The organism is Ancylobacter radicis (assembly GCF_018449475.1).
Lineage (GTDB): Bacteria > Pseudomonadota > Alphaproteobacteria > Rhizobiales > Xanthobacteraceae > Ancylobacter > Ancylobacter radicis.
In genome coordinates, this window is sequence record NZ_JAHCQH010000016.1 from 1 (window position 1) to 115,343 (window position 115,343).

At 66.5% G+C, this 115,343-nt stretch carries 82 protein-coding genes and 1 tRNA gene (1 of these 83 running past the window's edge); 44 read left to right on the plus strand and 39 right to left on the minus strand.

What is annotated here, in order from left to right:
• The first annotated feature begins 560 nt into the window (after positions 1 to 560).
• Positions 561 to 2,237: a methyl-accepting chemotaxis protein gene (locus KIP89_RS11100; RefSeq protein WP_213755513.1), complete on the plus strand. Its 1,677-nt coding sequence runs from the start codon at positions 561 to 563 to the stop codon at positions 2,235 to 2,237.
• An 85-nt stretch (positions 2,238 to 2,322) separates the two neighbouring features.
• Here KIP89_RS11100 and KIP89_RS11105 read toward each other — a convergent pair whose 3' ends face one another.
• From KIP89_RS11105 to ptsP, 3 genes are read right to left on the minus strand one after another with little or no spacing between them, the layout of a single operon-like run.
• Entirely contained in the window at positions 2,323 to 4,059 is a 1,737-nt protein-coding gene (locus tag KIP89_RS11105) for a fructose-specific PTS transporter subunit EIIC (RefSeq protein ID WP_213755514.1), read from the minus strand.
• A gap of 43 nt (positions 4,060 to 4,102) precedes the next feature.
• Complete coding sequence (pfkB, locus tag KIP89_RS11110) at positions 4,103 to 5,098, minus strand: 1-phosphofructokinase (RefSeq protein WP_213755515.1); 996 nt, start codon at positions 5,096 to 5,098, stop codon at positions 4,103 to 4,105.
• On the minus strand, positions 5,095 to 7,632 hold the full coding sequence (ptsP, locus tag KIP89_RS11115; RefSeq protein WP_250152410.1) for a phosphoenolpyruvate--protein phosphotransferase: 2,538 nt from the start codon (positions 7,630 to 7,632) through the stop codon (positions 5,095 to 5,097). The genes pfkB and ptsP overlap by 4 nt, the downstream gene beginning before the upstream one ends.
• Before the next feature lie 184 nt (positions 7,633 to 7,816).
• Here ptsP and KIP89_RS11120 point away from each other — a divergent pair, with 184 nt between their 5' ends.
• Positions 7,817 to 8,827, plus strand: coding sequence for a LacI family DNA-binding transcriptional regulator (locus KIP89_RS11120; protein WP_213755516.1), 1,011 nt, complete (start codon positions 7,817 to 7,819; stop codon positions 8,825 to 8,827).
• A gap of 31 nt (positions 8,828 to 8,858) precedes the next feature.
• Here the strand turns inward: KIP89_RS11120 and KIP89_RS11125 are convergent, their stop codons facing one another.
• The 14 genes from KIP89_RS11125 to KIP89_RS19990 form a co-directional block, all read right to left on the minus strand.
• Positions 8,859 to 9,665, minus strand: coding sequence for a DeoR/GlpR family DNA-binding transcription regulator (locus KIP89_RS11125; protein ID WP_213755517.1), 807 nt, complete (start codon positions 9,663 to 9,665; stop codon positions 8,859 to 8,861).
• A gap of 140 nt (positions 9,666 to 9,805) precedes the next feature.
• Complete coding sequence (locus KIP89_RS11130) at positions 9,806 to 13,123, minus strand: autotransporter domain-containing protein (protein ID WP_250152411.1); 3,318 nt, start codon at positions 13,121 to 13,123, stop codon at positions 9,806 to 9,808.
• A 668-nt stretch (positions 13,124 to 13,791) separates the two neighbouring features.
• Entirely contained in the window at positions 13,792 to 14,478 is a 687-nt protein-coding gene (locus KIP89_RS11135; RefSeq protein WP_213755518.1) for a DUF6064 family protein, read from the minus strand.
• Complete coding sequence (locus tag KIP89_RS11140; protein ID WP_369807118.1) at positions 14,478 to 15,395, minus strand: aldo/keto reductase; 918 nt, start codon at positions 15,393 to 15,395, stop codon at positions 14,478 to 14,480. The genes KIP89_RS11135 and KIP89_RS11140 overlap by 1 nt, the downstream gene beginning before the upstream one ends.
• Positions 15,396 to 15,683: 288 nt before the next feature.
• Entirely contained in the window at positions 15,684 to 16,412 is a 729-nt protein-coding gene (locus tag KIP89_RS11145) for a carbonic anhydrase (protein WP_250152412.1), read from the minus strand.
• A 293-nt stretch (positions 16,413 to 16,705) separates the two neighbouring features.
• Entirely contained in the window at positions 16,706 to 17,284 is a 579-nt protein-coding gene (locus tag KIP89_RS11150) for a gluconokinase (protein ID WP_213755641.1), read from the minus strand.
• A 5-nt stretch (positions 17,285 to 17,289) separates the two neighbouring features.
• Positions 17,290 to 18,333: an L-idonate 5-dehydrogenase gene (locus KIP89_RS11155; protein ID WP_213755520.1), complete on the minus strand. Its 1,044-nt coding sequence runs from the start codon at positions 18,331 to 18,333 to the stop codon at positions 17,290 to 17,292.
• A 47-nt stretch (positions 18,334 to 18,380) separates the two neighbouring features.
• The gene (locus KIP89_RS11160) at positions 18,381 to 19,661 is read right to left on the minus strand and encodes a TRAP transporter large permease (protein WP_213755521.1); all 1,281 of its coding nucleotides are present in this window, start codon (positions 19,659 to 19,661) and stop codon (positions 18,381 to 18,383) included.
• The gene (locus tag KIP89_RS11165) at positions 19,658 to 20,239 is read right to left on the minus strand and encodes a TRAP transporter small permease (protein ID WP_213755522.1); all 582 of its coding nucleotides are present in this window, start codon (positions 20,237 to 20,239) and stop codon (positions 19,658 to 19,660) included. Before KIP89_RS11165 ends, KIP89_RS11160 begins: the two co-directional genes overlap by 4 nt.
• 109 nt (positions 20,240 to 20,348) lie before the next feature.
• The gene (locus tag KIP89_RS11170) at positions 20,349 to 21,362 is read right to left on the minus strand and encodes a TRAP transporter substrate-binding protein (protein ID WP_213755523.1); all 1,014 of its coding nucleotides are present in this window, start codon (positions 21,360 to 21,362) and stop codon (positions 20,349 to 20,351) included.
• Positions 21,363 to 21,442: 80 nt separating this feature from the next.
• Complete coding sequence (locus KIP89_RS11175; protein WP_213755524.1) at positions 21,443 to 22,213, minus strand: SDR family oxidoreductase; 771 nt, start codon at positions 22,211 to 22,213, stop codon at positions 21,443 to 21,445.
• A gap of 13 nt (positions 22,214 to 22,226) precedes the next feature.
• On the minus strand, positions 22,227 to 23,426 hold the full coding sequence (locus tag KIP89_RS11180) for a mandelate racemase/muconate lactonizing enzyme family protein (RefSeq protein ID WP_213755525.1): 1,200 nt from the start codon (positions 23,424 to 23,426) through the stop codon (positions 22,227 to 22,229).
• Positions 23,427 to 23,584: 158 nt separating this feature from the next.
• The gene (locus KIP89_RS11185) at positions 23,585 to 24,406 is read right to left on the minus strand and encodes a FadR/GntR family transcriptional regulator (protein ID WP_213755526.1); all 822 of its coding nucleotides are present in this window, start codon (positions 24,404 to 24,406) and stop codon (positions 23,585 to 23,587) included.
• A gap of 157 nt (positions 24,407 to 24,563) precedes the next feature.
• Positions 24,564 to 34,700, minus strand: a complete 10,137-nt coding sequence (locus KIP89_RS19990; protein ID WP_213755654.1) for an autotransporter outer membrane beta-barrel domain-containing protein — start codon at positions 34,698 to 34,700, stop codon at positions 24,564 to 24,566.
• A 133-nt stretch (positions 34,701 to 34,833) separates the two neighbouring features.
• On the opposite strand from KIP89_RS19990, the gene KIP89_RS11195 reads away from it, so the two are divergent.
• The 3 genes from KIP89_RS11195 to KIP89_RS11205 all read left to right on the plus strand — a co-directional run bounded on the left by KIP89_RS11195 (position 34,834) and on the right by KIP89_RS11205 (position 40,631).
• The gene (locus tag KIP89_RS11195; protein ID WP_250152413.1) at positions 34,834 to 35,730 is read left to right on the plus strand and encodes a hypothetical protein; all 897 of its coding nucleotides are present in this window, start codon (positions 34,834 to 34,836) and stop codon (positions 35,728 to 35,730) included.
• Positions 35,731 to 35,987: 257 nt separating this feature from the next.
• Positions 35,988 to 38,129 carry a two-component system response regulator gene (locus tag KIP89_RS11200; protein ID WP_213755527.1) on the plus strand — a complete coding sequence of 714 codons (2,142 nt, stop codon included), beginning with the start codon at positions 35,988 to 35,990 and terminating at the stop codon, positions 38,127 to 38,129.
• 105 nt (positions 38,130 to 38,234) lie between these two features.
• Positions 38,235 to 40,631: a hybrid sensor histidine kinase/response regulator gene (locus tag KIP89_RS11205; RefSeq protein WP_213755528.1), complete on the plus strand. Its 2,397-nt coding sequence runs from the start codon at positions 38,235 to 38,237 to the stop codon at positions 40,629 to 40,631.
• A 42-nt stretch (positions 40,632 to 40,673) separates the two neighbouring features.
• On the opposite strand, the gene KIP89_RS11210 is transcribed toward KIP89_RS11205, so the two are convergent.
• Positions 40,674 to 41,597 (minus strand): crotonase/enoyl-CoA hydratase family protein, encoded by a 924-nt coding sequence (locus KIP89_RS11210; protein WP_369807128.1) that lies wholly within the window; start codon positions 41,595 to 41,597, stop codon positions 40,674 to 40,676.
• A 605-nt stretch (positions 41,598 to 42,202) separates the two neighbouring features.
• Between KIP89_RS11210 and KIP89_RS11215 the strand changes: the two genes are divergently transcribed.
• Positions 42,203 to 43,234 (plus strand): fatty acid desaturase, encoded by a 1,032-nt coding sequence (locus tag KIP89_RS11215; protein ID WP_213755530.1) that lies wholly within the window; start codon positions 42,203 to 42,205, stop codon positions 43,232 to 43,234.
• Between the two features lie 109 nt (positions 43,235 to 43,343).
• Complete coding sequence (locus KIP89_RS11220; protein ID WP_213755531.1) at positions 43,344 to 43,739, plus strand: helix-turn-helix domain-containing protein; 396 nt, start codon at positions 43,344 to 43,346, stop codon at positions 43,737 to 43,739.
• Between the two features lie 115 nt (positions 43,740 to 43,854).
• On the opposite strand, the gene KIP89_RS11225 is transcribed toward KIP89_RS11220, so the two are convergent.
• Positions 43,855 to 44,334: an Lrp/AsnC family transcriptional regulator gene (locus tag KIP89_RS11225; RefSeq protein ID WP_213755532.1), complete on the minus strand. Its 480-nt coding sequence runs from the start codon at positions 44,332 to 44,334 to the stop codon at positions 43,855 to 43,857.
• 148 nt (positions 44,335 to 44,482) lie between these two features.
• Between KIP89_RS11225 and alr the strand changes: the two genes are divergently transcribed.
• The 8 genes from alr (at position 44,483) to KIP89_RS11265 (ending at position 55,154) form a co-directional block, all read left to right on the plus strand.
• Complete coding sequence (gene alr, locus KIP89_RS11230) at positions 44,483 to 45,613, plus strand: alanine racemase (protein WP_213755533.1); 1,131 nt, start codon at positions 44,483 to 44,485, stop codon at positions 45,611 to 45,613.
• Positions 45,614 to 45,637: 24 nt separating this feature from the next.
• Positions 45,638 to 46,891, plus strand: coding sequence for a D-amino acid dehydrogenase (locus KIP89_RS11235; RefSeq protein ID WP_213755534.1), 1,254 nt, complete (start codon positions 45,638 to 45,640; stop codon positions 46,889 to 46,891).
• A gap of 116 nt (positions 46,892 to 47,007) precedes the next feature.
• The gene (locus tag KIP89_RS11240) at positions 47,008 to 47,889 is read left to right on the plus strand and encodes a class II glutamine amidotransferase (RefSeq protein ID WP_213755535.1); all 882 of its coding nucleotides are present in this window, start codon (positions 47,008 to 47,010) and stop codon (positions 47,887 to 47,889) included.
• The gene (locus tag KIP89_RS11245) at positions 47,886 to 48,620 is read left to right on the plus strand and encodes a protein glxC (protein ID WP_213755536.1); all 735 of its coding nucleotides are present in this window, start codon (positions 47,886 to 47,888) and stop codon (positions 48,618 to 48,620) included. Before KIP89_RS11240 ends, KIP89_RS11245 begins: the two co-directional genes overlap by 4 nt.
• Before the next feature lie 10 nt (positions 48,621 to 48,630).
• Positions 48,631 to 49,980 (plus strand): FMN-binding glutamate synthase family protein, encoded by a 1,350-nt coding sequence (locus tag KIP89_RS11250; RefSeq protein ID WP_213755537.1) that lies wholly within the window; start codon positions 48,631 to 48,633, stop codon positions 49,978 to 49,980.
• Between the two features lie 97 nt (positions 49,981 to 50,077).
• Positions 50,078 to 51,394 (plus strand): type III glutamate--ammonia ligase, encoded by a 1,317-nt coding sequence (glnT, locus tag KIP89_RS11255; protein ID WP_213755538.1) that lies wholly within the window; start codon positions 50,078 to 50,080, stop codon positions 51,392 to 51,394.
• A 152-nt stretch (positions 51,395 to 51,546) separates the two neighbouring features.
• Complete coding sequence (locus KIP89_RS11260) at positions 51,547 to 53,229, plus strand: methyl-accepting chemotaxis protein (protein ID WP_213755539.1); 1,683 nt, start codon at positions 51,547 to 51,549, stop codon at positions 53,227 to 53,229.
• Positions 53,230 to 53,453: 224 nt separating this feature from the next.
• Complete coding sequence (locus KIP89_RS11265) at positions 53,454 to 55,154, plus strand: methyl-accepting chemotaxis protein (protein ID WP_213755540.1); 1,701 nt, start codon at positions 53,454 to 53,456, stop codon at positions 55,152 to 55,154.
• A 119-nt stretch (positions 55,155 to 55,273) separates the two neighbouring features.
• Here the strand turns inward: KIP89_RS11265 and KIP89_RS11270 are convergent, their stop codons facing one another.
• The 4 genes from KIP89_RS11270 to KIP89_RS11285 all read right to left on the minus strand — a co-directional run bounded on the left by KIP89_RS11270 (position 55,274) and on the right by KIP89_RS11285 (position 63,658).
• On the minus strand, positions 55,274 to 58,882 hold the full coding sequence (locus tag KIP89_RS11270) for an autotransporter domain-containing protein (RefSeq protein WP_213755541.1): 3,609 nt from the start codon (positions 58,880 to 58,882) through the stop codon (positions 55,274 to 55,276).
• Positions 58,883 to 59,277: 395 nt separating this feature from the next.
• Positions 59,278 to 60,156 (minus strand): choline kinase family protein, encoded by an 879-nt coding sequence (locus tag KIP89_RS11275; protein ID WP_213755542.1) that lies wholly within the window; start codon positions 60,154 to 60,156, stop codon positions 59,278 to 59,280.
• A gap of 187 nt (positions 60,157 to 60,343) precedes the next feature.
• The gene (locus tag KIP89_RS11280) at positions 60,344 to 62,794 is read right to left on the minus strand and encodes a GcvT family protein (RefSeq protein ID WP_213755543.1); all 2,451 of its coding nucleotides are present in this window, start codon (positions 62,792 to 62,794) and stop codon (positions 60,344 to 60,346) included.
• 96 nt (positions 62,795 to 62,890) lie between these two features.
• Positions 62,891 to 63,658, minus strand: coding sequence for a DeoR/GlpR family DNA-binding transcription regulator (locus tag KIP89_RS11285; protein WP_213755544.1), 768 nt, complete (start codon positions 63,656 to 63,658; stop codon positions 62,891 to 62,893).
• 329 nt (positions 63,659 to 63,987) lie between these two features.
• Between KIP89_RS11285 and KIP89_RS11290 the strand changes: the two genes are divergently transcribed.
• The gene (locus tag KIP89_RS11290) at positions 63,988 to 65,115 is read left to right on the plus strand and encodes an aminomethyl transferase family protein (RefSeq protein ID WP_213755545.1); all 1,128 of its coding nucleotides are present in this window, start codon (positions 63,988 to 63,990) and stop codon (positions 65,113 to 65,115) included.
• A gap of 316 nt (positions 65,116 to 65,431) precedes the next feature.
• Here KIP89_RS11290 and KIP89_RS11295 read toward each other — a convergent pair whose 3' ends face one another.
• On the minus strand, positions 65,432 to 67,726 hold the full coding sequence (locus KIP89_RS11295) for a trimethylamine N-oxide demethylase (RefSeq protein ID WP_213755546.1): 2,295 nt from the start codon (positions 67,724 to 67,726) through the stop codon (positions 65,432 to 65,434).
• Between the two features lie 39 nt (positions 67,727 to 67,765).
• The gene (locus tag KIP89_RS11300; protein ID WP_213755547.1) at positions 67,766 to 69,124 is read right to left on the minus strand and encodes a trimethylamine monooxygenase; all 1,359 of its coding nucleotides are present in this window, start codon (positions 69,122 to 69,124) and stop codon (positions 67,766 to 67,768) included.
• A 322-nt stretch (positions 69,125 to 69,446) separates the two neighbouring features.
• Here KIP89_RS11300 and KIP89_RS11305 point away from each other — a divergent pair, with 322 nt between their 5' ends.
• The 7 genes from KIP89_RS11305 to KIP89_RS11335 all read left to right on the plus strand — a co-directional run bounded on the left by KIP89_RS11305 (position 69,447) and on the right by KIP89_RS11335 (position 77,045).
• Entirely contained in the window at positions 69,447 to 70,052 is a 606-nt protein-coding gene (locus tag KIP89_RS11305) for a dimethylamine monooxygenase subunit DmmA family protein (RefSeq protein WP_213755548.1), read from the plus strand.
• The gene (locus KIP89_RS11310; protein WP_213755549.1) at positions 70,049 to 70,999 is read left to right on the plus strand and encodes a PDR/VanB family oxidoreductase; all 951 of its coding nucleotides are present in this window, start codon (positions 70,049 to 70,051) and stop codon (positions 70,997 to 70,999) included. The genes KIP89_RS11305 and KIP89_RS11310 overlap by 4 nt, the downstream gene beginning before the upstream one ends.
• A 13-nt stretch (positions 71,000 to 71,012) precedes the next feature.
• Positions 71,013 to 72,080, plus strand: coding sequence for a heme-dependent oxidative N-demethylase family protein (locus KIP89_RS11315; protein ID WP_213755550.1), 1,068 nt, complete (start codon positions 71,013 to 71,015; stop codon positions 72,078 to 72,080).
• A 135-nt stretch (positions 72,081 to 72,215) separates the two neighbouring features.
• Positions 72,216 to 72,791 (plus strand): helix-turn-helix domain-containing protein, encoded by a 576-nt coding sequence (locus KIP89_RS11320; RefSeq protein WP_369807119.1) that lies wholly within the window; start codon positions 72,216 to 72,218, stop codon positions 72,789 to 72,791.
• A gap of 138 nt (positions 72,792 to 72,929) precedes the next feature.
• Complete coding sequence (locus KIP89_RS11325; protein WP_213755551.1) at positions 72,930 to 73,871, plus strand: ABC transporter substrate-binding protein; 942 nt, start codon at positions 72,930 to 72,932, stop codon at positions 73,869 to 73,871.
• 112 nt (positions 73,872 to 73,983) lie between these two features.
• Positions 73,984 to 75,060 carry a quaternary amine ABC transporter ATP-binding protein gene (locus KIP89_RS11330; RefSeq protein ID WP_213755644.1) on the plus strand — a complete coding sequence of 359 codons (1,077 nt, stop codon included), beginning with the start codon at positions 73,984 to 73,986 and terminating at the stop codon, positions 75,058 to 75,060.
• On the plus strand, positions 75,057 to 77,045 hold the full coding sequence (locus KIP89_RS11335; protein WP_213755552.1) for an ABC transporter permease: 1,989 nt from the start codon (positions 75,057 to 75,059) through the stop codon (positions 77,043 to 77,045). Before KIP89_RS11330 ends, KIP89_RS11335 begins: the two co-directional genes overlap by 4 nt.
• Before the next feature lie 43 nt (positions 77,046 to 77,088).
• Here the strand turns inward: KIP89_RS11335 and KIP89_RS11340 are convergent, their stop codons facing one another.
• The gene (locus KIP89_RS11340) at positions 77,089 to 77,805 is read right to left on the minus strand and encodes a LytR/AlgR family response regulator transcription factor (protein WP_213755553.1); all 717 of its coding nucleotides are present in this window, start codon (positions 77,803 to 77,805) and stop codon (positions 77,089 to 77,091) included.
• Positions 77,790 to 78,914, minus strand: a complete 1,125-nt coding sequence (locus KIP89_RS11345; protein ID WP_369807120.1) for a sensor histidine kinase — start codon at positions 78,912 to 78,914, stop codon at positions 77,790 to 77,792. The genes KIP89_RS11340 and KIP89_RS11345 overlap by 16 nt, the downstream gene beginning before the upstream one ends.
• 221 nt (positions 78,915 to 79,135) lie before the next feature.
• On the opposite strand from KIP89_RS11345, the gene KIP89_RS11350 reads away from it, so the two are divergent.
• The 3 genes from KIP89_RS11350 to KIP89_RS11360 all read left to right on the plus strand — a co-directional run bounded on the left by KIP89_RS11350 (position 79,136) and on the right by KIP89_RS11360 (position 87,419).
• Entirely contained in the window at positions 79,136 to 80,851 is a 1,716-nt protein-coding gene (locus tag KIP89_RS11350; RefSeq protein ID WP_213755554.1) for a type I secretion system permease/ATPase, read from the plus strand.
• Positions 80,848 to 82,164, plus strand: a complete 1,317-nt coding sequence (locus KIP89_RS11355; RefSeq protein ID WP_213755555.1) for an HlyD family type I secretion periplasmic adaptor subunit — start codon at positions 80,848 to 80,850, stop codon at positions 82,162 to 82,164. Before KIP89_RS11350 ends, KIP89_RS11355 begins: the two co-directional genes overlap by 4 nt.
• Before the next feature lie 140 nt (positions 82,165 to 82,304).
• On the plus strand, positions 82,305 to 87,419 hold the full coding sequence (locus tag KIP89_RS11360) for a Calx-beta domain-containing protein (protein ID WP_213755556.1): 5,115 nt from the start codon (positions 82,305 to 82,307) through the stop codon (positions 87,417 to 87,419).
• Positions 87,420 to 87,672: 253 nt separating this feature from the next.
• Here KIP89_RS11360 and KIP89_RS11365 read toward each other — a convergent pair whose 3' ends face one another.
• The 5 genes from KIP89_RS11365 to KIP89_RS11385 all read right to left on the minus strand — a co-directional run bounded on the left by KIP89_RS11365 (position 87,673) and on the right by KIP89_RS11385 (position 95,554).
• Positions 87,673 to 88,215, minus strand: coding sequence for a DUF4269 domain-containing protein (locus KIP89_RS11365; protein WP_213755557.1), 543 nt, complete (start codon positions 88,213 to 88,215; stop codon positions 87,673 to 87,675).
• Positions 88,216 to 88,511: 296 nt separating this feature from the next.
• A complete protein-coding gene (locus tag KIP89_RS11370) occupies positions 88,512 to 89,891 on the minus strand; it encodes an HlyD family type I secretion periplasmic adaptor subunit (RefSeq protein WP_213755558.1) in 1,380 nt (459 codons plus the stop codon).
• An 8-nt stretch (positions 89,892 to 89,899) separates the two neighbouring features.
• Positions 89,900 to 91,672, minus strand: a complete 1,773-nt coding sequence (locus tag KIP89_RS11375) for a type I secretion system permease/ATPase (protein ID WP_369807121.1) — start codon at positions 91,670 to 91,672, stop codon at positions 89,900 to 89,902.
• Between the two features lie 82 nt (positions 91,673 to 91,754).
• The gene (locus tag KIP89_RS11380; RefSeq protein WP_213755559.1) at positions 91,755 to 95,126 is read right to left on the minus strand and encodes a hypothetical protein; all 3,372 of its coding nucleotides are present in this window, start codon (positions 95,124 to 95,126) and stop codon (positions 91,755 to 91,757) included.
• Positions 95,127 to 95,477: 351 nt separating this feature from the next.
• A tRNA-Met gene (locus tag KIP89_RS11385) sits at positions 95,478 to 95,554 on the minus strand.
• Between the two features lie 372 nt (positions 95,555 to 95,926).
• On the opposite strand from KIP89_RS11385, the gene KIP89_RS20135 reads away from it, so the two are divergent.
• A complete protein-coding gene (locus KIP89_RS20135; RefSeq protein ID WP_369807122.1) occupies positions 95,927 to 96,985 on the plus strand; it encodes a tyrosine-type recombinase/integrase in 1,059 nt (352 codons plus the stop codon).
• On the plus strand, positions 96,880 to 97,104 hold the full coding sequence (locus KIP89_RS11390; protein WP_369807130.1) for a tyrosine-type recombinase/integrase: 225 nt from the start codon (positions 96,880 to 96,882) through the stop codon (positions 97,102 to 97,104). Before KIP89_RS20135 ends, KIP89_RS11390 begins: the two co-directional genes overlap by 106 nt.
• A 71-nt stretch (positions 97,105 to 97,175) precedes the next feature.
• Here the strand turns inward: KIP89_RS11390 and KIP89_RS11395 are convergent, their stop codons facing one another.
• The 5 genes from KIP89_RS11395 to KIP89_RS11415 all read right to left on the minus strand — a co-directional run bounded on the left by KIP89_RS11395 (position 97,176) and on the right by KIP89_RS11415 (position 101,047).
• Positions 97,176 to 98,021, minus strand: a complete 846-nt coding sequence (locus KIP89_RS11395; protein ID WP_213755560.1) for a T3SS effector HopA1 family protein — start codon at positions 98,019 to 98,021, stop codon at positions 97,176 to 97,178.
• 5 nt (positions 98,022 to 98,026) lie between these two features.
• A complete protein-coding gene (locus tag KIP89_RS11400; RefSeq protein ID WP_213755561.1) occupies positions 98,027 to 99,025 on the minus strand; it encodes a phosphotransferase family protein in 999 nt (332 codons plus the stop codon).
• A 319-nt stretch (positions 99,026 to 99,344) separates the two neighbouring features.
• Entirely contained in the window at positions 99,345 to 99,980 is a 636-nt protein-coding gene (locus KIP89_RS11405; protein WP_213755562.1) for a hypothetical protein, read from the minus strand.
• A gap of 30 nt (positions 99,981 to 100,010) precedes the next feature.
• Positions 100,011 to 100,301 carry a helix-turn-helix domain-containing protein gene (locus KIP89_RS11410; RefSeq protein ID WP_213755563.1) on the minus strand — a complete coding sequence of 97 codons (291 nt, stop codon included), beginning with the start codon at positions 100,299 to 100,301 and terminating at the stop codon, positions 100,011 to 100,013.
• Positions 100,301 to 101,047, minus strand: coding sequence for an ImmA/IrrE family metallo-endopeptidase (locus KIP89_RS11415; RefSeq protein WP_213755564.1), 747 nt, complete (start codon positions 101,045 to 101,047; stop codon positions 100,301 to 100,303). Before KIP89_RS11415 ends, KIP89_RS11410 begins: the two co-directional genes overlap by 1 nt.
• 322 nt (positions 101,048 to 101,369) lie before the next feature.
• On the opposite strand from KIP89_RS11415, the gene KIP89_RS11420 reads away from it, so the two are divergent.
• The 12 genes from KIP89_RS11420 to KIP89_RS11475 all read left to right on the plus strand — a co-directional run bounded on the left by KIP89_RS11420 (position 101,370) and on the right by KIP89_RS11475 (position 111,630).
• A complete protein-coding gene (locus KIP89_RS11420) occupies positions 101,370 to 101,627 on the plus strand; it encodes a helix-turn-helix transcriptional regulator (protein WP_213755565.1) in 258 nt (85 codons plus the stop codon).
• Positions 101,624 to 101,896, plus strand: coding sequence for a hypothetical protein (locus KIP89_RS11425; RefSeq protein WP_213755566.1), 273 nt, complete (start codon positions 101,624 to 101,626; stop codon positions 101,894 to 101,896). The genes KIP89_RS11420 and KIP89_RS11425 overlap by 4 nt, the downstream gene beginning before the upstream one ends.
• Positions 101,893 to 102,678, plus strand: a complete 786-nt coding sequence (locus KIP89_RS11430) for a PD-(D/E)XK nuclease family protein (RefSeq protein ID WP_213755567.1) — start codon at positions 101,893 to 101,895, stop codon at positions 102,676 to 102,678. The genes KIP89_RS11425 and KIP89_RS11430 overlap by 4 nt, the downstream gene beginning before the upstream one ends.
• A gap of 41 nt (positions 102,679 to 102,719) precedes the next feature.
• Complete coding sequence (locus KIP89_RS11435) at positions 102,720 to 103,355, plus strand: hypothetical protein (RefSeq protein WP_213755568.1); 636 nt, start codon at positions 102,720 to 102,722, stop codon at positions 103,353 to 103,355.
• Between the two features lie 79 nt (positions 103,356 to 103,434).
• Positions 103,435 to 105,666 (plus strand): helicase RepA family protein, encoded by a 2,232-nt coding sequence (locus tag KIP89_RS11440; RefSeq protein WP_213755569.1) that lies wholly within the window; start codon positions 103,435 to 103,437, stop codon positions 105,664 to 105,666.
• Between the two features lie 214 nt (positions 105,667 to 105,880).
• Complete coding sequence (locus KIP89_RS11445; RefSeq protein WP_213755570.1) at positions 105,881 to 106,588, plus strand: hypothetical protein; 708 nt, start codon at positions 105,881 to 105,883, stop codon at positions 106,586 to 106,588.
• A 14-nt stretch (positions 106,589 to 106,602) separates the two neighbouring features.
• The gene (locus KIP89_RS11450; protein WP_250152414.1) at positions 106,603 to 107,136 is read left to right on the plus strand and encodes a RuvC family protein; all 534 of its coding nucleotides are present in this window, start codon (positions 106,603 to 106,605) and stop codon (positions 107,134 to 107,136) included.
• Positions 107,133 to 107,561: a DUF6362 family protein gene (locus KIP89_RS11455; RefSeq protein WP_213755571.1), complete on the plus strand. Its 429-nt coding sequence runs from the start codon at positions 107,133 to 107,135 to the stop codon at positions 107,559 to 107,561. Before KIP89_RS11450 ends, KIP89_RS11455 begins: the two co-directional genes overlap by 4 nt.
• A 415-nt stretch (positions 107,562 to 107,976) precedes the next feature.
• On the plus strand, positions 107,977 to 108,720 hold the full coding sequence (locus KIP89_RS11460; RefSeq protein ID WP_213755572.1) for a ParB/Srx family N-terminal domain-containing protein: 744 nt from the start codon (positions 107,977 to 107,979) through the stop codon (positions 108,718 to 108,720).
• Positions 108,713 to 109,639, plus strand: a complete 927-nt coding sequence (locus KIP89_RS11465; protein ID WP_213755573.1) for a DNA methyltransferase — start codon at positions 108,713 to 108,715, stop codon at positions 109,637 to 109,639. The genes KIP89_RS11460 and KIP89_RS11465 overlap by 8 nt, the downstream gene beginning before the upstream one ends.
• Positions 109,636 to 110,340: a pyridoxal-phosphate dependent enzyme gene (locus tag KIP89_RS11470; RefSeq protein WP_213755574.1), complete on the plus strand. Its 705-nt coding sequence runs from the start codon at positions 109,636 to 109,638 to the stop codon at positions 110,338 to 110,340. The genes KIP89_RS11465 and KIP89_RS11470 overlap by 4 nt, the downstream gene beginning before the upstream one ends.
• An 81-nt stretch (positions 110,341 to 110,421) precedes the next feature.
• Positions 110,422 to 111,630: a DUF6236 family protein gene (locus tag KIP89_RS11475; RefSeq protein ID WP_213755575.1), complete on the plus strand. Its 1,209-nt coding sequence runs from the start codon at positions 110,422 to 110,424 to the stop codon at positions 111,628 to 111,630.
• A gap of 16 nt (positions 111,631 to 111,646) precedes the next feature.
• On the opposite strand, the gene KIP89_RS11480 is transcribed toward KIP89_RS11475, so the two are convergent.
• Both KIP89_RS11480 and KIP89_RS11485 read right to left on the minus strand, forming a co-directional pair.
• Complete coding sequence (locus KIP89_RS11480; RefSeq protein WP_213755576.1) at positions 111,647 to 112,099, minus strand: hypothetical protein; 453 nt, start codon at positions 112,097 to 112,099, stop codon at positions 111,647 to 111,649.
• 24 nt (positions 112,100 to 112,123) lie between these two features.
• Positions 112,124 to 112,375: a hypothetical protein gene (locus KIP89_RS11485; RefSeq protein ID WP_213755577.1), complete on the minus strand. Its 252-nt coding sequence runs from the start codon at positions 112,373 to 112,375 to the stop codon at positions 112,124 to 112,126.
• A 109-nt stretch (positions 112,376 to 112,484) separates the two neighbouring features.
• Between KIP89_RS11485 and KIP89_RS11490 the strand changes: the two genes are divergently transcribed.
• The 4 genes in view from KIP89_RS11490 to KIP89_RS11505 are tightly spaced (at most 18 nt apart) and all read left to right on the plus strand, a layout consistent with a single transcriptional unit that may run on beyond the window.
• Positions 112,485 to 113,057 carry an elements of external origin gene (locus KIP89_RS11490; RefSeq protein WP_213755578.1) on the plus strand — a complete coding sequence of 191 codons (573 nt, stop codon included), beginning with the start codon at positions 112,485 to 112,487 and terminating at the stop codon, positions 113,055 to 113,057.
• Entirely contained in the window at positions 113,005 to 114,996 is a 1,992-nt protein-coding gene (locus KIP89_RS11495; RefSeq protein WP_213755579.1) for a phage terminase large subunit family protein, read from the plus strand. Before KIP89_RS11490 ends, KIP89_RS11495 begins: the two co-directional genes overlap by 53 nt.
• An 18-nt stretch (positions 114,997 to 115,014) precedes the next feature.
• The gene (locus KIP89_RS11500; protein ID WP_213755580.1) at positions 115,015 to 115,224 is read left to right on the plus strand and encodes a phage head-tail joining protein; all 210 of its coding nucleotides are present in this window, start codon (positions 115,015 to 115,017) and stop codon (positions 115,222 to 115,224) included.
• On the plus strand, positions 115,224 to 115,343 hold the 5' end (the start) of the coding sequence (locus KIP89_RS11505; RefSeq protein WP_213755581.1) for a phage portal protein. 1,416 nt of this gene lie beyond the right edge of the window; the window shows 120 of its 1,536 coding nt (coding positions 1-120); it begins with the start codon at positions 115,224 to 115,226; the stop codon falls past the right edge of the window. The genes KIP89_RS11500 and KIP89_RS11505 overlap by 1 nt, the downstream gene beginning before the upstream one ends.

Sequence of the window (115,343 nt, forward strand, 5' to 3'; positions counted from 1 at the left end):
ATGGTACTATGTCTTAAGACCTGGGAGAGTAGGTCGCTGCCAGGCCTGCAAAACACAGCAAAAGCTTCTTCGCAAAACAAACAGAACGCCGCCCGCGCAGAAATGCCGGGCGGCGTTCTGCGTTGCAGGACGACAGCGCGCGGGCGCGGGGACGCCCGCAGCCGAGCCGAACCGCCGCCGCACAGAAGGCCCGCGCGCCCAAGCCGCCGGCCCATTCAATCCCCCAACAATCCCGACCAGCACACACAAGCCGGGCGCCGACATCGCGGCACAAGGCGGGTGTCAGAAGGCGTGTGTCAGAAGGCGCCGGGCGCAGGCGGTCCCCTCGGCCAGCTTCCGGTGACGCCGGTTTCTCTCCAAGACATGCAGCGCGAAGCCGGCAAAGGATTATGTGTCGGGTTCAAGCGAGGGTGACTCGGGCGGCGGGCGCGTGGTGACGGAGTGCCTGGCCTCCTTGCGAAAGGCCCGTGCAAGCCACGCCGGTCATCATTGGCGCCACATCAATGTCCCGAACGGTGCGGCGGGCGGGCTCGGCCCTTCCGGCCGGCATGGAGCCCGCAATGTCCCTGAAGAACCTGCCCATATTGGGCAAGATCCTGCTTATCGTTGCCGTCATGGGCCTGGCGGCGATCATTGTCGCCGGGGTGGGCTGGCGAACCATCTCTGGGCTGAGCGCGACCATGAGCACGGTCGCCACCTCCGAGCGCGCCTCCCGGGAGGCGATGGACCTGCGCATCGACATTATCGCGATCAGCCGCATGACCTATCAGGTCGCGCTGGACCCCGGTCTGGTGGCGGGCCTCACGGGCGAGTCGCAAAGCCGGCAAAAGGAAATGCTGGCCCGCCTGCCGGTGCTCGAAGCCGCGGCCGACGACACCGAGATCGCCCTCATCGGCGAGGTGCGAACGGCTCTGAAAGACTATTTCACCAGCATCGACACGCTTCTGGCGGTCGCCCAGGCCGGCACCGCCGATCCCATCAAGGCTAGCCTCGATAGCTGCCTTGCGGCGCAGAAGATCGTCACCACCAAGGTGAAGGCCTACACCACCTATTCCGCCACCCGCGCGGGACAGCTGCGCGAGGAGGCGGCCGCGACCGCCGGCGCGGCGGCGATGATCCAGGCCGGGGCGGCCGGCGCCGCGATCGTGATCGGCGTGCTTCTCAGCCTCGCCGTGGCGAATGGCGGCGTGGTGCGCCCGGTGCGGCGCCTCACCGATGCGATGGGCCGGATCGCCGCCGGCGACCTCGACGCGGTTCTGCCGGATGGCCAGCGCAAGGACGAGATCGGCCGCATGATCCATGCCGTCGCCGTGTTCCGGCAGGGGCTGGTCGAGCGCAACGCCTTTGAGACCGAGGCGGCCACGCGCGAGGCGGACGCCGCCGCCGAACGCAAGCGGATCATGCACGACATTGCCGCGTCGTTCGAGGCGAAGGTCGGCCAGTTCGTCGATGCGCAATCCTCGGCGGCCGTGCAGCTTGAGAGCACCGCCAACCGGATGTCCGGCACGGCGGCGCGCACCAGCGATGAAACGCGCATTCTGGCGGGCTCCGCCACCCAGACCGCCAGCAGCGTGGAAACCGTGGCCAGCGCGACGGAGGAGCTCGCCGCGAGCGCGAGCGAGATCGGCGCCCGCATCGGTCAGGCGTCGGACCTCGCTTCTGCCGCGGTCAATCAGGTCACCGCCGCGGATGCCGAGGTGCAGCGTCTGGCGGAGGATGCGCAGCGCATCGGCGACATCGTCAAACTCATTTCCGATATTGCCTCCCAGACCAACCTGCTGGCGTTGAACGCCACCATCGAGGCGGCGCGCGCCGGGGAGGCCGGCAAGGGCTTCGCGGTCGTGGCGACCGAAGTGAAGCAGCTCGCCAGCCAGACCGCCTCGGCCACCGGCGAGATTTCCACCCAGATCGCCCAGTTGCAGGGCGTGGCCGGCAGCGTGGTGGATAAGATCCAGACCATCGGCGATGCCATCAAGCGGATGCATGAGGCGGCGGCGGCGGTTGCGGCGGCGGCGGAGGAACAGCAGGCCGCGACCCAGGAGATCGCCCGCAATGTGCGCGATGCCGCTCAGGAAACCGAGCAGGTGTCGACCCGCATCGAGACCGTGGACCGCAACGCGGCGGAAACCGGCAGCGGCGCGGCGCAGGTTCTCACCGCCGTCCAGGGGCTGTCGCGGACCGCCAGCGCGCTGCAGGTCGAGGTGCGCAGCTTCGTGGAGAATGTGCGCGCCGCGTGATCCGTGGCGCGACCCGCTAATCGGAAAGACAGGGGGCGGGGAGACAGGGGGACCGCATCATGCGGCCGCCCCTGCGTGAACGGCCTCAGACGGCGACGGGCTTCTTCAGCACGCGCAGCATGGCGGTCGTCACCAGCGTACCGGCGATCAGGGCGACGACATAGCCGCCGAGATGGCTCACCGCATTGGGGATCGGCAGCACGAAGATGCCGCCATGGGGCACGCGCAGTTCGGCGCCGATCGCCATGGAGATCGCCCCGGCCACCGCCGAGCCGACCACCAGCGAGGGGATGACGCGCAGCGGATCGCGCGCGGCGAAGGGAATCGCACCCTCGGTGACGAAGGCGAGGCCGAGCACCGAGGCGGCGCTGCGCGCTTCGCGCTCCTCCACGGTAAACCGCTCGGGAAACAGCTGGGCGGCAAGCGCGAGGCCCAGCGGCGGCGTCATGCCGGCCACCATGGCGGCGGCCATCGGCGTGTAGACCTCGCTGGCGATCAGGCCGGTGGAGAAGGCGTAGGCCGCCTTGTTGATCGGCCCGCCCATGTCGAAGGCCATCATGCCGCCGATGATGATGCCGAGGATGATGGCGCTGGTGCCCTGCATGCCGCGCAGCCATTCGGTGACGGCGGCGAGCAATTGCGCGGTGGGGCCGCCCACCACATAGATCATCAGCAGCCCGGTCAGCAGCGTGCCGAGGATCGGCAGGATCAGCACCGGCTTCAGCCCGGCGAGATTGCGCGGCAGCTTGATCGAGCGGTTGAGGAACTCGGTGCCATAGCCGGCGATGAAGCCGGCGACGATGCCGCCGAGGAATCCGGCGCCGAGATTGGCCGCCACCATGCCGCCGATCATGCCCGGCGCGAGGCCCGGCCGGTCGGCGATGGAGAAGGCGATATAGCCCGCCAGCACCGGCACCATGAGGGTGAACGCGCCCTTGGCGCCGATCTGGAACAGGTCATAGGCCAGCGTGCCCTTATGCGCGTCGTCATAGGCGTAGATGCCGCCGAGCGCGAAGGCGATGGCGATGAGCAGGCCGCCGGCCACCACGAAGGGCAGCATGAAGGACACGCCGGTCATCAAATGCTTGTAGGGGCCGGTCTTCACCGCGCGCTCGGCCTTGGCCGCGGCCGCGGCGTCGGCAAGGTTGCCCTCGCCGGGGGCGGACTGGAGGCGGGCTTCCTCGAAGGCGCGGCGGATCAGATTCTTGCCGTCGGTGATCGCCGGCTTGGTCGGCGACTGGAACACCCGCTTGCCACCAAAGCGCGACAGCTCCACCACCTTGTCGGCGGCGATGATGACGAGATCGGCGGCGGCGATTTCCTCAGGGGTGAGGGCATCCTGCGCGCCGACCGAGCCCTGCGTCTCCACGCGGATGGCGTGGCCGAGCGCCTTGGCCGCGTTCTGCAACCCTTCCGCCGCCATGAAGGTGTGGGCGATGCCGGTGGGGCAGGAGGTGATGGCGACGATCCTGCCGCTGCTCGCGCCGGGTGTTGCGGGCGCGGCGACCGGAACGCTGCCGGCTGCCGGGGCCTCGCCGGTGAGGCGGGTGATGACGGCCTCCGGGTCGGCCAGCACGTTCTGCACCGTCTCGGTGGAGCGCGGCAGCGCGCCGAAGCGGGCCTCGTCGAGGTCGCCGGAGCCGACGAGCAGCACCGCGCTGGCGCCGGCGATGTCATTGGCGGAGAGGCGCGCGGGCGTGCCGCGCAGCTCGACGGACAGGGCCTTGCCGAGGCCGCGCGCGGCCTTGCGCAGGGCTTCGGCGGCCAGCGTGGCGTGAACGGTCGTCTCTCCCGAGCCGACCACGGCGATGAAAGCGGTCATGGTTTTCCTCCCCGTCGGGTCTGTGCCCGAGCGGCGTCGTTGATTAAATGGCGTGATCGGTGACGGCGGGGCTTGCCGCCCAGGCGTCGGCGGGCTGGACGGCGACCCGCGCCGCAATAGCGTGGAGAGCGGCTGACGCAGGCAGGTTCGGGCCGGGCAGGCCGAGCTTGCCGACGGCGAAGGCGGTGGCGCGCCGCGCGATCTCGCCGAGGCCGAGCCCCTCATGCAGGCCGGCGACCAGACCGGCGACCATGGCGTCGCCGGCGCCGACCGAACTGCCGCCCGTCACCTCGCCGGCCGCCGCGTGCAGGGCCTCGTCGGTGGTGACGAACAGCGCGCCATCCGCGCCGAGCGAGACCACCACGAGGTCGATGCCGGCGGCGCAGAGTCGCTGCGCCACGGCGAGAAGGTCGGCCCGGTCATCGAGCGGGCGCCCGGCCCAGACTTCCAGCTCGCGCCGGTTCGGCTTGACCAGGGTGGGCGGCGCGCCGGCCAGCGCATGGGTCAGCGGCAGGCCGCTGGTGTCCAGCACCACCCGCGCGCCGGCCTCCCGCAAATGTTTCACCAGACGGGCATAGGTATCGGCCGGTGCGCCTTCCGGCAGGCTGCCGGACAGCACCACCAGCCCGTCCGGGCGGGCGAGCCGGGTGAGATCGGCCTCGACCTCGGCGAGCGCGCTCGTCTCGGCCGGAAAGCCCGGCAGATTGACGTCGGTGGTCTCGCCGCTGCTGCGGTCCAGCAGCTTGATGTTGGTGCGGGTCTCGCCCGGCACCCGCCGGAAGCGGTCGGCAATGCCCTTGGCGGCGAACAGCGCCTCGAAGGGCGCGGCATTGGCGGCACCGAGCAGGCCGGCCGCCGCGACCGTGAGCCCCCAATCGGCGAGGCAGGAAGCGACATTCACCCCCTTGCCGCCGGCATCGTACCGCACCGAGCCGGCACGGTGGACGTGGCCGGGCCGCAAATGGTCCAGCGTCACCGTCTGGTCGATGGCAGGGTTGAGGGTGAGGGTGACGACATCGACGGGCGAGGGCGCGCTCATGGCCGGTCCCCGTCCAGCGCGCGCACGTCCTCGCCGCTCTCGCAAGCCAGCGCCTTCTCGGCCAACGCTTTGAGGTCCGCCATGGAACTGGCACGCAGCCGCGCCTTGACGCCGGGCACCTCGCGCGGGGTCATGGAAAGCTCGCTACAGCCGAGCCCGGCCAGCAGCGCCGCGCCGAAGGGCTCGCCGGCAATGCCGCCGCACACGCCGACCCAGCGGCCATGCACGCGGGCGCCGTCCACCGTCGCCTTGATGAGGCGCAGCACCGCCGGGTGGAGGCTGTCGACCTCGGGGGCGAGCTGCGGGTTCTGCCGGTCGATGGCGAGGGTGTACTGGGTGAGATCATTGGTGCCGATGGAGAAGAAATCGGCGTGGCGCGCCAGCGATTCCGCCTGGATGGCAGCGGCCGGCACCTCGATCATGATGCCGAGCGGCACAATGGGGGCGTCCAGCTCCTCGCGGATGCGCTCGCTGATCTGGCGCAAAGCGAGCAATTCGCCGAGCGAGGTGATCATCGGGAACATGATGAGGATCTCGGCACCGTCCTTGGCCGCGCGATACAGCGCGCGCAGCTGCGGCTCCAGCAGATCCGGCCGGCGCAGCAGGAGGCGGGCGCCGCGCACGCCGAGGAACGGGTTTTCCTCATGCGGCAGATCGAGATGGGCGACCTGCTTGTCGCCGCCGATATCCAGCGCGCGGACGATGAGCTGGCGCCCGCCCAGCGCCTGCGACATGGCGCGGTAGATCGCGTACTGCTCGTCCTCGCTCGGCGTCGCGCTGCGCTCGAGGAACAGGAATTCGGTGCGCATCAGCCCGACGCCTTCCGCCCCTTGCGCGAGCGCGAAGGCGGCCTGATCCGGCAGGTTGATATTGGCGCCGATGCTGATCTCGGTGCCATCGGTGGTGCGGGCCGGCAGGGCGCGGGCTTCCTCCTCGCGGGCGCGCTCGGCGGCGCGGGCGGCCTCGAATGTGCGGGCCGAGGCGAGATCGGCCTCGTCGGGCTGGAGATAGAGCCGGCCGGCCTGCCCATCGAGAATGGCCAGCGTGCCGCCCGTGAGGTCGAACAGCGCCGCCCCGCCGCCGACCAGCGCCGGCACGCCGAGCGTGCGGGCAAGGATGGCGGTGTGCGAGGTCGGTCCCCCCTGCGCGGTGGCGATGCCGATGACGCGGGAAGGATCGAGCCCCGCCGTGTCGGAGGGGGACAGGTCCACGGCGACGAGAATGCAGGGTTCGTCCGGCAGATCGCGCAGCGAACGCGCTTTCAGCGCCGGGTCGATATGGCCGAGCACGCGGCGCCCGACATCACGCAGATCGGCCGCGCGGGCGGCGAGCACGGGATTGCCGACGCCGGCGAGTTGTTCGGCGACGCGCTCGATGGTGGCGTGCCAGGCCCAGGCGACGCCATGGCCCTCGACCATGAGCTGGCAGGTCTGGGTGATGAGGTCGGTGTCGCCCAGCAGTTCGGCCTGCGCTTTGAAGATGCCGGCATCCGTCGCGCCGAGGCGGCGGGCGGTGTCGTCGGCCAGCGCCTGAAGCTGCTGGCGGGTGTGGGTCAGCGCCTCCTGCAGCAGGGCGGCGCCGTCCACGAGCGGGATCGGCCGATCCTCGATCGTCTCGGTCGTGGCGCTGATGACATGCAGCCGGCCGATGGCGAGGCCCGGCGCGGCGGCGGCCCCGCTGATGCTGGAGAGCGCCCCAGGCGGTGTCCAGCCGGGGCGGGCGGCCTGCTTGGCGCGGCTGGCGGCAAGCGCGGCGTCCGCCTTTTCCTGCGCGCTGAGGCTGGTGATGGTGGCACGCAGCGCGGCAAGCGCCGCCTCGGCGTCCGCGCCCTCGGCGGAGATGGTCACCTGTTCGCCGGCCCGCAGGCCGAGTTGCAGCAGGGCGATGAGGTTCTTCGGATCGGCGGCGGCGTTGCCGTTGCGCACGCGCATCGGGGCGGCGAAACGGCGGGCGGTCTCGACCCAGGCGCTCGCCGGGCGGGCGTGCAGGCCGGTGGGGTAATCCACCGTCCAGTCGAAGGAGGAGGCGAAATCGGTGGCGGCCTGCGCCGGCGCGGCTTCTGCGGGTTCATCCGAACCAAGCGCCTGGGCGATCAGCGCGGCGTCGTCCGTGGTGGCGAGGCGGGCGAGCAGTTCGCTGTCCTGAAGCAGGCGGGTGAGCCGGCGCAGCACGGTGATGTGCGTATCGGACTGGGCGGCGATGGCGACCACGAGATGGGCGGTCTGGTCCTCGTTCCACGTCACCCCGTCCGGTATCTGGACGATGGCGAGGCCATTCTTGCGGACCATATGGCGGTCCTCGCCGAGGCCGTGCGGAATGGCGACGCCGCTGCCGAGGAAGGTGTTCGCCACCGCCTCGCGCCGCGCCATGCTCTGCGCATAACCGGCATCGACATAGCCGGCGGCGACCAGCATCTGGGCGGCCTCCGCGATGGCGGCGGCCTTGTCCGCCGGGCGGGCGCCGAGGCGAATCATCGTGATGGGCAGAAGCTCGCTGCCGGCAGGCAGCATCATTCGGGCGGCGGCGATGGACATTGTCATCCTCCCAGAATTTTCTTTGCGTGAAGTGGTAACGTTTCCACACTGCTTGTCAAAAGGATTTTGGGGCGATTCTGGCATTACAGGCGGGTTTCAGGCCGACCCCGCCGGTGCATGATCTCTTGATCGGAACCAGAAACCGCCTAAGCTGGTGGCCCCAGTGTGAAATCGTTCTCAACGCATGACGGCCAATATCAAGGACGTCGCTCGCCTCGCGGGCGTTTCCGTTTCCACCGTCTCGCGCGCTCTGGGGAAGGGGCCGGTGAGCGCGGAGGTGCGCCGGCAGGTCGAGGCGGCGGTGAAGGCGACCGGCTATCGGCCGAACCTGTCGGCCCGGCGCCTGCGCTCGCAGCGCAGCCAGACCATCGGCCTGATCGTCGCCGATATCCGCAACCCGTTCTTCACCGCCGTGAGCCGCGCCGTCGAGGACGCCGCCTACCGCGCCGGCATGCGTGTCATCCTGTGCAATACCGGTGAGGATCCCGAGCGCGAGGCACTGTATATGCGCCTCATGCAGGAGGAGCGCGTGACCGGCCTGATCTTCGCGCCGACGCGGGCGACGATCGGCGGATTGCGGGCGCAGGATTTCGACTATCCGGTCGTGCTGATCGACCGTGCCGCCGCGAGCGGGGAGTTCGACACGGTGGTGCTGGACAATCGCGGGGCCAGCGCCCGGCTGGTCGATCATCTGGTCGAGCGCGGCTATCGCCGGATCGGCGGTCTGTTCGGCTCCACCAGCACCACCGGCATCGAGCGCGAAGCCGGCTATGTTGCCGGCATGAGCGCGCATGGGCTGATCCCCGACGCGCGGATGATCGCGCCGCTGGCGCCGGCGGCGGAGGACGCCGCGCTCGCCTGGCTCGCCGAGGCCGAGCGGCCGGAGGCGATCATCGTCAGCAACGGGCTGTTCCTGCTCGGCCTGTTCCGCGCGGCGCGCCGGCTGGGGCTTTCCATCCCGCGCGAGCTGGCGATTGCCGGCTTCGATAACGAGGCCTGGACCGATCTGGTGGAGCCTGGCCTCACCGTGATCGAGCAGCCGGTGGAGACCTTCGGGCGCGAGGCCATGGCCCTGCTGTTCCAGCGGCTGAAAACACCGACCGCCCCGACGCGGACCGTGATGCTCTCGGGCACCCTGATCGAGCGCGCCTCGACGCACGCTCTGACGCGGGCTCGTTTCAAGGAGCCGCTGTAACGGCGCGGCCGGGACAGCGCGGCCTGCCGGCTCAGGCCAGTTCCAGCCGGGCCAGGTGAAGCTCGACGCCCATCTTCTCGGCCACGCGGGCCAGATCGCCCACCGGCGCCGCCTCGGTGACGAGAAGGTCGATGTCCTCCAGCGAGCCCAGCCGCACCAGCCCGCGGCGGCCGAACTTGCTGCTGTCGATCGCCAGGATCACCCGCCCGGCCTGCATCATGGCGGCCCGCACGGCGGCGACTTCGGCATAGTCGTCGTCGCCAATATCGCCATCCTCGTCGATGCCGCTCACCGAGATGACCACGAAATCAAACTTGAAAGCCTGGATGAACTCGGCCGAGGCCTGGCTGAACACGCCGCCATCCACCTGCCGGACAAAGCCGCCGGGCATGGCGATGGTGAAGTCCGTGCGGTCGCTCAGCGTCGAGGCGACGCGCAGGCTATAGGTGACGACGCGCAGCGCCTTGTGGTCGATGAGCGCGCGGGCGACGGCCTCGCAGGTGGTGCCGGTGTCGAGGAAGACGGAGGCGTTGTCGGGGACGAGGCGGGCGACGGCGGCGCCGATGGCGTCCTTGGCCTGCGCATTGGCAATGCGGCGCTGGCGATAGACGGTCGGATCGATCGGCGTCGAGGCCACCGCGCCGCCATGCAGCCGGCGAACCTTGCCCTCCAGCTCAAGCGCGACGATGTCCCGCCGCGCGGTCTGGGTGGTCACGGCGAAGCGGCTGGCGATTTCCTCGATCGAGATGTACCGGTTCTGTTCGAGATACTGCACGAGAAACGCGCGGCGCCGCGCCTTCTTTCCCTCATCGTCTCGTTCATCGTCGCGAATATGCATCTCGGCTCTCGAAAACACGGCACCAAAATAGCCATCGACCCATGCCGCGTCCATCGGGACGCGGCATGGGTCGAGACAGGTCGGGGCCGGCCGGGACATGCGCGTCTCGGCCGGCCGGTGATGAGTGCGGGGCGAAGGCGTCAGAACCTGACGCTCAGCGTGCCGGTCAAGCCATTGTCGCTCTGTCCCGCGCCTAACTGTCCATCATAACCGATGCTGATCGTCGCATTTTCCGTTGCGACGAACTCGATCCGCGCGCCGAGCACGGCGACATCCTCGGCGATCGGCGTGCCGGCGACCGAGAACACGTCGCCACCGGCAAAGGCGAGGGTGGCTTCCGGCGTGATATCGCCCGAGGCGTGCTGCCAGCCGACGGTGCCGTGCAGCACGGTCCGCGTCTTGCCGAGGTTGAAGCTGGTGGACGCGCGCAGGCCCAGCGTGGTGAAGAAGGTGTCGAGGTCGGAACTGCTGCCGTCCAGCGCGGTCACCCCGCCCTGCTCGGTGAAGGCGTCGTTGCTGAAATGGACATAAGCGAGGTTCACGAAGGGTTCGAGCATGCCCTTCTCGTTCTCGAACCGGTATCCCAGCTCGGCGAAGGCCTGCGTCGTGCCGGCATCGTAATCCGCCGTCAGCTGATCGCTGATGGAGGGGATGTTGACCGAGCGGGTGCTGTCGATGCTGTGCCAGGTGTAGGCGGTGCCGGCGCGCAGGCCGACAGGGCCGATACGCGTGCCGGCATAGAGGCCGAGATGGACGTTGTCGCTGTCGGCGCTGGCGGCCAGATCATCAAGGCTGACCGAGGTCTGGCTGTAGCCGGCGAGCACGCCCACCCGCCAGTTGCCGGCCAGCGTGGCGTCCGCGCCGCCGAACACGCCGCCCGTATTGCTGGACAGGCCGGAAGCATTGCCGTCGCCGTCCGCCTCGCGCCAGGAGCCGAAGCCGCGCATCCACAAGGCGAGACCTTCGGTGTCGGCCGCAACGGGACGGGCGCCATTGGCGTCGAGCCCGGCAACCGCCATGTCGGTGAGCAGCGTGTCGCCGCCGGCCGCGCGCAGCCGGTCGTCCATCGCCTCGCGCACGAAGCGGCTGTTGTCGACCATCACGCCATAGGTCGAGGCGTGGACCTCGCCCGCGACTTGCGTGAAGATCGCGCGGGCCGTTCCGGCATCCTGCATGACGATGGCGTCGTACAGGCTGTTGCCATAGCCGAGGCTCTCGGCGCCGCGCGCGGCCGCCTGCTGGTTGCGGGTATAGCCGACCTGATCGAAGGCGGTGTCGTTGCGCTCCAGGGTGAACTGGATAGACGTGGCGCCATAGCTCAGGTTCGGGTCGAGGAAGGCGAGGCTTGAGGTAGCCGCGTCGAAGGAGCCCTGGATGCCGCCGGCGGCAGTCAGGATGGTGTAGGCGGTCTGCGGCCGGTACGTGCCGCCCGCGGCGATGCCGACGACGCTGCCGCCCTCGATGATGGCGGTGCCGGAGACGGCGACGCTGTCGCTCTCGCCGGCATCATTCGCCTCGACCTGATAGATCGAGCCGGCGGCGAAGGTCAGATTGCCGGCCACATTGAGCGTGCCGATGGATTGGCCCGGCGCCAGCGTGCCGCCGGCGGCGACGCGCAGAGTGCCGACCGTGCCCGTGCCGCCGAGCGCGCCGCCGTCCAGCACCGTGGTGAGTGCGGAAGTCGCGATCGACCCGTTGATCACCAGCAGGCCGTCTTCGACACGGGTCTCGCCGGTATAGGTGTTCTGGCCGAACAGCCCGAGCGCGCCCGCACCCAGCTTGGTGAGGCTGCCCGTACCGGAGATGGCGCGGGCAATGGCCACCGCATTCCCGGCATCGGCGACATCGATCCCGCCGCCACCGGCTTCCAGCACGACGGCGCGGTCGAGCAGCGTCATGTTCGTGCCGGCGATGCGCAGCGTGCCATTGTCGAGGTGCAGGCTTGCCGCCGAGGTGCCGAGCGCGGCGTCCTCGTCGACGATGACCGTGCCGCCATCGGTGACAAGCGTCTCGCCGATGAAGCTGTGGTCGTCGATGCAGTAATCGACGATCGCCTGCTGGAAGCGCGGATCGGTGCTCGTGCAATCGAGCAGGGTCTTCTTCTCCTCAAGCGTCAGGTCGGTGAGGATGGGGTTGCCGTTCTCATCGGCGATCTGCCCGAGATAGACATCCGTGCGCATATTGTTGCGCGTCAGGTAGAATTCCTTGCTGTCACCGAACACCGGCGCCGCCTTGCCCCAGACCAGGCGGGTCTTCTCGACCGCCGCATTGTCCACCGTCTCGCTATAGGTCACGAGCGCGGGGCCGATCCATTTCAGCGTATGGGCGACCGGCTCATGGTCGGCCAGCGGCGCGCTGCCGTCATTGATGAAGCCGACCTCGTCGAGCACGCCCGTATAGGCATCGTTCGGATCGTCGACGATGGTGTACCATTTGCCGAACGGGCGGGAGACCATGAAGTGGTCGATCGTGACGCGATCCCAGCTCGTCCAGGTGTTGGTGGCGTCCTCGCCGGCGGAGGGCCACGTCGTCGTGCCGTCGTTCAGCTCATGCGGCGCGAAAGGCTCGCGTTCCGCCGGCGTGGTCAGCAGCATGTACTGCTTCTTGAGCACGTTCATGGTCACCGGCGCGTTGGACGCCACCGGATAGGTCTCGTCCTCGAAGGTGATGCCGCTCTGCGCCATGTCCTTGGCGACGATCGTTTCCCACTGCCGCCAGCTCAGCTGCGAAATGCTGGTCTTGCCGGGAAACTCGTCGCGGTGGGCGTCGAAATAGGCCTGTATCACATTGCGGTAATGCGCCTGGCCGTTGAGGTCGGTGGCCTTCATCGCGGCGGCATAGGCCTCGTATTCGCTGGTCTTGCCGTCCGGTGTGTATTCCGCCGCCAGCTGCTTCCACAGCGCCGAGCTGCCGCTGTCGATGATCGTGCGGGCATAGAGGTAGGATTGCTGGGCGGCATTGTGCAGGCCGCGCTCGGAGACGTCGCCGGCATTGAAATCGCCGACGAGAATGATCGGCGTGTCCGAACTGGCGGCCCAGCTGTTGAAGCCCTTGACCTCGTTGAGGCGTGCGTTGGGCTCGTCATAGTAATTGAGGTGGACCGAGCCGACGATGGTCTGCGGAACGCCGTTCTGCGCGTCCAGCTTCTGATAGGCGACCGCGTCGCCGAGCGTGCTGGCGCCGAACGTCCCGGACAGACGGCTCAGCACGCTGACATCGCTGATTTGGGTGCCCGTATAGGTGCCGAGGCCCGCGTCTCCCATGATCTGCGCGAGGCCGGGAATGTAGGCCGTATTGGTGCGCGATTCCTGCAGGGCGATGATGTCGTAATTGCCGTTGATGAAGAAATCCGAGGTGACGCTCAGATCGGACCTGTACTGATCGCCCCAGGTATTCAGCGTCAGGATGCGGAGCGTGCCGTCTTGCGCGTGGACGGCTACTGTCCCGAGAACGGTCATGGCGGCACCGCACAGGAGCCGCGAGGTGATCGTGGCGAGGCTGAAGTCACGTCGATGTCGAGTCTTCCTGATAGTCATCATGCAGTCCCCATCCGCCCGGAATTGCCGCGACCGGGTCCCTGGAGCGCGGGTTGCTCCGGGATTTCGGTCGGCCCTGTGTTGCGGAACGTTGCTTTGACAGATGAATATGTCGCTTAAATTACATTTTTTGTTGTGTGCCGCGCGGCGTGTGGTTTGACGCGGTGAGGCGGTGTTGCCGATGGTCTGGCTCAGGGCGTGCGCGCCAAGGGACGATGTTGTTCGAGCCTGGCGGATGCGCCAGGTCGCCGGCCGGCAGCCGATTTACATCGACTATATATATGATTTTGAAGAATTTTTTGCCGACGGGATTTTCCGGCCGCGCTCAACGCCCGCCAGTTTGCCGCGCTGCCCTCCTGTGCCCGTCCTTGTTCAGGCCCCGTGCCCAGCGGAGCGGGTCGTGACGCGGTCGAGGCGCGGGACGGCGGATAATCGGGTGGTCTGGCGCCCATTTGGGCGGGGCGAAATGTCAAAAACGATCAGTAGTGTTACAAAAAGAACATTTTGAGATTATTCGCGGTGATCGAGCCCGCAGGGCGTCGCGGGGGGCCCTCAGGCCGCTCCCGCGCCAGTCCTTCCGACGACCATGCTTATCGCTCTCGCGGCCGGGCGAGGGGCCGGAAAAGCCGCGCCGCCCCCAGCACGCAGATGAGCGCGGCGCCCGGCAGGAGCAGCCATGCCTCGATCTCACCCATGGCGAGCAGGGTCAGGCCGCTGAACAGGCACCACAGCAGGGGAATTGGCAGCAGGGCGGGGAGCCATCGGCCACCGGCGACCAGCAGCAGTCCCGCCGTCACGAGAACGGTGGGGTCGGGGACGATGCCGAAGACCTCCGCGCTGGTCAGCGGCCGGCCGGCCATGACGGCCAGCCCCGGATAGAGCAGCATCCCGATGAGCGCCAGCGCCAGCCCGGCCCATCCGATGGCGTCGAGCCGTCCAAAGGCCTCGCTCCGGGGGAGCATGGCGACGGCGAGCATCAGCAACGCCTGCACGAGGAATGCCGGCGCCGCATAGGCCGCCGCCCAGTTGATGGCCGCATAGCGATCCAGCAGGAAGGACCACCCGACGAGTGCCCAGAGCGGGGCGAGGGCTAGCCCCATCCAGAGCGGGGCGCGGCCGGGACGGCAAAGCACCAGCCCTATGAGCGTCAGCCCCGCGACGCTCGTCACGATCTGCAACGGCCACAGCGCGGCGTTCTGCGCCTCGAACAGGCGCCAATAGGCGCGAGGGGCAAACAGAAGGAAGTCGTCCAGCCGATAGGTCCACCACTCGGACATCACAGCCCGCCGATATGGGCGGCGATTCGCTCGCGCAGGGCCGGATCGGGCAGCGGGCCGCCCGCCGCGGCGAGGTTCTCGCGCACATGATCGATGCGGGTGGTTGCCGGGATGGCGACGGTGACAGCGGGGTGCGACAGGATGAATTTCAGGATCATCTGCGCCCAGCTGGTCGCGCCCATCTCGCCCGCCCAGCCGGGAAGCGGCTCGCGGTCGAGCCGCCGGGTCAGGGCGCCCTGCCGGAACGGGCGGTTGACGATCACCGCGATGCCGCGCTCGGCGGCGAGCGGGAGCAGGCGCTGTTCAGCCTCGCGGTCGACCGGGTTGTAGCTCAGTTGCACGAAATCGATGGGGTGGCGACGCATGATCGTCTCGACGAGATCGTGGCGGCGCCCCTCCGAGGTGGTGATGCCGGCATAGCGCAACCGGCCCGCCGCCTTCATCGCCAGCAGCGTGTCGAGATGCGCCTCCCAGCTCAGCAGATTATGCACCTGCAGCAGATCGAAGCGTTCGACGCCCCAGAGACGGCGTGTCTGCTCGATCTGGGCCGGTCCATTGGCGGTGGACGAGGTCCAGACCTTCTCGGCGGAGAACAGACTGTCCGGTCGGCCCAATTCGGCAAGGCCGCGGCCGACTACCGCCTGCGACGAGCCATACATGGGCGAGCTGTCGATCATGCGCCCGCCGGCGGCGAAGAAGGCGGCCGTGACGGCGGTGCATTCGGCCTGCAATTGCGGATCGTCGCCGATATTGAAGGTGATCCAGGTGCCCAGCCCGACCGCCGGGATCATCTCGCCCGAGGACGGAATGGCGCGGGTGAGCGGCGCAGTCTGGGCCCGCAGGGGCGAGCCCCGAAGGGTGGCCATGGCGGCGCCGAGGGCCGCGGTTCCGACGAGGCTCCTGCGTGTGATCGTCACCTTGGCTCCCCTTTCGCTGCTCCCTGACCTAATGTTCGATCCGGTCATGTCCACCGACGCGCCCGATCACAGCCGCGTGCTGCACGCGTTCAGCGCAGACACGGCGAGGTGGATGGTGGGGGGCGCGGGCGGGCCGTCAGCGATCCCGATGGGATTGGTCGACGTCATGGCGTCACGACGTCAGTGCCTGAAGCGGCCGATGAAAAGATCAGCCCGGCTGTCGCGCGAACGCTCCGCGCGACAGCCGCATGCGCCAGTTCTTGCGCTACGCCTCAGGGTCTTCTGGAGCTAGATGACCTCGACCTGTCCGGTGCCGATGTTGTAGATCGCGGCTACGGACTTAATCGTTCCCTTGTCGTGGAAATCCGAAAGAATGGGGCCGGAAGTCGCGGCCAGCTTCGCGTTCAGCCTGGCGTTCTGCGCGGTTGCGGCAGCCAGCAGGTCACTCGGATTGCTTGGCATCACGTCATAGACGGCCGGGCGGATCGCGTTGACCAGGCTCGGCAGGTGGCCCGGCGGCAGGGTGTTGTCCTTGATGGATTTGATGGTGGCTTGCACCGCGCCACAGGACGTGTGGCCCAGCACGACGATCGCCCGGATACCCAGAACGGCCGCTCCATATTCCAGGCTGGCCAGTCCGTCCTCGTTGATGAAATTGCCGGCAACGCGAATGACGAAGAGATCCCCCGGCCCCTGATCGAAGATCAGTTCCGGCACGACACGGGAATCGGCGCAGGTCACCACAGCGGCGAAGGGTTGTTGGCCCATCGAGCGGCTGGTGCGGCCTGCGGAGTGATCGGTATTCACCGGCGCGTTCGCGACATAGCGCGCATTGCCGTCCTTCAGGCGCTTCAACGCCTCATCCGCCGTGGTGGGCCGGCCTTCGGGCGCCTGCGCAAAGGCGAGGCCTGCCGTGGAGGCCGCGACGGTCAGGGCGAGACCGCCCGCAAACAGCCCGCGCCGGGTGATGGTGCCGCGTGAACATTCCTTACACATGTTTCCCCCGCTGATTTTCATTGATTGAAGGTCGCTTGAGACGCATGGCCGGGACGGATCTTCGCGCTGACGGCATGTAACGGCGCCCTGATGCGCGCCCGGCCATTCTTGGGCGGAGGTGTCATGGACGTGCCCGATGATCGCGCCCCCGCCCTTTCGGCACGTGCACCGGGAAATTCGTCGTCCCTGATCATAGCAACGTCGCGATGCGGGTCGACCGCAAATTTACCGGCGAGAGGAACGCGGCCGCCCGTTCCAGCGATGACCGTTTTCCCGCCTGTGCTTCTGGCGACAGGCGGCGATCGGCGTGAATGTCAGGCGCTGGAAGGGAAGCCGCGCGGTTGGCGGGCCGACAGATCCGACAGCTCCAACTCGGCCTGCTGCGCATGGCGGATCGCCGCCTCGGCGCGGGCGATGACGTCGACCAGAGGCTGATCAATGTCGACCGTCACCACTCCCGCCTCGCCGGTTGGGTCTTCCAAGGTGGCGAGCTGGCTGTCGAGAAGCGCGAGCGGCATGAAATGGTCGTCACGCCGGCCCATGCGCTCGGCCAGCACGGCGGGGGTCCCGCTCAGAAAGACAAAGTGCAGCGGCCCGGCCGCGCGCAGCTGGTCGCGATAGGCGCGGCGCAGCGCCGAGCAGGAGACGACAACGCGGCGCCCGGCCGCCCGCGTATCGGTGATGGCCCGGCGGATGTCCTCCAGCCAAGGCTGACGGTCCGCATCGTCCAGCGGCTCGCCGCGCGCCATTTTGGCAATGTTCGCGGGCGTGTGCAGCGTATCCCCCTCGATGAAGTCGGCGGCGAAGCTCTCGGCGAGGGATCGACCGACGGAGGATTTCCCGCATCCGCAGACACCCATCACCACGATGCCGAGGCGTTGCTCGCCCTCCATCCCCGTCACGCCATCTCGTTGAATCGAAACTGAACCTTCATCGCCCGCTTCCTGTCCGAGGCCAGAGCGAATGCAGCCTCCGCCTCCTCGATCGGGAAGCTGCCGGTGAGCAGCGGCCGCAGATCCACCTGCCCGGCCGAGATCAGCGCGGCGGCACGGGCGAACTCCGCATCGAAGCGGAAGCTGCCCAGGATGTTCAGTTCCTTGGCGACGATGGCGTTCATCGGCAGCGGCTGCTCGCCGCCGAGGCCGATGAGAACGATGGTGCCGCGCGGGCGGGTGAGCTCGATGGCGGCGGTCAGCGCCCGTCCATTACCGGAGCATTCGAGCGCCGCGTCGACGCGGCCCTTGTCCTGTGCCAGATCCGCCAGTTCCCCCGTTCCGCCGGAGACATCGACGCAGCGCGTCGCGCCGAGCCGGGCCGCGACGGCGAGGGCTTCCGGTGCGATATCGGTGGCCACGATCGTGCCGGCGCCTGCCAGCTTCGCTGCGGCGATGACGAGGCAGCCGATCGGCCCGCAGCCGGAAACCAGCACGGTCTTGCCGGTCAGGTCGCCCGCCTGCGCCACGGCGTGCAGCGCCACGGCGAAGGGTTCGCACAGCGCGGCGAGCGACAGGTCGACATCGTCGGCGACCTTTACCGCCTGCGCCTCCGGCACGGTCATTTCCTCGCGGAAGGCGCCCTGGACATGGGGAAACCGCATGGCGCTGCCGTAGAACCGCATGTCGAGGCACTGATTGCGCAGGCCGCGCCGGCAATACTCGCACTGCCCGCACGGGCCCGAAGGATTGACCGCGACCTTGTCCCCGACCCTGACCGTGGTTACGCCGGCCCCGACCGCCTTCACCGTGCCCGCTACCTCATGGCCAAGGGCCATGGGCTCACGGATGCGCACCACGCCGAAGCCGCCTTCGTGAAAATAGTGCAGGTCGGATCCGCAGATCCCGCCCGCGCCCATATGCACGACAACGTCGTGCGGGCCGGGCGCGGCGGCCGGCATGGCCTCGAGGCGCAGATCGTGCGGGGCGTGGATGACAATGGCACGCATGGCAGGCAAGTCCCTGGAGAAGAGAGAGAAGACGAGATGGTCCGGCGTCAGCGGGTCATCCAGTGCAGCGGCCACAGGACGATCTGCGGGAAGGCCACCAGCAGGAACATCACGATGGTCTGGGCGATGAGGAAGGGCAGCACGCCGCGGATCACGCCGCTCATCGGGACCTTGGCGACGCCGCAGACCACGTTGAGCACGGTGCCGACCGGCGGCGTGACCAGACCCAGCGCGTTGTTCATGATGAACAGAACACCGAAATAGACCGGGTCGATGCCCGCCTGCTTCACCACCGGCATCAGTACCGGGGTGAGGATCAGCACGGTCGGGGTGAAGTCGAGCGCGGTGCCGATGATGAACACCAGCACCATCAGTATCGCCATCAGCAGGATCGGGCTGTCCATGAAGGGTTCGACGAAGCCGGCGAGCTGCTGGGGGATGTCCGCCGTGGTGATCAGCCAGGCCGAAACGCCGGCCGCCGCCACCAGGAACATGATCACCGCCGTCGTTTCCGCCGCGCGATAGATCAGGTGGAACAGGTCGCGTAGCTTGATCTCGCGGTAGATGAACACGCCGACGAACAGCGAGTAGACGGCGGCGATGACGGCGGCTTCGGTCGGTGTGAAGATGCCGAACTTGAGGCCACCGATGATGACCACCGGCAGCAGCAGCGCCCAGAAGGCGTCGCGGGTCTCGATGAGCCGCTCCTTCATCGAGCGGCGCGGCTCGACGCGCGGGTTGTCTTTCTTGATGCACCAGCGCCAGGCCAGCATGATGGCGATGCCCATCATCACCCCCGGCACGATGCCGGCGATGAACAGCTTGGTGATCGACACGCCGCCGGTCACGCCGAAGATGATCATGCCGATCGAGGGCGGAATCACCGGGGCGATGATGCCGCCGCAGGCGATGAGGCCGCAGGAGCGATTCACGTCATAGCCGGACTTGCGCATCAGCGGGACGAGCACGGAGGCGAGCGCCGCCGTATCCGCGACGGCCGAGCCCGAGAGCGAGGCCATGATCACCGCCGCCATCACCGCGACATAGCCGAGGCCGCCGCGAATATGACCGACCCAGGCCATGGCCATGGTGATGATGCGCCGGGTCATGCCGCCGGCATTCATGAACTCGCCGGCGAGCATGAAGAACGGAACGGCCAGCAGCGGGAAGCTGTTGGCGCCGTCCCACATGTTCTGGATGATGATCTGCGGGTCGGTGATGCCCATGTAGAACATCATGGCGAGACCGCAGCCGATCAGCGCGAAGGCGACCGGCATGCCGAGCGCCATCAGGCCCAGCAGCGAACCGATGAAGACGAAGACGATCATGACGCCGCCCCTTTGCGGGTGCTCTGGTCCGCGAGCTCGTGCTCGATGTCGTGAATCTCGGACATCCCCTCCTCGTTCACGTCGATGAGTTCGTCCTCCGCGACATGGCCGAGGGCGAGGCGAACGAGATTGGCCATGCAGATGAGGGCGATGGCGGTTGAGGTGACGTAGCTCACGCCATAGACCCAGAGCGTCGAGATCTGCGCGACGGGCGACGAATTGCCGGCAATGATGTCGTGCTGCAGCCAGGTGCCGTAGAGCATATAGAGGCTGCACACGAGCATGATGGCTTGGCTGATGCCCCAGCACAGCTTGCGGCCCAGCAGCGGCAGGGCCCGCACCACCAGATCGACGCCCAGATGCGCGCGCCGGTGCAGACCGACGATGGCGCCGAGGAAGGTCAGCCAGACGAAGGCGAAGCGCGGCAGTTCGTCGGACAGGTCAATACCCGTGTTGAAGCCGAGCCTCAGCACCACATTGCCGAAAACGGTGATGAGCATGATGACCATGCACAGCACCATCACGACCTCGAGCACGCGGTAGAACGTTGCGATTGCCAACCTGAGCAGTTGGTTCATCGAGACACCTCGGGAAAGCCGAGCGCCGCTCCGTCGCCGGAAGGAAGGGGTTGCGCCGTTGAAGGGAAGCCCGGCGGCCCGCCTGGGCGGACCGCCGGTTCGCGATCGCTCAGTTGGCGCTGCGCGCCTTCTCGATTTCGGCGTAGAAGCCGTCGACGAAGGCTTCACCGATCTGCGGCTTGAACTTCGCCACCACCGGCTTCACCTGGGCCTGGATGAGCGCCAGCTGGTCGGCGGGAACGGCGTCCACCTCAACGCCGGCTTCCTTGAACTTGGCGATGACGTCGCGATCGCCTTCGTCCAGCAGCTTGCGCTGCAGCAGGCCGGCTTCCACCGCCGCCTTGCGGATGGCGTCCTGGTCAGCGGGGGTCAGCTTGTCCCAGAACTTCTTCGAGGCCACCAGCGCCACCGGCGTGTAGACGTGGTTGGTGAGCGAGATGTACTTCTGCACTTCCTGCATCTTGTTGGCGTACATGTGCAGGAGCGGGTTCTCCTGACCGTCGATCGCCTTGACTTCCAGCGCCGGGAACACTTCGGAGAACGGCATCGGCGTCGCGTTGGCGCCGATCGTCTTCCAGGTGTCGAGGGCGACCGGGTTGGCCATCACGCGCAGCTTCAGGCCGGTGATGTCGTCGAGCTTGGTCACCGGGCGGCGGCTGTTCGACAGGTTGCGGAAGCCCATGCCGGTCCAGGTGAGGCCGACGATGCCCGAGGGCTCGACCTTGGCGAAGATCTCCTTGGAGGAGGCGCCGTCGAGCACGGCGTATACTTCCTTGGTGTTCTGGAACATGAAGGGCAGATCCCAGACCTGCACTTCCTTCACCCGCGAGGACAGCGGCGCCAGCGTGCCGATGTAGAACTCCTGCGTGCCGGCCTGCACAGCCTGAAGCTGCTTCTCGTCGCTGCCGAGCACGGCGCCGTGATAGGTCTGCACCTTCACATTGCCATTGGTGTAGGTGCCGACCAGCTCGGCGAACTTGTTCATCGACGCCGCCTGCGGATGGCTCTCCGGCATGGCGTGGCCGACCTTGGCCTTGATCTCCGCCGAGGCGGGCAGCGCCCCGAACAGGGTGGCGGCCAGCAGCGCTGCGGTGAAGGCACGGCGTCCGGTAACGGTCTTCATGGGTGTTCTCCTTGGTGCGATCTTCTTGAATGCGATCGTTTGGGGGCGATCTGGTTGCTTACGGCGTCGTCATGCGCCGCTTAGAGGACGGCCAGCATCCCGCCATCGACGTAGATGAGCTGGCCGTTGACGTAGTTGGAGGCGGGCGAGGCGAGGAAGACGGCGGCGCCCACCAGTTCGTCGGGCTGGCCCCAGCGGCGTGCCGGGACGCGGCCCTTGACCCAGCCGTCAAAGGCCGGGTCGTTCATCAGCGCCTCGTTCATGTCGGTCGCCATGTAGCCGGGACCGATGGCGTTGGCCTGAATGCCGTGCTGCGCCCATTCCGCGACCATGGAATGGGTCAGCGTCTTGATGCCGCCCTTCGCCGCCGTGTAGGGGGCGACGGTGGCGCGCGCCGCCTGGCTCATCAGCGAGGCGATGTTGATGATCTTACCGCCGCGACCGCGCGCGATCATGCGGCGGGCCGCCTGCTGGCTGACCAGGAAGGCGCTGGTGAGATCGACCTCGATCACCCGGCGCCAGTCGGCCGGGTCGAGATCCACCATCGGCTTGCGGAACTGGATGCCGGCATTGTTGACGAGGATGTCGATCTCGATGCCCTCGGCGTCGAGCGCGATGAAGGCGTCGGCCACGGCGGCATCATTGGTCACGTCGAAGGGCAGCGCATGGGCGGAAAGCCCCTCGCCTTCCAGCGTGCGGCATGCCGCTTCCGTGGTGTCGGGCTTGGTGCCGTTGAGCACGACGCGGGCGCCCGCCTGGGCGAGGCCACGGGCGATGCCGAGGCCGAGGCCGCGGGCCGAGCCGGTGATGAGGGCGGTGCGCCCGTCGAGCGAAAAGAGCTGGGTGGACATGAGCGGGTCTTTCTCAGAGCGCGCTGCGGCGGCGGGTGATGTCGGGGCGCGTGAAGACTTCAGGGCGCAGTTCGAGGCCGAGGCCGGCGCCTTCCATCGGGTAGGCGAAGCCGTTCTCGATGCGCGGCAGGTTGGTCACCAGCTCGGTGTACCAGCCGCGATAGAAGGCGCGGACGGACTCCTGGATCAGCGTGTTGGGCTGGCTGAACGAGCAATGGATCGCCGCGGCGAAGGCCACGGGGCCGGTGCAGTCATGCGGGGCGAAGGGGCGGTGATAGGTGTCGGCCTGGGCGGCGATCTTGCGGCCTTCGGTCAGGCCGCCGGTCCAGCACAGATCGACCATCACCACACCGACCGCGTCGACATTCAGGAAATCCTGATAGGCAAAGCGCGAGCCGAGCGTCTCGCTGGCGCAGACCCACACATCGGTGGAGCGGGCATATTCGGCCAGCGCCTGCGGCGAATTCATGCGGATCGGGTCTTCGTACCAGGTGGGGGCATAGGGCTCGAGCGCGCGGGCGATCTTCTTGGCGGTGGGCAAGTTCCACAGCGAGTGGAACTCGACCATGATCTCCATCTTGTCGCCGACCGCCTTGCGGATCTTCTCGAAGGGCTGGATCGCCGTCTTCATCTGCTCGGCGGTAATGTAGTTGCCGCCGGTCTCGATGCCGGCCGGGTCGAAGGGCCAGATCTTCATGGCGGTGATGCCGTCGTCGAGCAGGCTCTCGGCCAGCTCGTCGGCCCGGTTCATGAAGGCGTCGAGATCCTCATAGGGGCCCTCGCTCGCGCCGAGGCCCCAGGTGGAGACCGGCTTGATGCTCGTGGAACGTACATATTTGTAGCCGGCGCAGGTGTTGTAGAGGCGCAACTTGTCATGGGCGAGCCCGCCCAGCATCTGATGGACCGGCTGGTTGCAGACCTTGCCGAAAATATCCCACAGCGCGAAGTCGATGGCGGAGGCGGCACGGTACTCGACGCCGGTCGAGGCCTGCGCCAGCGGCAGGTTCACCATTTCACGGTTGAGCGCCTCGATGCGCAGCGGGTCGCGGCCAAGAAGCCGGCCGGCCAAGGTGTCATGAATGTGCGCCTCGACCGCGCCGGCGCCATAGAAGGTCTCGCCAAGGCCGATCACGCCCTCGTCGGTGTGAACATGCACCCAGAGCAGATTGGCGAATTCGGCGACGCGTATGGTCTCGATGGCTGTGATTTTCATGAGATCTTGCAAGAGGCTCTGAGGGCGCAAAAAGCCGTCGCCCGCCCGCGAGGGCGAAGCTGGCCGATGGATCGGAGATGAAGTGCATGGGCCGGCCGAAGCTGCACGTGGCAGCCCGCGGGGCGCAGGCGATCAGCGGCGCGAGATGCGCAGCGCGCCTATGTCAGGGCGATCCGGGCATGGCGTTCCTCCAGGATTTCATCGTTTTTGTTGGGGTCGAGCTCTCGATCGGCTCGTTGTTGGGCATCTGCGACGCTGGCTGTCTGGGCCGGCGTGCGAAAGGCTTCAGGATCCGCGCTCAGCAATTGGCGCATGTCGTGTTCCGCGTCATCCAGAAGCTCGATTATGGCGTCGCCGGCGTCGGACGGACGCCGCTGCTCGATGGCTTCACAGACCCGGCGATGCAGCGGCAGCGAGTGCACGCGACCACCGGGAACGGCGGAGACCCGCTCGAAACAGATGCGAAGCACCGTCGACATCACGCTTTGCAACTGAGTCACAAAGGGATTGGCGCAGGCGCGGATGATGGTGCTGTGAAATTCGAGGTCGGCGGCGACATAGTCGCCCTGGCCGTCGACGGCGGCGGCCATCGCCTCATAGGCCGCGCGCAGCGCCTTCAGTTCGGCCGGCTGCGCGCGCTGGGCGGCCAGGCGGGCGGCGGCGGGCTCGATGATGCGGCGCAGTTCCATGATGTCGGAGCCGAGGGCAAGATCGACCCCATTGGCATCGGCGCGCCAGATCATCACCTCCGGGTCGAGCAGGCTCCAGCGGCTTTGCTCCAGCACCACCGTGCCGGTGCGACGGCGCGCCTCCAACATCCCCTTTGACGCCAGGCCCTTGATCGCCTCTCGCAGCACGATACGGCTGACGCCCAGTTGAGCGCACAGCAGGGGTTCAGCCGGAATCACCTGGCCCGGGCGATAGCGGCCCGAACAGATGTCCTTCCCCAGTCGCTCAAGGGTGTCGTGATAGAGGGTCATGCATTCATCATACGTATGATGAATGGCCCGTCAATGCCTGCCGCCGCTCCGACCCATCAACATACATGGCCCCCCGAGACCTATTTCGCTCTCCTGGCGAGGGGGACGAGTTTGTGGACCATCAGGTGCTACGACGTCAGGGCGTGGACCATCGGGTTTACCAGCGCAGGCGTAGGCTCCCACTGGCGCCGACAACCGAATAGCCGTCGCCGAATTGTGCATCAAAGCCCGCCGACACGGTGAGATTTGAGCCACTCGTCACCGTCATGCCGGCATGAAGATCCAGCGCGTTCTCCATGACGGGGATGGCGGTGCCGGAGAAGCTTAACTCCGGCAATTCGGCGAAGCTGCGCGACACATCGCGGTCCGGGCTGAAATCGTGCATCCAGGCGGCGCGCAGGAAGGGCGCGTACCGACGCCCGTCCGCTCCCTGCCAGACCGTGTCGAGCTGCACGCCCAGATAGGCCGGCAGGGCGGTGATGCTGGTGGAGTCGTAGGTAAGGCCGGCCCCAAGACTGCCGAAGCTCTCGGTCGCCGAGTCCAGCCAGAGCTGCATCGGCTCGAAGGCGGCGAACGGGGTCAGCGTCACCCCGCCCGGCAGTTCCAAGCTGTAGCCGATCTCGATGCGTCCGCCCGCGACGGTGCCGCCGAGCTCGACATCGGTGGAGAGGCCAAGGCCGAGATCGTAGAGGTTCCGGTCGAAGTCGGACTGGCCATAGCCGACGGTGGCGATGGCAGAGAGATAGCCGGCGCCGGCACGGTAGAGCGCATAGGCACTGATGCTGCCGTAATTAGTGGAGGCGCTCGCGCCATACTCATCCGCCGAGAGGCTGCTGGCGGAGAAGCTCCCGGCAAAGCCGGCCACGATCGGCTGGTCAGGCAATTCCCCATCGGCGCCGATGGTCACGCCGATCAGCGAACCGGAGAGCCCGCCGCCCGTGGTCGCGCTGCCGATCGGCGCGAGCCAGAGATAGGACGCGGTCGGCGTGCTGGCAGAGGTCGCCGCGTTGACCGACGAGTCGCGCAGGGACACGGTGGGGAAGGACGCCTGGCGGAAAGACTCCTGGCGGAAGGTCTGGTCGAAGCGCCAGCGGTCCATCTGGTCGGTGATGCTCGCCATCGAGGCCGAGGCGGCATTGATGAAGCTCTGCGGCACCAGCGAAACCGCGCCGCCGCCGACCGTCTGGTAGGCCGTTTCCAGGTCGTCCACCGAGGCGATGCCGAGCAGCACCGGCACGATGGTCTCGAACAGGGGGGACGAACCGGCGGTCTGGATATCTCCGATAACAGCGCCGATGGTCTGGGCGGCCGGCGAGAGGCCGGGCGGGGTGAAGTCCAGGGTCGTCTGGAGGTTCAGCACGGAGCTCGAACCGAGCAGCGCGAAGTCCAGGATCGCAGTATTGCCCAGCGCCACCAGATTGGTGGTGGACAGGCCGCCGGCGGCGGAAAGGAACGGCGTGGTGTAGGTGCCCGGCATGGCGCGTCCGGGCCGGTAGATGACGCCGAGCACGCCACCTGAGAGGCTGGCGGTGCCGCTCACGCCATATTGGTCGGAAGCGAGCGACTGCTGGTCCATCCGCACCACGAGAACGCCGGTCGAGGTCTGCACGAAGCTGCCATTGATGGCGACCGTGCCGAGATTGGAGGAGCCGCTGCGCAGCAGGCCCTCATTGCGCAGCACGCTGCTGCCGCCGCCGAGATCGAGCGAGGAACCGGCGCGCAGGGTGCCCGAGGCGAGGTTCACGAGCGAGTTGGTGAAGCCGGAATCGAGCGAGATGTTTCCGAACAGGTCGCCGCCATTGGAGACATCGGTGAAGCCGCCGCTGGCGCGGATGGCCATGCCCTCGGCGCCGTCGACGGTGGAGAGCCGGCCGTCATTGTTGATGTAGTTCTCGGAGCCGACGCTGGTGATCGCCGTGCCGCCCGCGCCGCCGATGACCGCGGCGCCCGAGGCGATGTTGATGATCGGGTCGCCATAGTTCTGGGCATTGATGCCGTTCGACCCTGCGCCGGTGGCGACGATCGAGCCGCTGCCGACGACACTCACGGTCACCTTGCCCGAATTGGCGGGCGTGCCGTTCACCAGTTCGGCGGTCGTGCCGTTCATGACGAGGCCGCCGCCATTGCTGACGGACTGGGCGATGACGCCATCCGCGCCGGCACCAGTGGTGGTGATCGACCCGGACACCGTCACGGTGACGGAAGCGCCCGTGCCGTCGCCACCGCTGGCGGTCCAGCTCGTGGCCGCGTCGCTCAGCACCACGCCGCCGCCGCCGCCGATCGACTGGGCGATGACGCCGGCCGCATTGGTGCCGCTGGTGGCGATGTTGCCGTTGATGGTGAGCGACACCGCCGCGCCATCGGCTTCTGTGCTGTTGGCGGCGAAGCTGACTTGACCGGGAGCGCCGACGACCACGCCGCCACCGCCGCCGATCGACTGCGCGAGGATGCCAACGGCACCGACGCCGGTGGTGGAGATCAGCGTGTTCACGTCGGTGGTGACGGTGACGGTGTTGCCGGCGCCGCCGCCCGTGCCGCCGAGCGTTGCCGTGCTCGCCGGGACGGTGGAGAGGCCGCCGCCGCCGCCGATGGACTGTGCCAGCATTCCGATGGCGAAGTCGCCGGTGGTTGAGAGCGTGTACTGCGCCCAGGTGGACGAGACGATGCCGGCGTCACCGCCCGCGCTGCCGCCGAGCGTCACGCTCGCCTCGCTGGCGCTGCCGAAGCCCGGGGCTGCCGCGATGCCACCGCCACCGCCGATCGACTGGGCGATCATGCCGACCGCCCGCGCGCCCGTCGTCTGGATCGGGGCATAGGAGACGAGCGAGACCGCGCCACCTCCGCCGCTACTGGTGCCGAGCGTACCGAGCTGGACGGTGCTGCCGGAATCGAAGGATGGGCTCCCGCCTCCGGCGACAAGACCGGACAGGCCGCCGCCCCCGCCTATGGACTGGCCGACCATGCCATAGGATTCGACGCCGCTCGTGGCGAGGTTCCAGTAATTGGTCACCGTGACGGCCTCGCCGGCGCCGGTGACGCCATTCGAACCGCCGAGCGACAGGGTGGCGGAGGACGTGGCAAGGTTCGCGTCGAGCGTCACCGTGCCGACGGCGAGACCGCCGCCGCCACCGATGGATTGGGCCAGCACCGCGGGCGCGAGGGCGCCGCTCGTCACGATGCCCACCTGCGTGGTGAAGGTGATCGTGCCACCATCACCGCCCGCGCCGCCCGTTCCGCCAAGCGCCACGCCGGCGGCATAGCCGCTCGCCCCGTCGCTGGTGTCGGCCGATGCCGTGACGCTGCTCAAGGAGGCTGCGCCGCCGCCGCCGCCGATCGACTGGCCGAGAATGCCGGCCGCGCCCAGCCCGCTGGTGGTGATCGATCCGGAAATCGTCCACAGCGACAGGTCGCCGCCATCCCCGCCGGCGCCGCCGCTGGCGCCGAGCGCGAAACTCGTCCCGCTGCTGCTCGCGCCGGCCGTGCTCGACGTCGAGATGCCGCCAACGCCGCCGCCGCCGCCGATGGACTGCAACAGCATTGCATGGGCGCCGCCGCCGCTGGTGGTGATGGGGGCGCTGTTGTACTGGCTCATCGAGATGGCGCCGCCGTCATTGCCGGTGCCGCCGCTGCTGCCCAGCGTCACGGCCCCCGCCACGGTGCCGCCCGAGGCGCTGGAATGGCTGGCGCCGCCCGCGCCGCCACCACCGCCGACCGACTGGCCGAGCACGCCGATGGCGCCGTAGCCGCTGGTCTGGACCTCGGCGTTCACATTCACATTGACGCTGCCGCCGATCTGGCCCGTGCCGGCCGAGCCGCCGAGGCCGAGCGCGATGTTGGCGTCGCCGCCGCTGGCGGAGGTGCTGTTGCTGGCGCCGCCGACGCCGCCACCGCCGCCGACGGACTGTGCGAGAATGCCGTGGGCGAGCACGCCATAGGTGATCGTGCTGGCGTTCTGCGTTGCCGACACGGTACCGCCACTGCCGCCACTGGCCCCCGAACCGCCCAAAGCAAGGCTCAGCGCATAAGTGCCGCTATTGGCGTTGGTGGTGCTGGCGCCGCCCGCGCCGCCGCCGCCGCCCACCGATTGGACAAACAGGCCGACCGATTGCGCGCCGAGCGTCAGGATCGGGGCATAAGTGGTGACCGTCACATTGCCGCCCGCGCCACCGCCGCCGCCCGACCCGCCAAGTCCCATGGCCAGGGCAACGCCGTTCGAGTTCGAGGTCGAGGTGCCGCTGCTCGAGGCCGAGGAGGTCGCGCCGGAGCCGTCGCTGGTGCTGCCGCCGGTCGCCGCGGCGATCAACGCGCCGCCATTGCCGCCGCCGCCGCCGACCGATTGGGCGAAGACGCCGTAGGAGGTTGCACCGGCCGTGGCGATGCCCATGAGATTGGCCTCATCGACCGCCGCATTGACGGTGACGCTGATCGTTCCGCCATCGCCGCCGCCCGCCCCCAAACCGCCAAGGCCGAGCGCCAGCGCCATGGTCCCGCCCGTGGAGTCCGTCGTCGAGGAGGAGCCGCCATTGCCGCCGCCGCCACCCACCGACTGGGCGAAGACGGCGGTGGAATTGTTGCCTGCGGTCTGCAGCGTGCCGGCCGTGGTGACCGTGACATTGCCGCCGTCGCCGCCCGAGCTTCCCATTCCGCCCAGCGCCAGCGAGACGCTGTGCTCGTTGGCGGAGGCGTTGGAGGTGCTGGAGCCGCCATTGCCGCCACCGCCGCCGACCGACTGGGCGAACAGTGCGGGGGAGTTGTCCGGCGCCACCAGCGGCGCCGCCGCGTTGGCGAGCGGGATGCCGGTGATGATCGCGGCATAATTGGTCACGCTGACGGCGCCGCCGCTTCCCCCGGTCCCCGCCGCGCCGCCGAGGCTCATGGCCAGCGCATTGCCGCCGGTCGTCGTGTCATTGCTGCCATTGGTGCCGGCCTGGCTGGCACCCTTGCCGCTGCTGCTCCCGGCGCTCGAGGTGGTTTGCGTGCCGCTGACCGATCCGCCAACCGAGCCGGTGGAGGCGTTCACCGTCGAGCCGCTGGAAGACTGGGTACCCGGAGAGCTCGACGAGACGACACTGGAGCCGCCATTGCCGCCGCCGCCGCCCACCGACTGCGCGAAAAGACCGGCCGAGCTGGCGCCGAGCGTGTTGATGTAGCTGAGGTTCGTCGTGCTGCCGCTGGTGACCGTCACGCTGTTGCCCGTGGCACCGTCGCCGCCGAGTCCGCCGAGGGCAAAGCTCACCGCCGCCTGGCCGCCGGTGGTGGTGCTGGAGGCCGAGCCGCCATTGCCGCCGCCGCCGCCGACCGATTGGGCGAAGAGGCCGGCGGCCTGTTGGCCGAGCGTCTGGATGTTACCGCTGGCGTTGATGGAGAGAATGCCGCCGCTGCCGCCGGTCCCTGCCGCCCCGCCGAGGCTGACCGAGGCCGCGTAGGAGCTGCCATCCGCGTTGCTGGAGGAGGTGCCGCCATTGCCGCCGCCGCCGCCAATCGACTGCGCAAACAGGCCTGTAGCGAGGTCGCCGGCGGTGACGATGTCGGAAATCGTGGTCACGGTGACCGTGCTGCCGCTGCCGCCCTGGCCGGCGGTGCCGCCAATCGCCAGCGAGGCGGCGATGCCGTTGGTGGGCTTGTCGGAGGCGGCGCTGTTCGGGTCCGAGCTGGACGATGAGAAGGACGATGAGGCCGATGAGACGTTGCTGGCGACATTCGCGGCGCCCGCACCGGCCACCGAGGTGACGCCGCCCTGAAGCTCGCTGCCCTCGCCCGCCGCTGTGTTGGTGGTGGCGCTGCCGCCATTGCCGCCGCCGCCGCCGATCGACTGGGCGAGGATGCCGGCGGAGTTGGCCCCATAGGTCTGCAGCGTGCCGCCGGTGGTGACCGTCACGGTGCCGCCATCCCCGCCGCCCGCGCCCCAGCCGCCGATGGCGACGCCGGCGCCGTACTGGTTGCTGGAGGCGGTCGCGAGGGAAGACCCGCCATTGCCGCCGCCGCCGCCGATGGACTGGGCGAGCACGCCGGCGGAGAGCTCGCCATAGGTGAGGATGCCGCCCGTGCTCAGCCCGACATTGCTGTTGACCGTGACGGCGGCGGCATTGCCGGCCGATGCGCCGCCGCCGCCAATGGCGACGGAGGCCGCGACCGTGCTGGCGATGGCGTTGGCATCGGCCGCGCCGCCATTGCCGCCATTGCCGCCAATGCTCTGGGCGATGATGCCCGGCGCGAGATCGCTGGCCGTCGTGGCATTGCCGGTCTGGACCGAGCCGATCTGCGTCACCAAAACGGTCGAGCCCGCGCCGCCCGGCCCGCCGCTGCCGCCGATAGCGACCGAGGCGGCCGCGCCGTCGCTGGTGAGCGAGCTGCCGGAGAGGCTGAAGGCCCGGCTTGATCCGCCATTGCCGCCCGACCCGCCGATCGACTGGGCGAGAATGCCGGTGGAGAGATAGCCGAGCGTCGTGACATTGGCGGCGGTGACCGTGACCGCCCCGGCGCTCGCGGCGGTGCCGCCCTGGCCGGCGGTCGAACTGCCGCCGCCGACGGAGACGTCGGCTTCCTCGCCGCCGCCGCTCGAGGCCCCGCCGGCGAGGGCGAAGCCGCCATTGCCGCCCGTGCCGCCGATCGACTGGGCGAGAATGCCGATGGATTGGTCCTGCTGCGTGGTGATGCTGTCGGCAGCATTCACCGTGACGGCGCTGGCCGTGGCGCCCGCGCCGCCCGTGCCGCCAATGGTCACGGCGGAGGCGAGGATCACCGATCCGGCTGCCCCGGCGCTGAAGCCGCCATGGCCGCCCGATCCGCCGATCGACTGGGCTATAATGCCGGCGGAGAGCAGGCCGTTGGTGGTGATCGGCGCGCCGCTATACTGGGTGATGGACACGCTGCCGGCGGTGCCGCCGCTGCCGCCGGCCCCGCCCAGCGCGACCGCCGCCGCGGCGCCGCTGCCGAGAGAGCCGGCCACGTTCCAGCCGCCCGCGCCACCCGCGCCGCCGATGGACTGGCCCATGATGCCCACCGATTGCGCGCCGCTGGTGACGATGGCGCCGCCGGCCTGCGTCACCGTCACGGTGCCGGCCGAGCCGCCGCTGCCGCCCCCGCCGCCAATGGTGGCGTTGGCGGCGACGCCGCTCTCCAGCCCGCCGCCCACGGCAAAGCCGCCGGTGCCGCCCGCGCCGCCCAGCGACTGGGCGATGAGGCCACTGGAGAAGGGCCCCACCAGGTTCACGCTGGCGTTGTTCGCGACCGTGACGGCCGCGCCAGCCCCGGCCAGCCCGCCGCTGCCGCCGACCGCGAGATTGGCATCGAAGGCGCCGGAGACGGAGCCCGCCACCGCGAATCCGCCCGAACCGCCGCCGCCGCCGATGGACTGGGCGAGGATGCCCGGTGCGTTGCCGTAGATGGACGCGCCGCTCGCGACCGTCTGCGTGGTCGTGACGGTGGAATAGGTCGTCACCGGCACCTGCGTAACGACGGTGACCGGCTGCTCCTCGAACCAGCACACCGGGTACGGGTCGCAGACTTCCACCGTCTGGAACTCGATGACGGTTTCGGTCACATAGGTTGTGGTTGCGACCTGCGTGGAGGTGGTCTCCGTCACCGTGCTCGGGGCGATGAGGTCGCTGTAATTGGTGACCTGCACCGTATTGGCAAAGGCCCCGCCGCCGCCGTCACCGCCGACGGTGAGGCTGGCGGCGCCCTCAAGGCCGGCATCGCCGGTGGTGGCAAAGCCGCCATTGCCGCCGCCGCCGCCGATGGACTGGGCGAGGATGATCGCCGACCCGCCGCCCGCCGCGCTCAGCGTGCCGTTGGCGCTCTCGACGAAGACGGTGTTGGCGTAATTGCCGCTGCCGCCGAGGCCGCCAATGCTGGCGCCGAGCGCCGGGCCGAGCGAGAGATCGAGCGATGTCGTGTAGCCGCCATTGCCGCCGCCGCCGCCGATCGACTGGACGACGATCGCGCTGGACTGGTAGCCGGTCGTGGTGATGTTGGCGCTGCCGGCGGCGCCGGAGTCGGTCTTGTTGTAGGCATAGGCCCAGCCGCCGGTGCCGCCGGTGCCGCCCGTCCCGCCGAGAGTGAGATTGACGGCCGCCGCTTCCCCCGCCGCCGCCGAGATGGCCGCGCCGCCATTGCCGCCGCCGCCGCCGATCGACTGGGCGATGAGGCCCGGCGAGCGGTCGCCCGTGGTGGCGATGTCGCTGCCCTGGTTGATCGCCGCCGCGTTGACACCCCAGCCGCCCGACCCGCCGGAGCCGCCGACGGAAAGCGCGATCGAGGCGCCCTGCGCAATGCTGCCGGCGATGCTGGCGCCCGCATTGCCGCCGCCGCCGCCGATGGACTGCGCCATGACGCCCGGCGAATCCGAGCCGAGGGTGTCGATATTGACGCCACCAGACCCGGCGAAGACATTGCCGGCGTCGCCGCCCGAGCCGCCGGAACCGCCCACCGACAGCGAGAAGGCGGCGACCTCACTGCCGGAGAGCGACACCGCGTAGCCGCCATGGCCGCCACCGCCGCCGAGCGATTGGGCGATGACGCCGGGGGAGCCGATTCCATTGGTGGTGATGGAGCCGGTGCCGAACGCACTCAGCATGTTCGCGCCGCTGGCCAGGCAGGCCGCGCCATAATTCGCGCCGGCGTCGCCGCTGGTGCAGTTCACCGTCACCACGGCGGCGTTGCCGCCATCGCCGCCTGAGCCGCCATGGGAGATGGAGGCGCCCTCCGCCGCGCTCAACGAGAGCGACAGCGCGCCGCCGCCCGTGCCGCCGCCGCCGCCGAGCGACTGGGCGAGGATGCCGGGTGAGTTGAGTTCCTGCGTGGAGACGCCGCCGGTATTGGTGACGAAGACATTGCCGCCCGCGCCGCCATTGCCGCCCGCGCCGCCCATGGCAAAGGAGGTGCCGACGATGGAGGTGGCGACGCCGAAGCCGCCATTGCCGCCGCCGCCGCCGACCGACTGCGCGAAAATGCCGATGGCCCCGCCGGCGCTGTCCGATGGGGCGGTGGTGCTGGCGCAGGAATTGCCGGTGCAGATGGTGCCGGTATTGCTGACCGTTACGGTGTCGGCGTCGCCGCCGCCCCCGCCATCGCCGCCGCTGTCCGTGCCGCCGATGATGATGCCGGTGAGGCCGCTGCTATAGGCCAGTCCGCCCGTGCCACCGGCGCCGCCGACCGACTGCGCGGCAATGCCCATCGCCGAGCCATTGGTGAGCGTGATGGCGCCGCTGTTGGTGATGGTGACCGTGCTGCCGCTGCCGGCCGGACCGCCATTGGCGCCCAGGCCACTCAGGCCGGTGGAGACGCCGGCATCGCCGCCGCCGCCGCCCACCGATTGGGCCTCGATGCCCCGGCCGCCCAGCCAGTTCGATGTCAGGGCGCCCGAATTGTCGACCGAGACGGTGCTGGAATCCGCTCCGTAGCCGCCGCCGCCGCCACTGCCGCCGCCGCCGAAGATCCAGTAGCCGCCGCCGCCGCTGCCGCCGCCCGCGCCGGTGCCGCCGACGCTCTGGGCATAGATGGCAATGGAGTTCTCGGCGGTGATCGAGGCCGAGTTGGAGACATAGACCGTGCCGCCCACGCCGCCGGCGCCGCCGGCGCCGCCATTGCCGCTGCCGTCGCCATTGCCACCCGCGCCGCCATTGCCGCCAATGCTGAGGACCGCGAGGCCCGCCGCGCCGGTGGATGTGGTGATGATGGCCACAGAGTTGGTGAGGGAGACCGCGCCACCCTCGCCACCCTCGCCGCCGGAGCCGCCATAGCCGCCCGAGGATACGGACGAGCCCCCTTCGCCACCCTCGCCGCCCTTGCTGTAGACGACGATGGCGGTGCCGCTGAAGGTGTTGCCCGATCCGCCCGTCGTGGTGACCGTCACGCTTCCGCCATCGCTGCCGGTGGCCCCGACGCCGCCATTGATCGCGCCGCCATCAAGACACAGCACCGCATTGTTGCTGTCGCCGCCATGACCGCCATTGCCGCCCGTGCTTCCGGCGACGAGGAAGGTGCCGTCATAGGTGGAGCCGGCGCTCAGGCTGTTCGTGTAGGTGGCGTTGATGTCAGGCCCGACATCGCCGCTATGCCCGCCGCCCACATTGGCTTCGTAGCCGTTACTGTCGGGGCAGGAATAGCCCGAACTGCCGCTCGAACCCGTCTGCACGTCGGAATGATCGTAGTTCGGCCCGATGGTCGCATTGCTGGTCTGGGCGAGCGAGGGGGTTGTGAGGGCGCAGAGCGCCACCAAACCCAGCAACAACGTCAGGCCATGACGGCGATTGCCGATGATGGCCCGATAAGGCTGAATTTTACGCAGCACGCTCATACGCCCCCGGCCTATCGTCGTATCAGGGGCAGCTTTCCCGCGTGGCCTCCCCTTGCGTAAAAGTCCCGAGCCCTGTGGTAAAGGCAATGTCAGTTTTTGGAATCGTTGACCTACCGTGATGTTTCCCTTGCAGCACGACCCCGCGCCCGCTTCGCCGCTTCCCGAGCCGCCGCTTGCTCTGCCGCCTCTTTCCGAACCGATCATCCGCATCTTCGGAAACGATGCTGTCGCCAGGCTGATGGCGAAGCCGGGTTTTGACGCGGCGGTGAAGGCGGCCGCCCGCAGCGCCATTCGCAACTACGACAGCAGCTGGATTCGCAATCGGCTGATGAATGATCGCGGCCGCTTCCTGGCCGCGCTGCTGATCCTCGATCTGCACTTCGGCGAGAGCGGCGGTGCGGGCGTCACCGGCGCGCGCCTGCGGCGCGAGGTGGTGGAACTTGGTGTCTGCAGCCCCGGCCGGGCCACGGCCTTTCTTGCCGCTCTGCGCTTTGCCGGGTTTCTGGCGTTACATCCCGATTCCAGCCTGCGTGAGCGGCGTCTGGTGCCGACGCCGCGCTTCCTCCAGTTGCACCGCGAGCGGTGGGATCGAATGTTCGAGGCCATCGCGCACCTCGCTCCGGCGGCTGCCGCGCAGGCCCGGGACCTGCCGGATCAGGCCGTCTTCGGTCCGGGCACCCATGCGCTCGCGGACGTATTTCGCCGGGGCGTGCGGGTCTTCGATGCGGCGCCGGAGCTGCGTTTCTTCGCGGAACGGGATGCCGGGCTGGTCAGCCTGGTCACATTGATCGCGGCGGACGGGACGGTCTCGATCAGCCAGCTGGCGCGGCAGTTCGCTGTGTCGCGTGCCCATATCGCCCAGTTGATGCGCGAGGCGGAAAGGCGGGGCCTCGCGCAGCCGGCGGCGGCTGGCAACGGCTATCAGGCCGGGCCTGCCCTGTGGCCCGCGATCGCGCGCTTCTATGCGCTGATCTTCCTTATCTTTCAGGCCGCCGCCGCCGTGGCGCAGGCCGAGCCGGCTTAGCCGGCGCAGAGGCATCGTGATCGGCTTTGTTCAGGGTCCGCAGCGTCGATGCCCGTCGGCTATTGGCTTGGGTCAGGCAAGTCGAGGTTGAGGAATGTCCTGCCGTACTATTGTACCGTAATACGATTGGCGGTTGTGCTTGTCTCGCCAGATGGGCGGGGGGGATGTTTAAAACTTTCGGGCGGGGCATCGCGGCGGGGATTTTGTCCCCTTTTGAGGTATAGTGTGTGCGGTAAGCGTTCACAGGCCCGAGAGTGATGCCCGCAATATTAATAATTGACGACAGTAGCACCAATCGACGCATCTACTCGGAGCTCGCGCGCCAGCTTGAGGCCGATGTTTACGTACAAACATTCGAGAACGGCAAAAAGGCGCTGGAGTGGTTATCGGAAAACACCGCTGATCTGATCGTTACCGACTACAAAATGCCTAAAATGAATGGCGCTGAGCTGGTGCGCGCGATGCGGATGCTGCCGCGTCACCGCGATGTGCCGATCATCGTCGTGACCGCGTATGACGACCGAAGCTTCCGGGTCGAATCTCTGGAGGCCGGTGCCACGGACTTCCTGCTCAGCCCGGTGGACCATGTGGAATTCCTGGCGCGATCGCGCAACCTTCTGAAGCTGCGCCGCCAGCACCTGCTGCTTGCCGACCGGGCGGAGCAGCTGGAGATCAACCTCAACGCCAAGGAGGTGCTGCTGCGGGAAAGCCGCGAGGCGCTGGCGCAGGTGATCGATACCGTCCCCGCCTTCATCAGCGTGGCGGATATCGACGGTCGTTGCATTCTGGTCAATGCCCAGCAGGCGGCCCGCATCGGCAAGCGGCCGACCGACGTGGTCGGGCAGCCGATCGAGGCGCTGCTGGGAGAGGAGCGCGGCCATATCAGCCGCAGCCTCGACCAGATGGTGCTCCGCACAGGTCGGGCGATCGCACCGCGCGAAGAGGATGTGACCTCGCCAACGGGCGATCACACGATCTACCTGACCAGCAAGGCCCCGCTGCATGACGGGGCGGGCCACATCACCAGCGTTCTGACGACCTCGATCGACATTACCGAGCGGCGTGAGGCCGAGCGGCGGCTGGAATATCTCGCCAGCCACGATTCCCTGACCGGGTTGCCGAACCGCCTCATGCTGCGCGATCATTTGCGCCGGGAACTCGCGCGCGGCCGACGCGGCAACCAGAATTTCGCGCTGCACTTCATCGACCTCGATCGCTTCAAGGCGATCAACGATGCCCATGGCCACCATCGCGGTGACCGTTTGCTGCAGGCCGTGGCCGAAAGCCTCACCCGTCTGGTCGGTCCGGGTCTCACGGTGGCGCGACTCGGCGGTGATGAGTTCGCGGTGCTCCAGCCCGATATTGACGGGCCGGAGGACGCCGAGCGACTGGCCCTCGCTATCTTGCGCATGCTGACGAACGAGGATGAAAACCTCTCCTCGCCACGTATCGGGGCGAGCATCGGCATCACCATTGCTCCGCTCGATGGCGCCGATCCCGATGAATTGCTGCGTAACTCCGATCAGGCGATGTATCTGGCGAAATCGCTGGGTGGCAACGCCGTGCGCTTCTTCGCCGCCGACATGGCGCCGCGTGCCAGCCAGAGGGCGCAGATGGAAGGCGAGATGCGGGACGCGCTGAAGCGCCGCGAATTCGTTCTCTATTATCAGCCTCTGATCGATCTGAACGGCGACCGTGTCCTCGGCGCGGAGGCATTGCTGCGCTGGATGCATCCGCAACGCGGAGTGCTGCCGCCGGGCGCCTTTCTCAGCCTGGCGGAAGAAAGCGGTCTCATCGTGCCGATCAACGAATGGGTATTGAGGGAGGCCTGCCGGCAGGGCACGCAATGGCACGCGGCCGGCTTTGGGCCGCTGCGCATCGCCGTCAACCTCTCGCCGGTCCAGTTCCGGCGCCAGCAGGTCGGCGACCTGGTGCGTCAGGTGCTCGACGAGAGTGGCTTTCCGCCGGATCTGCTCGATCTCGAACTGACCGAGGGCATCCTCATCGACCATGACGAGACGGTTGCCGAACAGATGCAGCTCTTGCGCTCGCTCGGGGTCAGCCTGTCGGTGGACGATTTCGGCACCGGATATTCCTCTCTGAACTACATTCGCAATTTTCCGCTGCACCGTCTCAAGATCGACCGCTCCTTCGTGAAGGATCTGGCCAATGACCTGCGGGCGCTGGCCATCGTGCGCACCATCATCGATCTCGGCCATATTCTGAACCTGAAGGTGCTGGCCGAGGGCGTGGAGGAGAAAGCGCAGTTGGAGACCCTGCGGGCGGAAGGCTGCGACGAGGTGCAGGGCTATTATTTCAGCCGACCTGTTCCGGCGGAGGCCTTCGCCCTCTGGCTGTCACAGCGGGACGGCAGGCGCGCTGTCGCCAGCGCCAGCTAGGCCGTGTTGGACATGCCGGAGCATACCGCCTTCCTGGCTCGGCTAGGGGTCCCCTTGCGCTGGATGGCCGGGCGACTGCGAAACCGGCCCGACAGCGAGCACGAGATGAGCTTCAATCGGCTCGTCTTCGCCTTCATCATCGTCGTCGTCCTCGCGCTGAACAGCAGCGCCGGCAATGTGGATGATGCGCTGCGGGTCATGGCGCTCTACATCCCGCTGGCGCTCGGGGTCCTCGCCCATATCCTCGTCCGCCCGGCCGCGTCGCGCGGACGGCGCATTTTCGCGCTGCTGCTCGATTGCGGATTCCTGTCCTGGCAATTGCATCTGGGCGGCGAGATCGCCGCGCTGTTCTTCCCGATCTATCTCTGGGTGATCTTCGGCAACGGCTTTCGGTTCGGCCTTGCCTCGCTGTTCACAGCCATACCGGTCGCGACGCTGAGCTTCGCCGTGGTGGTGTGGACCACCCCGTTCTGGCGCGACCAGTGGCACCTCTCGCTTGGCCTGCTGGTCGGGCTGATCATCCTGCCCGCCTATGCCGGAACGCTGATCCGCAAGCTCTCGGCGGCGACCAAGGTGGCGGAGGAGGCGAGCCAGGCCAAGAGCCTGTTCCTCGCCAGCGTCAGCCATGAGCTGCGCACGCCGCTCACCGCGATCGTCGGCATGACCGGGCTGCTCCGCAACACGCCGTTGACGACGGACCAGCGCGACATGGTCGAGACCGTGGATGTCGCCAGTCGATCCCTGCGCACGCTGATCGACGGGCTGCTCGATCTGTCGCGCATCGAGGCCGGCCGCATGCCGGTGCCGCATGAGCCGTTCGACCTCGTCGCGCTGCTGCTGGACGTGCGCCGGCTGGTCGAGGGCCAGGCGCGCGACCGCGGGCTGAGCGTCAGCCTTCATGTGACGCCGCGCACGCCGCTTCGCCTCGTCGGTAGCCGGCAGCATGTCCACGAGGCGCTGGTCAACCTTGTCGGTAATGCGGTGAAGTTCACCCCGCAGGGCGGCGTGACCATCGCCGTCGACGCGGAGCCGGCCGAGGATGGGCGGCTGACGCTCGCCGTCGAGGTGAGCGATACCGGCATCGGCATCGCGCAGGCCGATCAGGAGCGCATCTTCGAGGATTTCACCCAGGCGGATGCAAGCATTCTCAATCGCTTCGGCGGTACGGGGCTGGGGCTCGCGATCACCCGCCGGCTGGTCGCGCTGATGGGCGGTGCCATCACGGTGGAGAGCGAGCCGGGCGTCGGCAGCACGTTTCGCTTCCATGTGCCGGTCGAGGCCGCGGCAGCGGGCGAGGTGCATGGCGCGGAAGAGGCGGATGTCGTTCTGGTGTGCCGCGACACCGCCCCGCTCGCGCCGCTGCTCGCCGCGCTGGCCCAACTGGGCGTCCAGCCTGCCATCGCCGATCCGCGGATGGGGCCGGCTCGCATGTTCTCCCCGCAGGCCGCCGGCGCGATCCGGCTCCTGTTCGAGCCGGATACGCGGAACCTCGCCTTGCCCGCGCCCTCCGCTGGCGCTCCGCCGCCGGTGCTGATCAGCCCCGCCGCCGAGCCGGGGCTGCCGCCTATGGAGATGCGCCGCCGCGTCGCGAGTGTGCTGGGCGCGCGGGCGCCGGTGGACGAGGTGCGGCGTGCGCTGACGCTGGCGCGCCGGCTCGGCACCGCATCGTCCCATGAGGCCTCGATCGCCACCCCGCTCGCCCCGCGCCGGGCGTGCCGGCTTCTCCTCGCGGACGACAACCGGGTCAACCAGCGCGTGTTCCTGAGGATTCTCGAAGGCGCGGGCCACACGGTGCGCGTCGTCGAGAACGGTGAGCAGGCGCTCGATCTGCTGTCGAAGGGAGCCGATGCCTTCGACCTCGTGCTGATGGATTTCAACATGCCCGAGATGGACGGGCTGGAAGCCAGCAAGCTCTACCGCATGATGTCCACGGGCCATGACGGGCTGCCCATTGTGGGCCTCACCGCCGACGCCACGGCGCTCGGTGACAGCCGATGGCGCGAGGCCGGCATGGATGATTGCCTGATCAAACCGGTGGAGCCGGCGATCCTGCTGGCGACCATCGACCGGCTAATGCGCGGCGGCGAAGCTGCGCCGCCTGTCGGACCGCGCGCGGCAGCATCCCGCCCGCATCTGGTCGCCCGTCTTCCGGCGCTCGACGAGGAGGCGGTGGAGAGCCTGCGCCGTCTTGGCGGACCGCAATTCGCAGCGGAACTGATGGAGGACTATCTCGACGATGCGCAGACCATCCTCGCGCGGATCGTCGCGACGGCGCGGCGCGGCGATCTGGTCGGCTTTCGCAACGAGGCGCATGCGCTGCAAAGCAGCTCCGCCAATGTCGGGGCACTGGCCCTCAGCGCGCTCTGCCAGCCCTGGCGCGACCTGCGCGCGGAGGAACTGCGCGCCCGCGCCGACGATGTCGACCATTGGGCGCAGCAGGAGCTGGCGCGCACCCGCGCGGCCATGGCGGCCTGTTGCGTGCGCCTGCGGGGCTTGGAGTGAAAAGTCCCTGGCGGCCCCAGAGCCGCCAGGGACGAGTTGTTGTCACTCGGCCGCCGTCAGCATCGGCATAGGCGCTTCCAGCCCCGCGAGCCGCTTGTTCTGGGCCGCGCAGAGCCGGTCCATCTTCCGCAGATCGGCTTCCGTGAGGTTCAGCGCCGCTTCGGCCCAGATGTCGACGACGTTGATCAGTTCCTCCAGCGTCACCGGGTTCACGCGGCGGCGCGCCCGGTACACCGCCAGATGCGCGTTATGCTTGCGGCTGTGGCGGGTGATGTAGTCCATGGCGGCCTGCTGCCCCTGACCATCCTCCGCCAGCACGTCGACCACCCCCATCGCATGGAGTTCCTCGGCCGTGTGCACCCGACCGGAAAGGATCAGCGCCTCCGCCTTGGCCCGGTCCATGCGCCGCGACAGGAAGCTGTAGGCGCCCATGCCGGGGAACATGTTGAACAGGATTTCCGGCAGACCCATCTTGGCGCTGCGCTCGGCGACGATGAGATCGAAGGAGAGCGCGTGCTCGAAGCCGCCCCCCAGCGCGTCGCCCTGCACGAGCGCCATCGTCACCACCGGGGAATCGAAGGCAACCGCATTGCGGTGGATCGCGGTGACGGCGACATGCCCGTAATGGCGCATGGCGGCGAGATCGCGGGTTCGGATGCGCTCGGCAAAATGGCCGAGATCGCCGCCGAGATTATAGATTCCCGGCACGTCGGAGGCCATGACGAACCAGGAGAAAGGGGCGGCCGCGGGGTCGGGCAGCTCGGCGAAGCCGCGGGTGATCGCTCCCTGCAGGCGGCTGATGTCGTGCATCAGTTCATGCGTATAGGACGGCTTTCCGAGCGGCCTCATGAAGGACCAGCAAATAGAATTCAGCGTATCAATGTCGAGGCGCAGGTTGGCATAGCCGCCATCATGTATCGTCTGAACCGCTTTTTCTTGTCCAAGACGGGCGGTCTGGGCGGCGATGTGGGTCGTAGAGGCGTCGTTCTTCAAGGCAATCAAGGACATGCTCTCGCTCCATGGCGGTGAGGAAGGGGAACCCTGCCCGGCGCGGCGCGGCGCGCGTGCAGTTCACCTTCCATTAGGCGTGGAGAGCGGCTTCAGAGCCAGAGCTTATTCAGTCGAGACTGTGCAAACGCAGTAAATATCGTGCGCATGCAACTTAAACGTCAGAAATCTCGCGTCTAACACCTCAGCTGGTCCATTTCTAGACGTCAAGTCTCCTACAGAGCGCATCGCGGATTGCCGAGCGGGCCGCCGGTCCGGCTGTTTGTGAGTGGGCTACCAATCTACCTCAGGGACAAAGGGCGGCCGGCTCGCATGGCTTGGGAAGCCCGCAGCCCGCTCGGCTCTTGGCTCGCTCCTTTTTGGGAGGGGGGAAGAAGGTGGCGATGAGCCGAACGAACATACCGGACACGTCCCCGGCCGGCGGGATGATGGGTCCGCCGCTTATTTTCGACAAGCTTGCCGGGCATTCTTATGCTAGGCGGGCTGGAGTACCGGGCCTTCCCCCAACGACATCGACGAGACGCCGATTACGCGCGATCGAGGTGCGTAGATACGGAGTCAAGATGTCGATGGCAGGTGAAGCGCCACTTGTGAAAGCCGATGCACGAAGCTGGGCGCGCCGTTTGGTCGGTTACCGGCAGTGCGATCCGCGTCGCAGCGTCTGGGAGCTTCTGATTACCGCCGTCCCCTTCGCGCTCGCCTGGGGCGTGATGCTTGCCGCGCTCAAGCTCGATCAGGTCTGGCTCTACGCGCTCCTCATCCTCCCGGCGGCGGGGCTGCTGGTGCGCTTGTTCATGATCCAGCACGATTGCGGCCACGGCTCATTCTTCGGCAGCCGGCGCGGCAATGACTGGACCGGGCGGGTGATCGGCGTCCTGACGCTGACGCCCTATGACCATTGGCGCCGCAGCCATGCGATCCATCACGCCAGTGCGGGCAATCTCGATCAGCGCGGCATTGGCGACATCGACACGCTGACGGTCCGCGAATATCTGGCGCGCTCGACCTGGGGGCGGATACGCTACCGGCTGTACCGGCATCCCCTGGTGATGTTCGGCATCGGCCCGATCTATGTCTTCCTGTTCGAAAGCCGGTTGCCCGTCGGCTCCGCCCGCAAGGGCTGGACGCCATGGATCAGCACCATGGCGACCAATCTGGGCATCGCTGTCGTGGCGGGTCTGCTCATGTGGGCCTTCGGCATCGGGCCGTTTCTGCTGGTCCATCTGCCGATCGTCATATTGGGGGCGGCCGCCGGCGTCTGGCTGTTCTATGTCCAGCACCAGTTCGAGGAGACGCACTGGGCCGACGGTGAGAACTGGGAATTTCATGAGGCCGCGCTGCATGGCTCGTCGCATTACGACCTGCCCGCCATACTGCGCTGGTTCAGCGCCAATATCGGCATGCACCATGTGCATCATCTGTGCAGCCGCATCCCCTATTATCGCCTGCCGGAAGTCCTGCGTGACCACCCGGAGCTGCGTGACGTCGGGCGCCTGACCCTCTGGCAGAGTTTCGGATGCGTGCGGCTGACGCTGTGGGATGACCAGCAGCGGCGACTGATCTCGTTTCGCGAAATGCGCGCGCTCTATCTATAGTGGATGGGGGCGACGGTGCCCGACCATTGACGACCATGAAGGAAACGGCGCGGCGGCTCTTGCCGGTGCTGAGGGCGACCGTGCGCCACACTTACAGGCCAGCCAACAGATGACCCCTGAAGAATTTCAAGACGCGCTCGAAAAGCTGGGATCCACTCCGGCGGGGATTGCCAAGCTCATCGGCGTCGACGTTCGCACGGCGCGCCGGTGGAGCACCGGCGCGAAAGCCATTCCCGAGAGTGTGGCTGCCCAGCTTGCCGACATTCTGAAGGTCGGCAGAGTGACGCTCGAGATGACCGCGCAGATGAAGTCTGTTCGCAATGGCGACGATTCTGACCAGGAGACCTCGCGCTTCGTGTGGGTGCAACGCAAGAGCGACGATCCGCACTGGACGGTGGCCGAGCACGATCTCATCTCGGATATCTTCTACCTGCCGGGGCGGGTCGAGCGATTTACGGCTGACGAGCTGGTGCTGGGGCCGGTGATTGCGGCGCCGACGGCCTGAACCCGCCAAGGGTAGAGAAGGCGGGGCCGGGCTTGGCCGAACGCGTCGCTTGCGCGAGGCGGTCTTCCGTAGGTCATTAGCCGCATCATTATCTCGTCGAAACGTTGCGCCGTGCTCAGCTTCGCCCGGCAGCTGTGCTGCCGCGCCGGCGGGCACCGAGCACGTTGCGGATCGAGAAGCTGGAATGGATGCGCAGCACGCCCGGCAGGGTTGAGAGAATGTCCGTGTGGATGCGCTCGAAATCCGCCGCGTTCTGCGCTTCCACGCGCAGCAGATAGTCCGAGCCGCCGGTCATCAGATAGCATTCGCGGATCTCGGGATGCCGGCGCACCGCCACCTCGAAGCGGTTGAGATAATCCTCGGTCTGCCGCTCCAGCGTGATGTTGACGATGACCGCCATGGCCGGCTCTCCAGCATTGTGGTCGATCAGCGCGGTGTAGCCGCGAATGACCCCGGCGCGCTCCAGCAGCCGGATGCGCCGCAGACAGGTGGAGGGCGACAGCCCCACCTCGGCGGCGAGCTTGGCATTGCTGATCCGGGCATTGAGCCGCAGCAGGCGCAGCAGAGTGAGGTCGGTGGTGTCGAGCGTGGCCATGGTGCCGTGGTGGATTGTGCGGCGATTTCGCAGATTATGCCGCCTATTTCGCACCAATGGAACGATCATGCGCGCTTTGGCGGCTTCGTGCGTGCGCTCTGCGGTATCCTGCTGACATTCCATTGACGTCGGCGAGAGGCGAGGGCGCATGTTCGGCGAGATTTCCGTGGCGGCGGCCGAGGATACGGCGCCGGGCCTGCTCAGCATCGATCTTGGGGCTCTCGGAAGGAATTACGAGACGCTGGCCCGCCACGCCGCTCCCGCCCGTGTCGCCGGCGTGGTGAAGGCCAATGCCTATGGGCTGGACGCAGCCGTTGTTGCCCCGGCGCTTCATGCCCGGGGGTGCCGCGATTTCTTCGTCGCGCATCTGGGCGAGGCGCTGGCGCTGCGCCCGCTTCTGCCGGAGGATGCGGCGCTGTATGTCCTGAATGGGCTTGCCCCCGGCGCGGAAGCGCGGGCCGCTGCGGCGGGCGTGATCCCGGTGCTGAACTGCCTTGAACAGGTGGATGGCTGGGCATCGCTGGCCGCCCGGCTCGGGCGCGACCTGCCCGCGCTGCTCCAGCTCGACACCGGCATGTCGCGGCTCGGCCTTGCGCCGGAAGAGGTCGAGATCCTCGTCGCCGATCACGGACGCCTCAACGGGGTGCGCCTGCTCTATGTGATGAGCCATCTGGCAAGCGCCGACGAGCCGGAGAGCCGGCAGAATGCGAGCCAACTCGGCGAGATGAACCGTCTCGCCGCCGCCTTTCCCGGGGTGCCGCTGTGCTTCGCCAATTCCGGCGGCATCTTTCTCGATCCGGCGTTTCGCGGCGCGCTGGTGCGACCGGGCATCGCGCTCTATGGCGGCGCGCCGACCGGCGGCGTCGCCAACCCGATGGAACCGGTGGTGCGGCTCGATTTGCGGGTGATCCAGACCCGGACCGTACCGGCGGGCGCGCGCGTTGGCTATGGGGGCGCGCATGTCGCGGTGGCCCCGACCCGGCTCGCCACCGTGGCGGCGGGTTATGCGGACGGTATTCCCCGCCATCTCAGCGGCTGCGGCGCGCTCTATCTCGGGGCGACCCGCCTGCCCATCGTCGGGCGCGTGTCGATGGACAGCCTGACGGTCGATATTTCGGCGCTGCCGGAGGGCGCGGTAACGGCCGGGCAGCTGCTGGAATTCATCGGCCCGCATCAGAGTCTGGAAGACATCGCGGCGGCGGCCGGAACCATTTCCTATGAGATACTGACCCGTCTCGGCAGCCGCTATCAGCGGCATCATGCCGGGGCGGCGGCGTAAGCACAGGCTGAACGGATTCAAGCGATGAAGATCGTCATTCTCGGTGCCGGCGTGATCGGCGTTTCCACGGCCTATTACCTCGCCCGCGACGGGCACGAGGTGGTGGTGCTCGACCGCCAGCCCGGCCCGGCGCTGGAGACCAGCTATGCCAATGCCGGCGAGGTTTCGCCCGGCTATTCCTCGCCCTGGGCGGCGCCCGGCATTCCCGCCAAGGCGATGAAGTGGCTGTTCATGAAGCATTCCCCGCTGATCATCCAGCCGCGCGCCGATGGCGCCACGCTGCGCTGGATGGCGGCGATGCTGCGCAACTGCACGGCGGCGCGTTATGCGGTGAACAAGGGCCGCATGGTCCGCCTCGCCGAATATAGCCGCGACTGCCTGATGGAGATGCGCGAGGCGACCGGCATTTCCTATGACGAGCGGATGCAGGGCACGCTCCAGGTGTTCCGCACGCAGAAGCAGATCGACGGGGTCGGCAAGGATATCGAGGTGCTGCGTGCCGATGGCGTGCCGTTCGAGATGCTCGACCGCGCCGGCTGCGTTGCCGCCGAGCCAGGGCTCGCCGCCGCGGCGCAGAAGATCGTCGGCGGCCTGCGCCTGCCCGGCGACGAGACGGGCGATTGCTTCAAGTTCACCAACGCGCTTGCCACGCTGTGCGAGGGTTTGGGTGTTCGCTTCCGCTACAATGTCAGCATTGACGGGCTGCGCCTTGAGGGCGACCGCATCGCCGCGGTGAAGACCGGGCAGGGCGAGGTGACGGGCGACGTGGTCGTCGCCGCGCTCGGTAGCTACACGCCGGCACTGCTTAGCCCCCTCGGGTTCGACCTGCCGATCTATCCGGTGAAGGGCTATTCGATCACCGTGCCGATCGTGAACGCGGCGCGCGCGCCGGTCTCCACCGTCATGGACGAAACCTACAAGATCGCCATCACCCGCCTCGGCGACCGCATCCGGGTCGGCGGCATGGCGGAGATCGCCGGCTTCAACCATGACCTGCCGCCCGCCCGCCGGGCGACGCTGGAACATTCGGTGGAAGATCTGTTTGGCGGCGCGGGCGACCAGTCCAAGGCGAGTTTCTGGACCGGGCTGCGGCCGATGACGCCGGACGGCACGCCGATCATCGGTCCGACGCGGGTGCCGAACCTGTTCATCAATGCCGGCCATGGCACGCTGGGCTGGACCATGTCCTGCGGCTCGGGCAGGGTGCTGGCGGACCTCGTCTCCCGGCGCAAGCCCGCGATCGAGGCGGGGGATCTGGCGCTGACGCGGTATGGCTGAGGGCGGTCGGGGTGATCGGCTCTTTCTTATAAAGAAAAATATATTCCTCTGATTGACCGCCGCGACGGGCGCGCCTACAAACTCCCTAGAACCAACTTCCAGGGAGCGCCCCGCTCATGTGCGGCATCGTCGGCCTGTTCCTCAAGGATCCGAAGCTGGAGCCGGAGCTCGGCGCCATGCTCTCGGACATGCTCGACATCATGTGCGATCGCGGGCCGGATTCGGCCGGCTTCGCCGTCTATGGCGCCGGCACGCCGGGCTTCGTGAAGCTCACTTTGCGCGGGCCGGCCGGCACGGATTTCGCCGCCCTCGGCGCGCAGATCGGTCATATCATCGTGCCGCGCGACACCCATGCGGTGCTCAGCGTGCCGGCCGTCGAGGAAATGGCGGTGCGCGCCGCCCTCGCGCGCCTCGCGCCGGAGCTGCGCGTGGTCGGCGCCGGCAGCCGCATGGAGCTCTACAAGGAAGTCGGCCTGCCGCTCGACGTGGCGCGCCGCTTCAAGCTGGAGACCATGGCCGGCACCCATGCCATCGGCCATACCCGCATGGCGACCGAGAGCGCCGTGACCACGGATGGCGCCCACCCCTTCTCCACCGGCCCGGACCAGTGCCTCGTGCACAATGGCTCGCTGTCGAACCATGCCGGCGTGCGCCGCCGCCTCGCCCGCGAGGGCGTGAAGGTCGACACCGAAAACGATAGTGAGGTCGCCGCCGCGTACCTGACCTATCGCATGCGCGGGGGCGACAGCCTGGGCGAGGCGCTGGAGCATTCGCTGGGCGATCTCGACGGCTTCTACACCTTCGTCGTCGGCACCGAGAGCGGCTTCGGCGTGCTGCGCGATCCCATCGCCTGCAAGCCGGCGGTGATGGCCGAGACCGACAGCTATGTCGCCTTCGGCTCGGAATACCGCGCGCTCGCCAACCTGCCCGGCATCGGCACCGCCCGGCTGTTCGAGCCGGAGCCGGCCAAGGTCTATTTCTGGGACCGCGCCGCATGAACGCCCTGAACCGCGCCATTTCCCGCGTCCCGGATGAGAGCACCGTGAAGTTCGATCTTGCCACCGCGCCGCTGCGCGATCTCAACGCCGCCCTGCACAAGCTGACGGCTGAAAGCAACGAGACCTATTGGAAGGTCGCCAACCCCGCCGGCCTGCACGCCATCGCCGCCGGGCTGAATGCCCCGGTCACCGTCGAGATCGACGGGCCGGTCGGCTATTACTGTGCGGGCATGAACAAATTTGCCCGCGTCATCGTCAACGGCACGGCCGGTGTCGGCGTCGCCGAGAACATGATGAGCGGCTTCGTCCATGTGAAGGGTGACGCCAGTCAGGCGGCCGGTGCGACCGGTGTGGGTGGGATGCTGGTGATCGACGGCAATGCCTCGGCGCGCTGCGGCATCTCCATGAAGGGCATCGACATCGTGGTGAAGGGCTCGGTCGGCCATATGAGCGCCTTCATGGCGCAGGCCGGCGCCCTCGTCGTGCTGGGCGATGCCGGCGAGGCGCTGGGCGACAGCCTCTATGAGGCCAAGCTGTTCGTGCGCGGCTCGGTCGCCTCGCTCGGTGCCGACTGCATCGAGAAGGAGATGCGCGAGGAGCACAAGGCGCTGCTGGCGGAGAAGCTCACTGCCGCCGGCATCCTCGGCGAGGTCGATATCGGTGAGTTCCGGCGCTACGGCTCGGCCCGCACGCTCTACCATTTCCACGTCGACAACGTGTCGAGCTATTGAGGGGCGCGCCATGACCGACCACAGCAACACCCCCCGCAAGCCGCCGCAGACCGCGCCCCGCGCGTCCGCCACCTTCGACGAGTACACGCTCTCGGAAATCCGCCGCGCGGCGGCGACCGGCATCTATGACATTCGCGGCGGCGGGGCCAAGCGCAAGCTGCCGCATTTCGACGACCTGCTGTTCCTCGGCGCCTCCATGTCGCGCTACCCGCTGGAAGGCTATCGCGAACGCTGCGACACCTCGGTCGTGCTCGGCACGCGCTTCGCCAAGAAGCCGATCGAGCTGAAGATCCCGATCACGATCGCCGGCATGAGCTTCGGCTCGCTCTCGGCCAATGCCAAGGAGGCACTCGGGCGCGGCGCTTCGGCCATGGGCACCTCGACCACCACGGGCGATGGCGGCATGACCAATGAGGAGCGCGGGCACTCGACCCAGCTCGTCTACCAGTATCTGCCCTCGCGCTATGGCATGAACCCGGACGATCTGCGCCGGGCCGACGCCATCGAGGTGGTGGTCGGCCAGGGCGCCAAGCCCGGTGGCGGCGGCATGCTGCTCGGCCAGAAGATCACCGAACGCGTCGCCAAGATGCGCACCCTGCCCGTGGGCATCGACCAGCGTTCCGCCTGCCGTCACCCGGACTGGACCGGGCCGGACGATCTGGAGATCAAGATCGAGGAACTGCGCGAGATCACCGATTGGGAGAAACCGATCTATGTGAAGGTCGGCGCGGCCCGGCCCTATTACGACACGGCGCTGGCGGTGAAGTCGGGCGCCGACGTGGTGGTGGTCGACGGCATGCAGGGCGGCACCGCCGCCACGCAGGAAATCTTCATCGAGCATGTCGGCATCCCGACGCTGGCCGCCGTGCGTCAGGCGGTGAAGGCGCTGCAGGATCTCGGCATGCACCGCAAGGTGCAGCTCATCGTCTCCGGCGGCATCCGCAACGGCGCGGATGTGGCCAAGGCGCTGGCGCTTGGCGCCGATGCGGTGGCGATCGGAACCGCGGCCCTCGTGGCGCTGGGCGACAATGACCCCCATTATGCCGCCGAGTACGAGGCGCTGGGCACCCGTGCCGGCGCTTATGACGATTGGCACGAGGGCCGCGACCCTGCCGGCATCACCACCCAGGACCCGGCGCTGATGGCGCGGCTCGACCCGGTCGCCGCCGGTCGTCGCCTCGCCAATTACCTCGCCGTGCTGACGCTGGAGTGCCAGACCATCGCCCGCGCCTGCGGCAAGAGCCATGTCCACAATCTGGAGCCGGAAGACCTGGTGGCGCTGACCATCGAGGCGGCGGCCATGGCCAATGTGCCGCTGGCCGGAACCAATTGGATCCCCGGCAGCAACGGCACTTTCTGACCCTTCCTCACCCCGCGCCTCGGCGCGGGGTTTGCATTCCATACCACCTCAACGAGCCCCGAAGGGGCCGGGGAACAGCACGCAACCGGATTGCATCATGGCCACCGATCTCGCCCAACTCGATCTGAAGCACGCCGCCAAGGAACTTGGCATCAAGTACTTCCTCATCTCCTATGTCGACCTGTTCGGCGGGCTGAGGGCGAAACTCGTTCCCGCCACCGCCATTGGCGGCATGCAGAAGGCCGGCGCGGGCTTTGCCGGCTTCGCTACCTGGCTCGACATGAGCCCGGCCGATGCCGACCTGTTCGCGGTGCCGGACGCCTCCAGCCTGATCCAGCTGCCCTGGAAGCCGGAAGTGGGCTGGCTCGCCTCCGATCTGGTGATGAATGACGAACTGGTGGCGCAGGCGCCGCGCAATGTGCTGAAGCACACCATGCTCGCCTCCGAGTCCATCGGCTACCACATGAAGACCGGCGTGGAGTGCGAGTTCTTCCTCACCAATGCCGACGGCACGCGGATTTCCGACGGCGCCGACACCGCCACCAAGCCCTGCTACGACCAGTCCGCCCTGATGCGCCGCTACGAGGTCATCAAGGAGATCTGCGACTCGATGCTGGCGCTGGGCTGGGGCCCGTATCAAAACGACCATGAGGACGCGAACGGCCAGTTCGAGATGAACTGGGACTTCGCCGACGCGCTGGTCACCGCCGACCGTCATGTCTTCTTCAAATACATGGCCCGCTCCATCGCCGAGAAGCACGGCTTCCGTGCCACCTTCATGCCCAAGCCGTTCATCGACCTCACCGGCTCGGGCTGCCACATGCACACCTCGCTGTGGCATGGCGACGAGAACCTGTTCGCCGACGAGCAGGGCGAGCTCGGCGTCTCCGATCTCTGCTACAATTTCATCGGCGGCCTGATCCACTCGGCTGACGCCATGTGCGCCTTCACCAACCCGACGGTGAATTCCTACAAGCGCATCAACGCCCCGCGCACCGTCTCCGGCGCCACCTGGGCGCCGAACACCGTGACCTATACCGGCAACAACCGCACCCACATGATCCGCATCCCCGATGGCGGGCGGCTGGAGCTGCGCCTGCCGGACGGCGCGGCCAACCCCTATCTCGCCCCCGCCGCCATGCTCGCCGCCGGGCTCGACGGCATCCAGAACCAGCGCGATCCGGGCAAGCGGCTCGACATCAACATGTACACGGACGGCCACAAGGTGCGCGGCGCCAAGAAGCTGCCGCTCAACTTGCTGGATGCGATCCGCGCGCTGGAGAAATCCTCCATCCTGCGCAACGCGCTCGGTGCGCCGCTGGTCGATGGCTACATCAAGCTGAAGAATGAGGAATGGAACGCCTATTCGCGCCACCTCACCCAGTGGGAGCGCGACAACACGCTCGACATCTGACGCGCGCGACAGGCCGGCAACCGGCCGGCGATCGGACGGCGGACAGGCGCTCGGGGCATCTCCGGGCGCCTTTTTCATAGGGTTCGACAGTCTCGCGCAAGGCCGGTGCGCAACAACGCGGGCGATATGGCCGCCTGGACCGGAGACGTAGAATGAGCCTGAAAAATATCGCGATACGCACCAAGATCATGCTGGCGTTTGGGCTCGTCCTTCTCGCCAGCATCGTCACTGGCGGCGTCATCCTCAATGCCGCATCAACTGTCGAGAAGAATGTCGATTGGACGCTCCATACCTATGAGGTGCTGGAGAGCGTCGACGGGATGATGGCCGCCCTCGTGGATCAGGAGACGGGCCTGCGCGGCTTTCTGATCACCGGCAAGGACGGTAGCCTGGACCCGCTCCGCTCCGGAGAGAAGGCCTTCGACGACAACTGGAGCAAGGCAAAGTCCCTGACGTCAGACAATCCCGTCCAGCAGGGGCGGCTCGATTCGGTCCGTCAGCAGGTGGACGGATGGCAGCGCGAGGTCTCCCATTACGCCATCGACCTGATGAAGAAGCCCGGCTCCGAAGAGGTTGCCCGGGATGTCGAGCGCAGCGGCAAGGGCAAGGGCTATTTCGACAAGATCCGCTCCCAGGTCGCGGAGTTGAAGGAGGCCGAGGCCTCCCTGCTCGGCGCGCGCAATGAGGCGATGCACGCGGCTGAAAGCGTGATCGTGTTCTCCGTCGGCCTGTCCGTCGTGGCTATCCTTGTCATCGGCCTCGGCGCCGCGTTTACCCTGAACAAGCTGATTGCCGTCCCGATCCGCGCCACGGTCACCGGCATGGACCGCATCCGCGACAGCGATTTCGCGACCGCCGTGGACTATACGGAGCGTAAGGACGAGATCGGCGCCATCAGCGTCGCCCTCCTCACTTTCCGCAACAGCCTCGCCGCTGCCGATGCCGCTCGCCGGGAAGCGACCATCCGCGAGGAAGAGGAACGGCAGGCGCTGGCCCGGCGCGAGAAGCTGGCGCAGTCCTTCGCCCAGAACATGCAGTCCATCGTCGGCCAGGTCGCCTCCTCCTCCGGCGATGTCTCTACCGCCGCGCGCAACCTCTCGGCCACGGCCGAGGAGACCTCGCGCCAGGCCGAAGCCGTGACCAATGCGGCGGCGGAAGCCTCGACCAATGTGCAGACGGTGGCTGCGGCGACCGAGGAAATGACCTCCTCGATCCGCGAGATCGGCACCCAGGTCACCCAGGCGGCGACCATCGCCTCGGCCGGTTCCGAAGAGGTCAACCGCGCCGCCAACGAGATCCGCGAGCTCTCCGAGGCTGCCAACAAGATCGGCGAAGTGGTGAGCCTGATCACCGACATCGCCGGCCAGACCAACCTGCTCTCGCTCAACGCCACCATCGAGGCGGCGCGCGCGGGCGATGCCGGCCGGGGCTTCGGCGTGGTCGCTCAGGAGGTCAAGCAGCTCGCCGAGCAGACCGCCCGCGCCACTCAGGAAATCGCGTCCAAGGTGCAGGACATCCAGCAGGCGACCGGGCGGACGGTGAATTCGATCGAGAAGATCGTCGGCACCATCACCCAGATCCGCGATGCCACCTCGATGATCGCCTCGGCGGTGGAGGAGCAGACCGCCACCACGCAGGAGATCGCGGCCAATACCCATATGGCGGCGAGCGGCACCGGCGCGGTGAACGACAACATCGCCGGCGTCGGGCGCGCGGCGGAGATGACCGGGGCGGCCTCGACCCAGCTCTCCTCGCTCTCCAGCTCGCTCTCGCAGCAGGCCGGTGATCTGGAGCGCGAAGTGGCCGAGTTCGTGAAGAACCTGCGCGCCGGCTGATCCGCCCGCGCCCCGCGCGGACCCGACGGTATCCCAAAAACAACCGCCCCGCAGCGATGCGGGGCGGTTTTGCGTTGCGCAGGGGCAACCCGCGGGCGCCGTTGCTTCCGGGTGCCCGCAACAGGTCCGTGCAAGCCACACGCGCGACAACGCGGCGGAACGTCATGTCCGATGCCGGGTGGATCGGACAGGCGAAAATCGTCGCGCACCCCTATGGATCGCCCATGTCCTTCAAGAACCTGCCGTTGATCGGAAAGATTTCGTCGCTTCTGCTGTTGCTCGCGTTCTTCGCCTCCGGCCTCGTCTACCTGGCCGGCACCAAGATGCAGAGCATTGACGACGCCTATGGCGCGGCGCTGGCCGGTCCCGCCCGCGCCACCGTCGCCGCCGCCCGCGCCAACCGCTTCGTGGTCTGGTACAATCAGGCCGTCTTCCAGTCGATTTCCGCGGTTTCGGCGGAAGAGAACAACCGGGCCATGGAGGTCCAGAAGCAGGCCGTGGACAGCTTCCATAGCCGCATGGCCAGTGCCCGTGAGCTTGATCCGACCCAGTCGGCTACCTTGGACGAACTGGTCCGTCGCTTCGACCAGATGGTCAATGTCGATTGCGCCAGCATCGTCAAGCGCGCCAATGAGAGCACCAATGCGCAGGAGGCTGTCGCGATCGGTGTGGAGTACAACCAGACCTGTATTCCGCTCTCGCGAGCCCTTGTCGCAGACATCTCCAAATTCGTCGATACGCGCGAACAGGATCTCGGCACCCTCGCCGCGGAACTGCACGCGACCGCCGAGAGCACGGAGAACATGGTCTATCTCGGCACCGCCGCGGCCCTTGTCCTCGTTCTCGCCATTGCCTTCTTCGTTACCCGCCTCGGCATCGTCCGCCCGATCACCCGCACGGCGGATGTCCTCGGTCTGCTGGCCGACGGCAAGTTCGACCTGACGGTCGAGGGCACCGACCGCAAGGACGAGATCGGCGGCATGGCCAAGGCGGCCGAGCGCCTGCGCATCGCCCTGGAAGAAGCCGAGCGGGTCCGCGAGGAAGCGCGCATGGCCGAGCTGCGCTCCGCCCAGCGCCTCGCCTCCGAGCGCAACGCCATCGCCGATGATTTCGAGGTGAAGATGGGCACGCTGGCCGATGCCTTCGCGACTTCCTCCGGCGATGTCTCGACGGCGGCGCGCAACCTCTCGGCCACGGCCGAGGAAACTTCGCGCCAGGCCGAAGCCGTGACCAATGCGGCGGCGGAAGCCTCGACCAATGTGCAGACGGTGGCTGCGGCGACCGAGGAGATGACCTCCTCGATCCGCGAGATCGGCACCCAGGTCACCCAGGCGGCGACCATCGCCTCGGCCGGTTCCGAAGAGGTCAACCGTGCCGCCAACGAGATCCGCGAGCTTTCCGAGGCCGCCAACAAGATCGGCGAAGTGGTGAGCCTGATCACTGACATCGCCGGCCAGACCAACCTGCTCTCGCTCAACGCCACCATCGAGGCGGCGCGCGCGGGCGATGCCGGTCGCGGCTTCGGCGTGGTCGCTCAGGAGGTCAAGCAGCTCGCCGAGCAGACCGCCCGCGCCACTCAGGAGATCGCGTCCAAGGTGCAGGACATCCAGCAGGCCACCGGGCGGACGGTGAATTCGATCGAGAAGATCGTCGGCACCATCACCCAGATCCGCGATGCCACCTCGATGATCGCCTCGGCGGTGGAGGAGCAGACCGCCACCACGCAGGAGATCGCGGCCAATACCCATATGGCGGCGAGCGGCACCGGCGCGGTGAACGATAACATCGCCGGCGTCGGGCGCGCGGCGGAGATGACCGGGGCGGCCTCGACCCAGCTCTCCTCGCTGTCGACCTCGCTCTCCTCGCAGGCCGGCGACCTGCAGCGCCAGGTGGCCGAGTTCGTGAAGAACCTGCGCGCCGGCTGATCGCTCAGCCTCGGCACGCGCCTTAAAAGCAAACCGCCCCGCAGCGATGCGGGGCGGTTTTCGTTTGGATGGTCGGTGAGGGGGCGGCGACCCGCCCCCACTTCAGAACCGCCCCCGCCTCAGAACCGGATGCTCAGTCGTGCGTTGAAGCCGTTCTCGGTGACGCCGTCGCCATATTGGCCGGTATAGGCGATACCCAGTGTCGAGGTCGCGCTAATGAGGACATCGAGCCCGGCCTCCAGCACCGCCGCATCCTCGGCGATCGGGGCGCCGGTGATGGTGAAGGCGTCCGAGCCGGCAAAGGCCTGCGTCACCGTCGGGTCGATGTCGCCAAAGGCGTGCCGCCAGCCGATCGCCCCGCGCAGCGTCGCCGCGGTGGAGCCGAACGCGATCTCCTTGGCGAGGCGCAGGCCCAGCGTGGTGAAGGTCGTGTCCATGGTCTGGGAGTCGCCGGTGAGCGCGGCAGCGCCGCCTTCTTCCGTGTAGCCGTCCTGGTCGAGGCTGACATAAGAGAGGTTGGCGAAGGGCTCGAAGGCGATGCCGGCGGCGTCAAACCGGTAGCCGAGTTCGCCGAAGGCCTGCACCGTGCCGGCAGTGTAATCCGCCGACAGGCTGTCCGAATAGCCGGTGAAGGCGACCGAGCGGTTGGTCGAGATGTCCTGCCACGTATAGGCCAGACCCGTGCGCAAGGCGAGCGGGCCCCAGGTGTTGCCGGCATAAAGGCCGATGTGCCAGTTATCGCTGGAGCCCGACGAGTTGCGGCCGGAAATCGAGAAGTCGGTGTAGCTGTAGCCACCGGCCAGACCGAGGCGCCAGCCCTCGCCGACCAATGTGTCCGCGCCGATCAGGAAGCCGCCGGTGGAATCGGAGACGCCGGCGGCGTTCGAATTGCCGTCCATCTCGCCCCAATTGCCGAAGGCGGTCGACCACAGCGCGAAGCGTTCGACCGGCGCCAAGGCGGGGGCCGCCTTCATCGGCATGCTCATATCGGCCGCGACCTGCACGGGCGAGGGGGCTTGGGACGGCGCGGCATAGGCGAGCGCGCCCGAGGCGGTCTCGATCACATTCACCACCTGGCCGGAAGAGGCGCCGACGCCCCCTTGAGCCGCCCGCAGGCGGTCATTCAGCGCGCCACGGATCAGCGAGGACTGTTCCATGAACAGGCTCTGCGTCGAGGCGTGCACCTCGCCCGAGAGCTGGTCGAAGGCGTTCGGCGCCTGCGCCGCCGTGAGCTGGAGCGCCGCGTCATAGACCGCATTGCCGAGGCCGAGCGATTCCGTGGCATTGGCGCTCGCCACCTCATTGGGCGTCTGCGCCAGCGAGGCGAAGCGCACATCGTTGCGCGCCAGCGTCAGATAGACATTGCTGGCATCATAGCTCAGCGAGGGCAGCAGATAGGCGTAATTGGTGGTGACGGTGGCGAAGCTGCCGGTCACGCCGCCCTGCGCGGTGAGGATGGTGTAGGTGGCGAGCGGGTTGGCATAGCCGGCCTGCGCCAGCACCGCGACGGTGCCGCCCGACAAAGTGGCGGTTCCGGTGGCGCTGATCAGGTCATGCGTGCCGTCGGCCCACACCTCGACCGTGTAGGTCGAGCCGGCCGCGAAGCTGACATTGCCGGCGACCGTGACCGTGCCCGGCGAATAGCCGGGCGAGACGGTGCCGCCGCTCAGCACGGTGAGCCCGCCAATGGTGCCGGTGCCGCCGATCGTGCCGCCGCTCTCGACGGTGAAGCTCGAACCGGTGGTGGAGCCGGCCGCCAGCACGAGGCTGGCCTCCTCGACCGCGATCGGGCCGTCATAGCCGCCGGAGCCGGTGAAATTGACCGTGCCGCCGAGAATGGTCACCGAGCCCGAGCCGGTGATGGTGCCGGGGAAGTCATAGGTGCCGGACCGGTAGAAGACCAGCGCCGCATTGTTGACGATGCTGCCGATCACCGAGCCCGTCGTGCCGCCATTGCCGATCTGCAGCGTGCCCGCGGCGATGGTCGTGCCGCCGGTATAGGTGCTGTCGCCCGTCAGGATCAGCGTGCCCGCCCCGGTCTTCACCAGCGCGCCGGAACCGGTGATCGACCCGGCATAGGTGATATCGTCGGAGCGGTTGAAGGCCAACGTGGCCCCGCTCGCCATCGATACGTCGCTGGCGATGCTGCCGGAGGTGCCGCCGGTGCCGATCTGCAGCGTGCCACTGAGGACGCTGAAGGCGCCGGTCAGGCTGTCGCTGCTGCCGACGAGGCTCCAGGTGCCGGTGCCCGACTTCGCCAGGCTGGAGAAGCCCTGGAACTGGCCGGACGCGGAGACGGTGGCGAGATCGAGTGTTCCGGTGGCGCTGCCGTTCAGCTCCAGCGTGTTGCCGCTGCTGACATTGGTGACGTTGCCGACCAGCACCGCCGTGTCGGCGAGGATGAGGCGGTTGCTGCCGGAGCCGAAGGCGATCGCCGTGCCGGAGGAGGAACCGGCCGAGATGGTGCCGCTGGTCTCGACCGTCGAATTGCCGTTGCCGGTCTGCACCGCTACCGCGCCGGTGGTCGCCAGCGTGCCGCTGTTCACCACCGAATTGGTGGTGGCGTCGATCAGCACGGCCAGTTCCGACGCATTCACCGTGCCGGAATTGGTCACGGTCGCGGTGCCGGTGATGGTGGCGACGGTGGCAGAGGTCTCGCCGCTGGTGAAGCCGCTGTCGACGACGATGCCGTTGACACCGGTTACCGAGCCCGCATTGACGACCTGCGCATTGCCCGTCGGCGTTTCCGCCCGGATGCCGGCGTCGCGGTTCGAGGTGACCACGCCCGTGCTGGTGTTGGTGACGCTGATGTCGCCGGACGTATAGGCCGCGGCGCGCAGGCCATTCATGCCCGTGATGGCGCGCACGGCGGCGTGAGCGGCATCAAGGCTCGGATCGCCGGTGGCGGTGACCGTGCCGCTGTTGATGATGGTCGCGTCGCCGATCTCGGTGGCGGCATAGACCGCGTTGTCATTGCCCGAGGTCACGGTGCCGGAAGTGGTGATGGAGGAATCGCCATCGTTCGACCAGGCGATGAGGCCCTGCTGCAGCGTCGCGTTGACCGTGCCCTCATTGATGATCTGGGCGAGGCCGTGCCAGGCGATGACGCGAATGCCGGCGAGGTGGGAAGTGACGAGGCCCGTCGGGGCGTTGGTCACCGAGACCGTCTCTGGGCTGGTGCCGTTATAATTGCCATCCGCGTAGATGCCGCGCCCATTGGTCGAGGTCACCGAGCCGCTATTGGTGATGGTGACGGGCCCGAGATTGGTCGTGGCATTCAACGCCGCGCTATCGCTGTAGGTTCCCGTCCAGGAACTGTACAAGGTGCCGGCATTGTCGATCTCGATCGACCCGCCATAATCGTTGCGGAACCAGACCGCGCCGAAACCATCGAAGGATGTGATGCTCACATCGGCGCCGATGGTGACGTCCGCATTGACGGTCACCGCGATGGGATCGTTGTTCGAATCCGTGCCGGACTGGAGGAACAGGGCGCTATAGTCCGGCCGGTTGATGACCGTGGTGCCGGTGATCAGGATGGTCTGGTCATAGGTGCCCAGCGTCGTGGGCGAGCTGTAATAGACCGACCCCGTGGTCAGGTCGGTCACGGTGAGCGAGCCCGTGCCGGGCGTCATGCTGACCTGCGCTCTGGTGGAATCGCAGATGATCAGCGTCGTGGTGCCGGTTACGTCGCAGTTCCCGCCATTTGCCAAAGCCGGGCTACTCATGCCGCCCGCGAGAGCCAGACTGCCGACAACAGCGGCGGAAACCAGACCTGGCGCGCCAAATGTCCCGCGCGCAAACGAACCCACAGCCGTCGACGCCAGCAGCGTCCGCCGGAAACCAGTCATGTACATCCACCCCTGCCCACCGCCTTTCCGGCGGTTGAGTTATCTTCGGGCCGGTATCGCCAGCCCGTTTTCACCCGACTTGATCCCTCATGCGCAGGCCGATTGCCCGCAACAGGCGTCGCGCATGAGAATTTGCTGAACATGTCCGTACATGTGCAGTAACTGCACACGGTATCATGTGATGGCGTCAGGACAAGGCGAAAGAGGGTGGCGTGGAACGCGCTCCACCTTCGGCAGCGCGGCCGGGGCCTGATGAGCGGAAGGCGCGTGAATCAGCGGGCGTCCATCGCATCCAGCTCGGCGGCGGCGGCGGCGAGGCGGGCGAGGTTTTCGGCCGTATAGGCGCGGTAGTCGAAATCGATGGTCGAGTGCATCTCGGAGACCATGCTCCAGAGCGCCTCGCGCAGCAGCGAGGCGACCAGCATCGCCTGCAATTTCAGGATCAGCTGATCATCCGGCGCCCGGCCATAATAGAGGCCGAGCATCTCCTCGCGCTGGGCGGCGTCGAAGCCGTTATTCGAGGCGAGGCCGCCGAGATCGAACAGCGGCGTGTTGAAGCCGGCATAGTCCCAGTCGATCAGCCAGAGCCGGGCGCCGTCGTCGATGAAATTGGCCGGCAACAGGTCGTTATGGCCGAACACGATCTCGCTCGGCCCGACCAGCGCCTCCACCCGCGCGGCCAGCGCCGCATAGGCGGGCAGGTCGTGCTTCAGGCGGTGGTCGCCGTCGCGCAGGGCGTGGAGATAGGAGCGCAGCACATGGAAGGTCCAGAAGGCCAGCGCCGGCCCGCGCAGCTGGCGGGTGACCTCGACATGGGCGCGGCGCACCAGTTCGACCACCCGCGGCAGGTTCGCCCGCACATCGGCCTCGCCATAGGTCCGGCCCTCGATGAAGTCGATGACCAGCAGCCCCGGCTCGGCATGGCGCAGGCGAGGGGAGATGCCCGCCGCTTCCGCCGCGCGGGCAGCAGTGAGCTCGTTGAAGCGCATGACGTTATGGCGGGGAATGTCGTCGCCGAGCCGCACGACATATTTCGCCCCCTCATCCTCCACCACGAAATTGGTGTTGGTGATGCCCCCGCCGAGCGGGCACGGCTCGACGCGGGAGCGCCAGATCGGCAAGGCGCGGATGCGGTCGACGGCGTCGGTCATGGGCGTGCTGTCCGGTGGGCGAGAGAGGTTGCGTGCTGCCGGCCGGCGAGGCAATCCGCGTGCCGCGCCTTAGCCGCCCTGCCGCCGTCATGGCCGGGCTTGGCCCGGCCATCCACGACTTGGGCTGTGCGCCGAGGGCAAGTCGTGGATGCCTGGCCCAAGGCCGGGCATGACGTTGTTCCCTCTCTCAGCTGAAAATGCGGGCATTCTCCGGGTCGTAGAGCGGGCCGAGATGCAGCTGGGCGGGCACGCGCGCGCCGGCGACTTCCAGCTCATAGCTGCCCGCCAGCAGGAAGGCGTCGTCGAGCCCGCCTTCCGGCCGGCGCACATAGCCATAGCCGATGGGCAGGCCGACGGTCGGCCCGAAGCCGGCCGACGCCAGCCAGCCCATGCGCACGCCGTCACGGTAGATGGTCTCGCGCCCGAGCAGGATGATGGCGGGGTCCGTCACGGTGAAGCCGGCGAGGCGCTTGGTGAGCGGCTGTGCGGCCTTGGCCTCCAGCGCCTCGCGGCCGATGAAGGGCAGGCCGGAGCCGAGCTTCACCGCCCAGCCGAGCCCGGCCTCCAGCGGGGAATGGTCCGGCCCGACATCGGAGCCCGAGGCCCAGTAGCCCTTTTCCAGCCGCAGGCTTTCCAGCGCGCGGTAGCCGATATTGGTGATGGCGAATTCCGCCCCCGCCGCCATCAGCGCCTCATAGACGCTGGCGGTGAATTCGGTCGGCATATGCAGCTCATAGCCGAGCTCGCCGGCATAGGTGAGGCGCAGCGCCCGCACCGGCGCGCCGGCGAGGCGGATCTCGCGCAGCGACGCATAGGGGAAGCCGGCATTCGACACATCGTCGCCGGAGAGCTTTTCGAGCAGCGCCCGGCTGTTCGGGCCGATCAGCGTCAGCACGCCATAGGCCGAGGTGATGTCGATGAGATGGGCATCGAGCCCCGCGGGAATGTTGCGGCGGATCCAGTCGAAATCATGCGTCGCCGCGCCGGTGCCGGCGATGAGGTAGTAGGAGGTCGGCGACAGCCGGGCGACGGTGATGTCGCATTCGATACCGCCGCGCCGGTTCAGCATGGGGGCGTAGGTCACAGTGCCCACCGGCCCCGCGACATCGGCCGCGCTGATGAGCGACAGCGCCGCCTCGGCATCGCGGCCGACAGCCAGGAACTTGGCGAAGGAGCTCTGGTCGAGAATGGCGAGCGAGGCGCGGGCGGCGCGGTTCTCGCGCGCCACGGCGTCCGCCCAGTTCGGCCGGCCATAGGTGTAAATGTCGCGCGGCGCCTCATTGGGCGCGGCGAACCAGTTCGGCCGCTCCCAGCCGAGCTTCTCGCCGAACACCGCGCCCTGCGCGGCCAGCCGGTCATAGAGCGGGGAGCGGCGCAGCGGGCGCCCGCTGGCGTGCTCCTCATGCGGCCAGGCAATGGTGTAGTGCTTGCCATAGGCCTCCAGCGTGCGGGCCCGCACCCAGCCGACATCCTGATGGTTGCGGCCGAAGCGCAGAATGTCGACGGGCGAGAGGTCATAGGGCGGGCGGCCATCGCCAGCGATCCATTCCGCCAGGGCCTTGCCGGCGCCGCCGCCCGAGGCGATGCCGAAGGCGTTGAAGCCGGCGCCGACATAGAAGCCGGTCAGCTCCGGGGCCTGGCCGAGGATGAAATTGCCGTCCGGCGTGAAGCTCTCCGGCCCGTTGATGAGTTCCTTGACGCCCGCCGTCTCCAGCGCCGGCACGCGGCCGAGCGCCAGCTCCATGATCGGCTCGAAATGATCGAAGTTCGAGGGCAGGAGCTGGAAGTTGAAGCCGTCGGGAATGCCGTCCTCGGCCCACGGAATGGGGTTCGGCTCATAGCCGCCCATGACCAGGCCGCCGACTTCCTCCTTGTAATAGGTCAGCCGGTCGGGATCGCGCAGGGTCGGCAGGTCCGGCGTCACGCCCTCGATCCGCTCGGTCACCATATACTGGTGCTGCACCGAGACGAGGGGGACATTAACGCCGGCCATGGCGCCGACCTCGCGCGCCCATTGCCCGGCGCAGTTCACCACGATCTCGCAGGCGATGTCGCCGCGGTCGGTGCGCACTTTGGTGACGCGGCCCTTCTCCACGGTGAGGCCGGTGACGCGCGTGTCCTCGCAGATGGTGACGCCGTTCATCCGCGCGCCCTTGGCGAGCGAGGCGGTGATGTCGGAGGGATTGGCCTGCCCGTCGGTCGGCAGGAAGGCGGCGCCGACAACATCCGACACATCCATCAGCGGCCAGAGCTTCTGCGCCTCGATCGGGGTGAGCAGGTGCATCTCCAGCCCGAAGGAGCGGGCGGTGGTGGCCTGGCGCTTCACCTCGGTCCAGCGTTCGGCATTGCAGGCGAGGCGCAGGCCGCCATTCATCTTCCAGCCGGTGGCAAGGCCGGTCTCGGCCTCCAGCGTGCGGTAAAGCTTCACGCTCTCGCCTAGCAGCTGGGTGATGCCGGCATTGGAGCGCAGTTGCCCGACTAGGCCGGCGGCGTGGAAGGTAGAGCCGGAGGTCAGCTTGTGCTTCTCGACCAGCACCGTGTTGCGATAGCCGAGCTTGCCGAGGTGATAGGCGGTGGAGGCGCCGATAATGCCGCCGCCGATGATGACGATGCGGGCCTGCGTCGGGAAGGCGGCCATCCGGTATTCCTCACGAGAAAGGGCTGTTGTCAGGAGCGTCTGTCGCGAGTCCGTGTCATGTCAACGAAAATCCACATGAAGCCGCATATAATGTGGCTATGCGTGCTGATCGGCCGGAGTGACGATGGCGACGCCGGCCTCCAGGCATTGTGCGGCGAAGGCCTCGGGCGGGGCGCTGTCGGTCAGGACCGCATCGACCGCCGCCAGCGGGCAGACGGTGACGGAGGCCTCGCGGCCGAACTTGCTGTGATCGGCGATGACCCAGGTTTCCTCCGCCTGCGCCATGGCGGCGCGGGAAAACTCCGCCTCGAACAGATGAAAGTCGGCCAATTCGCCGGCCCGCGTGATCGCCCCGACCGAGAGCAGCGCGTAGCGCAGCTTGAACTGGCTGATGAAGGCGATGGCGGACGCGCCGAAGGCCGCCGCGTCCTCCCCGCCCAGTTCCCCGCCGGCCATGAAGACCCGGTTGCCGTTGCGCGAGGCGAGGCGATAGGCGATGTGCGCGGAATGGGTGACGATGGTGAGCCGCGAGCGGGCGGCAAGCGCGTCGGCGACATAGGCGGTGGTCGTGCCATTGTCGAGGAACAGGCTGTCGCCATCCTCGACGCGGTCCTTCACCAGTTGCGCGATCCTGAGTTTGGCCTCCCGGTTCACCTGCATGCGGCGCTGGAACGGAGGTTCCTCGGCACGCTCCGGCAGCATGACGCCGCCATGGAACCGCAGCAGCGTGCCCTCCTCGATCAGCGGCTGGAGGTGGCGGCGGATGGTCTCGGTCGACACGCCAAGCCGCAGCGCGAGTTCCGTGACGGAGCAGCTGCCGCTGGCGCGCACGGCCTGAAGAAGATCGCTTCGCCGCCTGGACATTGAGCCTCCGTCGCACGGCCCCGATTTGGGGCGGTCAATTCCACACAATCCCACATCCTTAGCAAGGATCGGCGGATCCTTGTGGGGCTCGGAGCGAAAAGTGAGGCCGGCTAAAGGCCTTCCCAGCCGGATCGTTGCCGGGTCGCTTCATGGCGAGAAAAAGCGTTTCTCTTGGAGAAATTTTGTTGACAGCCTCAAAGGGCGATGCAAGCATCTTGACGGTGAGTTTGCGGTGCCGCGTGGCTAGTTGCGGCAACGGGGTCTCACTTTTCCAGTGAAAATGCCATCCATCGCGCTGCAGGCCTCGGTGAACGAAGGTTTCCTCAGATATGACCGCTGCATTCCCTCGCAATTCCATTCTGAACGAGCGGCATGTCCAGCTCGGAACCAAGTTCGAATCCGCGTGGAACGGGATGCCGCTTCCGCAATTCTATGCGACCGACCCTTATGAGGAAGTCGCCACCATCCGCTCCAAGGCGGGGCTGATCGACGTCTCCTCGCTCAACCTCGTCAATGTCACCGGCCCGGACGCGGTGGCGCTGCTCAACGCGGTGCTGACCTCCGATATCGCCAAGATGAAGCCGGGCCAGTCGGCCATCAGCAACATCGTCGACGAAGACGGCTGTCTGATCGACGACGTGCTGGTCTATTGCAACGGCCCGGCCGATTTCCGGCTCTCGCATGGCTCGGGCAAGCTGGAGGAGGTGCTGGCGGAGTTCAGCGCCGGGCGCGATGTCACGGTCGCCAATGATGGCGACACGCATGTGCTGTCCCTTCAGGGCCCGCTGGCGCTGGAGATCCTCAAGCCCCATGCCTCGATCGACCTCACCACGCTCAAATATTTCGAGCACGCCCCGGCAACGCTGTTCGGTCGGGAGGTCACGCTGGCGCGCGGCGGCTATTCGGCCGAGCGCGGCTATGAGGTGTTCAGCACGGCGGCCGACACCGTGTTCATCTGGGATTCGATCCTCGCGGCCGGCAAGCCCTATGGCGCCATGCCGGTGTCCTGGCAGAGCCTCGACATCGTCCGCGTCGAGGGCGCGCTGCTGTTCTTCCCTTATGACATGCCGAAGGGCGACGAGACCCCCTGGGAGGTCGGCGCGGACTGGACGGTGGATCTCGACAAGCCGTCCTTTCGCGGCAAGGAGGCGCTGATCCGCCGCAAGAGCGAGGCGCGCGTCGTCCAGCGCGGCATGGAGATCGACCATCACGAGCAGATCGAGCCCGGCGCCAAGCTGGTCAAGGACGGCGTGGAGGTCGGCTCGCTCAACTCGTCGATCTACAGCCGGCACCTGATGCGCTCCATCGCGCTGGTGCATGTGGTGCCGGAACTGGGCGCCTTCGGCACGGAGTTCGAGGTGGTCGGCCCGCAGGGCACGTTTATCGGTCGGTTGGTCAAGACGCCGTTCTACGACCCGCTGCGGCTGAGGACGCACCCGCTCGAGGAGCGGGGCTGAAATCCCTCGTTGTCATCCCGGACGGCCAAAGACCGATCCAGGATCGTCGGCAGGAGGGGCGCGTGGGTCCCCCAGAACACTCCCCCAGAACACCGTCATGCCCGGGCTTGTCCCGGGCATCCACGTCTTGGGCTGGGTGCGGCGGAAGGAAGTCATGGATGGCCGGGCCACGCCCGGCCATGACGGTGCGCGGGTGGGGAGGGGCGTCATACGATCCCGGCTCTGCGCTGCGCTTTGGCCGGGATGACGCAATAGGATGTGACGAGGCCGGAGTGCTCTCGCTCCGGCCTTGTCGTTTCAGTCTCTTCGCGCCCGCCTACGCCCGCACGCGGCTTTTGGCCGGGTCGTAATGCGGGAAGGGGACGATGCTGGCCGTGATGCGCTTGGCGTGGCCGTCGAGCTTGCCGATCTCGATACTGCCGCCCGCCTCCGCCAGGCTCACATCAAGCCGGGCCAGCGCGATGATGTGCCCGAGCGTCGGGGAGCGGGTGGCGCTGGTGATGACGCCGATCTGCGCGCGGCCGTTATAGATCGGGTCGCCATGGCCGACCGGCTCGTTGCTCTCGAAGGCGAGGCCGACCAGCTTTCGTGACGGGTGGGCGCGCCGGCGGGCGAGGGCCTCCTTGCCGATGAAATCATCCTGCTTGGATTCCGGCACGGTGAAGCCGATGCCGGCCTCGAACGGGTCGGTCTGGTCGCAGAATTCATAGCCGGCGAAAGCCAGCCCCGCCTCGATCCGGACCATGTCGAGCGCCAGCAGGCCGAGCGGTTCCAGCCCGTGCGGCGCGCCGGCCTCCATGAGGGCGTCCCACAGTTCCACGCCGCGGCTGGGATGGCACCAGATCTCGAAGCCGAGTTCGCCGGTATAGCCGGTGCGCGAGACCATGACGGGAATGTCCGCCCCGGTCTTGGTGGTGACCTTGCCGATTGTGAAGCGGAACCATTTCAGCTCATCGGCGCTCGGCTGGTGCGCCGGCGTGGTGAGGATGTCGCGCAGGATGTCGCGCGATTTCGGGCCTTGCAGCGCGAGATTGTGCAACTGGTCGGTGGAGGATTTCACATGGACGTTGAAGCCATGCTCCGCCGCCAGTTCGCGCAGCCACACGCCGCAATAATCATCGCCGCAGACCAGGCGGAAATTATTCTCGGCGAGGCGGAATACCGTGCCGTCGTCGAGCATGCCGCCATGCTCGTAGCACAGCGCGGTGTAGACCACCTGGCCGACCGCGAGCTTGCGGATGTCGCGGGTGACGGCGAGCTGCACCAGCCTTTCCGCGTCCGGCCCGAGGATCTCGAACTTGCGCAGCGCCGAGAGGTCCATCACCACCGCGCGCTCGCGGCAGGCCCAATATTCGGCGATCGGCCCGGCCGAGGAGAAGCAGTCCGGCAGCCAGAAGCCGCGATAATCGACGAGTTTGCGGGTGAGTGCCGAGGTGCGGGCATGGAAGCCGGTCTCGCGCGTCAGCCGCGGGGCGGAATCGGGCGTCATGCGGTGGGCGATCCCTCTGGAGAAGCTGTTGGCGCCGTCATAGACGCGCACATGGATGTCGGTCGGGTGCCAGGCATTGGAGGCGTCGATATCGTCCGCGCAGGAGGAGGAGGCGCAGACGAGATCGGTGAGCGCGCGCAGCAGCACATAGTCGCCGGGGCGTGACCAGGGTTCGTCCATGCCGATGCGGTCGCCCGGCGAGACGAAGGTGTTGTAGAAGAAATTCACCGCCGGCCAGCCCATTTTCGGGGCGATGCCATAGGGCTCCAGCGCGCGGTTGAAATTGTCCGTGCAGTTGTCGTGGCCGGGATAGCCCATGTCGTCGTAATATTTGGCGTTGCAGGCCAGCATGAAGGTGTCGTGCCGACCGACCGTGTCGCGGATCACCTCGACCAGAGCGGTCTGGTCTTCGTCGAAATATTTCGAGTGCAGGCCGGGGCCTGGGCTGGCCGAGCCCATCAGCGTGCGGGTGGTGGTGGGGTCCAGCCCCTTCTCGCGGCCTGACCTGAGCTTGGCGGCGTCAAAAGCGAGGAAGTCCGAGCATTGCTGCCCGTCCACGTCGATGATCTGGATGTAGTCGCCCGCCTTCACCTCATAGGCGCTGGCCGAGGCGGCGCGGATGCGCAGATCGAGCTTGGGCTCAGTGAGCGGCGGCGGCACCGTGCCGCTGGAAGGCGCGGCGGGCTCGATCTCGACGATCAGATCGGTCGGCGCGTCCTGCGCGCCCGGGTCCATCGGCCCGCCGGGCGCCAGCAATACGCAGCGCAGGGGCGTGGTGGCCGTGAAATGGAGGTGGGCGCCGGGCGCCGTGCCCTCCGTGAACAGCACGAGGCCGGGGCCGTCCGTGCCGAGAAAGGCGCGGGCCGGCTCCGGCAGAGCATCGCCGGGGGCGGAGGCCAGACCTTTCAGTTCTTCCGGCAGGTCGCATGATGTGCCGGCGCCGGTGGGTGCGAGGAACAGGAGGCCGGGCTGGCCGCCTTCCGGGTCCAGGATATGGGCGCGGTCACCCGGCTTCAGTTCGAAGCTTATGAGGCCGCCGCCCGGCGCGACATGGCGCTGGCGCGCCGGGTTGAGGCGCCGCACGCCGTCCTTGCCGATGGCGGGCGCGAACGGAAGGTTCATGGCGTCGTTCCTCTGTCCGTTCCTCGGGCGACGGTTCGCCTACTCGGCCGCCACCGCCGCCGGGTTGATGAAGGCCTCGAAGGAATCGTCGAGCGCCTCCAGCCATTTGGTGTGGTGCGGCGGCGCCTGGTTGCCGGTCATGATCGAAGTGTAGGAATTATCGCGGTAGCCCATGATATCGCGCTCCTTGTCGTGCTCCCACACCTTGAACAGCGCGGCGACGGCATCGAGGTCGAACATCGGGTAGTCGGTCGCCGGGATCAGTTCCTTCATGTAGTCGGTCTGGAAGTCGATGGCGTCGAAGGCGGTTTCGATCGTACCTTCCTTCTCCAGCCAGCGGGCGATGTCGGCGCTGATCGCCTCGGCCGGGGGGAGGGCGATACGGCCGAGGATGATGTCGCGCACGTACCAGGCCTGCGCGTCGAACATGTTGAAGGTGTAGTACTGGTCCTGCATGCCCAGATAGAACAGCTTGGGGTTCTTCTCCCACATCACGCCCTTGTAGAGATCGGGCGGGTTCATGCGGTTGGCGCTCTTGAGGCGCATGTCGTCCGGCAGGAACGGGTAGTGGTGGAGATAGCCGGTGCACAGGATGACCGCGTCCACCTCCGCCGTGGTGCCGTCGATGAAATGCGCCACGCGCCCGTCGAGCTTCTCCAGCAGCGGCTTCTCGGTGAAGCAGCTCGGCCATTTGAAATTGGAGCGGCGGGTGCGGTAGCTGAAGGTGATCGACCTGGCGCCGTATTTGTAGCACTGGCTGGCGATGTCTTCCGCCGAATAGGACGAGCCGACGATCAGCAGGTCCTTGCCGACGAATTCGTCGGCGGCGCGGAAATCATGAGCGTGCATGACGCGGCCGGGGAACATGTCGATGCCGGGGAAATAGGGCACGTTCGGCGTCGAAAAATGGCCTGAGGCGACGATGACGTAGTCGAACGCCTCGGAATAGAGGTGGTCTTTGACGAGGTCCTTCACCGTCAGGGTAAATTTGCCGGTCTCGTCGGAGTAGTCGACCCAGCGCACCGGTGAATTGAAGCGCACGCTCGGCTTGAGCCCGGCCTTCTCGACGCGGCCCATGATGTAGTCATGCAGCACGGCGCGGGGCGGATAGGACGGGATGGGGCGGCCGAAATGCTCCTCGAAGGTGTAATCGGAGAACTCCAGGCACTCCTTTGGGCCGTTCGACCAGAGATAGCGATACATGGAGCCATGGACCGGCTCGCCATATTGGTCGAGGCCGGTGCGCCAGGTGTAGTTCCAGATGCCACCCCAGTCGGACTGCTTCTCGAAGCAGACGAATTCCGGGATCTCCGCGCCCTTCTTCTGCGCGGACTGGAAGGCTCGAAGCATGGCCATGCCCGAGGGGCCGGCACCGATGATGGCGACGCGGATGCTCATGTGCGTGTTCCCGTGGTCCTGGTGGACAATCGTCTGGAGGCCGCCGGTTCGCCCATCCTTCACGGGATGGAGCGTTGGTCCGATCTTTGATCAAAGCCTCGCCGATATTTCTTGTTTGTCAAGTAAGTTTCCTGCAAAGAATTTGACAGGTGGCCCGCCGCCCGCTTCATCAGCGCGCCTAAACAATGAGCAGGGCGGCTTCTTGACGGTTCTAGTTTCCTGAGAAACACTTCAGTTTATCGCAGGGAAACTTTCGAGGGCTCCGCCGGGGCCATTCCTCCGCGAGCATGCTTCGTGCCAAACGGCCCCAGAGACCGCTCCCATGCTCATTTCGAACATCAAGAGCCGGCCCGTCTATGAGCGCCTCCGGCTGGACGGCGCCGGGCGGCGCCATCTCGTCGTCTCCGACGCGCCGCGCGATCTGCCGGAGGTGATCGACGGCGTGGAAAGCGCCGGGGGGCTGCTCGGCTACTGGATGGTGGCGTCGACCGCCACGGTGGATGGCCAGCCGCAGACGGCAAGCGCCGGCGGCAATGCCGGTGAGGTCGAGACGCGGGCCTTCCGCGCCGTGTCGCACCTGATGGACCGGCTCACGCACCGGCTGGCGCAGGAAAGCGTCGGCTTCCGGCTCTACGCCATTGGCGAGGAAGGCTTCATCTGGGAGATCGCGCGTCTGGCGCGGGAGGCGGGTCTGGAGAGCTATGAATGCCAGACCGCCCACGCCGGCTCGATGCGGCGCAAGGTGTTCTGCGTTCACTGCAAGACCATCACCTCCGGCGTCACCACCAGCCTCGTCGCTTGCGATGGCTGCGGCGCACATCTGGTGGTCCGCGACCATTTCTCCCGCACGCATGCCGCCTTCATGGGCGTGCTGGCCGATGCCGAGGCGCCGGGCGACCTGCCGCCGGTCGAGGAGCTTTTTCCATGATGGGTCAGACCCTGAAGCTGCGCGTCGCCTCGGCGGTGACGCTCGCCCCGACGCTCAAGGCCTTCCGCTTTGTGCCGGCCGAGGGTGGTCTGGTGCCAGCCTCCGGGCCCGGCGCGCATCTGCGCCTGTTCCTGCGCGATGGGGACAAGGTGCACAGGAACGCCTATTCGCTGATCGCCAACCCGGATGACCGCAGCCATCTCTCCATCATCGTGCGCCGGGTCGCGGCCTCGAAGGGTGGTTCGGCCTTCCTGCATGAGCAGGTGAGGGAGGGCGATGTGATCGAGGCCGGGCTGCCGGCGAACCTGTTTCCCGTCATCCGCACCGCCCGCCGGCATTTCATGGTGAGCGGCGGCATCGGCCTCACGCCCTTCCTCGCCTATATCGCCGCCTTCGAGGCGGGCGGAACGCCCTGGGAACTGCACCATTTCTGCCGACCGGACGAGCGCGGCGTGTTCGAGGCGCTGCTCGATCCCTATGCCGGCACGCGTGTCCACATCCATAGCGGCGGCACGCTCGACGTGCTCGACGGCCCGCTCAGTCACCAGCCGCTCGGCACGCATGTCTACACCTGCGGGCCGGACGCGTTGATGACCGGTGCGCTGGAGCGGGCGGCGGAGCTTGGCTGGCCCAAGGCACGGCTGCATTCGGAATCCTTTGGCGGCGCGGTGGCGGGGGGCGCGCCCTTCATCGCCGTGCTGCGCCGTTCCGGCATCGAGGTCGCGGTGGATGCCGAGACCGGGCTGCTGGATGCCATCGAGGCGGCGGGCGTCGAGGCGCCGTGCCTGTGCCGCGGCGGGGCCTGCGGCCAGTGCCTGATCGAGGTGGCTGACGGCGTGCCCGAGCACCGCGACCATTTCCTCGATCACGAGGAGCGCGCCTCCAACCGCTTCATCATGACCTGCGTGTCGCGCTCGAAGACGCCGCGCATCGTTCTCGATCTCTGACCGGAGCCGCGCCATGACCATCCAGTTCAAGCCGGACGAGACCTTCCGCGAGGATTTCACCTATTCGAACTCCGACGCGGCGGTGCTGCGCTTCCCGTTTCCCTTCCCCGAAGACGTCTACATGTACTCGGTGAACATCGAGCCGCATGTGCCGGGCGGGCCGACCCCGGCCTTCGACAACCCGTTCGATGTCGACGAGCACTATGTCGCCGAATGCCGCGAGCGGGCGAAGGTGCTGGAACAGGATCCCAGCCGCTGCAAGGTGCTGCCGCACATGATGGCGGCGCAGTGGGACACGCTGGAACTGATCATGGAGAGCTTCGCCGCCTCCTATCCCGCGCATTTCACGCTGACCCGCGAGGGCACGAACTGGACCTGGGAGAACCGCCCGCTCGGCATCCGCGACAGCTTCGTCTTCGGCGATGCCTCGACGTTGCCGCTGCCGCCCTTCGAGTACATCACCCGGCAGGCGCAGGGCGACTTCACCCTGCAGGACCAGCGCGAGGACAATCTGTTCGTCGATGGCGGCATGGTGACGACGCAGGCCGACTGGTCGATGGACTTCAATGTCGGCATGACCTTCCACCAATGGCACGGCCCGGTGCCGCTGGCCCATGAGAAGGGCGTGTTCGACCGGGCGCTGAAATTCCTGCTGCGGCTTCAGTTCGGGGCGCCGGTGCGGCGGCTCAACTGGACCATGACGGTCAATCCGCGGCTCGACACCAGCCCGGAGAACTACCCGCAATGGGGCCCGGACCGCACCACGCTGACGGCGGACAATATCGGCGCCAAGCTGCATCTGCGGGTGGAACTGCAGTCGCTGTTCCGCCTGCCGCGCTCCAACGCCATTCTTTTCGGCATACGCTGCTATCTGTGCAGCATAGAGGATCTGGCGCGCGTGGAGGTGTGGGGCAAGCGCCTGCATCGCGTGCTGCGCGACCTGCATCCCGACATTGCCGATTACAAGGGTACGACCCGTTATCGCGATCTGGCGGTGGCCTATCTCGCCGCGTTTGACGATGGCGCCGCCTTGCCGAGCGGCACGGCGCCCCGGCAGGCCACCTTGCCGCCCAAGGGTTGATCGTTGATGCGTATGCCCCTGCGTAGCCTGACCCGCCCTCCGGCCCTTCCTGCCGAGGGGGAGGCCGTCGCGCCGGCCACGGCGCCCGAGCCGGCGCTGGTGCCGGCGCCCGCTGCACCTTCCAGCGAACCCCGCGTGGCTAGCCTCACCGTCGAGCAGGCGATCGGCGCGCAGATCCGTCAGCACCGCAAGCGGCTCGACATCACCAGCGCGGAGCTGGCGGCCACGGCGAGGATTTCGCCGGGCATGATCTCGAAGATCGAGAACGGGCAGATCTCCTCCTCGCTCTCCACGCTCACCGCCATCGCCAGCGCCCTGAACGTGCCGATCGCCTCGCTGTTCGCCGGCTATGACGACCGGCGGGACTGTTCCTTCGTCAAGGCGGGGCAGGGTGCGGCCACCGAACGCCGGGGCACCAAGGCCGGGCATATCTATGAATTGCTGGCGCAGTCGCTGGGCACCGACGTGGCGATGGAGCCGTTCCTGATCACGCTGCCGGAGGGGGCCGCACCCTACTCGGCGTTTCGCCACAGCGGGGTGGAGATGATCTACATGCTCTCCGGCTCGGTCGGCTACCGCCACGCCGACAAGCTCTATCATTTGGAGCCCGGCGACACGCTCTACTTCGACGCCTCGGTGCAGCACGGGCCGGAGGAGCTTTACGCCCTGCCCATGAGCTACCTGTCGATCATTGTCTACCCGAAGGAGTGAGCGCCCCCGCGCCCTTTCCCCGGCTGTCGCACCCGCCGCCATATGGCCTGCAATTTGCCTCTCAAGAAAGAGATGTTCCTCAAGGGACACTTAAGACGACGCGTTGCCTTCAAAAACCAATCCGAGGGAATAAACACGATGCGCGTTCACCGTCTCTCCCAGGCCGCCGCCCTGTGCGGCATGATCGCCGGCCTCGCCATGACGCCCATGGCTGCTGGCGCCCAGGAATCCAAGGATCCCATCATCATTGCCCTGCATGACTGGACCGGGCAGCACATCACCTCGCATATCGCCGGCGATCTGTTGAAGGCCAAGGGCTACAAGGTCGAATACGTCACCATCGACTATCTCACCGGCCTCACCGCCATGGAGAATGGCGACGTCACCGTGATGACCGAGTTGTGGGCGACCACGGCCGGCGACGCCATGAAGGCCTCCGACGCCACCGGCAAGACCGAGAAGCTCGGCGCGCTCGGCCCGGCGGCCAAGGAAGAGTGGTGGTACCCGCTCTACATGAAGGAAAAGTGCCCCGGCCTGCCGGACTGGAAGGCACTGCTGAAGTGCGGCGAAGCCTTCTCCGCGCCGGAGACCGCGCCCAAGGGCCGCTATCTCGGCATGGAAGCGACCTGGGGTGGGCATGATCCCGAGCGCATCGAGGCGCTGGGCCTGCCTTTCGTGGCGGTCGATGCCGGCACCGAATCCGCCATGTTCGCGGAACTGAAGTCAGCTTACGAGCGCAAGGCGCCGATCATGCTGTGGGTCTACTCGCCGCATTGGGTGCCCTCGGTCTTCGAAGGCGAGTGGGTGCAGTTCCCCGAATATGACGCCGCCTGCTACACCGACCCGAAATGGGGCATCAACCCCGACAAGGCGTTTGACTGCGGCAAGCCCTATGGCGACATCTTCAAATACACCTCCGCCGAGACCAAGAAGAAGTGGCCCGGTGCCTATGAGGTGCTGAAGAAGCTCAAGATCGACGGCGGCGAGCTGAACCTGATGGTCAAGGAAGTCGACGTCGACGGCAAGAAGCTCGACGAGGTCGTCGCGGCCTATGTCGCCAAGCACAAGGGCGAGTACTGAGCCCGGTGCCGGGCCGGCGCCGGGCGTCGGTCCCCTGCGCGATCCGATGCCGCCGCACGCGCGGCGGCATCCCTCCTTGCCGTCCTGACAGATAAAGGGCCCTGCCATGGCCATGGTCACGCTCGCGCCGACGCCAGACTCCTCGCCCGGCAAGACACGGCTTTCCGCCGACGCGCCGCCCGCTCTTGTCTGCCGCAATCTGTGGAAGGTCTACGGCGCCAATGCCGAGACGTTCCTGCGCGAAAACCCTGAAGCAACGCCCGCCGAGATCCGCGCGGCCGGCCTGTTCGCCGCCGTGCGCGACGCGACGTTGGAGATCCGTCAGGGCGAGATCTTCATCATCATGGGGCTGTCGGGCTCCGGCAAGTCGACCCTCGTGCGCTGCCTCTCGCGCCTTGTCGAGCCGACGGCGGGTCTCGTCTTCTACGAGCACCAGAACCTGCTGCGGATGACGCCGGACGAGCTGATCCAGCTGCGCCGGCACAAGATGGGCATGGTGTTCCAGAACTTCGCCCTGCTGCCGCATCGCACCGTGCTCGGCAATGTCGCCTTTCCGCTGGAAGTGCAGGGCCTGCCGAAGGAGGAGCGCGAGGAACGCGCCCGCAAGGTGATCGACCTCGTCGGCCTCACGGAGCGCGCCGGCCATTATCCTCGCGAACTTTCTGGCGGGCAGCAGCAGCGCGTCGGCATCGCCCGCTCGCTCGCCGCCGAGCCGGCGCTGTGGTTCCTCGACGAGCCGTTCTCGGCGCTCGATCCGCTGATCCGCCACGAGATGCAGAACGAGTTCCTGCGCTTGCAGCGCATGCTGTCGAAGACCATCGTCTTCATCACCCATGATTTTGACGAGGCGATCCGCCTCGGCGACCGCATCGCCATCATGAAGGACGGCGTCATCATCCAGGTCGGCACCGCCGAGGAACTGGTGTTGAAGCCGGCCTCCGACTATGTCGCCGCTTTCACCCGCCATGTCGCCCGCGCCAAGGTGCTGACGGCGGGCGGGGTCTGCGTCCCGGTCATCCCGGGCGAGCCGCTCGGGCCGATCGTGCCGGCCAGCGCGCGGCTCGCCGAGGTGGCCGCCGCCGTTCTCTCGGCCGATGCGCCGGCCGCCGTGGTCGATGCCAACGGCGCGTTGCTGGGCAAGCTTGTGAAGGCGAGCCTCATCGCCGATCTCGTCGGGGGCGGCCAATGAGCGATGTGGCGCTGCAACAGGGCCGCCTGCATCTGCGGCTTCCCGCCGGCTGGATCGTTGCCGTTCTCGTCGCCCTCGCCGTTCTGGTGCCCTATGCCGCGCCGCAGACCTTCGCCTGGGCCAAGGCCTATCCGGCGACGTGGATCGTGCCGGTGAGCGACTGGCTGAAAGCCTTCCTCTACTGGCTCGCGCGCGACCTCACCTTCGGCCTGTTTACCTTCAAGGAGATGACGCGCTTCATCTCCAGCCTGTTCGGCTATGCGCTCGCCGTGCCGAAGGCGGTGTTCTCCACCGGGATCACCTTTGGCGACGAGGATGGCGCGTTCCACATTCCGCGCGTCTCCTGGGCCGGGCTGATCGCGGCGGTAACGGTCTGGAGCTACATGCTGGGCGGGTTGCGCCTCGCCGTGCTCGGCTTTGTCGGCTTTGCCTACATATTGGTGTTCGGCCAGTGGGACAGCGCCATGGTGACGCTGTCGCAGGTGCTGCTCGCCGTGCTCTGCGGTGTCGCTGGCGGCATCGGGCTCGGCATCCTCGCTTTTCGCGTTCCCCGGCTCGAAGGCGCGGTGGTGGCCACGCTCGATTTCATGCAGACCGTGCCGACCTTCGCCTATCTCGTGCCCCTGGTCTTCCTCGTCGGCGTCGGCCCGGTCTCCGGCATGCTGGCGACCATCCTCTACGCCATGCCGCCCATGGTGCGGGTGACCATGATGGCGCTGAAGCGGGTGCCGCCGGAGCTGGACGAACTCGCCCGCATGACCGGCTGCCAGCCGCGTCAGGTGCTGTGGAAGGTGCTGGTGCCCTCCGCCCGCGACGATCTGCTGGTCGGCGTCAATCAGGTGATCATGCTCACGCTGAACATGATCATCATCGCCGCCATGATCGGCGCCGGCGGGCTCGGCTTCGACGTGCTGAACGCGCTGCGCCAGGCCAACGGGCTGGGCAAAGGGCTGGAAGCGGGCCTCGCCGTGGTGGCGCTTGCCATCGTGCTCGACCGGATGAGCCGGGCGCTGGTCGAACTGCGCCCGGTGCATGGCGCGGCGGCGCAGCACCGCCGGCGGCTGTTCTGGGCCGGCCTTGCGGCGCTGATCGGCTTCACCCTGTTGTCCTTCGCCTTTCCGGCGCTGGAATCGCTGCCGCCGGAATGGCGGATCACGACCGGCAGCATGTGGTCGGATGTGGTGAGCTGGGTGAACATCAACCTGTTCTCGACCGCGGACGCGCTGCGTACCTTCCTGCTCATCTACATTCTCGTGCCGGTGAAGACCTTTCTGATCGGCTTTCCCTGGGTCGGCCTGCTCGCCGTGGTGGCGGGCGGCGCCTGGTCGCTCGGTGGCTGGCGCTTCGCCCTCGGCATGACCGCGCTCATCGCCTTCATCCCGGTGGCGGGGCTGTGGGAGCGGGGCATGACGACGATCTATCTGTGCTCGATCTCGGTGGTGATCGCCTCGCTGATCGGCCTGCCGCTCGGCTTCCTCGGCAGCCGTTCGGAGCGCATGCACAAATTCCTCGGCGCGATGTGCGACACGCTGCAGACGCTGCCGTCTTTCGTCTATCTGCTCCCCGTCGTCATGCTGTTCCGCATCGGCGACGTCTCGGCGCTGGTGGCGATCGTGCTCTACGCCATGGTGCCGGCGATCCGCTTCACCGACCATGGGCTGCGCCGCGTGCCGCCCAGCCTGCAGGAGGCCGGCACCATGGCGGGCTGCACCGGGATGCAGCGCCTCGCCAAGGTCGAGCTTCCCTATGCGCTGCCGGAAATCATGCTCGGGGTGAACCAGGTGATCATGATGGCGCTGTCGATGCTGGTGATCTCGTCCTTTGTCGGGACCAATGATCTGGGCAAGCAGATTCAGGTCGCCATCTCGCAGGCCGATCCGGGCAAGGGACTTTCCGCCGGTCTCGCCATCGCCTTTCTCGGCATCCTCGCCGACCGCATGATCGGCCGCTGGGTCGCCGCCCGCCGAGAGCGGATGGGCTTCTGACACCCCAAGCAGTGACGGGTTGTCGTCGGCGCGCGCTGCCTGGCTAGCCGCGACGGTCCGGTTTCAAAAGAGCCTGCTTCAGGCGTGCCGCCGCCGCGCGGCCAAGCACGATCGGCTCGGCCCTCCCCTCAAGGGCGAGCCGGACATCGTCACGCGAGCGGGTGTCGACGCTGCGGATGCGGTCGCCATTGACAAGGATCGAGCGCCCCAGCCGCAGGAAGGGCGGCGAGGGAAGCTGTTCCTCGAACTGCCCGATGCTGCGCAGGATCATCAGCGGCGGCTGATCGGCGAGGTGGACATGGCTGAAATCGCCTTCCGCCAGCACCGCCACTATGTCGCCGGGCCCGCAGCGCACGACCCTGCCGGGGGCGCGCAGCTCGATCACCTCCACGCCCTTCGGGACGGGGGCCGCGAGGCGCCGCACCCGGTCGAGCGCGGCGTCGAGACGCTCCTGCGCCACGGGCTTGAGCAGATAGTCCACCGCTTCCACCGTGAAAGCCTCGACCGCATATTCGGCATAGGCGGTGACGAAGACCACCCGTGGCGGGGCCTCCATGGCGGCCAGCAGATCGAATCCGTCGCCGCCGGCCAATTCGATATCGAGCAGGATGAGATCGGGCCGGAACCGGCCAACCAGTTCCGCCGATTGGGCCACGCTATCGGCTTCGCCGACGATGTCGACATCCGCATGGGGCGCCAGAAGACGGCGCAGTGCCCGGCGGGCCAGAGGCTCGTCGTCGACGATCAGGACGCGGAGCACGCTTCCCCCTCCAGCAGCAGCGTCGCCATTACCTGTGCGCCGCCCGGTACGCTCTCGATCTCGCGCAGGCTGAAGGAGTGACGGCCGGGGTAATGGACGTCAAGCCGGCGGCGCAGATTGGCGAGACCGAGGCCGTGGCCGGCGCGCAGGCGATGGGCGGGCTCCAGCCGGCCGGAATTGGTGATGTCAATGCGCAGCTTATCGCCTTCAAGACGCACCGCGACCGCCAGTTCCAGCACATCGGAGCGATCTCCGTGCTCGACCGCGTTCTCCGCGAGCGGCTGAAGCAGGCTGTTGGCGATCCGCCGGCCGGTGGCGCCGGGGTCGAGCTCGACGCTGATCCGCAGCCTTTCGCCGAACCGAGCCTGCTGGATGCGCAGATAGGCGGCAAGCGCGGCGACTTCCGCCTCGACCGGCACCACCGGCGTGCGGATGCCCGTGAGCACATGGCGCAGATAGTCGGTCAGGTCACGCAGCATCGCCCGCGCCGCCGCGGGATGTTCCGGCACCTCCTCGGCGATGCCGTTCAGCGCGTTGAACAGGAAATGCGGGTTGATCTGCAGGCGGAGCTGCTGGATTTCGGCGCCAAGCGCCTCCGCCTTGGCAGCCAGCGCCTCGGCTTCTGCGGCCAGCGCCGCCGCATGCGCGGTCTGACGCTGCCGGTCGGCGCGGATCCAGAAGAACAGCAGGCTCCAGCCGGTCAGCGCCACCGCGTAATGGGTAAAGGGCAGCGCGATCTCCTCCAGCGTTCCCCAGTCCGGGATGCTCCAGCCGAAGGCCTGACGCACCAGCACGGTGACGAGGACGATGACCGCGGACGCGCCGCTCGCGAGCAGCGCCATGACCGCGACGCTCCATGGTCCGAGCACCGTGCCGGGAAAGGCGCAGTCATAGAGGCGCCCGAGACCGGTGGAGAGCCCGGCGAGCAGCAGGTAAATCAGCGCGCTCATCGCCAGCGCGGCCGTGAGGTCCTGATAGGTGAGCTGGCGATTCACCAGATCGACCAGGGTGAACAGGCCCCAGCCGATGATCTGCGCCCGCGTGAACGGGGTCAGGCGGCACCATGGCTTGCCCAGCGGGCCGAACGGACGGATGAGACGGGCCGTCACAAGGGTCCTCCAGAGGCTAGGCGCGGGGGCCGTCCGGCGCAAAGGTCGGCTTGCCTGACGGGCTCGTCGATTTCTACGCCCCGTTCATCGAGTTGGTGCCGCCGTGGCGGTGCCGGGGTGCTTAGCCCATGGCATCTTTCGGGCCCGGTGCCTAGCCACCCGACGGTCGCGCCGGCCCGCAATCGGACGAGCCGCGTGTGCTTGCCCTATCGAGGTTTCCGATGGCCGCTGCCTCGCCCGTCTCTCGTGCCCTGTCCGACTGCCGCGGCGCCTTCGTCGCGGTGGGGGCGTTCTCGGCGGTCATCAACCTGCTGATGCTGGCGGGCTCGCTCTACATGCTCCAGGTCTATGATCGGGTGTTGAGTTCGCGCAGCGTGCCGACGCTGATCGGCCTGTCGGTGCTGCTGCTCATCGCCTATGCCCTGCAAGGCTTTCTGGATGCGGTGCGGGTAAAGATGCTGGCGCGCATCGGGGCGCGCTTTGACGAGCAGGTCTCGCCCGCGGCCTTCGGCGCGGCGCGGCGTCTCTCGCTGGCCGGCCGGCGCGCCGAGGAGGCGCTCCAGCCCGTGCGCGACCTTGACCAGATCCGCGCCTTCCTCTCCTCGCTCGGACCGACGGCGCTGTTCGACATGCCGTGGATGCCGCTGTTCTTCGCCGGCTGCTTCCTGCTGCATCCCTGGCTCGGCGCGCTGGCGTTGGTCGGCGGGGTGGTCATCGTCGCGCTGACCTGGGCGACCGAGCGGGCCAGCCGCGCGGTGATGAAGGCGCAGATGACCAGCCGCGCCGCGCGCGAGGCTATCGCCGAGGCGAGCCGGCGCAATGCCGAGGCGCTGACCGCCATGGGCATGGGCGGCGCCTTCGCCGGAAAATGGCATGAGGCGAACCGGCGCCATGTGAGCGACTGGCTTGAAGGGGCCGACGTCACCGGGGCCAGCGGCGCCTTCGCCAAGGTGTTCCGCATGGTGCTGCAATCGGCGGTGCTGGGGCTCGGCGCCTATCTCGCCATTCACGACCTAATCTCCGGCGGCGCGATGATCGCCGCCTCCATCATGACCTCGCGCGCCCTTGCCCCGATCGAGATTGCCGTTGGCAACTGGAAGGGCTTCGTCGCCGCCCGGCTCGGCGTGCGCCGTCTGGAACAGGTGCTGTCCTCGCCCGCGCTGGCCGAGCGCAGTCATACGGCGCTGCCCGCGCCCGTCGCCGCGCTGACCGCCGACAATCTGGTCGTGGCCGCACCGGGTCGCTCGGTGCCGATCCTGTCCGGCGTCGGGCTACGGGTGGAGGCGGGGCAGGGGCTCGGCATCATCGGGCCGAGCGCCTCCGGCAAATCGACGCTGGTGCGGGCGCTGGTCGGCGTGTGGCGCCCGCTCAAGGGCGAGGTGCGGCTCGACGGCGCCAGCCTCGACCAATGGGCGCCGGACGCGCTCGGCCGGCACATTGGCTACCTGCCGCAGGATGTCGAGCTGTTCGAGGGAACGGTGGCGGAGAACATCGCTCGTTTCGCACCGGACGCGTCCAGCGCGGCCATCGTTGCGGCGGCGCGGGCGGCCGGCGCGCATGAGCTGATCCTGCGGCTGGAAGAGGGGTATGACACCCGCATCGGCGAAGCCGGCATGGCGCTCTCCGGCGGGCAGCGCCAGCGCATCGGCCTCGCCCGCGCGCTGTATGGCGCGCCCTTTCTCGTCGTGCTGGATGAGCCCAATTCCAATCTCGACCAGGACGGCGACGAGGCGCTGGGCGCGGCGGTGCGCGGGGTGCGGGCGCGCGGCGGCATCGTGATCGTGGTCACCCACCGCCAGACCGCCATCGCTGGCCTCGATCGGCTCGCGCTGATGGCGGAGGGCCGTCTTCAGGCAATCGGCCCGAAGGAGGAGGTGCTGGCGAAACTCGCCCGGCAGGGCGGCCTGCCGGGCATCAAGCGCGCGGTGGCATCATGAAAACTCCTGCTGGGACGCGATCAGATTATGGCCGCGGGCTACGCCGGCTGACGCTCGCGGGCGGGGCAGCGGTGCTGCTGTTCGCCGGCACGGTCGGCGTCTGGGCGGTTGCCTCGACGCTGACCGGCGCGGTGGTCGCCTCCGGCCAGTTCGTCGTCGATGGCAATGTGAAGAAGGTGCAGCACGCCACGGGCGGTGTTGTTGGCGAGCTCCACGTGCGCGAGGGCGACCAGGTTGAGGCGGGCGCGGTGCTGATCCGGCTCGACGACACCATCACCCGTGCCAATCTCGGGATCGTCAGCCAGCAGCTCGACGAGTTCGCCGCGCGGCAGGGCCGGCTGATGGCCGAGCGGGACCGGCTGGCGGTGATCGCGATCGCGCCGGAGCTTGCGGCCCGCAGCGGCGAGCCGGCGATCGTCTCATTGATCGCCACCGAGCACAATCAGTTCGAGGCGCGCCGCGCTGCCCGCGAAGGGCGCAAGGCACAGCTCGCCCGGCGGATCGCGCAGCTGGATGATGAGGTGATCGGCCTGCGGGCGCAGCAGGTGGCGCGCGACCGGCAGGCGGCGCTCATCGCCGAGGAGCTGGAGGGCGTGCGCGACCTCTATGCCAAGAATCTCGTGGCGCTGAGCCGCAAGGCGGCGCTGGAGCGCGAAGCGGCGGAGCTCGACGGCGAGAAGGGCCGTCTCATTGCGGCTGTCGCGCAGACCGAGGGCAAGATCGCTGAGACCCAGCTCCAGATCATCGAGATCGACGATGTGCTGCGCGAGGAAGTGATGAAGGAACTGAGCGAGATTCAGGCGAAGGCGGCCGAACTCGCCGAGCGCCGCATCGCCGCGCAGGACCAGTTGAAACGCGTCGACATAAGAGCGCCGAGCGCCGGCTATGTGCACCAGCTCGCGGTCCATACGGTGGGCGGCGTCATCAGCCCGGCGGAACCCGCCATGCTGATCGTGCCGGCCCGGGAGGCGTTGCAGGTCGAGGCGCGGGTGAACCCGCCGGATATCGACCAGATCGCGCCCGGCCAGCGGGCTGAGGTGCGCATTCATGCCTTCAACCAGCGCACCACGCCGCAGCTTGCCGGCACGGTGGCGCGGGTCTCGCCCGACACCAGCCGCGACCCGCAGACCGGCGCAGTGTTCTACACGATCCGGGTGGCGATCCCGCCCGAGGAGCTGGCGCGGCTGGCGCCGCAGACGGTCAGCGCCGGCATGCAGGCCGAAGTGTTCGTGCGCACGCAGGATCGCACGCCGCTGCAATACATCGCCAAGCCGTTGCAGGATCAGATCGCCCGTGCCTTTCGCGAGCGATAAGCGGGCCTCTCGCTGCCCGGCTCGTCGATTTCTGCGCCGCCTTCGTCGAGTGGCGGCGCGCGCCCCGGTGATGATGACAGCGGCACGTGCATTCTTTTACCGCTCGGCGAGAGCGACGACATGACGACAGGAGGCACAACATGGCCGGCACCATCTATTCCGCGGAACTGCCTGAGTCCGGTCAGCGGCGTGTCGAGGGCTTCAACCCCGCCACCGACAAGCTCGACCTCGGCTCCAACTCCGTCCATGGCTACATCGTCGTCGATACCGCCGAGGGCGTCGCCTTCATGGATCCGTGGAGCGGCAAGCAGACGCTGATCGTCGGCGTCTCGCTCGGCCAGCTCACCGTGAACAGCTTCGTGCCGGTGGAGAATGATCATCTGCGGCAGGATCTCAGCGGCGCGCTGGCCTGGGAGCATGGCATCACCCAGGCGCCGAACACGGTCTATGCGCGCTCGCACGAGGTCGGCCAGATCGACCGCGTAGCCTTCGACGCAGACACGGACGTGGTCGACTTCCGCTATTATGGCACGCGCGAACAGATCTACATGGTGGACGGCGCCGAGGGCGTGGTCATCGGCAACTACACGACCGGCCAGACGCTGATCCTGCTGGGCACCAGCGTGGCCGACCTCTCGGCCGATAACTTCCTGTTCCATGCCGCGCAGGTGCGCGAAGACCGCATTTTCCTCCAGCTCGGCCTCGACTCCGTGCCGGAGTCGCAGGTGATCAGCCGGGCCGACATTCCGACCGTCGGCACCAATATGTGGCCGACGACCGCCGGCCCTGGTACCCCGCCGAGCGGCGTTGCCGGCACCACTTATCTCATCGACTGGGATTACGGTGCCAAGACCGTTCTCGACTTCGACCCGGCGACGGACAAGCTGGACTTCAAATATTTTCGCCCGGCCGAGTTCACCGTCGCGGAGGTGAACGGCTCCACGGTCATCACCATTGTCGGGCAGAACCAGACCTACACGCTCACCGGCGTCTCGCTGGCGGAGCTGGACTACAACAACATCGTCGCGGTGGAGGACGCCACCTACCAGAAATGGCGCGGCCTCATCGAGGCGGCGGATGCCGGTGGCAGCCTGCCGACGCTTCGCGTTGCTGATGCGCAGCTCACCGAGGGCCAGAGCGGCACCAGCGTGATGAGCTTCACCGTCACGCTGTCCCAGGCGGCGGCCGGGGTGGTGAGTGTCGATTACTCCACGCTTAACGGCACGGCACTGGCCGGCTCCGACTATCAGGCGGCTATCGGCCGGCTCACCTTCCAGCCGGGCGAGACCACCAAGACCGTGCAGGTCACCATCAACGGCGACGCCACATTCGAGCTCAACGAGGCGTTCGATCTCGTCCTGTCCTCGCCCTCCGGCGCGACGCTGGCGGATGAGCGGGCGACCGGCACCATCGTCAATGACGACGCGCAGGCGCCCAACGTACTGCCGGCCATCTCCATCGCCGATCTGTCGGTCACCGAGGGGGATGGGGCGCATGTGCATTTCATGTTCCTGGTCACGCTCGACAAGGCGTCCACCAACCCCGTGACGGTGCAATACCGCACGGCGAACGGCACCGCGCTCGCCGGGTCGGATTACGAGGCGACCAGCGGCACGGTCACCTTCGCGCCGGGCGAGACCGCCAAGCAGATCCATGTCGACGTGGTCGGCGACAAGGTGGTTGAGGCTGATGAGCGCTTCACCGTCCAGCTCTCGACCCCGAGCGGCGCGACCATCGCCGATGGCGAAGCGACCGGCACGCTGCTGAACGACGATGCCGCCACGCCAGCCCCCTCCGGCAACAGCCTCGCCTTCGCGGTGAAGGATAATTGGGGCGCGGGCTTCACCGGCGCGATGACGCTGAAGCCCGTCGCGGCGTTGAATGGCTGGACGGTGGAGTTCGACGCCTCGTTCGACATCTCCAATATCTGGAACGCCGAGATCGTCAGTCATGTCGGCGACCGCTACGTCATCCGCAACGCTTCCTGGAACGGCAAGGTAGCGGCCAATGGCGAGGTGAGCTTCGGCTTCCAGGCCTCGCCCGGCGGCACGGCGATCGTCGCCGATGATTTCGTCATCAATGGAACCCCGGCAGGCGGAGGGACGGACCCGGTGCCGGTTCTGCCCACCCTCGCCATCGGCGATGCGAGCGTGGCGGAGGGCAATGACGGCACCTCTTACCTCTCCTTCACCGTCACCCTCTCCAAGGCCGCGACCGGCGCGGTGAGTGTCGCCTATGCCAGCGCCAACGGCACGGCCACCGCCGGGCAGGACTATCAGGCGGTGTCGGGCACGCTGACCTTCGCGGCGGGCGAGACCTCCAAGGTCATCCGCGTGCCGGTGATCGGCGACAAGGTGGTAGAGGCCAATGAGGCGCTGACGATCACTCTCTCCACCCCCTCCGGCGCCACGCTGGCGGATGGCACGGCGACCGGCACCATCACCAATGACGACGTCGCGGCCACCCTGCCGACGCTCGCCATTGGCGACGCCAGCGTCGCGGAGGGCAATGACGGCACGGCCTATCTCTCCTTCACCGTCACTCTCTCCAAGGCCGCGACCAGCGCGGTGAGCGTCGCCTATGCCAGCGCCAACGGTACGGCGACCGCCGGGCAGGATTATCAGGCGGTGTCGGGCACGCTGACCTTCGCGCCGGGCGAGACCTCCAAGGTCATCCGCGTGCCGGTGATCGGCGACAAGGTGGTGGAGGCGAACGAGGCGCTGACCATCACCCTCTCCAAGCCCTCCGGCGCGACGCTGGCCGATGCCAGCGGCACTGGCACCATCACCAATGACGACGTGATGCCGCCGCCCACAGTCTCGGTGGCCGGCACGACCGTGGTGGAAGGCGACGCGGGTACAGGCGGTGGCGCGGCGGATGGCTGGTTCTCGACCTCCGGCAACCAGATCATCGATTCCGCTGGCAATTCGGTGAAGATCGCCGGGGTGAACTGGTTCGGCTTCGAATCCACCAATGCCTCGCCGCATGGCGTCTGGACGCGGTCCTATACGGACATGATGGACCAGATGAAGGATCTCGGCTTCAATACGATCCGCCTGCCCTTCGCCAGCGCCACCCTGCACGCCACCAGCGCCAGCGGCATCGACTACAACCAGAACCCGGATCTCAAGGGCCTGACGCCGTTGCAGATCATGGACAAGATCGTCGCCTATGCCGAGGAGATCGGGATGAAGGTCATTCTCGACCATCACCGCTCCTCCTTCGGCGCCGGCACATCCGAGAACGGACTCTGGTACGACAGCGCCTATACGGAAGCGGCGTGGATCGACGACTGGCAGATGCTGGCGGAACGCTATGCCGACAACACCGCCGTCATCGGCGCCGATCTGCACAATGAGCCCTATAACGGCACCTGGGGCGGCGGCGGGGCAAGGGACTGGGCGGCGGCGGCCGAGCGGGCCGGCAACGCCATCGGCGAGGTCAATCCGAACTGGCTGATCTTCGTCGAGGGCATCGCGGCCTATGAGGGCGACAATTACTGGTGGGGCGGCAACCTTCAGGGCGTGCGCGACCGGCCGATCGAGCTCGATGTGCCGAACAAGCTGGTCTATTCGGCGCATGACTACGGCAACTCGGTCTATGAGCAGCCCTGGTTCAACGATCCGAACTTCGCCGAACAGCTCCCCGAAAAGTTCGACGAGATGTGGGGCTATATCTACCGCGAGAACATCGCGCCGGTGCTGATCGGTGAGTTCGGCACCAAGCTGACCGACCCGAAGGATGCCCCCTGGCTGGAGGCGCTGACCTCCTATATGGCCGGCGATTTCGACAATGACGGCACCATCGACATCCCCGCTGGACAGGAGGGCATCAGCTGGACCTACTGGTCGTGGAATCCCAATTCCACCGACACGGGCGGTATCCTCGCCGATGACTGGCGCACGGTGAACACCAACAAGCTGGCCTATCTCGAACCGATCCAGTTCGATCTCGAGGAGGACGGCGGCAGCGGCGCCGGCGCCTATGCCGTGTTCACCGTGACCCTTTCCGCCGCCGCGACGCAGACGGTGACGGTCAACTACCAGACACTCGCGGGCGATGCGGGTGCGAGCGATTTCACGGCGGCCAGCGGGACGCTGAGCTTCGCGCCGGGGGAAACCACCAAAACCGTGCGGGTCGCCATCACCGGCGACAATCTCGCGGAGGCGGATGAGAGCTTCACGCTGCTGCTCAGCAATGCGCAGGGCGCGGTCATCGGCGTCGCACAGGCGAGCGCCACCATCACGGATGACGATGCGGCGGCCCCAACCCTGCCCATGCTCAGCATCAGCGATGCCACGGCGCTCGAAGGCAGCGCCAGCGCGGCGGGCATGCTCACCTTCACCATCACCCTGTCGGAAGCCGCGACCGGGCCAGTGAGCGTCAAATACGCGACCGCGAACGGCTCGGCGGTGGCCGGCCAGGACTATCAGGCGGCCTCCGGCACCCTGACCTTCGCGGCCGGGGAGACCAGCAAGACGATCAAGGTGGCGGCCATCGGCGACGGCGTGCTGGAGGGCAACGAGACCTTCAACCTCGTTCTCTCCGGCCCCACCGGTGCCACGCTTGCCGATGGCACGGGACGGGGCACCATCGAGAATGACGATGCCGCCCCGCCCGCCGGCGGTGACGCTGTGGCGTTCACCGTCGCCAGCAATTGGGGCACCGGCTTTACCGCCGCGATGACGCTGAAGCCCGAGGCCGCGCTGAACGGCTGGACTGTGGAGTTCGACGCGCCCTTCGACATTTCCAACATCTGGAATGCCCAGATCGTCAGCCATGTCGGCGACCACTATGTGGTGCGCAACGCCGCGTGGAACGGCAAGGTTGCGGCGGATGGCGAGGTGAGCTTCGGCTTTCAGGCCTCGGGCGGCAGCGCCACGGTGGACGATTTCATCGTCAATGGGCGCGCGGTCGGCGGGGAGGAGACGAGTGCCCTGCGCACGGCCTCCGTGCCGCTCAGCAACGACCTGATCGACGCGTCCATCGCGCTTGTCGAAAGCCGTACCGCCGATTTCACCGCCGAGGTGACGCTGCACAATGACGGTACGGCGCTGAATGGCTGGACGCTGGAGATCGACACGCCCTATGAGATCGCGCAGATCCAGGGGGCGGAGATCATCTCGCGCGACGCGGACGGCTATGTCGTCCGCAACCTCGCCGCCACCGCCGCCCTCGACCACGGCGCGGATGTCCGCTTCCAGCTGGTGGGACACGGCACTTTCGACAGCACGCAGTTCGATTTCCTCGTGTAGCAAAGCCAGCCCGCTCAGGCCGAGATGGCCTGAGCGGGCAAAGCCCATCCACGCCTCACGCGGCCGTCTTGATGACGCTGCGTGGAGTCTCAATGTTGCTCGACGATGCGCATGAAGGCTTCCTCGGCGCGGAGTATTTGTTCCCGGCTCACATCGAGATGAGCGACCACCCGCATGCGGGTCTTGCAACACCGAAATCTTGCCCTCGACACCGAACCGTATGCCGCTCTCGCGCGGCTACTGATGGTGCCATTCACGGAGCGTAATTCGGATCAGCGGCGTGGCGACGCGTGCGGCCGATCATCGGGATGAGCTCTGCATCGCTTCGTTCGTGCAAATTCAGCAGCACAGCATAAGGGTCTCCTTCAAGTCCAAGGGTTTGGGCGAAGGCGGGCTCCGTTTTCATGCCGTTGGCGCGCAGGGCGCAGATGGCGGCGCGCAAGTCCCGGCCGCCGAGTTTCAGCAGGCGCTTCTCGATCTCGAAGTGACGCCAGCCCATCTGCTCCCGAACGGGCTGGTTCGCTGCGAAAATCTCGAATGGCCATTCATTGCTTTCAAAGCGGGAGATTATGGCGCGCCCGTTGTGGGTCCATTGGTGCATGGAGAAGGCCCGCTGATGCGAGAAATGTCTCCAGACCACCTGCGCGAAAAGATCCAGGTCGGGTGCATGGCAGAGAATATCGATGTCGCTTCCCGGGACCGATATGCCGAGGGGCAGCGTGCCTGCGACATGCGGATCGAATGCATCGAGCAACCGCAAGGCCTGACTGGCATGAAGCGCATCGAGATAAGTCATTCCAGAAGCGGCTTTCGATGAATGCCGCCTCCCGCGGTGAGGGAGTGCTGATGGCATGCGGCGATCGAGTATGTTGAGAGGGGGGCGGCTGGCGGGGTGGCAGGCTTCCATCGACCTGGGCAGGCACTCCGATCCGGTTCGAAGGCGTTGAGGTCGAGATGCACTCGTATTTGAGCGAGCGCCAGAGCCGCTCGATGAACACGTTGTCGCGCCAGCGCTCGCGACCGTCCATGTCCTCCTAGCGCAACTCAAATCCGGCAACTGGTGAACCCCAATCGCTGGAGCACCGGCAGGCATCACCGGTCCCGCATGGCGTGGGAGAAGGCGTCCGTCAGGGGGCGGGTCAGATAGCTCAGCACACTGCGCTCGCCGGTGCTGAAGATGACTTCCGCCGGCATGCCCGGCCGCAGACGCGCCTTCAGATCGTCGGGAACATCGGTCTGCGGGATCGACACCACGGCCTGGAAATAGGGCTGCTGGGTCGCCTCGTCGATCAACCGGTCCGGTGACACGCTCTGCAGCTGGCCGAGGATCAGCGGCGTGGTGCGCGAATGAAAGGCGGGGAAGCGGATCTCGACGCCGGTCACCCCGTCATGCAGCCGGTCGATATCGGTGGTGGGAACCCGCGCATCGACGATCAGATCCTCCTGCTGCGGCACGATCTCCAGAAGCGTCTCGCCCGGCTTCACCACCGCGCCCCGCGTGCGCACGCTCGCGTTGATGTTCTGGACGATCCCCGCGCGCGGCGCGCGAAGGTCGATGCGCTTGAGCACGTTCTCCGAGACCGCCAGTTTCTCGCGGGTATCGGAAATCTGCCGGCGCGTCTCCACGAGCTGGGCGGTGACTTCCTCTCTTTGCCGCTGCTGCAAATCCTGTATCTGCAGCTTGACCTCGCCGACGGAATTGAAGGCCTTGGCGATCTCCGCCGTGTTCCGGCCGACCAGCCCATCGAGCCGCGATCTTTCGCGTTGAAGCTCGGCGAGGCGCGGTTTCGAGACCAGCCCCTTGCTGCTCAGCGCGCTGATGCCATCCAGTTCGTCGTCGATGTAGAAAAGCTGCTTGTCGAGCGCCTCCCGCTCCCGGTCCAGCCCCTGTATCTCCCGGTCCACCTGCTCCGCGCGGCTGTTGAGGATCGCGATCTTGCCGTCGAGCGAGGCCTTGCGATCGCGGAACTGTGTGAGCTGGTCGTTGAGGACCGCCCTGACCGCCGGATCGTCCGCGCGGTCTTCAAGTTCGGCAGGAAAGGTGATCGTCTCCGCATGCGTCTGTTCCGCCTGCAGGCGCGCCTCGATCGCCAGCAGCGTATCCAGCTGCGTGCGCTGGACCACGTAGGCCGACCGCGAGGTCGTCGGATCGAGGCTGAACAGCAGATCGCCGGCGGCGACGCGGTCACCGTCCTTCACCGCGATTTCCGCGATGATCCCGCCCTCCAGATGCTGGACGACCTGCCGCCGGCTCTCGACCGAGACCACCCCGACGGCCACGACGGCACTGTCGATCTCGGCCATCACCGCCCAGAGGCCGCCGAGCCCAAAGGTCAGCAGGATCACCGCATAGCCGATGAGGGCGATGGGCCGGACATCGCTGCTGATCCGCGGCGGTGGGGCCGGCTCCGCGCCCGTGGCACCGGCCGACACCGACGCGCGCGACGGATCTTGATCGAGCGTGAACGCCATGTCCGACCTCACCCCTCTCCGGCTGCCGCGCTGCCCGCCGACCGGCCGGCTGGCGGGGCCGTAGCCGGTGTCGCCACGAGGCGCGGCGCGCGCAGCTTGGCGAGCACCTCGTCGCGCGGACCGAAGCCGCTCATCACCCCTTCATTGAGGACCAGAACGACATCGCAAAGGCCGAGCATGCTGGCCACATGCGTGATCAGCACGACCGTGCGTCCGGCGCGGGCAAGCTCCTGCACCGCGCGGATCAGCGCCTGCTCGCCGGCGGCATCCAGGCCGGCATTGGGCTCGTCGAGCACCACCAGAGCCGGCAAGTCGTAGAGCGCGCGGGCGAGAGCGATGCGCTGGCGCTGGCCGCCGGACAGCGACGCGCCCGCCTCGCCGATATCCGTGGCGTAGCCGCGTGGCAGCCGCTGGATGAGTTCATGGGTGCCGGCGATCTGCGCTGCCTTCACCACCTTCGCGTCATCGCGCACGCCGAAGCGGCCGATATTGTCGGCGATGCTGCCGTGAAACAGCTCCACATCCTGCGGCAGATAACCGAGACGCGGGCCGAGCTGATCGGGATCCCAGTGCCGCAGATCCGATCCGTCGAGCCGGACCGTTCCCGCCGTCGGTTGCCAGGCGCCGACGATGAGGCGGGCCAGCGACGACTTTCCCGCTGCGCTTGGGCCGATGATGCCGAGCACCTTTCCCGCCGGCAGGGCGAAGCTGATGCCGCGCAGCACCGGAACGTCGGTGCCCGGGGCGTGGGCGAACACGTTCTCCATCTGCAAGGCCCCCTTGGGGTCCGGCAGGCGGATGGCGGGCGCTTCGTCGGGCACCGCGCGCAGCATGTCCTGCACCCGGCGGAAGGCCGAGCGCGCCCCCAGCAGAGCCTTCCAGTTGCCGATCGCCATCTCGATCGGCTGGGTACAGCGGCCGACGATGATGGAGCCGGCAATGATCACGCCGGGCGAAATCTCCCGCTGGATGGCGAGATAGGCGCCGAGGCCGAGGATCAGGCTCTGGGTGAGCAGGCGATTGTAATGCGAGGCCGCCAGCAACAGGCCGCGCCGGTCCATCGCCGTGGCTTGCGAGGCCAGCGCGGTGTCGCGGCGCTGGCCCCATTGCGCCCGCAGATTGCCCAGCATCCCCATGGGCCGGAGCACCTCGGCATTGCGGAAGGTGGTGATCGCCTGATTGGCGGCGGACATGCCGGCGCGGGTGGCCTCATCGAACAGACCACGCGTCCAGCGGTCATTGACGAAGGCGAGGGCACCGGACAGCAGGCAGCTCACCACCGCGATGGCGCCATACCAGGGGCTGAGTGCCGTGGCGACGAGGATGTAGATCGGCACCCAGGGCAGGTCGCACAGGACGATCAGCCCGCTCGACAGATAGTCGCGGACGGTATCGACATCGCGCAGCGCCTGCGTATGGGCGGAGGACGGCCGGCGCAGGCAGGCGCGATGCACCGCGTTGAAGACAGGACCGGCGACCTCGCGGTCGAAGCCGAGACCGGCCCGCACCAGCAGCGACGCGCGCAGCCATTCGAGGATGGCGCTGACCGCGTAGAGAAAGGCGATCAGCAATGTGAGGACGGCCAGCGTCGAGAGGTTCCGGCTCCCCAATACGCGGTCATAGATCTGCATCATGTAGATCGGGCCGGCGAGGCCGAGAACATTGATGAAGAAGCTGAAGACAATGACGGCCGTAAAGCCGCGTCGGGCGGAGCGCAGGGCGGCGGTCAGCGCCGTCTCGTTCTTTTCCGCCGGCCCTGTTTGGCCCCGATGCACGAACACTTAACGCCCTCAGTCTCGCTTTTCACCACCACGCGCGGGTCGACGGCCCCTCTCGCGAAAGGCGGCGCCCTATCCAGCAACCTCAGAAGAACGATTGCACGGGCGTCAGCTTCATCGCCATGTCGTTGTAGTCGAAATCCGAATTGCGCCCGGCGGTCAGGTCTTCAAAGGCGAAGGTGTTCTGGCCGAACATGCGGATGTATTCATAGCCGCCTTCGTTCGCGTCGCCGACCACCAGCAACTCGCCATAAGGCGTCAGCAGAACCGGGGCGTAGTAGCCGTCGGCCCCCTGAACGGTCCAGATCTGGTCGATTGCCGTCTGCCCGCCACGCGCCACCAGGAAGCCGGGATCGAGATTGTCGGACACCGCCGCGCGAAAGGCGTCGTTGTCGCCATAGGCGACGCCGTCAACGCTCAGATTGCCCTGCGTGTCCACGTCGAAACGCACGAAACCGAGCATATTGGTATTCGCGGAGCTGCCGGTGAGTTCCACCTCGATCATGGCGCCGTTGGTGAGGTAGAACAGCGGCTCATCGTAAAAATGCTGGCCCGACGCCATTTCAGCGGCGGCGCTCAGCGTATTGTCGCTCACGGCCGAGAACCGGAAATTCCCGACATTGATGTTGGCGCTGCCATCGGACTGAACGTCGATCGCCACATCGGGCGCCATGTCGATGGCGCCGCTGCCGCTTTGCACCGCAAAGCGCAGTTGCTGGTCCGCACCGAGATAGACGTGCTGGCTGCCGGACATGATCTGCACGTCCGAGTCGTTCAGGATCGTGCCGATATTGCCGAGCGTCGCGTCCGACAAGGTCACGCCCGGGCCGATCGTGCCGTCGCGGGCGACAAGATTGCCGCTGGCGTCGGTCGCGTACAGGATCAGCGTGGAGTCAGCGGGAAGGCTGCTCAGCCCATTCGTCAGCGTCTCGAAGAAGATCCAGTTGCCGGCGACGATGCCCCCGTCGTCCAGCGTCAGGGCAAGCCCGCTGGCGGCGGTGAGCAGGTCGACCTCGGCGACATTGACGGTGAAGGTCAGCGTGCTGGAGGCGGGCGTCAGCGGGTTGGCGAAGACCGTGTCGCTGGCAAGATATTCCGTGAAGTTCGCCGAGTAGGTGCCGTTGCCGAAGGCGTGCGTGCCGGAGATCCACTGTCCGTCAATATCGCCGATGGCCGCCAGCGGCATCAGGGAGGTGCCGGCGAAGGTCAGCCGCGCCAGGTTTCCGGCGCCGATCTTGTTGCTGTACTGGCTGATCCAGGACGACCCGATGGGGTCGTTATTGGAATTGGTCGTCCAGGCGAGGGGATTGTAGCCCGTCCAGCCAAAGGCGAGCTCGCCCGACTGGAGCGTGGCAACCGGCGCGGTGGTCGTGGTCTGCCCGGTCCCGGCGACGAAGCTGCCACTCGACATGTCGCCAACCACGGCCGCGGTCGGCAGCGTGCCATTGCCGTGCATGCTGGCGAAAAGGGTGAGCGCATCCGTGACATTGGTGGTCAGCAGCGAGGCATCGACGGTTGAGGTCGCCGCGTAGAGGAAGTCCACCGCGAAAGTGAGGATGGTGGAAGCACTGCTCGCCTGGGGCGCGACAATCGCCAACCCGTCCACCGCCAGCGACCCGGCCTGTCCGCTATAAGCCGGATTGGAGAACAGCGAATTGACGGTGGTCGCGTAGAGATTGAAGGTCTTGGCGTTCGCCGCCGTCCCATCGGGATCGTCCACATCATGCACGACGATCTGATACCAGCCGACGCCATTGGCGGGGGCGGGGGGATTGGTAATCACGAGCGAGCCGGTGGTCTTCGCAACGCCGCCGGCGCTGACGGAAAAGCTGCCATCGCCGTTCTGGACGATGGTCCAGTCGTCCCACAGGCTGCCGGGATTGCCGGTGCTGGTATTGGCCGCCGCCGAAAGCTCGAGTTCCTGCCAGCCATCCGCGGTCTGGAAGCGCAGCGTGAGGCTCGCCGTCGTGTCGTCCAGCATCACCAGCTGGTTGAAGAAATTCAGCCCGATGCTGATGCCCGACGTCGTGGCCACCGCCGTATCGAAGCCGCCCGATGCATTGATATAGTTGTAGATGGTGGGCGTCACGTAGCCGGTGGGCGTCTCGCTGTCGTCGAAGATGGTCAGGTTGATGTTGGCGACATCGGTCTGGCTGTAGGGGCTGTACAGGCTGATGAGCGGCCCGCCATTGCTATAGGCCGACATCAGATTGTCGGAGTAGTTCGACCCGTAGGAATTGGTGTTGAGGAAGAACAGGTTTGAATAGGGATCGACGTGGTCGGGCACATCCCCGGTCGCGAGATTGCGGCCGAAGGCGTAGGTCGGGTCCCAGTTCGAATTATTGCTGAGATCGATCGCCTGCGTCACGCCCGAATTGAGCGACGTCCCGCTCATGCCGATATAGCCGGCGGAGAGCCCGGTCAGCAGCTGGGTGAGAACCTCGCCCCACTGGTTGTTGGCGCCGGTGTTCATCGCTCCCGGGGCCAGCGCTATGTCGTAGGGCTGCGCGTCGGTCGGATCGGCGTAGATATAGGCCGAGCCCAGCGTCGAATAGATGCTGTTGGCCAGCTGGTCCGGGGTGATCTGGATGTAGCCCTGGATCTGGCTGTAGCCGGTGATCGTGCTGTAGCCCGAAATCTGGCTGTTGGTCGGCGAGAGCCAGAAGGTTCCGACCGTGCTGTCCGCGTTCTGATGCGTCGGATCCCAGGTCAGCTCGTAACTGTAATAGCCCGCATTGTGATAGACCTTGTTGGCGTCGACGGCGCCGTTGAAGAAGCCGGAAAGGAAGACGCCGGTGGTTCCGGATGGCGTCTGCAGGCTGGCGATGTAGCTGTTCCAGTCGCTCGCCTGGAAGGATGTGGACCCGGAACCCGGCACGACGGCCGTGGCGGGGCCGATGGCCATACGGGTATCGCCAGCGAGCGCGCCATCCGTATAGGTGTACAGGACGCCGGAGGCAGTCCCGGAGAGGTCGGTGAAGAAGGTACTGCCCGAGAGGTTGTAGCCACGGGTATCGGTGGCCTGCACCGTTCCGGTGCCGTCCTGATACTCGACCTCGACCTCCATCGGCAGGCCGAAGCTCTCCACCGAGGTCAGGTTGCCGGCATCGCCCGTCTGACCTTCCAGCGAGAATTCGAAGCTGTCATAGCGCACGCCCCAGGTCGCGGCGTTGTCCCAGTTGATATCGGCCTGAGCCTGGATCAGCGTGGTCAGGTCATAGGGCTCGGAGTTGTCCTGGCTCTGGATCAGGAAATAGATCTTGCCGGCGGGCATGGTCGGCAGGTTGATGACATAGCTGCCACTGCTCTGCAGCGCGCCATTATCGACCAGCGTGGTGAAGTTCGCCGCGCCGCTGGTGTCGAAATAGACCGCATAGGCGGACACGCCGTTGCTTGCGCCGCCGGCGGTAAGCGTGGATTGCAGGGTTGCAGTCAGATTGAGCGTCAGCGTCGTCAACGGCTACTCTCCCGGCTCGATCCTGGACCCGTCCCACTTTCGGAAGTCCCGCCAGGAACCCTGAGGCTATCCTAAGGTAATCTAATGTAGAAGCGGCATTGAGTACAAAGACAAGCTTGCGTGACGCTGCACGGCGCTGAAGCGCCCCGGATGCGGCGAGGCCTGCGCCCTCATCAGCCGTTCGACGGTGCAACGGGCGAGGCCGATCGTGCTGCCGCGTGGCCGGGAACGGGCGATATCTTCGCGGCGCCTCACGGCGGGTCATTCTCGATGGGACGAAGCGTCAGGCCAGTCGAAAGGGGTCTGAAACAACAAAACCCGCAGCCGAGGCTGCGGGTTTTGTTGGTATTTTGGTTGCGGGGGCAGGATTTGAACCTGCGGCCTTCAGGTTATGAGCCTGACGAGCTACCGGGCTGCTCCACCCCGCGTCAAAGTGTGGTGGGCTTGTATGCGCCGCAGCACGCAAACGCAACCCCTTTTGTAACAGATTGATATCATTCGGGAATCTCTGTCGCCTCTGCGTCGACTAGGAACGCAAGCCGGACAGGCTCCGCCCCGGAGCAATCGGAGCACAATGCGCATTCGGCGGCGGAACAAGCCGCGAACCGTCGTTCGAAACCGGGAAGACGACGGACACAGTGCGGACACGAAATCGCTCCTCCGCAGGAGCCAAGCGCCTATCCGCGCCTGCCCTTTCCGCCCGGTTTGCGCCCGTTCCCGCCCTTCATAAGGAGACCCGCCGAGAGCATCTTGCTGACCGGGAATGACCGCGGCTGAGTAGCGCGGAAAGGGGCGAAAGCATGAAGGCGCATCTCACCGAGCGCAGCGTGAAAGGGCTTCAGCCGAAGCAGAAGAACATCATCGTCTATGACGAGGAGGTTGTCGGCTTCGGTGTGCGGATCACGAGCGGCGGCACGCGCGCCTTCATCCTGACCTATCGGATCGAAGCGCGGGAGCGCCGCCTTACCATCGGCGCTTGGCCGGATTGGTCGGTCGCCGCCGCTCGGGAAGAGGCTAAGCGCCTCAAGCGCGAAATCGATCAGGGCCGCGATCCGATGGCGGAACGCGACGAGGCCAGGGAGTCGCCCAACGTGCGGCAGCTCATCGACCGTTATCTCGAAGAGCACGCAGCCAAGCTTGCAAAGCGTAACCGCGACGATCAGGCGTCGATGCTGCGCAAACTGGTCGAGCCCGCCTGGGGACCGCGCAAGGCAGCGGAGATCCAGCCGGATGATGTCGATCGGCTGCTGCGTCGGATCGGCGGTGGCACGCCGGGAAAGCGGGGCCGCAAGCCCACGCCGGTGCGGGCGAACCGCGTCGGCGAAATTCTGCGCAAGATGTTCAACCTTGCGATCCGCTGGCGCATCCGCTCCGACAACCCCGCTGCCGGATTTGCCCGGAATGCCGAAGCACCTCGGGACCGCTATCTTTCATCCAATGAAATCGGGCGGCTGTCCGCCGCGCTCGATACCCATCCAAACCGGCGCGCCGCCGATGCGGTCCGCCTGATCCTGCTGACCGGCGCGCGGCGCGGCGAAGTGCTCTGCGCGCGCTGGGATCAATTCGATCTCGAAGCCGCTGTCTGGATCAAACCTGCGGCCACCACTAAGCAGCGCCGCCTGCATCGTGCGCCGATCAGCGCTTCCGCCGCCGCGCTTCCGCCGCCGCGCTTCTGCGCACGATCCGGCTGCGCGTGCCCGAAGATTGCGCATGGGTGTTTCCCGGCGAGGCCGAAGGCAAGCCGCTTCAGGACATCAAGCGGTTCTGGGAAGATGTCCGGGCGAAGGCCGAACTGCCCGCCGTCCGTATCCATGATCTGCGCCACACCTTCGCTTCGCTGCTCGTTTCGGGCGGCATGACGTTGCCCATGATCGGCAAGCTCCTCGGCCATACGCAGGTGCAAACCACGCAGCGCTACGCTCATCTTCTCGACGGCCCCCTTCGCTCGGGCCTCGAACATGTAGACAATATTTTGTGACAAGGTAACGGGTGCAGACCGATACGTCAAATTAAGACCTATACTGTCGTACGGACCTAGATCTATTATTCTTAGATCGCAACATAAACGGCGGAGAGCTCTCTTCCCTGCGCCAAAAAGTAGCTAGTAACATCGCAAGCTTCTATCATGTCATCATTGTAGACATATTCCACCAAACTGTCGGCGATCCACTGGCCGAAACTTTTGCTCGTGCCCCCGGTGCGCGCATCAGGCGCTATGGCCCAAGCCACTCCGCGGTCAGCTCGGCAAGTTCCAAAAGGCGTCTGGTCCCTAAGCACCACTTCGTCGCTTGCCAACATCCCTCGTATGACTGCAAGCGCGACATCTTTGGAAGCCGCATCAACATAAATAACAGCTGCATCGCATCGACTGTAACCTTTCGGGTCGGCCAATACCTTAACACCGCAGGACACGACTTTAGCAGCGACTGCAGCGTAAACAGCGTTAAGTACCCAGACTGCCCGGCTAGGACTAATTGATAAGTAAATCCTTACCAATTTATTCGATTGCTGCGAAGTAGTAGCGATAAAGCCAGGATTTGCTAAGAATGAAAGACTAGATATCGTGATATTAGCAAATATATCATCATCTTCTATCGGCGTACACAAAATACCACCCAAATTTACAACAGAACCGAGTTCAATTGACTTCACTATTGGCAGCCGCAGTATCTTATGACCCAAATTTGACCTTTTAAAAACCGAATCTATGAAACCAAAGTCCACCACAGATCGATATAGATACTGCTCTATCTCAGTTAATCCAAATATCCGTCGACAATAAATCCCTGAGTATGAATATATACGGGCAAGTTCTTTTGATATGCCGATCTTCTTCCAGCCTTCAATTATAAGAATCGCTTCATAAATTTCCTCGGACGTGTCGGTCTCGTTCATGCTGACTAGACCTTTCCTAGGTAGATGGCCTGCATCAGCTCAAACAGAACCTCATCCATTGGATTAAGAAGCTGCTTTAACACTGCTTCGGAACATAAGCGTTCTAGGAAATAGTGTACAATTAGCCAAATTAAATGGACATCGGAGAGCGCCCATTTAACGTTGTTTGCTGAGTTAAAATTTTTGATGATCGCGTGAACAGCAGCTAGGGCGTCAAAAAAATTCGCTTGAGACTTTCCTGTCGACGCATGCCTAGCACAAGCAAAGAACGTTGACCCAATGATGCATGCTAAGTCCCATCCGCATGGAGCTAGGGAATACATCTCCCAATCGACGACTAGCGTGTTTGTGCCCTCGACAAGAAAATTATCGAGTTTTAAATCCCCATGAGATGGATGAAATGGTCCAGTATAGCTACTGAAAGACGCTATATTAATAATAGAGCTGGCTTGTACTTTCGCATACATGTGTCTAAGCGCTGGACTCATGTCGAAAAAAGAGTTAGCAGCAGGGATAGGACCATCAATAAATTTTTTCAGTATCGTTGGCGCTGAACATTTAACATTCTGGGCAGCAATAAAATAGGTTTCTGATAAAGAAACTAGGCGCGAGAGCGCTGATAAACTATCGTGGCGTGCAAGCTCATCAAGGTTAATCGAACCTTTGATATAAGGATAAACAAAAATACCGAGGGAGTGCGATACAAAGCTAGGGGAGAGGAAAAATTGTGATCCGGTAAAATTCAGGATCGCGTCATGCTCAGCCGCAGAGCGCTCTTGTGATATGATCTGCTTAACGAATAAAGAGCCATTGACTACGAATAGTCTATTACGACCGTATTGATTATGTTTGACCGACTTACCGATTATACCGTGCGGCTGCAGAAGCTTCCTCGTCAGAGCTTTTGCACGTCTCGTATTAAGCCTAAATGGCTTGTTTCCGCTATTTAGCAGCCGATCCTCGGGTGACTTGCGATTGTCGTGGTTATCGTCACTGTTGTCCAAGTTGCGGCGACCGGACCCTCAGGTCCCATTGCAGCACGGGCATCCGAAAGCAGTTGATTAAGCTGCTGTATTTCTGGTGACGGCGAACCAGACATAGGTTGGACACTATGTGCATTAAGCGTGACAGCCGCCGTGGAAAGGATGTCTTCTAATGCTTTCTTTTCATCGTCGGTCAACGTGCCGTGAAACGTTTGCAGTTTTGTTTTAAGAGACTCTGCAGTTGGACGGCTCGTAGCCATTTTACCCCCCCCCCCTTTTAATATGCTTTCAACATTCAGGTTAAAAAGACGGCATGAAGTGTTAGCTGTCAAGAGCACCCTTATATAATCTTCATTTCCTTCCAAATCGCCGACACTTTCCTTCGCACGGTCCGTTCATCCGGAGGCGGGAAATCCTCCCGGCCCGCAAACCAGTCCATCATATCCCGCACGAGCTCGCCCTGGCTGACCGGCATGCCATGATCGTGCACGCGCCGGGCGATGGCACCTGCGAAGGCATCCCAATCGTGCTTGGGCGGGGCGCCCGGCCCGGCGATGCGCTTTGCCGGGCTTGACGCCTTCACGCCGCAGTCCGCTGCACCCGCGTCGAACAATCCCCAGGCGCGCTCGCAACGCTCGAATTCCTTGCGCAGAATGATCACGTCCGCCGCAGTGACGGCGACGCCATCAATCGGGCGCGCGATCCATTCCCATTCGGATTTCTGCGAACGGCGGAAGCGCCGAACCAGCGCCGGCTTGCGCGATGCGCCGTCGCGCCGGAACAGCGCCACCACATCCGCGCCGTCGATTTCGACGATCCCCGAGGCAATCTGCTTTTCGGCCGTCTCGACGGTCGGCAGCACAGCGGAGAGCGCGATCTCGCCATCGATCGCCCAGCCCGCGATGTCGAGTGCGGGAACCTGCCAGCGGATCGCGGTGTCGATAACAGTCAGAAAGGAACGGGGCGGCGCTGGCATCTCGAAACACTCGCTATCTGATCATGGTCATCATTTGCTGGTGGTATTCCTTGCGTCGCGGCTGCGTCGATAGAGCGTGACCACGGCTTTGATATCGCCGCGAAGATCGGGCGGCAGGCGCCCGGCCTCGCAGAACAGATCGTCGAGCTTCACTTCAAGGATGGCGGCGACGCGCTCAACGAGATCGTCGCGCGGCGGGTTTTCCTGTTCGCGCTCGACGCGGCTCCAATAGGCGGGCGACACGCCGAGACGCTCGGCGAACTCGTTCAGGCCGAAGCCCTTTTGGTTGCGGTGAAAGCGGACGGTTTGACCGAAGGCCATCAGAGCGTGCTCCCGGTTTCAAAGCGCCGACCGATGAAGCCGCCCTTCGCCAGCCGCACCGACATGAAGGCGGCGGTCACGCTGAAGGCTTCGGCGAGGTCATCGACCAGCAGGCCGAGTGTGCCCTCGCTCGGATCGAGATCGACGAAGGGAACGGAGCGGCCATCGGGCGCAGCGCGCCAGCGGAACGGCAGATCAAGAGCGCTTGCGTGCTTCGGCAGCACGCGCGCGAGCTTGTCGGCCGGAACCAGAAACGCGCCCATGAACTCGTCGGCCCGCCATTCGACCCAATTGATCGGTGCGCCTGGCTTGGCGATGGCGGGTGCCACCGAGGTTCGGAACGTCCTCCGGATATTGCCGCCCATCGCCGCCGGCATGTCGAAGATGGCGTGCGCGAACTCGTGCGCGGCGGTCGACCGGATCACCTCCGGCTGATGGGCCAGCAGGCTGGCGTTGACGCTGATCATCACGGTGTCGGGCAGTTCGGGATCGTTCTCGCAAACGCCGAGCGCCTCGTGGCCGTTCTCGTCGTGGATCGGTCGATCGAGGCCCCAGGACAGGGTGATCGGCTTGCCGTTGACCACAAGGCGCGCCGTCTTTGCGATCAGCGCCGCCACATCGACCGGCCTTGGTTGAATCCCGAACAGGCGGCTGCGGATATCGCTGGCGATGCTCGCGATCTTCTGGGCGCTCAAGCGATGGGGATCGCCCGCAGCCGTGCTTGGATATGCGATGGCCAGAACCATCTCCGCCTCCTTTCATAACCCGATTGGTCAACAGTCAGTTCTTGATATGTTCTTTCTGCTCCGGAGTCGAGTCGATTTTTCGGCGCCAGCGCTTTCGCGTTGTGGATTGGTACGAGGGACCACGCCGCCGCCGACGGTGGACTGAAGCGGCCAAAACACGCTTGCGGTTGTTTATGCCCGTGTTTCCGCCCGTATTCGGCCCGTCTTTGCGCCCGCGCCCTATTGTTTCTGCCCCGTTTGCGCCCGTTTCAACCCTGCCTGACGCCGGCCCGCCGTGGTCCCTTTGCGGTCATCGGAACCGCAAGGACACAAGGAAACGGGCATGGACGATCAAGTTAACGCGCAACGAACGGGAGCCGCTTCTGCCGAACTGATGCAAGGCTGGATGGGGCGGCGCGAGGTCGCCGAAGCGCTCGGAATCTCGACCGCAACCTTGCAACGCTGGCAGACCCGCCGGATCGGCCCGCCTCAAGTCCGGATCGGCCGCCGCGTCTTCTATCGCGCCGATGCCTTCCGCGAATGGATGATCTCCCAGGAACGCGGGCCGGTGGTTTCGAAGCGCACGGGGTCCGCCCGATGATCGCGCCCCTGATGATTGCCGAGCGGCTTGAAGCCCGCGCGCTCGCCGCCAATGCCGTCCGCGCCGCCTTCTATGAGCGCTTCGGCGAACACCCTTCCGCTGAAGATCGCCTGTGGCAGATCGATCCGATCGCCCGGCTGGATTTCGTCGGCGATGTCGAACTCAAGCTCGGCGTGGCCTTCCGCGACGAGGATGTCGAGTTCCTTGAAACCCCGTCCGACCTGATCGAACGCGGCGCCGAGATCCTGATCCGTGGGGGTGTGCGATGAGCAATCCCTTCGAACGGCATGGCATCGGTCATCTGTCCGCCTCGTCCCTTAATCTCTGGGCAGCGGAACCTGCGCTCTGGATCATGGAACGCCTGCTCGGGCGCCGCTCGCCTTCGGGAATTCCCGCCGTGCGCGGCAAGGCGGTCGAGGCCGGCGTCAATATCGGCCTACACGATCCGGCGCTTCCCGTTGAGGTCTGCATCGCGGAAGCGGAAAGCGCCTTCGATCGCGAAACCACGCTCAATCCCGATCCGCGCCGCGACGAGGAACGCAAGAAACTGCCGGGCTATGTGCGCGGCGCGCTGGCCGAACTTCGGCAATATGGCCTGCCCGATGCCGATGGCTATCAGGGCAAGGTCGAAATCCGCCTGGACGATATCGCCGTTCCGGTAATCGGCTTCGTCGATTGGCGCTTCTCGGCCCATGGCCTGATCGTCGATCTCAAGACCACCGAACGATTGCCTTCGGCGATCGGCGCAAGTCACGGGCGCCAGGGCGCGGTCTATGCCACCGCCCATGGCAATTTCGGGATGCGCTTTGCCTACGCCAAGCCCGCACCGGCCAAGGGCGATGGGCGGCAGGTCCAGGTTCTCGAAATGTCGGGCGATGACGTGCGCGCGCACCTCGCGGCACTTCGGCTTATCGCCTTCTCGCTCGGGCGCTTCCTCGCCCTCTCCCATGACGCCCGCGAGCTCGCGGGTCTCATCGTCCCGGACTTCGACAGTTTCTACTGGTCGGACCCATCCGTTCGCGCGGCTGGTCGGGATGTCTTCGGGTTCTGAACCCTCAACCGCTCAAGGCTCAACGCTCAAGGAGACGAACAATGGCACTCAATATCGGCGCTTCCGGCATCATCCGCCCTTACGTCAAATACAACGCCAAATCGGACAAGTGGTTTATCCGCGCGGAGGGGGGCGGCGATCTGGAAATCGCCCGTCCCACCTTCCTGCTTGATCTCGCCAACATCCGCACCGGCTGGCTGCGCTTTCAGGAAGGCCAGGCGCCGGAACGGCTGATCGATCCGGCACTGGATAAGGTCGCGCCCACTCCCGGCGAGGGCTTCAAGCGCGGATTCGTCGTGATGGCCTTCTCGCCGAAGTTCTTCGGCGGCGCCGTCGAAATGGCATCGGCGTCGATCCACGTCTCGAACGCGATCCGCGATGTCTACGCGGTGTTCGAGGAACAGTCCGGGCGCACGGAGAACCGCGGCAAGGTGCCGGTGATCGCCTGCACCGGCGCGGACGCCATGAAGGACAAATACGGCACCAACTATCGCCCGAAGCTCGAGCTGACGAAGTGGGTCGATCGCCCGGCCGAGTTTCCGGACGCCTCGGCTGTCGAAGAGAGCGAGGTCTGGAAAGGCAACGCCGCCGCAGCGTCGAAGCCCGCGCCCGTCGCCCATGTACCGCCGCCCGCCGCGAAGCCCGCGCCGCAGCCGGTTTACGAAACCGACTTCTGACCTTCCGGCGCTCCCGGATCGCCGGGAGCGCCGCCTTTTCTTCCATCCGCCCCGATCCCTTCAACGCGCCGGAGCGCGAATGACGACTCACGCGCCAGAATCCGAGCCCGATCCCACTGCGATGCTCCGCCATGTCGAATTGGTGTTCGGCGGCGGCTTCGACGGTGCGCTCGATGGGCTCGTCGAACTGGCGTGGACCGATCCGGCGACCGGCTCGCTTCGCAACGCGCAGATGTTCGGCACCGATCAGCTCGAAGAACTGGTCGAGCGTGCCGCTGAACTGAACCGCACCGAGCGTTGCAACGTCTATGTCGGCGCCGCGCTCCGCAAACCCGGCACTGCGCTCGCGAAGCGCACGGCTGATTCCGATTTTTATTCCGCGCCCTTCGCCTGGGCCGATATCGATGATGATTGCGTCGAAGCGGCCATCAGGGCGGCGAAGGCGGCGGGCGTACCGGCGACCATGACGGTCGTCACCGGTCGCCATCCCCATATGCGCGCGCAATTCTGGTGGCGGCTTGTGGACGCCGAGCGGGACGGCGCGGCGATCAAGGCGTTGTGCTCCGGCATCGGCCTCGCGCTTGGCGGCGACAGCACTGTTTCGAACCCCGGCCGCGTGCTCCGGCTCGGCGGCTCGATCGCCTGGCCGGCCAAGCCCGGGCGCGTGCGTGAAGCCACCGAAGTTCATATTCCCGAGGATGATCGTCCGCCGGCCTATTGGGCATCTGCGCTCGCGCAAGCCTTCGCCGCGCCCGCTCCTCTCCTACAGGCTGCTCCGGCAGCTTCGGAGCCGTCTGCGCCCTCAGTGGCGCCTTCGACGCCGAAGCCGCTCGAACTGCCTATCGGCAGTCTGTCGGTCGAGGCGACCCTGGCCGCGATCCAGCGCAACGACCACTGGCATCAGAACACCGTGCGGCTCGTCGGCAACTGGGTGGCGCGCGGATTGTCGAACGCCGAGATCCTGGCATTCGCGCCCGCCTTGACCATCGGCAACGGGCCGGACGGGCGAAGCTACACAGTCGACCAGACGTGCCTTCAACTCAACTCGATGATCACGGGCGCGCGGCGCAAGTGGAACCTGCCAAACCCGGTCGTGACGATCGACGACAAGCTTCCGCCGCCTCCGATCGAAATCGAATGGGAGGACGGCGCTAGCGCCGCCATGATCCCGCGCCGCCGCTGGCTGGTCGGCTCCTTTGCGATCCGCGGCCATCTGACCGTGCTCGTGGCGCCGCCCGGTGCGGGCAAATCCACGCTCGGCATCGCGCTGGCGGTGGCCGGCGTCACGGGCCGCGGCGAGATCGTCGGCGAAACCGTTCACGAGACCATCAAGGCGTGGGTCTGGAACAACGAGGACGACCGCAACGAACTGCGTCGTCGCCTGGCTGCGATCATGCAGCAATGGAACGTCGCGCCCGCTGATCTGCGCGGCAAGCTCGGTCTCAACTCCGGCTCGGAGCGCCCACTCGTCATCGCCAAGGCGACCAAGGACGGCGCGGTGGTGCGACTGCCGGATATCGAAGCCATCATCGAGCGGGTGCAGGCCGAAGGCATCGGCCTGCTGATCGTCGATCCCTTCGTCGAGACCCACGAGGTCGACGAAAACAACAACGCCCAGATCAAGGCCGTCGCCGCCATGTGGCGCGAAGTGGCCCGGCGCGGCGATTGCGCGGTCGTCATCGTCCACCACACCGGCAAGCCGCCATCGGCTTCGCCCGATGCGTGGACAGGATCGCTGTCGGCCTCGCGTGGTGCGTCGTCGCTCGGCGGTGTCGCTCGGATCATGCGCACGCTCTTCGCCATGTCGCAGAGCGACGCCGACAAGTTCGCCCTGGATACGGATGAGCGCCGCCTGTGGGTGCGTCTCGATGATGCGAAGGCGAACCTGTCGCTCGCGTCCGGTTCGGCGCGCTGGTTCAAGCGCGTCTCGATCATCATCGCCAATGGCGAGGAAGTCGGCGCGCTGGTGCCCGGCGATCCGAATGAGCGCGCGCCGCAAGTGGATCGCGCCGCCGAAATTGAAAGCGCGCTGTTCGAGGCGATCCGAAGCGCCTGGAGCGCAGGCTCGCCGCTCTCCGAACAACCGCGGGCGAAGGATCGCTATGCGCCAGGGATCGTCGGCAAGGCGCTGCGCGTCGCGTCTGAAACCGTCGCGGATGTGCTGGCTCGCCTGATGGGCGGCGGTGCGATCGAACGGACGCTCTTCGACGCCAAAACCAAAACCTACGGCCTGAGGATCGTCCCTTTGGACGAGCGCGATATGCGCTCCGACCAGCGCCGAAATCATGAACCTGCGGAGGAGTTCGAATGACCGCAACATGCCTGCGGAGACGCGGCGGAGACATCCGCCAAGTACTTGATTTCATTGGAGGCGGAAACGTCGCGGAGACGCGGAAACGTCCCACTAACCCGTTGATTTCAAAGCGGAGACGGAAACGGAGACAGGTCAGTATCCCCTTCGGGGATACCGCGCGGGCGCGCACGCGAGGGCGTGCCGCGCCGCGCTCCCATCGGAGGGCGATGGCATGACCTCCGCCCTGAACCCGATGCCCTCCGCCGATCTGGCGAAGGTCTCGCTCGATCGCCTCGATGCGGTCGCGTCGGCAATGGAACGGAAGTGGGGAATTGATCGCCTCCCGAAGCTTGTCGATGCGCCCCTCGCCGTTCGGTTTCGACGCCAAGCCGAACGTCTCGACGAGGCGATCCGTTCGGATGTTTCGGCCGCGATCTCGGCCCAGGCCGAAGCCATGCTGCGGGCCTGGAACGCGCTCGACGCCGCCGCGATCACCGGAGGCTGGAAACCGCTCGCGCCGACGATCTGGGAAGCCGTGCTGCCCGAGACCGGCGAGGTCGTCGCCATCGTGCGCGATTCCGACGAGGCCTTCGCGCTGGCGAAGGAGCGCAAGGGCGCGGTGTGGACGCTCGCCGAAGTGGCGATTGCGATCGAAGCCTTCGGCGACACGGTGCGCGCGACGAAAGAGGCCTTCCCCGGCGCCGAAGTCACCGCGGTTCGGCCCGCAGGCACAACCGCCAAACTTGCGATCGGTTCTGCCGCGCCTGTCGTGGCCACAGAACGCGAGACGAAGCCTGCCCGCAAACTGCCTGCCCGCAATCGCCGAAACCGTTCTGTCGGCTTCGCTGGGCTTTACGCGCCGCTGCTCGATCCCCGCCCAGAAATCCCGTCCACCAAGCCGCCGATCGATTGGGAACGCGGCGACGACATCCCGTTCTAGCTCAGGAGGAACCCATGCTTGCCCTCGCCTTTGAAAACCCTGCCATCCCGTCGGCGCCCGCCGTGACGCCGCCGCCGTCGCGAACGATCCTCGCCCTCGATCTTGGAACCCGAACCGGATGGGCCGTGCTGCCGCGTTCGGGTCGGATCGCTTCGGGCGTGACCGAATTCCGTCCCGGCCGCTTCGAAGGCGCTGGCATGGCATTCCTGCGCTTCGAAAAATTCCTCGCCGATCTCAACCGCGACGCTGGTCCGTTCGACGCCGTGGTGTTCGAGGAAGTCCGCGCCCACGCTGGCACTCTTGCCGCGCAAGTGTATGGCGGCTTCCTCGCCCATCTCACCGCGTGGTGCGAGCGCAAGGCCGCGCCCTATCTCGGCGTGCCCGTGGCCACGATCAAGCGCCACGCGACCGGCAAGGGGAACGCGCCAAAGGAGGACGTGATCCGCGCCATGCGGGCGCAAGGCTTCCTGCCCAAGGACGACAACGAGGCCGATGCTCTGGCGCTTCTCGCCTGGGCCATCGCCAATGAGATCGGAGGCGCACAATGAGCAAGCGCCTGTCTGGACCGCTATCGCCGAACGAGATCGAGGACCGCTTCGAGGAGGCTGCGCGCACCCTGCGGCGCCTGCCTGACGACAAGCCGCAGGGCTACTTCAACGTCTGGCCCGCCATCGTGCGAACGACGTGGGAGATCATGGCCATGGAACGCCAGCCCATGAAGGTCTGGGCGACGCCGCAATCCATCGACCGGATGGACGAATGCTTCGCCTGGCTGTTCTGGCTCGAACCCGACGAGGCGCGCGTCGTGTGGTTGCGGGCCGAGGGCATGCGGTGGAAGCCGATCTGCCGTAGGCTCGGCGTGAGCAGAGCTACAGCCTGGCGCTGGTGGGCAACCGCGCTGATCAAGATCAGCCATCGCCTCAAGGCCGACGACAAGGCGCGCACGTCGAAGCCGAGGAAACAGGCGTCATGAAGCGCCCCTCTTCGCGCGCGCGTAGGGACGACTTGAACGCGCATTCGACGACGTGGGGGCGGCTTTCACCTGCGTTCAACAGGCGCGCATTGATGCCAGTTCGTCGAACTTCGAGCGAGACAAATTCAGGGGTTTTCGCGATATTTGTTGGCATGATCGCGAGAGGTGCAGGCATCGACACCATGATCCTCGGCACGCTCGCACTCAAACGCTTATCCCGACGACAACGCGCATTCGACGCACGCACGCGGCGCGAAGCCGCCGATCCCCGCCCCTTCTAGGTTCTTCCCGGCCCTCAACGTATGCGGGCGGCGGCAGCGCGATCCTTTGCTAGCGGCAGGTTCGCGAACCGGGTTCGCACCCCGCCCTTGAGGTTCGCGGGTTCGCACCCCGGTTCGCATTCAACGGAGACACAATGCTCGCCATCGAGACCCGCCCGATTGCGCGGCTGATCCCCTATGTCCGCAACGCACGGACGCATTCGGGCGATCAGATTGCGCAGATCGCGGGCTCGATTGCCGAGTTCGGCTTCGTGAACCCGGTGCTGATCGGCGCCGACGATGTGATCATCGCCGGCCACGGCCGCGTTCTAGCCGCCGAGAAGCTGGGTCTCGCCGAAGTTCCGGTCATCGTGCTTTCGCATCTTTCGGAATCGCAGCGCCGGGCGCTGGTGATCGCCGACAACCGGATCGCGGAAAATGCGGGCTGGGACGATGCGATGCTCAAAGCCGAAATCGCCGCCTTGCGCGAAGACGCCTTCGATCTCGATCTTCTGGGCTTTGCCGAAGAAGAACTCGGCCGGTTGCTCGATGGCCTTGACGGCGATGCCGGCGGCGATGGCGCGGCGGATGGCGAGCAGACTTCCGATGCCTCGACCGAAACTCAACGCGCGACCCTTGCCGAGCGCTTCGGCATTCCGCCGTTCTCGGTGCTCGATGCCCGCAAGGGCTGGTGGCAGGATCGCAAGCGCGCCTGGATCGATCTCGGCATCCGCTCGGAACTTGGACGCGGCGAAGGCGCGACCTATGGCGTCGCCAACGGCGTGACCGAGCCCGGCCTCAACCACTATCGCAACCGGAACAATGCGACGCCAGGCGGCTCACCCCGCCCGCTGGATCGCGGATGGACCGGAAAGAAGGACAAACCCGCCCATGGCTAAGGGTCTCGCCCGCACGTTCGGCCAGGATCTGATGCGCGGCGAGCATCAAGTCGGCGCGCCTTCGAACGGCGGCGTCCTGATGCCGTCGCACACGTCGGGCGATCCGAGTTTCTACGCGAAGAAACGGGCTCGCGAGGCCGAGATCGGCCGCGAGCTGACGACGGAAGAATTCCTCGCGGAGCATTATGAGGCGTCCGATGCGCCGACCGCTTCCGGCACCTCGATTTTCGATCCAGTCTTGTGCGAAATCGCCTATCGCTGGTTCTGCCCGCAAGGCGGAACCGTGCTCGATCCATTTGCAGGCGGTTCGGTGCGCGGCATCGTCGCCTCGCGCCTGGGGCGTCGCTACGTCGGGATCGAACTTCGGCCCGAGCAAGTCGAGGCGAACCGAGCGCAGGTCGCTATCGCCGCCGAACCATTGCCGGAATGGCGCGTCGGCGACGCACGCGATCTCGGTGCCATTGCCGCAGATGTCGCGGCGGACCTGATCTTCTCCTGCCCGCCCTACTGGAACCTCGAACGCTATTCCGACGATCCCGCCGATCTATCGACGATGGACGAGGCCGCGTTCTTCGAGGCACAGGCCGCGATCATTGCCGCCGCTGTCGCCCGGTTGATGGATGACCGTTTCGCGGTCTGGATTGTCGGCGATGTGCGCGACGGCCGCGGTTTCTATGTCAACCTGCCAGGCCGAACGGTTGAAGCCTTTGAGGCGGCAGGCGCGCGATTCTACAACGAGGCGATCCTCGTGACCGCCGTCGGGTCGCTGCCCATCCGCACCGGCCGACAGTTCACCGCCGCGCGCAAACTTGGCCGCACCCATCAAAGCGTGCTGGTCTTCGTCAAAGGCGATCCCCGGCGCGCGACGGAAGCCTGCGGCGAAGTCGAATTCGGCGAGATCGAGGAAGTGCAGCTATGACGGCGCCAATCATTCGCGAGCATGGCGCCGTTTGGGTCGTCCGCGACGATCTATTCCCGGGCGGAACGAAAGCGCGGTTCATGCCGGTGCTGTTCGAAGGCACCGAGGAAGCCGTTTATGCAAGCCCGGCTGAGGGCGGCGCGCAAACCGCGCTCGCGACCGTCGCGAAGGATCTCGGCAAGCGCGCGACGATCTTCGTCGCGGCGCGGGCGAAGCTTCATCCTAGAACACTGGAAGCGGCAAGGCTTGGCGCGAAGGTGGTGCCGGTTCGGCCCGGCTATCTCTCGGTCGTGCAAGCTCGCGCGAAGGACTATGCGAAAACGAGCGGCGCGCGGCTTGTGCCCTTCGGCGTCGATTTGCCCGAAGCCATCACGCGCCTCGCAGACGCCGCGCTTGCGACAGGGCTTGATCCCGATGAAGTCTGGTGTGCGGCTGGCTCCGGCGTGCTTGCCCGGGCGCTGGCGCAGGCGTGGCCGCGTGCCCGCCGCCATGTCGTTCAGGTCGGGCGAGAACTTGAGCCGCAGGATGTGGCGGGTGCGACGATCCACGTCTATCCGCGCCCATTCTCCGATGTCGCGAAAGAGACATCGCCGTTTCCGTCCGATCCGCACTATGACGCCAAGGCTTGGGAGACGATGACGGCCCGGAAGGGTCCGGGCTGCGTCGTGTTCTGGAATGTCGCTGGGCCTGCTCGGCCCTAACTTCTTATCGGCATCCATCCAATAGAAATGTGGCGTCGAACGCGCTAGTCTTTGCTCAATTAGTTCGCAGAGGGGCCATGGATGCTCGGGACAGCGCTTTATTACCCGCACATAGACATTCGTGACGGCGGATGGCTTAGATCAGCGATTTTGTTCTGGGATGAAGTCCAAACGATCGTCCCGACATCAATTAGAAACCCTTATGAGACCAAAGATACCAAGATATGCGAGCAGGAAGGTTACCTGCGACCATTGAGGTGTGACTTGCATCCCGAGTTACTCGAAGACCTGGGCAGGCGTGTTTTTAAGCTCCTTGAAGATCAGGAATGGCAAAACAACATCGTCTGGGGTGAGAGCGGAAACGCTCCAGCTGGCAACGCACTTATGCACGCTGACAAACTCGGCCACGAAATGAAGTGGCGACTGGAAGAGCTGGTCGGATTGCATCCAGACAAAATGCCTCCCGCTTTGCGGTCGTTTTTGGTCCAATCAGGCGGGCTTGAAATGTTGTCGGCCGACAAGCTGCCACCGCATCTACGGCATATGCTTCGTGACTTTGGTATGTATGGGATGCACCCGGAAAAACTCTCCAATGAGATCCGACACATGCTTGGGCGATACCGTCACGATCAAGACGGTGAGTGGATAATGGTCAATGGGCGCTTCGCTGAAGTTTACATGTCAGCTCTGGCTGCTCTACTCTCGAAGGAAGTTCAAGTCTCTGCACTTACAAACGAAGAGCCGTCTTCTGGGGTCAATTTACGGTGTTTGGTTGATGACGTTGCGGCCAGTGGCGAAACTGCCGCGCGAGGCGCACTCGTTTCCGTCGTCATGAAAGGCCTGAAAGTCGATCCTGAATCATCTGTTAAGAAAATGATAGCCTTTCGAAGAGGACGAAAGGATCAGATTGCCGAGTTGTCTGGCCACTTCGATGATCTCAAAGGAAAAATTGAGAAATCATCTTCTCCGAAGGAACTCGAAGAGGGTGCGAAGCGGCTATTCGAAAACAAAATCCATCCTGGACTTGAGAAGCTAAAGAAGGAATTGGAGTCTCAGTCAATTCAAAGTGTTTGGGATGGAGTCCAGCGAGGTTTTACTGTATCCGCAGCAAGCGGTGGTGCACTTGCGTATATCACCGGATATACAGGTCCAATGCTATTAGGTGCCGCTGCGTTCATTACCCTCGCTGATGTTGGGATGAAATCGTATTTGGCCAAATCGAAGGTACGTGCTTCGTCACCGTATACATACCTCCTTGACGTAGAGCGGAAATTCTCGCTCCCCGGCTAGTTAATCATGCATTGGCTCAGGAAGGACCCCGACGCGCCTCGATGGCGATGATCGCCAGATCGCGATAGCGCGCCATGGCCTTCGGGCTCGTTGAAACCGGGTTGATCTCGATGGCCTTGAGGCCTTCGAGATCGCCCGCCTCGGCAAGCGCAACCAGCTTGGCGAGCTTCGCCCGAAACCGCGCATGTGTCGGCTTTGAGAAATCCGGCGCTGTCGGAAGCGCGCCCGCCTGCGCCTGCTCGATAATTGCCTTGCGCTTGCCGGGCTTTGGGCTGGTTGGCGGTGTTGCCTGCTCGGGCTCAGTGATCTGGATTGGCGGCTGGCCATCGGTGTCGGTCGCCATTGCCCGCCAGCCGAACCGGCCATCAAGCGTCTTGAACACTTCGAACTCGCCGGGCTTCAACCCGGTGCGCTGCGCGCCGCGCTGGGCGTTGAACTTCTTGTCGTAGGTCGTGGCTTCCGTGGTCATGGTCGTGCTCCTTCAGGATTGGGTTCAGTTCGAAGTGACAAGCGCCGAGCGGCCTTCGGCGGTGACGCCGTAGATTAGCGGAAGGCGCTTGCCGAACGGGCTGGGGTTCTCGGCAACGAGTCGCATCGCCTCGATCCGCGCATCTTCAAGGCTCAGTGCGCTCGCCCGGGCGTAGCGCCCGGTTCCGAGAAACAGGGCAACGTCGTAGCGAACGGCTTGGGCAAGAACGGCAGCGTTAGCGGCGTCGGCGGGATGAACTTTGCGGCGGCTTTTCATGAGCGATCTCCGTGGGTTAGGACGGGTCGCAGACAGCCTCGACACACAAATCGGAGCAACTCCTAAGTCGCTCTAATCGCTCATTATTTTAAGGTTGGGAGCGCAGCCCATGGGTCTGTCGCGGAGGGCCTATGCGCGCCATCGCGGCGTCTCCGACATGGCGGTTCGAAAGGCCATCGCCTCGGGCCGGATCGCCGTAGAAGAGGACGGCACGATCGATCCCGAGAAGGCCGATCGCGCCTGGGGATCGAGCTCCGATCCCGCGCAGGTTCGCCCCGTTGCCAAATCGGCACCGCCGCCGCGCGGCACGCCGCGTCCAGTGCCCATGGCGGCGGTCGAAGCCGTGCGTGAAACCTTGCGCGAGAGCGGCGAGCCCGCGCCCGCCGCCGGCAACATGACCTTCGTCCAGGCGCGCACGGCGAACGAAGTGATCAAGGCGCAGGAGCGCCGCATCCGCCTTGGTAAGCTCAAGGGCGATCTCGTCGATCGGTCACGCGCGGTCTCAACGGTGTTTGCGCTGGCCAGGCGCGAACGCGACGCCTGGGTGCAATGGCCGGCACGCGCCGCCGCCTTGATCGCCGCCGAACTGCAAATCGATCCTCATCGCTGCGAGCAGGTTCTCGAAGCTCATGTCCGACGCCATCTCGAAGAACTCAGCCAAATCGGCATCGAGCTTCGATGAGGGCTTCGACGGTCGCGCGGAGATCATCACCGCCTGGAACCGAGGCCTTGCGCCCGATCCGGCACTGACGGTTTCGGCCTGGGCGGATCGCTATCGCTTTCTGTCCTCTCGCGCCTCGTCCGAGGCGGGCCGCTATCGAACCGACCGCACGCCCTACATGCGCGGCGTCATGGATGCGCTCTCGCCCGGCAGTTCGGCCAGGCGGATCGTCTTCATGAAGGCGGCGCAGGTCGGCGCGACCGAGGCGGGGAACAACTGGATCGGCTATTGCATCCATCAGGCGCCGGGACCATTCCTCGGCGTCCAGCCGACGACGGATCTCGCCAAGCGCCTGTCACAACAGCGCATCGAGCCGCTGATCGACGAAAGCCCGGAGCTTCGGGCGCTCATCCTGCCGTCGCGCTCGCGCGATAGCGGCAACACGGTGCTGGCCAAGAAATTCGCGGGCGGGCAGCTTGTCCTGACCGGCGCAAACTCCGCCGTCGGCCTACGCTCGATGCCCGCCCGCTATGTCTTCCTCGACGAGGTGGACGCCTATGAGGGCGATGTCGACGGCGAAGGCGATCCGGTCGCGCTCGCCGTCGCCCGCACACGCACCTTCGGTCACCGCGCCAAGGTGTTTCTCGTCTCGACGCCGACGATCAAGGGCCTGTCGCGGATCGAACGCGAATTCGAAGCGAGCGATCAGCGCCGCTTCTTCGTGCCGTGCCCGCATTGCGGGATGCTGCAATGGCTCAAGTTCGAGCGCCTCAAGTGGACCAGCGGCGAACCGTCGAGCGCCGCCTATCACTGCGAGGGCTGCGATCAACCGATCGCCGAGCACCACAAGACGGCGATGCTGTCGGCAGGTGAATGGCGCGCCACCGCGACGCCGGCTGATCCGCATTGCGTCGGCTTTCACATCTCCGGGCTCTATTCGCCGGTCGGCTGGCTCGGCTGGGCCGATATCGCCCGCGAATGGGAAGCGGCTCAGGGCGACGATGCGGCGCTCAAAGCCGCAAAGAACACGCTGCTCGGCGAGACGTGGCAGGAACGCGGCGAAGCGCCGGATTGGCAGCGGCTCTATGAGCGGCGGGAAGATTTCGCACCGCTGGTGCCAGGGTGTGGCCTGATCCTCACGGCAGGCGCCGACGTTCAGCACGACCGGATCGAGGTCGATATCTGGGCGTGGGGCCGAAGGCTCACCAGCGCGCTCGTCGAACACATTGTCCTCGAAGGCGACACGTGCCGCGAGGAGGTCTGGGGAAAGCTGACCGCGTTGCTCGGCCAGACCTGGCGTCATGAGAACGGCGCACGGATGCGGATCGCGCGGCTTGCGATCGACTCGGGCGATGGGCGCAACACCGCCGCCGTATACAGCTGGGTGCGGCGCGTCGGGGTCGGCCAGGCGCTCGCGATCAAGGGCGTTGAAGGCTTCGACCGGTCCACTCCGGTCGATGGCCCGACCTATGTCGATGTCAACGAGCACGGCCGCACGATCCGGCGCGGCGTAAAACTCTGGAAGGTGTCGGTCGCCGTCTTCAAGTCCGAGACCTATCGCTTCCTGCGGCTTGACCGCCCTACCGATGAAGAACTCGCCGCAGACACGCCGTTTCCGGACGGTTTCGTGCATCTGCCGAAGAGCGTCACCGCCGAATGGGTGAAGCAGCTTGTCGCCGAGCAGCTGGTGACGGTGCGCGACCGCCGCGGCTTCTCGAAGCTCGAATGGCGGCAGATGCGCGAGCGCAACGAGGCGCTCGATTGCCGGGTTTATGCCCGCGCCGCCGCGTGGCTGCTCGGGATCGACCGCTTCGACGACGCCAAGTTTGAGACGCTCGAAGAAGAGCTTCGGGTCGCAGCCGAGGACGAAGCGCGGCCCGCCGATCAACGCGGCCTCACGCCCACGACTGCGCCCGTGCGCCGCTCTGACTGGCTCGGGCGGCACGACAAATGGTTCTAACTTCTTGCGGGATTTGCGATGCCCTGGACGCAGACCGAACTCGATGCGCTGAAGCGCGCCTTCGCGGGCGGAACATTGCGCGTCACTTATGACGGCAAGACCGTCGAATACGGCTCGGCGGACGATCTCCTGAAGCGTATCCGCACCATCGAGACCGAGATCGCCGCCACCTCCGGCAATCCGCGCCCGATCGCCGGATTTGCCAGCTTCGGCCGCGGTGATCGCTGATGGCCGCGAACTGGATCGATCGCGCCCTCGCCAGCGTCGCGCCGGGCGCCGCTCGCAAGCGCCTTCTGGAACGCCAGGCGTTCGAGAAGCTGGCGCGCGCCTATGACGGTGCTGCGGTC

Bases quoted from the DNA above. Each gene is read 5' to 3' on its own strand.
- KIP89_RS11100 (WP_213755513.1), top strand. From the start codon at position 561: ATGTCCCTGAAGAACCTGCCCATATTGGGCAAGATCCTGCTTATCGTT.
- KIP89_RS11105 (WP_213755514.1), bottom strand. From the start codon at position 4,059: ATGACCGCTTTCATCGCCGTGGTCGGCTCGGGAGAGACGACCGTTCAC.
- pfkB (WP_213755515.1), bottom strand. From the start codon at position 5,098: ATGAGCGCGCCCTCGCCCGTCGATGTCGTCACCCTCACCCTCAACCCT.
- ptsP (WP_250152410.1), bottom strand. From the start codon at position 7,632: ATGTCCATCGCCGCCGCCCGAATGATGCTGCCTGCCGGCAGCGAGCTT.
- KIP89_RS11120 (WP_213755516.1), top strand. From the start codon at position 7,817: ATGACGGCCAATATCAAGGACGTCGCTCGCCTCGCGGGCGTTTCCGTT.
- KIP89_RS11125 (WP_213755517.1), bottom strand. From the start codon at position 9,665: ATGCATATTCGCGACGATGAACGAGACGATGAGGGAAAGAAGGCGCGG.
- KIP89_RS11130 (WP_250152411.1), bottom strand. From the start codon at position 13,123: ATGACCGTTCTCGGGACAGTAGCCGTCCACGCGCAAGACGGCACGCTC.
- KIP89_RS11135 (WP_213755518.1), bottom strand. From the start codon at position 14,478: ATGTCCGAGTGGTGGACCTATCGGCTGGACGACTTCCTTCTGTTTGCC.
- KIP89_RS11145 (WP_250152412.1), bottom strand. From the start codon at position 16,412: ATGAAAATCAGCGGGGGAAACATGTGTAAGGAATGTTCACGCGGCACC.
- KIP89_RS11150 (WP_213755641.1), bottom strand. From the start codon at position 17,284: ATGGAGGGCGAGCAACGCCTCGGCATCGTGGTGATGGGTGTCTGCGGA.
- KIP89_RS11155 (WP_213755520.1), bottom strand. From the start codon at position 18,333: ATGCGTGCCATTGTCATCCACGCCCCGCACGATCTGCGCCTCGAGGCC.
- KIP89_RS11160 (WP_213755521.1), bottom strand. From the start codon at position 19,661: ATGATCGTCTTCGTCTTCATCGGTTCGCTGCTGGGCCTGATGGCGCTC.
- KIP89_RS11165 (WP_213755522.1), bottom strand. From the start codon at position 20,239: ATGAACCAACTGCTCAGGTTGGCAATCGCAACGTTCTACCGCGTGCTC.
- KIP89_RS11170 (WP_213755523.1), bottom strand. From the start codon at position 21,362: ATGAAGACCGTTACCGGACGCCGTGCCTTCACCGCAGCGCTGCTGGCC.
- KIP89_RS11175 (WP_213755524.1), bottom strand. From the start codon at position 22,213: ATGTCCACCCAGCTCTTTTCGCTCGACGGGCGCACCGCCCTCATCACC.
- KIP89_RS11180 (WP_213755525.1), bottom strand. From the start codon at position 23,426: ATGAAAATCACAGCCATCGAGACCATACGCGTCGCCGAATTCGCCAAT.
- KIP89_RS11185 (WP_213755526.1), bottom strand. From the start codon at position 24,406: ATGACCCTCTATCACGACACCCTTGAGCGACTGGGGAAGGACATCTGT.
- KIP89_RS11200 (WP_213755527.1), top strand. From the start codon at position 35,988: ATGCCCGCAATATTAATAATTGACGACAGTAGCACCAATCGACGCATC.
- KIP89_RS11205 (WP_213755528.1), top strand. From the start codon at position 38,235: ATGAGCTTCAATCGGCTCGTCTTCGCCTTCATCATCGTCGTCGTCCTC.
- KIP89_RS11215 (WP_213755530.1), top strand. From the start codon at position 42,203: ATGTCGATGGCAGGTGAAGCGCCACTTGTGAAAGCCGATGCACGAAGC.
- KIP89_RS11220 (WP_213755531.1), top strand. From the start codon at position 43,344: ATGACCCCTGAAGAATTTCAAGACGCGCTCGAAAAGCTGGGATCCACT.
- KIP89_RS11225 (WP_213755532.1), bottom strand. From the start codon at position 44,334: ATGGCCACGCTCGACACCACCGACCTCACTCTGCTGCGCCTGCTGCGG.
- alr (WP_213755533.1), top strand. From the start codon at position 44,483: ATGTTCGGCGAGATTTCCGTGGCGGCGGCCGAGGATACGGCGCCGGGC.
- KIP89_RS11235 (WP_213755534.1), top strand. From the start codon at position 45,638: ATGAAGATCGTCATTCTCGGTGCCGGCGTGATCGGCGTTTCCACGGCC.
- KIP89_RS11240 (WP_213755535.1), top strand. From the start codon at position 47,008: ATGTGCGGCATCGTCGGCCTGTTCCTCAAGGATCCGAAGCTGGAGCCG.
- KIP89_RS11245 (WP_213755536.1), top strand. From the start codon at position 47,886: ATGAACGCCCTGAACCGCGCCATTTCCCGCGTCCCGGATGAGAGCACC.
- KIP89_RS11250 (WP_213755537.1), top strand. From the start codon at position 48,631: ATGACCGACCACAGCAACACCCCCCGCAAGCCGCCGCAGACCGCGCCC.
- glnT (WP_213755538.1), top strand. From the start codon at position 50,078: ATGGCCACCGATCTCGCCCAACTCGATCTGAAGCACGCCGCCAAGGAA.
- KIP89_RS11260 (WP_213755539.1), top strand. From the start codon at position 51,547: ATGAGCCTGAAAAATATCGCGATACGCACCAAGATCATGCTGGCGTTT.
- KIP89_RS11265 (WP_213755540.1), top strand. From the start codon at position 53,454: ATGTCCTTCAAGAACCTGCCGTTGATCGGAAAGATTTCGTCGCTTCTG.
- KIP89_RS11270 (WP_213755541.1), bottom strand. From the start codon at position 58,882: ATGAGTAGCCCGGCTTTGGCAAATGGCGGGAACTGCGACGTAACCGGC.
- KIP89_RS11275 (WP_213755542.1), bottom strand. From the start codon at position 60,156: ATGACCGACGCCGTCGACCGCATCCGCGCCTTGCCGATCTGGCGCTCC.
- KIP89_RS11280 (WP_213755543.1), bottom strand. From the start codon at position 62,794: ATGGCCGCCTTCCCGACGCAGGCCCGCATCGTCATCATCGGCGGCGGC.
- KIP89_RS11285 (WP_213755544.1), bottom strand. From the start codon at position 63,658: ATGTCCAGGCGGCGAAGCGATCTTCTTCAGGCCGTGCGCGCCAGCGGC.
- KIP89_RS11290 (WP_213755545.1), top strand. From the start codon at position 63,988: ATGACCGCTGCATTCCCTCGCAATTCCATTCTGAACGAGCGGCATGTC.
- KIP89_RS11295 (WP_213755546.1), bottom strand. From the start codon at position 67,726: ATGAACCTTCCGTTCGCGCCCGCCATCGGCAAGGACGGCGTGCGGCGC.
- KIP89_RS11300 (WP_213755547.1), bottom strand. From the start codon at position 69,124: ATGAGCATCCGCGTCGCCATCATCGGTGCCGGCCCCTCGGGCATGGCC.
- KIP89_RS11305 (WP_213755548.1), top strand. From the start codon at position 69,447: ATGCTCATTTCGAACATCAAGAGCCGGCCCGTCTATGAGCGCCTCCGG.
- KIP89_RS11310 (WP_213755549.1), top strand. From the start codon at position 70,049: ATGATGGGTCAGACCCTGAAGCTGCGCGTCGCCTCGGCGGTGACGCTC.
- KIP89_RS11315 (WP_213755550.1), top strand. From the start codon at position 71,013: ATGACCATCCAGTTCAAGCCGGACGAGACCTTCCGCGAGGATTTCACC.
- KIP89_RS11325 (WP_213755551.1), top strand. From the start codon at position 72,930: ATGCGCGTTCACCGTCTCTCCCAGGCCGCCGCCCTGTGCGGCATGATC.
- KIP89_RS11330 (WP_213755644.1), top strand. From the start codon at position 73,984: ATGGTCACGCTCGCGCCGACGCCAGACTCCTCGCCCGGCAAGACACGG.
- KIP89_RS11335 (WP_213755552.1), top strand. From the start codon at position 75,057: ATGAGCGATGTGGCGCTGCAACAGGGCCGCCTGCATCTGCGGCTTCCC.
- KIP89_RS11350 (WP_213755554.1), top strand. From the start codon at position 79,136: ATGGCCGCTGCCTCGCCCGTCTCTCGTGCCCTGTCCGACTGCCGCGGC.
- KIP89_RS11355 (WP_213755555.1), top strand. From the start codon at position 80,848: ATGAAAACTCCTGCTGGGACGCGATCAGATTATGGCCGCGGGCTACGC.
- KIP89_RS11360 (WP_213755556.1), top strand. From the start codon at position 82,305: ATGGCCGGCACCATCTATTCCGCGGAACTGCCTGAGTCCGGTCAGCGG.
- KIP89_RS11365 (WP_213755557.1), bottom strand. From the start codon at position 88,215: ATGACTTATCTCGATGCGCTTCATGCCAGTCAGGCCTTGCGGTTGCTC.
- KIP89_RS11370 (WP_213755558.1), bottom strand. From the start codon at position 89,891: ATGGCGTTCACGCTCGATCAAGATCCGTCGCGCGCGTCGGTGTCGGCC.
- KIP89_RS20135 (WP_369807122.1), top strand. From the start codon at position 95,927: ATGAAGGCGCATCTCACCGAGCGCAGCGTGAAAGGGCTTCAGCCGAAG.
- KIP89_RS11395 (WP_213755560.1), bottom strand. From the start codon at position 98,021: ATGAACGAGACCGACACGTCCGAGGAAATTTATGAAGCGATTCTTATA.
- KIP89_RS11405 (WP_213755562.1), bottom strand. From the start codon at position 99,980: ATGCCAGCGCCGCCCCGTTCCTTTCTGACTGTTATCGACACCGCGATC.
- KIP89_RS11410 (WP_213755563.1), bottom strand. From the start codon at position 100,301: ATGGCCTTCGGTCAAACCGTCCGCTTTCACCGCAACCAAAAGGGCTTC.
- KIP89_RS11415 (WP_213755564.1), bottom strand. From the start codon at position 101,047: ATGGTTCTGGCCATCGCATATCCAAGCACGGCTGCGGGCGATCCCCAT.
- KIP89_RS11420 (WP_213755565.1), top strand. From the start codon at position 101,370: ATGGACGATCAAGTTAACGCGCAACGAACGGGAGCCGCTTCTGCCGAA.
- KIP89_RS11425 (WP_213755566.1), top strand. From the start codon at position 101,624: ATGATCGCGCCCCTGATGATTGCCGAGCGGCTTGAAGCCCGCGCGCTC.
- KIP89_RS11430 (WP_213755567.1), top strand. From the start codon at position 101,893: ATGAGCAATCCCTTCGAACGGCATGGCATCGGTCATCTGTCCGCCTCG.
- KIP89_RS11435 (WP_213755568.1), top strand. From the start codon at position 102,720: ATGGCACTCAATATCGGCGCTTCCGGCATCATCCGCCCTTACGTCAAA.
- KIP89_RS11440 (WP_213755569.1), top strand. From the start codon at position 103,435: ATGACGACTCACGCGCCAGAATCCGAGCCCGATCCCACTGCGATGCTC.
- KIP89_RS11445 (WP_213755570.1), top strand. From the start codon at position 105,881: ATGACCTCCGCCCTGAACCCGATGCCCTCCGCCGATCTGGCGAAGGTC.
- KIP89_RS11450 (WP_250152414.1), top strand. From the start codon at position 106,603: ATGCTTGCCCTCGCCTTTGAAAACCCTGCCATCCCGTCGGCGCCCGCC.
- KIP89_RS11455 (WP_213755571.1), top strand. From the start codon at position 107,133: ATGAGCAAGCGCCTGTCTGGACCGCTATCGCCGAACGAGATCGAGGAC.
- KIP89_RS11460 (WP_213755572.1), top strand. From the start codon at position 107,977: ATGCTCGCCATCGAGACCCGCCCGATTGCGCGGCTGATCCCCTATGTC.
- KIP89_RS11465 (WP_213755573.1), top strand. From the start codon at position 108,713: ATGGCTAAGGGTCTCGCCCGCACGTTCGGCCAGGATCTGATGCGCGGC.
- KIP89_RS11470 (WP_213755574.1), top strand. From the start codon at position 109,636: ATGACGGCGCCAATCATTCGCGAGCATGGCGCCGTTTGGGTCGTCCGC.
- KIP89_RS11475 (WP_213755575.1), top strand. From the start codon at position 110,422: ATGCTCGGGACAGCGCTTTATTACCCGCACATAGACATTCGTGACGGC.
- KIP89_RS11480 (WP_213755576.1), bottom strand. From the start codon at position 112,099: ATGACCACGGAAGCCACGACCTACGACAAGAAGTTCAACGCCCAGCGC.
- KIP89_RS11485 (WP_213755577.1), bottom strand. From the start codon at position 112,375: ATGAAAAGCCGCCGCAAAGTTCATCCCGCCGACGCCGCTAACGCTGCC.
- KIP89_RS11490 (WP_213755578.1), top strand. From the start codon at position 112,485: ATGGGTCTGTCGCGGAGGGCCTATGCGCGCCATCGCGGCGTCTCCGAC.
- KIP89_RS11495 (WP_213755579.1), top strand. From the start codon at position 113,005: ATGTCCGACGCCATCTCGAAGAACTCAGCCAAATCGGCATCGAGCTTC.
- KIP89_RS11500 (WP_213755580.1), top strand. From the start codon at position 115,015: ATGCCCTGGACGCAGACCGAACTCGATGCGCTGAAGCGCGCCTTCGCG.